We start from the raw sequence: 113,933 nt of genomic DNA, 5'->3' as shown, positions 1-113,933 counted from the left end.
CTCAGGACCCGGACTCCGCGCGCGGCAACGCCGCTTCGATGAACACCGCGCACAGCGCTTCCATGCCCTTCGCGTCTTCCTCATCGAAGCGCGCGACGACCGGGCTGTCGACGTCCCACACGCCGATCAGCGTGCCGTCCGGCGCGACGAGCGGCACGACGATTTCGGATTGCGACGCCGCATCGCACGCGATATGGCCGGGAAAATCGTGCACGTCGCGCACGACCTGGGTCTGACGGGTTTGCGCGGCCGTGCCGCACACGCCCTTGCCAAGGGCGATGCGCACGCACGCGGGCTTGCCCTGAAACGGTCCGACGACCAGTTCGCGGCCATCATGAAAGTAGAAGCCGGCCCAGTTCAGATCGCTCAGCGAATGAAACACGAAGGCGGAAAAATTCGCGGCGTTGGCGATCCAGTCGGATTCGTCGGCGAGCAGCGCGCGCGCCTGGGCGACCAGTTCTGCGTAATGCGCGGCTTTGGGCAGATGCGAGGCGGAGGAGACTTCGAACATGACGGTGTCCGTGATGAAAGCGGAAAGAGAACAGCAAGGGTGTGCAGTTTAAAGCAAGCGGGCGGTTAGTTCATGGTGTGGCACCTTGCTGCGCGGCGCGATGCCGTGTCGTGTCGCTCCGCGCGGTGCCCTGCCGCGCTTGCCGCGCTTTGCATGTCACGCGCGGCCCTCAACCGTCAGCCTCGCCGGCTTTCCACCCAATCACGAGAAGCCCCGCACCGCGCCCGACCTTCGGCCGCCGATTTACTGATCGACGCCGATAATCACGCTCGACGCCTTGAAAATCGCGGTCGCCGCTTTACTGCTCGCGAGGCCGAGGCGCTCGACGCTCTCGTTGGTGATGATCGCCGCGATCTGCGCACCGCCCGCGCTGATCGTCACTTCGGAGTTCACTGCGCCCTTCGTCACCGCCGACACCGTGCCGGCGATGCAGTTGCGCGCCGACACCTGGTTCTTCGCGACGTCGACCATCACGATCACCGACGACGCCTTCACCAGCGCAACCGCCTTCTTGCCGGCTGCGAGGCCGAGCGACGTCGCACTGCCATGCGTGATGATCGCGACGATCTCCAGACCGTCCTGAGTGCGCAGCGTGACTTCGTCGTTCACGGCGCCGTGTTTGACTTCGGCCACTTCGCCGGCGAATTGATTGCGCGCGCTGGTTTGCATGTCGTGCTCCTTGCTTGATCAGAGCGCCTCGCACGAACGTTGCGAGGCGGGATTCAGGTATGAAACGGCTAATGGAATGCTTGCCGGCTGCGCCCGCCTGCTCATGACGTGGCGTCGCGCGCACTCGCGCTGAGCGTTCCGAATCAGTATCAGAACACAGAAGCGTCGAGCATGGGCATGCGTAACGCAGCGCCGGCTCAACACGGCGCAACACGGCACAACGCAATGCGCGTCGCGGACACCGTATCATCGTGTCCTTCGATCCTTCGTGCCGAACTCCATGTCCGTTGCCGTCCTGTCCCGCTTCGCCGCTTCATGGCCGAACGCGTGCCGCGCCGCCGCGCTGTGCGCCGCTCTCACGACGCTCGCCGCGTGCAGCACCCCGCCGCCGCGCGACGCGCACACACCGGTCGATACTGTCACGCTGTTTCCGCTAGCCGCTTACGACCAGAACGTCGATCACTGGCTCAAACCGGACAGCCCGGGCTACGACCAGCCGTTCTTCAGCGCGGCGGATCAGCAGGCGCATTTCAGGGCGCTCTACGCGCGCTACTTCGGCACCGGCGCGAACGCAGCGTCGCCGTGGAATTCGGTCTACGTGACGACGCGCGTGTATCGCCAGCAAGGCGCGGACATCGCCGCATTGCAGCAGCGCCGCATCGCCAAATTCGACAACACCGGCAGGAGCGGCGCGGCGCTCGGCTATGGCGAGAACTTCCGCCCGCACGACAAGGCATGGATCGATGCGATCGCGCGGAACATGGACGTCGGGCAGTTCACGCACGCGCCGGTCTATCAACCCGGGCGCCGCGCAATCGCCGCTACCAACCTGATGGTGCGCGAACTGCCGACCACCGATCCCTCGTTCTACGACCATCGTCTGGCCGGCGAAGGCTATCCGTTCGACAACCTGCAGATTTCGGCCACGCGGCCGGGCACGCCGTTGTATGTGCTGGGCAGCAGCGCCGACGGCGCGTGGCACTACGTGCAGACGCCCGACGTGCAGGGCTGGGTGCGTAGCGACGGCGTCGCGATGACCGACGACCGCTTCATCGACGCATGGCGCGCCGCGACCGGCAAATCGCTCGGCGCGGTGACGGTCGCATCGGCGCCCGTGCGCGACAGCGGCGGCGTGTTCCGCTTCGACGCGCCCGCAGGCACGATGTTGCCGCTTCTGCCGTCGTCGCCGGACTCGCTGGCGCACGACGGGCGGCAAACGTCCGCCGACGCAAGCATCAGCGAGACCGACAACCAGGCGGCCGGCATTACCCCGCTCCCCGCGATGCGCGAAGTATTCGTCCCGGTCCGCGATACCGATGGCCGCGCGCTCATCCGCACCGCTACGCTGAGCGAAGCGCAAATCGCGCCCATGCCGCTCGCCGCCACGCCGCGTCATCTGGCGATGCTGATGAAAACGCTGATCGGACGGCCGTATGGCTGGGGCAACAGCGGGCTCTATAACGACTGTTCGTCGGAACTGCAAAGCATCTTCGCCGCGTTCGGCGTATGGCTGCCGCGCCATTCGTCGACGCAGATGAGCGCGGGACGCATGATCGACCTGTCCGCCTCCGCCCCCGCGCAGCGGCTCGACTATCTCGCCCGGCACGGCGCGCCATTTCGCACGCTGATCTACATCGGCGGCCACGTGATGCTGTACATCGGCAACACGACGCGCGACGGCGTCACGGTGCCGGTCGTCTATCAGGACGTGTGGGGCTTACGGCCTGCCGACAACAGCCGGCGCGCGGTGATCGGCGGCTCGGTGATCCTGCCGCTCTTCGAGCACATCCCCGAGGATGGCACGCTGCAATCGCTGGCGGCCACGCGAACGTTCCAGATCAGCATTCTCGGCACGCCGGACGGGGTTTTGCCACCGCCGTCTTCCGCGCCGCCGGATGAAGACAATCCGGCCGGTTGAATGGGTTTTGGCGGGTGCTGGCGCGAATCGCGGCCCCACACCGAAAATATTTTTCCCGGAGTGTCGATTCAACTGCCCTGGACTCGTCGTAACGTTGAAGACCTGGCTCACGCAGCCAGTCTTTCACCTCGCGAACCTGTTACTTCAAGGAGTCACCGTCATGACCAGCGCCGCCGTCAAACCGATCCCCGACGGGATGCACTCGCTTACCCCGTATCTGATCTGCGCCAACGCCGCGGACGCCATCGCGTTCTACACGAAGGCCTTCAGCGCGGTCGAACAGTTCCGCCTGCCGGGACCGGGCGGCAAGGTGATGCACGCCTGCCTGAAGATCGGCGACTCCATGCTGATGCTGACCGACGAGTGGCCCGACCATCAGGCATTCGGCCCGAATACGCTGAAGGGCACGCCGGTCACGATTCACCACTACGTGCAGGACGTCGACGCCAGCTTCAAACAGGCCGTCGAGGCCGGCGCGACGGTCCTGATGCCGGTCGCCGACATGTTCTGGGGCGACCGCTACGGCCAGTTGCAGGACCCGTTCGGCCATCGCTGGTCGCTCGCCACGCACACACGCGATCTGAGCGCGGAAGAAATCCAGCAGGCCATGGCCACGATGAAATGCGACTGACGCGCCAGTCAAGCGCAAGCAGCGCAAGCCCGATCCGCCTGACAGAAGGAGAACCGTCATGCAAAAGATTGCGCCGTGCCTGTGGTTCGACGGCAATGCGGCAGAAGCGGCCCGCTTCTATACGTCCGTGTTTTCCGCTTCGCGCATCGCCACCACGATGCATTACACGGACGCCGGACCAGGCCCGGAGGGCGACGTGCTGGTCGTCACGTTCGAGATCAAAGGCCAGGAGTTCATGGCCTTGAACGGCGGCGCGCAATTTCCGTTCACCCCGGCCATTTCGCTATTCGTGCATTGCAGCTCGCAGGCGGAGATCGACCATTACTGGTCGAAGCTCCTCGACGGCGGCAAGCCGTGGCAATGCGGCTGGCTGCAGGACCGCTTCGGCGTGTCGTGGCAAATCGTGCCCGACGCGCTCGGCGACATGCTGCGCGACCCGGACACCGCGAAAGCAAGCCGCGTGATGAAAGCGATGATGCAAATGGTCAAGCTGGATGTCGCGCAACTGGAGCACGCGTATCGCGGCGCAGAGTAAGCGGTTCTCGCGCCGCCCGTCGGCCACGGCAAGCCGCTCACGCGGTGTCGCGGCCGGCGGGCAGCGCGTTTTGCGGCGCGACCAGCGCCGTCATCTTTGATAGCATCGGTGTCGACCCATAAACGACGGGACATCCACGGTGCGCGTCAATCATCAGGCTTTCTTCTGCTCGCTATTTGTCGCGCGTCTCGCCGATCAGATTCTGCTGTTTCTCGTCCCCCTCGTCGTGTTCCAGACAACACGCCAGGTCTCGTGGTCGGGCCTCGCGTTCTTCATCGAAACGCTGCCGCGTTACCTCGTGTTCCCTTTCTTCGGCGCGCTGTGCGATCGCGTTTCGCCGCTCAGGCTGATGCGCGTCAGTCAGACCGTGCGGGCGCTGACGTGCTTCGGCGGCGTGCTCGCGTACCTGCTGTTTGGCGGAATCGGCTGGCTGATCGCGCTCTCGGCGATCTGCGGCGTGTTGACGAGCCAGGGGCTGGTGGCACGCGAGGTGATGCTGCCGCAAATCTTCAGCACGCAGCAGTTTCAACGCGTGCTCGCCTACTCGCAACTCGCCGACCAGTTGGGCTTCGTCCTCGGTCCGATGCTGGCCGCGCTGCTGCTCGGCTGGTGGCGTTGGGAATGGGTGGTCGGCGCCACCGGCGTGCTATTCGTCGCCGCCGATGGCGCGCTGCTGCTGTGGCGGCGCACGAGCGGCTTCGAGCCCGGAAATCCGCTGCCCGCTCTCGCGGGCCACTGGACCCGGCCGCTGCGCATCGCGCTGCGCCATGTGCTGGTGCTGCCGGGTCTGAAGAAGCTCGTGCTGCTCGCAGCCGCCGAAAACCTCGTGATCGGCGTGACGCTCGCCACGTCGGCTGCGATGGTGACTGGCTATCACGCGCAATCGAACCACTACTATGCCGCGCTTCAAACAGCCGGCGCCGTCGCCACGGTGCTGATCCTGTTGACCATCGCGCGAACCGCATGGCCGGCCAAGGTGCTCGGCCGGGTCGCGTTCGTGGCGATCTGCGCGGGCGGCGTGATCGCCGGCGCAAGTGCCGCGCCTCGCGGTTACGCACTCGGCTTCCTGCTGATCGTCGGCTTCGACAAGATGTTCAACGTCTACATTCGCGGTGCGCGCCAGCGGATCATTCCGCCGGAGGACTACGGCAAGACGACCGGCGTCGTGATCCTGCTGAACAACCTGACACAACCGCTCGCCGGTCTGCTGGTCGGTCTGTTCTCGGCGCGCACGCAAACCGGACCGCTGATCGTCACGCTGTCGCTGGCGATGGGCGGCATCGGCGCGGCGGTGTCGCTCGGCTCCTCATTGCTGCGACGCAAGCGCGCGCTGGCGCTCGGTGAATGACGCGGCATGCCAATTAATGGCACGCGTAGCGACGCGTGGGCGGGGGCGGCGCGGTGAATTACCAGCTTTACACTGACTCGGCCCACACCAGCGCCTGGGGCGACGGCAACTCGGGCACGACGATGGCCATCTTCACAGGGGAGCGGCAACGCGGTGTCGATCAAGGTGTACGGACTCGTGCTGGCGAAGAGAACGCCGGTGCCCGGCAACTATAGCGACACGATTACCGCGACGATCAGTTGTTGAGTGGTGGTTCGAACCCGATTCGCGATGCGGACTGGATGCTGAGCGTGTCGGCATTCGCACACCGAAACTTTACCGGTTTGGCACGGCGATGCGCGTCGAGCGGCTCGCACGGCACGGGCGATATCCATGAGCGATGGGGTCGGCGCGCTCCGTTAGATTGATTGGTTCAACTCACCTGAGCGGTGGTTTGGGGTCCAGAAGTTATCAACAGAATCTGTTCAAAAATCTGTGCATAACTGCAAGGCAAAATCCGCAAGCCGTTGACGCAATTGCCATTTTCGTTGCGATGCCGAAGTTGAGCAGACTGCGCACCGTTGCGATGCCGATGATGGGCCGGTTGCGTTTCACGCACGCGCCGCTCGTGCGTCGTTCAAGTCTCGCCACCGCATCACTCACGCCTCAATCCCGCACCGCTCCCGACGCCACACCGCGCTCCCCCGCCTGCGCCACCGTCGCGTTGCGTGCCTCTTCGCGCCACTGCTGCCGCGAGCGCACCATTCTGCGCACGGCGAGCCGCGCCATCCTGACCCAGCCCGAAGGCCGCGGGTCGGCCAGCATGCTGAGCGCGCGCGCATAGTCGAGCGTGAGGCCGGGAGTCCACGCCATCGTCGCGGCGCGTTTGCGCAGTTGCGCGGCCACCCACAATTCCGGTGTCGTGATCACGCGCAGAAACGGCCGCCAGCCGCCGAGGTTGCCCCACACGCGCGCCGATGCGCCCTCGAGCGCGGCCTCCAGCGCGCGCGACACACTGCTCGAACAGTTGCGATGCGTCAGGTTGTAGGTCGTGTCCTGCCGATAGGTCTCCCAGAAGCGGCGCAAGCGGACCGGATCGTAATTGCGGATGCGTACCTGCACCGTCGACGGACACCACGCCTTCGATTCGGTCGGGTAGTCGGGCTGGAACACGCCGGGCACGTCGTTCTCGCGCGTGGCGCGCAACAGCCGCGTGAAATCGTCCGGTGAACGATCGATCTCCACGCCCGGGTACAGGCTGATGTAGATGCCCTCGGGCGATTCGAGCGCGGCATGCCCGGTCGATATCACGCCATTGCGGTCCACCGCCGCGATATAGCGGTCGACGATCGGCTGCCGCCGCGCCTCGCTTTTAGCGGATCCCACCGGAGTCCACACGTGCACGGTCAACGCGGCTTCGTCGGCGGCGGGCGGACCATCCCATTCGAGCGTGCCCGTCCGTCCGGGCGACGCCGCGCTGGCTGGCGCAGCGGGTGCGGCCGCTGCATGCGCGGCGGCATCGTCGGCGGCCACCGCCGGGTTCGACGCGAGACGCCGCACACGCGTGCTCAGCAGAATCAGGTTCCAGCCGCCGAACATCAGCCCGAGGCCGAGACAGTACGGCACGGTGCCCACGTAGTGCGTCGGGAACGGTTGGAAGAAGAAAATCGCCAACGCGATTTCGAGGCTGCCGCCGATGATCGCGAGCCGCCATGTGCGATAGCGGACCACCCTTGCGGAAACGATCTGCAGCAAGCCGTCGGCCAGAAAGAGCATGCCGAAGATCATCGACAGAATGAAATGGCCACGATGATGGCCGGCGAGAATCAGCGTCGCGGCAAAGCTGAACGCGAAGCCCTTCACGTAGCGCAACGTGCGTTGGCCGCCCATGCCGGTCCATGCGACGGCCAACGTGCAGAGTCCTTCGAGCAGCAGCAATACCGCGAACGGCGTGATCGGAAAATAGAGCGCGTTATCGAGCGCGTCGATGAATATCACCACCCCGAGCAGCACACTCAGCCAGCCGATGATCCGCAACGATCGCCAGCGGGTACGCAGATAATCGACGCCCAGCAGAATCATGACCAGACGAACCATCGCAAGCCCTCCCTGGCGGATGCACGAGTTCGATCGTCATCTTATACAGATTCGATGCGCACAACGGCGCGATGCGGCGGGCGCGCTCGCGCGGACGCAGAACAAAATCGAACGACGGCTTAAACGGATTCGTGCGATGGCTGCCAACGCGCCTTCGCCGACGACGCGCGCGCACCGCGCCTGCCGATGCTCAAGACGGCGTACGGTTGGTCGTGGGGAGTAGCGTGCAAGGATGCACGCTGGTCGAGATCGCAGCCGGACCGATTCGCGAGCTTGCCGCACACCGCCCCGCAGCGCGATGCCCTGAGCGTGAAGACCAGAATTCGACCACGCAGGATTCAGATATCGCGAATCCAGCATGGTCGATGCCGCCACCTCGATGCACAACACGCCGGTCCTTGCCGAACCAGCGCGCGGATCAGGCCGCCGCAGCCTGCGGGAGCGCGTCGCCCTGCTCACCGCCCAACGCGTCGAGCAGATCGGTCAGCATGCGGTCGAGTTCGGCTGTCATCAGCGTGACGTCGGAATCGAAACGCTCGTCGTCGTTCTGCGCGGTCGGGTCGCTCGCTTCCTTCAGCACGTCGAGCGGCGCGATGCGCTTGATCGTCAGCGAGGGCGTCAGCACGAACGACACGCGGTCGTTCCACGTCATCGCGAGGCGCATGCACTGCTTGCCCGCTTCGATATGACGGCGCATATCTTCGGTATCCAAAGTATGTCCGACGTAGCGCACGGTAGCGTTGCCTTCGGTGGGCGAGCGCAATTCGGTATCCTGGTCGAGCGTGAAGCCCGCCGGACCTTCCCCGGAGAGGAGCCAGCCGGTCATCGCCGCGACCGGCGACTGCGTGACGCGCACCGTGCCGAGCGGCAGCTGATCGATCGACTTCACCAGCAGGCCGCGTACTTCGTCGGCGACCGTTTGCGAAGCCGCGTCGATCACGAGCCAGCCGTTCTTGCAATCGATCCACACGCGCGTGTCGCGGCGAATGCTGAAGGCGCGCGGCAGCAGTTCGTCGGTGACCTGCTCCTTCAATTCGCGCATTTGCTTGCGGCCGGGTTTGAAACCCTGCTGTTCCTCGAGTTCGAGCGCGCGCGCCCTGGTCACCTGGGTGACGACCGACGCGGGCAGCAGTTTCTTTTCGGTGCGGAACACCAGCAGCATCTGGCCGTTGAGCGCGTACACCAGCGAATCGTTGTCGCGCGGCGACGCCCAGCCGTGGCTTTGCATCTCGACGCTATTGCCGGGCGCAAACGCGTGCGGCGCGAGCCACTTCTGCATCTGTTCGGGGGTGACGGACCACGGAGCGGGAAGACGGTGCAACTGAAGGTTTTTGAACCACATGGGCGAGGTCGTTTCCGGGCAAAGCGCGCCATTCTATATGACGAACGCGCCGGGGCGTTTGGGCGGACCCGTTTGATTTCGCCAAGATTTTCAAATTAAAAATGAAAATCCTTTAATTGCCAAGCCGATTATCAAACGTGGTCGTTAGCCGGAGAATCTGTTTCATCCACTTACACTTCTCTGGAGCACCCCATGTCCACCTCACCGGTATCGCGCCTCGTTCGTCACGTCATGCTGGCCGTCGGACTTGCCGGCGCGCTGAGCGCCTACGCCGCAAGCGACGCCGCCCTGCCCGCGCCGCACCACTTCGCCGTCGATGCCGCATCGGCGCAAACCAATGCCGTCGCGCTGGCCGCGCGCCGCTACGCCGCGTTCTGGAACACTGGCGACGAAACCTACGCGAAGCTCGCGCTGTCGCCTGCGTTCATCGACCGCACGTTGCCGGACGGCCGGCCGCAGGGGCCTCGCGGCCCGTTGCAGGCCTCGAAGGGATTCCGCGCGGCCGTGCCCGACCTGCATGCGGATATCGACGACCTCGTCGTGGCGGGCGACCGCGCGTCGGTCCATCTGCATTTCCATGGACACTTCACCGGGCAGTTCCAGAACCTGCAAGGCAGCGGCCAGACCGTCGACTTCCAGGCGTTCGATCTATACCGCGTGAAGGACGGCCGTATCGTCGAGAACGGGCACCTCGAAGACAATCTGACGCTGCTCAAACAGCTTGGCGCGATCAAGCCGTAATGGTTTTGCCGTATCCGTCTTCGAGCGCGTTTCGATCGCGGATCACCTAGACTTTTTGGTAGACACGGCAAAGACGGAGGCGGCCATGGCCGATGAAACCGCACCTTGGCAAATGGTGGAATACGAGGGCTTCGAGATTCACGTGGCGCTTCTGCCCAAGACCCCGCCCGACGAGACCAGGCCGTCAGCCGCGGCGGATAACCGCTACACGTATGTCGGCTATGTCTGTCATCCGGGCGCCGATCCGGCGATTCCCGGCCATGCCGTAGCGTTTCATGCTGACGGCGAGGAGAGCTTCGCCGGCAAGGACGACGCGCTCTATGAAGGGGTGCATGTGGGACGCAGCATCGTCGACGGCACGCATCCGGACCTGACGGTGCTGCCGCTGGTGACGGGCGGCGTGTGACGCGCGTGCGTGACGGGCGTGCACCGTCGTTGCGGGCCGACGCGTAGCCGGCGAGGTTCGGGCGCTCGCGTCTGAACGCCCGCTTGCGCACGACCAGACCCGTCAGCTGAACGCCCGCTTGATCCGCGACTTGAGCAGCGCGCGGCGCAGACGTCCGGTGCGCTCGGGCTCGCTCACCGCCGCGCCGCCCTCGACAGCCGTGCCGCGCCGCAGATAGTAGCGATCGAACGTGGCCTGCGTCATGCCCCACTTGTTCAGGAACTGACGACGCCCGTCGTTCTTGACGACCTTGCCGGTGCTCTTCTGCTGGAAGTGATACACGAGACTGTCGCCGACGCCGAGGAACACGCGGCAGCCGGCGTCCCACAATTTCATCGAAAAGTCGTTGTCGCTGCTCATGCCGGGACTCAATTCGCTGCTATAGCCGCCCACCTTGTGCCACCAGTCGCGATGCACGAGTGTCGGCGGCCATGTCGCGCCGCGCCAGTCGGCGCGCGCCATGCCGGGCGCGGCGGCAACCAGTTCGTCGGCGCGGAAAGACTCCACGTCGCGGCCGAAGTTGCGCACCACCACGCACGGATTGCCGGAATCGACCGGCTCGACCATCGTGCCGGACAGCATGAACAGGTTGTCGGCGGGCATCTGCGCGAGGCGTTTGACGAGCGCGTCGTCCCAGCCGGGGCAGCAGTACATGTCGTCGTTCATGTAGACGATGTAATCGCGCGTCGCGCGCGCCGCGGCGATATTGACCGCGTGGCAGATGCCGATGTTGCCGGGCGACGCGGTATGTTCGATGCCTTCGTCGCGCACCCAGGCAAGCGTGCCGTCCGAGCCGTCATTGACGTGCACGATGATCTGATGCGCGTGCGTCGAATGACGCCGCAGGCTCTCGATCACGAGGCGCAGGTAAGGCAGGTTGTTCCAGGTCGGGATGATGATTGAGAACATCGATTCGGTCCGTTGAGCTGGCTGCGGGCACGGCATGCGCCGCGCGCCGGCCATGAGTTTCGCGGGATTGTACCGCCGCAGCCCGTGCGTACGGCAAATACCGGGGCGCCGGCCGCCAGGGCCGCGGCCAATGGCGGGTCGCCTGCGCCGAGCGCGAAGCGCTGCGCGCAAGGTCACGCGGACCGCCGCGCCGGGCACCGCAAACGCTGCGCCGCCTTGCGTTCGCGCCCTTTGCCGGCCGATTCGCCGCGCCGTGCCGTGGCGCCGTCTTCCCGCACCTTTCCGCGTGCGACAGCAAGCATTTTGCAAGGAGGGGCGCGGTTATAATCCCGTTCGCTCTACCGTCTTGAAAAAACTTCTCTCAATGGTCCGGCTCCCCCAGCAACTCCACCACCGGAACGGTAGTGTTCATACAAATCGTTGCCCTATGATTTTTGCTTCCAGTCTGGTCTGGCTCTGTACAGCCCTGCTGTTTCTCGCGCCCGCAGTCAATCTGATGTGGCGCGGCGGCACCGGCTATTGCTTTTTCGCAATTCTCGCGCTGGCGCTCGGCGCCGCCGTCGTCAACCGGCGCATGCCGGGCTATTTTTCGGCGCTGCGCACCTACCGCTGGTTCACCATCGGCATGCTGGCGCTGGTCGTCGCGATCGGCGCGCAGCAATTGCTGTTCGGCTACTGGCTGCCCCGGCAGTTCGACGCGCTGTCGCGCTTCGTGCTCGCGCTGCCGATCTTCCTGCTGCTGCGGCAATTGCCATCGCGCAATCTGCGCATGATCGGCTGGGGCTGCGCGGCCGGCGCGCTGGCGGTCGGCCTCTGGGCGATCGTCGATCAGCCCCCTGGCGGCTGGACCGATGCGAATCGTCTGAATAATTCCTACACCAACGCGATTCCGTTCGGCGATACCGCACTGCTGCTCGCTTTCCTGTCGGTCTTCACGCTCGGCTGGGACAAGCCCCGCGACTGGCGCTTGCTGGTGCCGCGTGTGCTGGCGCTGGTGGCGGGCGGCTATGCGTCGTATCTGTCGGGCACGCGTGGCGGCTGGCTGGCCGTGCCGGTGTTCGTGGTGCTGCTCGGTATGCAGTACCAGTGGTTTGCGCACAAGAAGCGTCTGCTGATCGCGACGCTGGCGATCGTGCTCGTGGCCGGCACGCTGCTGTCGACCGAGCGCATCCAGAAGCGCCTGAGCGAAGTGTCGACCGACGTCTCGATGATGCACAAGGGCGAGGATTACACCTCGGTGGGTCTGCGCCTGCAGTTGTGGAACGCGTCGCGGCTGATTTTCATGCACCACCCGGTGTACGGCGTCGGCAAGGGACATCTGGCCGAGGAGCTGGGCGTGATGGCCAGGCGTGGTGAAGTGAAGGCCGAGATCGTCAACGAGCGCGCCCATAGCGACTTTTTCTCGGCGCTCGCCGAGATGGGTGCGATCGGCGTGGCGGGCCTGCTGCTGTTCTACTATGGGATCTCGGTGTATTTCTGGCGGCACCGGCATTCGACCGACCCGGCGATCCGCGCGGCCTCTTACGCGGGCCTCGCGGTCGCCACCAGCACCGTGATCTTCGGGCTGACCATCGACGTGCTCGTGCCGATCATGGTCACGGTGCTGCTCGCGTTGCTGGTCGCCACGCTGCTCGCGGTGGTCGATGCAAGGAAGCGCGAACTGCAGAGCGCGCCGGCTTTACACGCGGCTCGCCGCGCTGGCGGCGTCAAGGTTTGAGGTCGGGCGGAGTTCGGCGAGCGGGCGCCCGGGGGATCGGGCCGGTTTGCTCCCCGCTCTGCGCCGATTCGGCGTGCTCCCGCGCCGGTCCGAGGCCCGAGCCGCCCATCAGCCGATCAGTTCACCGCGTGAACAGCTCATAAAGCGCGGCAACATGCGCATCGACGCTCGGGTCGTACACCAGATTCTCGAGCGGCCGTGCGATCCGCGCGCCGCCGCCGCGCACCCGCTCCACCGCCTGCCCGATCGCCCGCTCGAAACTCCCCGCCGACTGCCGCGAGAACTCGATCTTCGCCGCGCCGGTGACGGTCTCCGCCGAGCCGACGTTGTCCGCGATCACGAGCGGCGTGCCGCACATCACGGACTCGACGCCCACGAGGCCGAACGGCTCGTACGCCGATGCGACGACCGTGAAGTCGGCGGCCGCGAACAGCTTCTCGATCTCCTTGCTGTAGCCGACGTAGCGAATCGTCTCACTGGTCTTCGGCACCGGCCGGCCGGCGACGACGAGGCACACCGGCAGCGTGGTCCGCGCAAAAAACGCCTCCAGCAGCGGATAGCCTTTGCGCTCGTGACTGGTCGACGAGAACACGAAGATCACGCGGTCTTCGGGCAAGTCGAGCTGGCGGCGCACCGTCGCGCGGGCTTCGTCGGTGAGCGGCTGGAAGCGCGCAGTGTCGACCGGCGGATAGATGACGTCGATGCGCTCCGCCGGCACGCCGTAAAAGCGCTGCAACTCGCGGCTCATCAGTTGCGAATGCGCAATGATCGAACGCGCGTGCGTGTAGACGCGCCGCTCCATGTCGATCTGCCACTCGTCGCTGCGGCGCGCGCTGCGCCCGGCGGCTTCGAGCGAGCCCGGATGCGTGCCGCCGCACAGCGCGACGTCGGCCTGGGTGGAGTGATTGATCGAAAACACGCAAGCGGGGCGGTGCCGTTTGAGCCGCTGCTTCAGCCGCCAGTCGAACGCGAGGTTGCGCAGCTTGCGCGGCGCCCAGCGCACGTTCAGCGGCTGTGCGTCGATCCATGCCGCTTCGGGCAGGCTTCGGTCGATTTCGCGGGCGAACAGCGTAGGCCGCAAGCCCATCCGATGCAGGCCGGCGATCACGTCGCGCGTATAGCGTTCGGCGCCGCCGCTGTTTTTCAGCGCCTGGGTGGTCAGCGCAATGTCGGTGAGTGGGCGGCGGGTCGGGTCGGACAAGGATCGGATCTCGGTGAAGGGCGCACGCAGCGCACATACGGTGTTACTCGGGCATGGACACGCGGCGCCGCGCGGGCCGCCTGGTCGAAAGCAGCGGCAATTGTAAAGGATGCCTGCCGCGGCGCTCGAATCGAAGCCGCAATCCCGCAGCCGCGTCTGCACCGATTAAAATCTAGCCCAATCGCAACCGCTCCGACTCCATGACCGATAGCCTGCCGCCTCATCCGTCGCCCGCAGCGCCCTGCGCCGCGCCGGGCACCGAACGCCCGCTGGTCACGATGCTGCTGATCGCTTACAACCAGGCTGAACAGATCGGCGATGCCGTGCGCAGCGCGCTCGCGCAGACCTATCAGCCGCTCGAAATCATCATCTCCGACGACGCGTCCAGCGACGCGACCTTCGCCGCGATCGAAGCGGCGCTCGCCGGCTACGACGGTCCGCATCGGGTGATCACGCGGCGCAACGCGGCCAACCAGGGGATCAGCGCGCACCTGTCGCAAATCGCGCAACTGGCCCAGGGAGAGCTGCTGTTCGTCGCCGCAGGCGACGACATGTCGGCGTCGACCCGCTGCGAGCGCGTGGTCGACTTCTGGCTCGCGCACGGGCGCCGCGCCGATCTGATTGCTACCGACCTCGCCGACATGGATGAAGCAGGCCACGTTCACGAGCGGCTGAGCCCCACCGAACTCGACAGCTATCGCAGTTTCGACGACTGGCTGGCGGGCCGTCCCTGGCTGATCGGCGCGGCGCACACGTGGTCGCGGCGGCTGTTCGAGCGCTTCGGGCCGATGCTGGCGGGCGCTGCGGCCGAAGATCAGATCATGGTGCTGCGCGCGATCCTGTCGGGCGGCGCCATGAGCCTGCGCGAGCCGCTGGTGCGCTACCGGCGCGGTGGGTTGTCGCGCAAACGCCGCTATGGTTCGGTGGACGAGCTGATCGCGCGGATGCGCCAGAGCAATCGTTACGGACTGGCGGAACTGGCGCAGTTGCAGCGCGACGCAGAGGTGGCGGGTGTGGGCGAACGCATGCGTGCGGCCATGGCGCCCAAGCTCGCGCGTGAACGGTTCATCCACGCGATGTTCGAAGCAGGCAGTCCCGGCGAGCGTATCGGCTTGCTGATGCGCAGTGCCGGCGTGAAGCTCGGGCTGCGCATTCGGATGTTTCTGTACGCTAGCTGTCCGGCGGTGTACGCGCCGGGCATCTGGCTCAAGCGCGTGGTGCGTAAAAACCGTCGCTGAGTTCGCGCGTTGCAATGGCGGTGCGCCGCGCGGCGCGCTGGCAACGAGACATGGCTAACCCGCCGCCGTCAGCGGCATTCAGGCGGCCCGGGTGCCAGCCGCCACACCCTGCTGACAGCGCCACGAGCCGGACGATGCCGGACGGAATGTGGAAAGTGCTTCCCCGCTCAACGGGGCAATGAAGACGCGACGCTCAGCCACCAGACCGGGCGTCGCTCGAACCGGCCTGATCAGGCCGCGTTCTGCTGGAACTGGATGCGGTGCAAATGCGCATACAGCCCATCCTGCTTCAGCAATTCACGATGGCTGCCACGCTCGACGATGCGCCCCGCTTCCATCACGAGAATCCGGTCGGCGCGTTCGATCGTCGACAGGCGGTGCGCGATGACCAGCGTCGTGCGGCCCTTCATCAAGGTTTCCAGCGCGGACTGCACGTGGCGCTCGGATTCGGAATCGAGCGCGGAAGTGGCTTCGTCGAGAATCAGGATCGGCGCGTCCTTGTAGATCGCGCGCGCAATCGCCAGACGCTGCCGCTGGCCGCCCGAGAGCATCATGCCGTTGTCGCCGACCAGGGTCTCGATGCCGTTCGGCATCGCCTCGACGGTGTCCCACAGGTTGGCCGCGCGCAGCGCCGCCTTGACCTTCTCGGCATCGGCCGTCTGGCCGTACGCGACGTTGTTGGCGACCGTGTCGTTGAACAGCACCACGTCCTGGCTGACCATCGCGACCTGGCTGCGCAGCGCGTGCAGGTCGTATTCCGGCAGCGGCACGCCGTCGACCAGAATCTGGCCGCCGGTCGGATCGAAAAAGCGCGGCAGCAGATTCACGAGCGTGGTCTTGCCGCTGCCCGACGGACCCGCCAGCGCGACCATTTCCCCCGGCGCCACCTTGAACGACACCTGATCGAGCGTGTGGCGGTTATGCGTGGCGCTCGTGCCGTTGGTGCTGTAATTGAACGACACGTCGCGGAACTCCACCTCGCCGCGCGCGCGCTCGAGCGGCTTGCCGCCGCCTTCCGGCTCAGAGGGCTCGTCGATCAGACCGAAGATCAACTCGCAGGCCGTCATGCCGCGCTGCAGCGGCTGGTTCACGTCCATCAGATGCTTGAGCGGCGAAATGATCAGCAGCATCGACGTGACGAACGCGACGAAGCCGCCCACGGTGGTCTGGTCCGACGACGACTGCACCACCGCGATCGTAATCACGACGGCGAGCGCAATCGACGCGAGGAACTGCGTCAACGGCTGCGCGAGACCGCCGGACACCGTCATGCGCATCGCGTAGCCGCGCAGGCGCTTGCTCATCGCCGTGAAGCGGTCGATCTCGTACTGCTCGCCGTTATGCACCTTGACGACCTTGTAGCCGCCCACCGTCTCCTCGACGATGTACGACAGCTCGTTGGTCAGCAGCTGATGTTCGCGGTTCAGGCGCCGCAGACGGCGATTGATCTTGCCGACCAGCCAGCCGATCCCCGGCAGCAGCACCGCGACGATCAGCGTCAAACGCCAGTTCAGATAGAACAGATAGCCGAGCAGGAAGATCACCGTCAGCGAGTCGCGCACGAGCGTCACCATCACGCTGAGCAGCACGTTGAGAATCTGGTTCACCTCGAACACGATCGCGTTGATCACCGTGCTCGCGGTCTCACGCTGGAAAAACGCGACGCTCGTGTGGATCATGCGGTTGAACATCTTCAGGCGCAGGTCGAGCAGGATCTTGTTCGACACGTACGCGAGCAGATAGCCGGAGGCGTATTGCGACACGCCGCGAACCAGTGCGAGGCCGATCACCGCGCCCGGCACGAACCACTTGGCGTTGTCGCTCGCGTGCGCGCCGAAGCCCTTGTCCAGCAGCGGTTTGAGCAAGGCGGGGATGGCGGCGTCGGTGCCGGCGCTGACGGCCATCGCGACGATCGCGCCGACCACCACCCACAGCAGCGGCTTGATATACGGCCACAGGCGCCGGAAAACGACGGCCGGCGACGACGCCTCACCTGAACCGATGGGTTTGCTTAACGTTGGCTTCGCGCTCAAGGAATCCTCTGTGAATGCGGGACAGCAACCGCGCGGCGCGCCGGATGGGCGCTGCGGGGAATATCGAAAAAGAGCATTGTAATCGGTTGGGGGTGGAGGCCGGGACGGAGTGGGTGGCGTTGGGGGGTGTGGTCACCGCACGCGAGAACCCGCAAAGCCAGGCGCGCGACGGCCGACGCTCCACGCGCTGCGCCTGGCGCTTTAGCGTGGGGCCGGATGAGCGAGGCTGTGTATACTCGCGAGACTCGTTTGCACGTCTAGCCTCCACCATCCCGCGTTCCTCGCCACTCGAACCCAGCCTACGCAACTCAGGTATGCAAGAAACCACCCTCGGCGTCGCCATCATCACCCGAAACGCGGCGGCGCGGCTGGCCGAATGCCTGCAAGCCGTGGCCTTTGCCGATCAGATCGTCGTGATCGACGGCGGCAGCACCGACGGCACCGCCGACATCGCCCGCGCGCACGGCGCCCGCGTGATCGAACAAACCGACTGGCCCGGCTTCGGCCCGCAAAAGAACCGCGCGGTCGACGCGCTCAGCACAAGCTGGATTCTATCGATCGACGCCGACGAAATCGTCTCGCCGGAACTGGCCGTGGCAATGCGCGCGGCGCTCATCGCCCCCACCGCCGACGTCTACGCGGTGGACCGGCTGTCGAGTTTTTGCGGCCACTGGATTCATCACAGCGGCTGGTACCCGGACTGGATTCCGCGTCTGTTCAAACGCGGCGCCGCGCGTTTCTCCGACGACCTCGTGCACGAGCGCCTCGTGTTCGACACCCCCGCGCAGCGTCTGACCGGCAAGCTGATGCACTACTCGTACGAGGACTTCGAAGGCGTGCTGCGCAAGCTCGATGCGTATTCGACGGCGGGCGCGCAGCAACGTCACGCGGCGGGTCAGCGCGGCAGCTTCGGCAAGGCGCTTGGGCGCGGCGCGTGGGCGTTCGTGCGGACCTATCTGCTGCGGCGCGGTTTTCTGGATGGCCGCGCCGGCTTCATGATTGCTGTGTTCAACGCGGAAACGGTGTACTACCGGTTTTTGAAGCTGGCGCGTTTGGGCGAAGCGGCGCGGCGCGGCAGGGGGTGAAGCTAAGGCGGCGTGGAGTGACGGCGCTCAACGCGGGCCGAAATTTGGTCCGCCCGAACCGCGCGGACCAAACCCGAACCTCAATAAACGATCTCGATCGAACTTCCCGCAAACTCGCCACGCAACGCGGCGAGCAGTTCGTCGGTCGGCTTCACGCGCCAGGCATCGCCCAGACGCATTTCGCCTTGCGCGTTTTCGCTGCGATAAACCACCTGCACAGCCAGGCCGTTCGGAATCTGCACAGCCTGGCGTTGACGGCCACTGTCGTTGCCATAACCGCCGCCGTTGCGCCCGCCGCCATTGCCGCGCGATGATGCCGCCGGCGCGGGAGCCGCCTGCGGCTCGTCCTTGCCGGCGCTATGCGCTTCGAGCACGCGGCGCAACGCCAGCGCATCTGCATTGCCGTTCATCTGCACCTTCACGGCTTCCGCGTAGCGGCAGCGCGCGCGGCCCAGATCCATGACCGTGTCGACGGTAAAGCGGATGCCGCCCGTGAACGCGTCGTTACGCGCCTGGCCTTGCACGACCAGCAGTTCGTCTTCCTTGAACAGTTGCTTGTGCGCTTCGAAGGTCTCGTTGAAGACCGTCACTTCGCACTGGCCGGTGCCGTCGTCGAGCAGCGCGATCAGCATCTTGCCGCGCTGGGTCATCTGTGTGCGCAGCGACGCGATCACGCCCGCGACCAGCTTGTCGCGCCCTTCCTTCAACTCGCCGATCTTCTGGCGCACGAAGCGGCGCACTTCGTCCTTGTAGGCGTCGAACAAATGGCCCGACAGATAAAAGCCGAGCGCGGCCTTCTCTTCCTGCAGCTTCTTCTTTTCCGGCCATTCCGGCTCGTCGACCAGCTCGTGACCTTGCGACGGCGCGTCGCCCATGTCGAACAGACCCGCTTGCAACGCATTGGCACTCGCCTGCTCGGCCGCTTCCATCGCGAGCGAAACGGACGCGATCAGCTGCGCGCGATTCGCATGCAAGGTGTCGAACGCGCCCGCGCGAATCAACGCTTCAATCGTGCGGCGATTGACGATGCGGCGGTCGACGCGGTTGCAGAAATCGAAGATGTCGATGAACGGGCCGTCTTCGCGCGCGCGCAGGATTTCTTCGATCGCGTTCTGGCCGCTGCCCTTGACCGCGCCCAGGCCATAGCGAATCGTTTTCGAGCGCTTGCCGTCGGCTTCGGCGACCGGCTCGAAGCGATACGCGGACAGATTCACGTCCGGCGGCAACACGGCCATCTTGTTCGTCAGACAGTCTTCGAACAGGATCTTGACCTTGTCCGTGTCGTCCATGGCGAGCGACATATTCGCCGCCATGAATTCCGCCGGATGGTGCGCCTTGAGCCACGCGGTGTAGTACGCGAGCAGCGCATACGCGGCCGCGTGCGACTTGTTGAAGCCGTAGCCCGCGAACTTCTCCATCAAGTCGAAGATTTCGTCGGCCTTCTCGGCGGTCAGCCCGTTCTTCGCGGCGCCCTGACGGAACAACTCGCGATGCTCGGCCATCTCCTCGGCCTTCTTCTTACCCATCGCGCGACGCAGCAAGTCGGCGCCGCCCAGCGAGTAGCCGCCGATGATCTGCGCCATCTGCATCACCTGCTCCTGGTAGACCATGATGCCGTAGGTCTCTTTCAGAACAGATTCGACACGCGGGTCCGGATACTCGACCACTTCGCGGCCGTGCTTACGCGCGCAGAAGCTCGGGATCAGGTCCATCGGGCCCGGACGGTACAACGCGACCAGCGCGATGATGTCTTCGAAGCGGTCGGGCTGCGCGTCTTTCAGCATGCCCTGCATGCCGCGGCTTTCCAGCTGGAACACGGCGACCGTATTCGCCTTCTTGAGAACCGAGAACGACGCCGGATCGTCGAGCGGCACCTGGCCGAGCGACCAGTCCTGCTTCGACGGATCGAGGCGGCGGATATAGCGCTCGGCCCAGTCGAGAATCGTCAGCGTGGTCAAGCCCAGAAAGTCGAACTTCACGAGGCCGACGGCTTCGACGTCGTCCTTGTCGTACTGGCTGACGACGCCGCTTTCGTCGCCCTGCGTGTAGAGCGGGCAGAAATCGGTCAGCTTGCCGGGCGCGATCAGCACGCCGCCCGCGTGCATGCCGACGTTACGCGTGAGGCCTTCGACGCGCTGCGCGAGTTCGATCAGCTGATGCACTTCGTCTTCGTTATCGAAGCGCTCCTGCAACAGCGGCTCTTCCTTCATCGCGTCGGCGATCGTGACGTGCTTGCCCGGCTTGAAAGGAATCAGCTTGGCGATGCCGTCGGTGAACATGTAGCCGAGATCGAGCACCCGGCCGATGTCGCGCACCGCCGCTTTCGCGGCCATCGTGCCGAACGTCGCGATCTGCGATACGGCGTCCGCACCGTACTTCTCCTTCACGTACTGGATCACGCGATCGCGGCCGTGCTGGCAGAAGTCGATGTCGAAGTCGGGCATCGACACCCGCTCCGGATTCAGGAAACGCTCGAACAGCAGGTTGTAGCGCAGCGGGTCGAGATCGGTCACGCCGAGCGCGTAGGCGACCAGCGAACCCGCGCCCGAGCCCCGGCCCGGTCCGACCGGCACGCCGTTGTTCTTCGCCCAGTTGATGAAGTCCGCGACGATCAGGAAGTAGCCCGGAAAGCCCATCTTGATGATCGTGCCGCACTCGAATTCGAGGCGCTGGTAGTAGGTTTCGCGCTGCGCGGCGCGCTCGGCTTCGTCCGGGTACAACTGTTCGAGACGCTTTTCGAGGCCCTCTTTCGACAGCAGCACGAGATAGTCGTCGAGCGACATGCCGTCGGGCGTCGGGAACAGCGGCAGCTTCGGCTTGCCGAGTTCGAGCGTGAGATTGCAACGCTTCGCGATCTCGACGGTGTTGGCGAGCGCCGACGGAATGTCCGCGAACAGCGCGGCCATTTCCTCCTGCGTGCGGAAATACTGCTCGGACGTGAAGCGCTTCGGGCGGCGCGGATTCGCGAGAATGTCGCCCTCGGAAATACACACGCGCGCTTCGTGCGCGGTGAAGTCGTCCGGCGTCATGAACTGCATCGGGTGCGTGGCGACCACCGGCAATTTCAGCGATGCCGCGAGCGCGACCGCCTGTTGCACGTATTGCTCGCCGCCCGGCTGGGCGCAACGCTGCAGCTCGATGTAGAAGCCTCCCGGGAACACCTTCGCCCAATGCAGCGCGTTGCGCCTCGCCGCTTCCTCGTTGCCGGCCGCAAGCGCGAGCCCCACGTCGCCCTGCTGCGCGCCCGACAACGCGAGCAGCCCCTCGCCGAGCCCGGATTCGAGCCAGCCGGCTTCGACTTCCGCGCGGCCGCGATGCTGGTTCGTGAGCGATGCCTTGCTGAGCAGTTCGCACAGATTCAGATAGCCGCGCCGGTCCTTGACCAGCAGCAGCAAACGGGAAGGCTTGTCGCGGTCGTCCGGATTGGTGATCCAGACGTCGCAGCCGGCAATGGGTTTGACCCCTTTGCCGCGGGCTTCCTTGTAGAAACGGACGAGGCCGAACGCGTTGCCGAGATCGGTGAGGGCGAGCGCGCCCTGGCCGTCTTTGGCCGCGGCCTTGACGATGTCGTCAAGACGCACGATGCCGTCGGCAATCGAGAATTCGGAGTGAACGCGGAGATGAACGAAGCGGGGATCTGACATGGGCGACATTGTAACTCCACCCTTCCGCCGTGTTCAGCGCAAAACCGCGCGTTAGCCGTCCGGCTTAGGACGCGAACGCGGCAGCGCCACGGCGCGGGCGTTTCGCAACATGGCGCGCGGCTTGAGCGGCAGGCTCGACCGTGCGGCGACCGCAGGAAACCGCACCACCCGGCGCCACAAATTGCCGGACAATTTGAGCTGGCGCAATCGGCTGGCCATTCGGCCGAGTCCGGGGAAACGCCGGGTTGAGGGATAATAGCGCTTTCGCCCTTTTCGACGTGGCCGCGACACCCTGGCTCCGCCCGGCTATCCCGGGCCGCGCGCGGCGGCTCGACGCCCCCGCGCTTCGCCACGCCGGCCACTTCATACCGCTGCTTACCGCTGAACACACATGAGTATCGTCAATCTCGCCGCGTATCATTTCGCGACCATCGAAGACACCGCCGCCTGGCGCCCGCTCGTCACTGAACGCTGCAACGCGCTTGGCCTGCGCGGCACCGTTCTGCTGGCACCGGAAGGCATCAACCTGTTCGTCGCCGGCTCGCGCGAGCACACCGACGCGTTCATCGACTACATCCGTCACGATGCGCTGTTCGAGGGCAAGTTCGCCAACCTGCAATTCAAGGAAAGCCTGTCGGACAAGCAGCCGTTCACGCGCATGCTGGTCAAGCTCAAGCGCGAAATCATCACGATGAAGAAGCCGGCCATCCGTCCGGAACTCAGCCGCGCGCCGTTCGTCGACGCTCCCACGCTGAAGGCCTGGCTGGACCGCGGTCATGATGACGAGGGCCGCCCGGTCGTGATGCTCGACACGCGCAACGCATTCGAAGTGGACGTCGGCACGTTCGACGACGCGCTCGACTACCGCATTACGAAATTCAGCGAGTTTCCCGAGGTGATCGAGAACAATCGCGCCGATCTCGAAGGCAAGACGGTGGTGTCGTTCTGCACCGGTGGGATTCGCTGCGAGAAAGCCGCGATCCACATGAAGGAAGTCGGCATCGAAAACGTGTACCAGCTCGAAGGCGGCATCCTGAAGTACTTCGAGGAAGTGGGCGGCGCGCATTATCACGGCGACTGCTTCGTGTTCGACTACCGCACCGCGCTGAACCCGCAGCTGCAGCCTACCGCGACCGCGCAATGCTTCGGCTGCCGCGCCGTGGTCACGCCCGAAGCGCAGCAATCGCCGCTGTACGTGGCGGGCAAGACCTGCCCGGCGTGTCATCCGGACGGCAAGGCGGCGCGCGCGGCGTGATGGTGGCGGCGCACCACAACGCCACCCGACCATGACCTATCGCGGACGCTTTGCACCGTCGCCTACCGGGCCGCTGCATTTCGGCTCGCTGGTCAGCGCACTGGCAAGCTGGCTCGACGCCCGCGCGCATGAGGGCACCTGGCTCGTGCGGATCGAAGACATCGACCGGCCGCGCACCGTGCCGGGCGCCGCCGACGACATCCTCGCGACCCTCGCGCGCTTCGGCATGCACGCCGATGAAGCACCCCTCTGGCAAAGCCGGCGCGTGGCGCGCTACGAGCAGGCGCTGGCGCAACTGAAGCCGACCGGGCTGATCTATCCGTGCGGCTGCACGCGCAAGGAAATCGCCGACTCGCTGCTGCACGCGCATGCGCGCAACACGACCCTCGCGTACCCCGGCACCTGCCGTCACGGTCTGAACGGCAAACCGGCGCGCGCCTGGCGGCTGCGCGTGCCCGACGGCGCTGCTGCCGTGATCGCGTTCGACGATCGCTGGCAGGGCCGGCAGACGCAAAACCTCGCCACCGAAGTCGGCGACTTCGTTCTGAAGCGTGCGGACGACCAATGGGCGTATCAGTTGGCGGTGGTGGTCGACGATGCGGATGCGGGCATCACGCACATTGTGCGCGGCGTGGATCTGATGGATTCGACTGCGCGGCAGATTTATCTACAACGCTGCCTTGGTGTGCCGACGCCGCGGTATCTGCATGTGCCCGTCGTGACGAACGAACTCGGCGAAAAGCTGAGCAAGCAGAACGGCGCAACCGCGCTCGACAGCGACAGGCCGCTCGAAGCGCTGAGCGCCGCGGCGCGCCATCTGGGACTCGGCGACCTGAATGGCCAGGCTCACACGACGCTGGACGGCTTCTATGCCGCCGCCACGACGGCATGGGCCCGGCGCATGGGCGTCACAAAATAAAAAGCGCTTCGCGGTGGAAACCGCGAAGCGCTTGAGATGCTTGAGACGTTTAAACCACAGAAACGTCTGAAGAACCTTGCAAGGCGTCAAAAGGCACTAAACCTTCCCCGCCAGCATCACGACGACGAAGTCGACTTCCTCGGCATGCCAAACCCGCCCAGCAATGCCGCCAACGGCTGCTTCGAGCCAGACTTCTGCGGCGCGGCCGCTGCGGCCGCTTCTTCGACCTTACGCATCGAAGATGCCGACGGCTCATACGGCTTCAGGAAAAAGTCATCCACTGGTTGCGCGCGATGGTGATGCGGCCGGTCGAACGAGCCCGACGACGGCGCGCCCGTACGACGGCGGCTGCCGCGCTCGTCGCGACCCTCACGGCCATCGCCGCTGCGCTCGCGGCGCGGCGCGCGCTCTTCATGGTGATGACGCACCGGCGCTGCAACGGTCAGGCGTTGCACATCCAGAGGCCGCTTGATCAGCTTCTCGATATCGGCAAGCTGCTTGCGCTCGTTCGGGCTGCACAGCGACAGCGCGTCGCCCGACGCCCCAGCACGCCCGGTACGGCCGATCCGGTGTACGTAATCTTCCGCGTTGAACGGCAGGTCGAAGTTGATCACCGCCGGCAGTTCGGCGATGTCCAGACCGCGCGCGGCGACGTCGGTCGCCACCAGCGCTTCGATCTCGCCGCGCTTGAACGCGTCGAGCGCCTGCATACGCTCGTTCTGCGAGCGGTCGCCGTGAATCGCGGTCGCCACCACGCCGTCGCGTTCGAGGCTGCGCGCAAGCCGGCTCGCGCCGATTTTGCTGTTGCAGAACACGATCACCTGCTTGAGGCTGCGCTCGCGGATCAGTTGCACGACCGCGCCGGTCTTGTCGCCCTCGGCGACTTCGTAGACGATCTGGGTAACGTTGGTCGCGGTCGAGTTGCTGCGCGCGACTTCGATGGTCTGCGGGTTGCGCAGATACGTGGCCGCGAGCTTCTTGATTTCGCCCGAGAAGGTGGCCGAGAACAGCAGCGTCTGACGTTCCTTCGGCAGCAGGTTCAGGATGCGCTGCAGGTCCGGCAGGAAGCCCATGTCGAGCATTCGGTCGGCTTCGTCGAGCACGAGGATCTGCACCTGGCCCAGGTTGGCGGTTTTCTGTTGCACGTGATCGAGCAGACGGCCCGGCGTGGCGATCAGGATTTCGACGCCGCGGCGCAGTTGCTCGGACTGCGGATTCATGTCCACGCCGCCGAACACCACGGCGCTGCGCAGCGCCGTGTGCTTCGCATACGACTGCACGTTCGCGGCGACCTGGTCGGCGAGTTCGCGGGTCGGCGTGAGGATCAGCGCGCGCACCGGATGGCGTGCGGGCGATGCGCTCGTGCTGGCCTGCGGCAGCAGCCGCTGGATGATCGGCAGCGAGAAACTCGCGGTCTTGCCGGTGCCGGTCTGCGCGGCGCCCATCACGTCACGGCCGGCCAGCACGACGGGAATCGCCTCCGCCTGGATAGGCGTTGGCGTGGTGTAGCCCGATTCTTTGACGGCTTTCAGGATGTCGGGCGCGAGACCGAATTGATCAAAAGTCGCAGTGCTGGGCGTGACGGCTGTGTCGGACATGGTGGCTTTCGCTAAAAATGCGCTTGGCGCGGGTGCGCGCGGCAGCGGTCGAAACCGCAGAGGGCATCAGGATGAAGGCGGAGCCACGGCGTTCCGCACGGGACCCGTCAGTGCTTCGGGAAAACTGCGGCCGGCTCCGGCCGGCGGAAACACCCGCCGGAAAGGCCGGTATTGTAGCACTTCAGCAAAAACACTCATGGCGCACGTGACGGCTTTCTGCTTACGTCGGCGAAAGCTCGTCGCGGGAGCGCGTCGCGCGAACGCCGGCGGATCGCCGCCGGGCGGCGGCCCGCCTCGCTCGCGAGCGTAGTGCGCGCAGGCGACAATTGCGTGACAGGAGGGGCTCGCGTAGCCGGCGCCTGCCCTACCCCGCTCGCTTCCCAACCGCCACGCCCCCTCACCACGTCTCGCGCATCACCATCAAACGCATCTCAGTCATATCTTCGATCGCGTAGCGCACACCTTCGCGCCCCAGCCCCGAATCCTTCACGCCGCCATACGGCATATTGTCGACCCGGAACGACGGCACGTCGTTGATCACCACACCGCCCACTTCGAGCGCGTCCCACGCGCGATGCGCATGCGCGAGCGAATCAGTGAACACGCCCGCTTGCAGACCGAAGTCGCTGTCGTTGACCGTCGCGAGCGCGGCCTCGAAATCGTCGAAGCGCTCCAGGATCGCGACCGGCCCGAAAGCTTCCTTCCGATACAGATCGGTGTCGCGCTTCACGCCTTCGAGCAGCGTGGCCTCGAACATCGCGCCGTCGACCTTGCCGCCCGCGACGATTGTCGCGCCCGCCTGCACCGCGCCGTCCATCCAGCCGGCGAGGCGTTTGGACTCCGATTCGGAGATCATCGGCCCGACGAAGGTCTTTTCGTCTTTCGGATCGCCCATCACCAGCGACTGCGTTTTCGCAATCAGCTTCTCGCGCAGCGCGTCGTACACCTTCGCGTGCACCAGAATCCGCTGCACGCCGATGCAGCTCTGCCCCGACTGATAGAACGCGCCGAACGCGAGCCGCTCGACCACGTAGTCGAGCTTGCCGCCCTGATCGCCGTCGACGATCGCGGCCGCGTTGCCACCCAGCTCCAGAATCACTTTCTTCTTGCCGGCCTTCGCCTTCAGATCCCACCCGACCGCCGGCGAACCGGTGAACGACAGCAGCTTGAAACGTTCGTCGGTAGTAAACAGATCGGCGCCGTCGCGATGCGCGGGAAGGATCGAGAACGCGCCTTTCGGCAGATCGGTTTCCGCAAGGATCTCGCCCATGATCAGCGCGCCGACCGGTGTGCGGCTCGCCGGCTTCAGCACGAACGGCACGCCCGCGGCAATCGCCGGCGCGACCTTGTGCGCGGTCAGATTCAACGGAAAATTGAACGGCGAGATGAACGAGCACGGCCCGATCGGCACGCGCTTCACGTAGCCGTGATAGCCCTTCGCGCGCGGTGAAATCTCCAGATTGACGATCTCGCCGTCGATCCTCACGCTCTCCTCGGCGGCCACCTTGAACGTGTCGATCAGGCGCGTGACCTCGCCTTTCGAATCGTTGATCGGCTTGCCCGCCTCGATGCACAGCGCGAGCGCCAGTTCGTCATAACGCTCGCGAAAGCGCTTCACACAGTGTTCGAGCACCGCCTGGCGCTTGAACGGCGGGAACGCGCGCATGGCGGGCATCGCGTCGACGGCGTGGCCGATCGCCTTGTCGATCGCTGCCGCGTCGGCCATCGCGACGCGGGTCGCCACTTCGCCGCTGAATTTATCGGTGACTTCGAGATCGGTGTTGGCGGCCACCGCCTCGTTGGCGAGGTAGTACGGGTAAGTCTTCTTCAACATGATGCGTTCTCCTTGATCCGATACCTGACAGCAGCAAGAAGCAGCAAAAGCGGTACCAGCAGTCGCGGCGGCACGGCGCGCAAGCGCCATGCCGCCCGCTTCCGGGTCAGACGAAACTCACAGTTGCGCGGACAGCCGCTTGATCTCGCGGTTGAGCACGCGCTCGTTGTCCGAGTAGTCGATCGGCACATCGATCACGTGCACACCGGGCGTCACGAAGCATTCGCGCAGCAAAGGCGCGAACTCCGCGGCCGATTCGATCCGATGCCCCTTCGCGCCATAGCTCTGCGCGTACGCGACGAAATCCGGATTGGCGAGCGTCATGCCGTAGTCGGGGAAGTTCATGTTCTCCTGCTTCCAGCGGATCATGCCGAACGCGTCGTCGCGCAGGATCAGGATCACCAGATCGAGCTTCAGACGCACCGCCGTTTCCAGTTCCTGCGAATTCATCAGGAAGCCGCCGTCACCGCATACGGCCATCACCTTGCGATCCGGGTGCACGATCTTGGTGGCGATCGCCGAGGGCAAGCCCGCGCCCATCGACGCGAGCGCGTTGTCGAGCAGCAGCGAATTCGGTTCATGCGCGCGGTAGTAGCGGGCGAACCAGATCTTGTACATGCCGTTGTCCAGACACACGATGCCGTCCACCGGCGTGGTCTCGTACACATCGTTGACGATCCGCACCGGATACATCGGGAAGCGGTCGTCGTGCTGGCCTTTGACCAGATGCGCCTCGAAGTGCTGCTTGATCTCCTTGAAGCGCGTGAAGTCCCAATGCTCCTGACGCTCCTTGAGGCTTTCCTTCAACTGCCATACCGCGTTGGCGATGTCGCCGACCACTTCGATCTGCGGGAAATACACCGTGTCGACTTCCGCGCCGAGAAAGTTGACGTGAATCACTGTCTTCTCGCCCGCTTCGCCGCTGCGCATGAAGAACGGCGGCTTCTCGATCACGTCGTGACCCACGTTGATGATGCAGTCCGCGTGCTCAATCGCGCGGTGCACGAAGTCGCCGTCGGACAGGGTCGCGTTGCCGAGCCACATCGGATGCGATTCGTCGATCACGCCCTTGCCCATCTGCGTGGTGAAGAACGGTATGCCGATCTGATCGACGAACTCGCGCAGCATCTTGGTGGTGGTCTTGCGGTTGCCGCCCGCGCCGATCATCAGCAACGGATGCTTCGCGCCGATGATCGCCTCGACCGCGCGCGCGACCGCTTTTTCCTCGGCGACGGGGCGGCGGCTATAGCTCTTCGGGATCGGCTTGCCGTCGCCCTCTTCGTGCGCGACGTCTTCGGGCAATTCGAGGTGGGTGGCGCCGGGCCGCTCTTCCTCGGCCTGCCGGACCGCCTCGCGCACCGCCGCCGGAATGTTGCTGATCGACACGATCTGCCGCGTGTACTTGGTGAGCGGCTCCATCATCCGCACCACGTCGACGATCTGAAAATGGCCCTGCTTGCTCGACTTGATCGGCTTTTGCCCGGTGACCATCAGCATTGGCATGCCGCCTAGCTGCGCATACGCGGCGGCGGTCACGAAGTTGGTCGCGCCGGGGCCGAGCGTGGCCAGACATACACCGGTGCGGCCGGTGAGGCGCCCATAAGTGGCGGCCATGAAACCGGCCGCCTGTTCGTGGCGCGTGAGAATCAGACGGATTTTCGAGCGGCGCAGCGATTCGAGCAGATCGAGATTTTCTTCACCGGGGATGCCGAACACATACTCGACACCTTCGGCTTCCAGCGATTTGACGAACAGGTCCGATGCTTTCATTGAGGTCTCGCTTGATGATACGGACGCGGGCCGTGAGCCCAACCCTCAGGCTCCGGAAACGGACGATCGAAGACGACGACGGCCGCGCGCACAGCGCGCGGCATGGCACGACGGCACGGCAAATGCCATGCCGGACAGCTTACTACTCGAACGGAAATGATGCGCGCAGGCGGGACATGCGGTGCGGCGGGGGTGGCGGGGGTGGCGTGAAGCAGGCAAAGGCGAAGCGGCGGCACGCACAAGGAGAGCCGCCGCATCACGCCTAGCGGACGATGGTGACGCAGTCGGAGAGAACCGGCGGCGCATTCTCACCGTTCATCGCGTCATAGAGATCGGCGCGCGGGCCCTTGGTCCACCACGTGTAGCTGCCGGCCTGGTATTTCGCACCGGACGCCGACATCGTGTTGACGAACAGCAGCGGTTTGCCATTCACCGGCACGAGCGCGAAGCTCTGGCCGTTCGCGGTGTTCCAGTAAGTGACCTGCAGAATCTTGCCGGTCGCGCAGGTGTATTTGTGCGTCTGGCGATTTTTGCTCTGAATCTGCGTGACCTGAAATGGCGCGGCCCATGCGTTGCCGTCGAGCGCGGCGAGGCCCGCCGCTGTGATTGCTGCAACCAGCCATGTCTTCATCGGATGCCTCGCTGGTTGCTGTTTTGCTATGGCGTTTGATGCGGCGTTTGTGGCGGCGTTTGTGGCGGCATACCCAACCGGACGGAACGCGAATGACGCGACGACCGGCCGCTCAAGGATCGATTACCGCCGCGCACGCATCGGTCGGCGCGGCGGCGACGTGTCCGACCAGCGGCACGATCTTCAGCCCGGCCGATGCGACCCGGCACGGCGCGGCCGCGAGACCGCAGCCCGTGAGCCCGGCACACAGCGCGAGCGCCACGCCGAGTGCGCCGAGTCGGCCGGTCATGCCGCACTGCGTGGTCTTGCGCGAGTCAGGCGCCATAAATACCTCGATCCCGATGAGCTCGACGAGCTTCCATCATTCTGTTTGGAGCGCCCGGCAAGCGTGGCCGGCGCGTAAATGGGTGTCGCGCGTGGTGCCGCGCGGTGTCGTGCGTCGCGTTGCACACCTCGACACGCGTGAGCGCATCTTCGCGCACGGCACCCGGGCTTATTTCGCCGACACCGGCCGCACCGCCGCCGCGGCCTGCTTCGCGCGCGAGCGTGCTTCGTCGAGGTTCTCGCCGGTGGCGAGCGCCACGCCCATGCGACGCTTGACGAAACTCTCCGGCTTGCCGAACAGGCGCAGGTCCGCATTGGGCACCGCCAACGCTGCCGCGACGCCTTCGAAAGCAATTCCGGCTTCGTCCAGCCCGCCATAAATTACCGCCGACGCCCCCGGCGCCCGCAGCGACGTATCCACCGGCAAGCCGAGGATCGCGCGCGCATGCAGTTCGAACTCCGAGAAGCGTTGCGAGCACAGCGTGACGAGCCCCGTGTCGTGCGGACGCGGACTCACTTCCGAGAACCATACGTCATCGCCGCGCACGAAAAGTTCCACGCCGAAGAGACCCCGGCCGCCGAGCGCGGCCGTCACCTTATGCGCCACTTCGCGCGAGCGTTCAAGCGCGAGCGGGCTCATCGGCTGCGGCTGCCACGATTCGACGTAGTCGCCCGCCACCTGCACGTGGCCGATCGGATCGCAGAAATACGTGCTGACTTCGCCGCTCGCCGGGTCGATCGCGCGCACCGTCAACTGCGTGATCTCGTATTCAAAGTCGATAAAGCCTTCGACGATCACGCGGCCGTGATTCACGCGGCCGCCCGCCATCGCGTATTGCCAGGCGGCTTCGACGTCGGCCTCGCTCCTGAGCACCGACTGCCCCTTGCCCGACGACGACATGACGGGTTTCACGACGCACGGATAGCCGACCTTGGCGATCCCGGCGCGCAGTTCGTCGAGCGAATCGGCGAACGCGTATGGCGAGGTCGGCAAGCCGAGCTCTTCCGCGGCGAGACGGCGAATGCCTTCGCGGTTCATGGTGAGTTGCGTGGCGCGCGCGGTCGGGATGACTTCGGCGAGACCGTCGGTTTCGATCGCGGCGAGCGCGTCTGTGGCGATCGCCTCGATCTCGGGGACGATCAGATGTGGACGCTCCTGCTCGACCAGCGCGCGCAGCGCGGCGCGGTCGGTCATGTCGATCACGTGCGAGCGATGCGCGACCTGATGGCCCGGCGCATTCGGGTAACGGTCGACGGCGATCACTTCGACACCCAGCCGTTGCAGCGCGATGATCACCTCCTTGCCGAGTTCGCCGGCGCCGAGCAGCATGACGCGCGAGGCGGATTCAGAAAGGGGCGTGCCGATCCGTTGGCCGATCTGCATGGGGTCTCCAGAAAAAGTCAGGATGAGGGTGGGATTGATCAGAACACGATGTTAACATGCGGGCCCCTCGCCGCGGCTTGCTCGCGGCGCCCGCTTTGTCCTGTCATTGTTCGTGCGCGAAAGGTGCATCAGGGGTGCACGCAGCGCGCGCGAAGGACGCGGCAATGGCGCGCCCGCGCGCCGCTGCTATCTCACTAAAATTTTCGCACGCCGTTGCGCTCGCGTGCGGCCAGCTTAGTGCGTTACCCTTACGCCTTCGCCAGTTTGAAGAGGAACGACGCCATGCTCCAAAGCTCCTCCGCGCGACGTGTTGCGCGCTTCACCCCGCCCGTGCGCGCGGCTCTTGCCGCGCTGAGCGTCGCCGCGCTGCTGGGCGCCTGCGCGATCCCGAAACATCCCGACTCGGCCGCCGCGGCGCCAGATCCATTCAATCCCGCCGCCGTGCAACTGCTCGACGACACGAGCTGGGTGCTGAGCGCCTGGAAGCAGGCCGACGGCACGGCGCGCGCGATTCCGTCCACTGATCAGGGCGGACCGATCACGCTGATGCTCTCCACTTCGAAGGGCCAGCGTCACGCGAGCGGCTTTTCCGGCTGCAATCGCTTCATGGGCACATACGCGCTGAAGGACGGCAAGCTCAGCTTCGGTCCGCTGGCCGGCACGCGCATGGCGTGCACGTCGCCGGGCGGCAATATCGAAGGTGCGTTTCTCGACGCGCTGACGCGCATCGAGCGCACCGGGGTGCAGATGCGCGAGCCGCAGCAGATGCAGTTGACGCTCGATAACGGCGACACGCTGACCTTCGATCGCAGCACCAAATGAAAGGTGCGCCAGAGGGTGCCCGAGCGGGCAACCGGCTCGCCCGCCCGCGACGTGAAGTGGTGGTACGCGCCCGGGCAACTCGACGCACCGTCGAACACTTGCACCCGCGTTCGGGCCGCCTCGCGCGAGGTGCGCCCGGTGTTCCGTCAGCCGTTGTTTTTCGCCGATGGCAGGCCGCGCACCGGTCTGCTCTCCCTTGGGACGCAAGCATCCTTGCGTCGGCCTTCGAAGCCTCGAGCTTCGCCGGTTTAAACTCGACGGATTGCGTTTTCGCGCGTCCGTCATTCGTTGATGTCTAGTATGCACACGGTAGTTTTCGGCTGGTTCGGCGGGTCGGCCGTCTGGTTCATTCCTCTTTTGTGGCGCCTCGTGAAGTCGGTGCTGCCGGGCGGCGCAGGCTTGCGCGGCCCCGGCACGATCCGCCTTTGGCTCGGCTTCGTCTGCGTGATGGTGGCGAGTTGCACGCTCGAGGCGTCGCTGCTCGACGTGGCAGGCCTCAATGGCCTGGGCCATGCGCTCGCTGCGGGCTTCGGTCATCTGCTCGGGCATATCGGCACGCCGCTAGCGGCGCTCGCCCTGCTTCTCATCAGCCTGCCCTGGCTGATCGACTTCCGCTGGCGTGATTTCGCCACGTGGGCGGACGGCGCGTTCGGTCTCGGCCTGTCGCCCGGACTGGCCAGGCGCGACGAGGAAGCGCGCCGTCATCGCAGCGTCGATGACGGTTTGTCTTCGCACGTTTCGCCGGCCACGAATACGATGGCGCCGAAAAGCAATGGACGCTACACGCGTCCGACCGTGTGGCGGCCGCCGGCGCGCGGGCGTGGCGCGGCGGCGGGCGGCGCGGCGGCCGGCAAGGATGCGGCGGCGCGCGGTGCCGGGTCGAGCTGGCGCGCGGGTAACGTGACGCCGCGCAGCCAGGCGACGCAAATCGAGCCAGTGCTGCGCACGGGCGCGGCGATTGCGCCGCGGCAGGCGTCGATGCAGAAGTCGGCGCCGAATGCCGATAAGGCGGCGTTCATGCCGGCTGAGCCGGTCGCGCCTGCCGGGTGGTTGCGGGAGACTGCGTCGCCGCGTGCGGGAGTGTCGGTGGGAGCTGGGGCGGCTGGCATTTCAGGCGCCTCTGCCGCGGTGCCTCGCGATGGCGCGTTGCAGGTCGGCCGGCGCTCGGCTGGCGAACAGCGGTCGGGGGCGTCGGTTGATTCGGGCGCGGGTTCGGCGATGGCGGCGGGTGTGCCCGGTGCTGCCGCGTCGAGCGCGGCAGGCGCGTCGGCGAGAGCTGCGCACGGCATAGCGGCAGGTACGGCCGCAAGCACTGCGGCCGGTTCGATGATGAATACCGCAACCGGTGCGGGCCGTTCGGCGGCGATGCAGCGTGCAGCGGCTCCGCTCGACAGCACTGTCGCGACCCGTCAACCGTTCCCGGCCGCCCCGCTGGCGAACGCGGTCACGCCGACGTCGGCCACGTCTCGGACGGCACCAAGTTACACGCGGCCCATGGCGGCGGCGCAGACAGTTTCGCCGCCCGCCAGCGTCCAGGAAACGCTGCGCAGCATCGCGGAAAACGCCGCGCGCTGGACCGATCTGGCCGGCGTCAGCCTCGCGCGCAGCAGCGGCGCGGAAGGCGTGAAGATGACGCCGGCGGCGCACGCCGGGCCGTCGGTCGAGGTTGACTGGCCTGGTGAGGATGCACGCCATGCCAGCGCGGTTGGGACGGCTTGGCCGGCGCGTGCGGATGAGCCTTTGCCGGAGCTTGCGGTCGAGCCGCCTGTTGCGCCGTCATTTGAGCAAACGCCAATTGAAGCGGCGCCCGTCGAGTCACCGTGGATGGAAGCCGCAGTCGATGCGCCAGTCGAGACGAATGCAGAGCCCATCGTGCATTGGCCAATCGAGCCGCCGATCATTCACGCGCCGCTGACGGCGGCGCCTGGATTTGTCGCGCAAGTGGACAAGCCTGCGGAAGTGGATGCGGCGTTTGTGCCTGTTGCGTCTATCCCCGCTGCATCTGCGCATGCTGTCTCTGCGCCCACGCCGCCCTCCGCTGCGTTCACATCTGCGACACCCGCACCGCCTACGCATGCATCCGTCACAGTTGCCCCGCAAGGCATGACGCCGGCAGTGACGCCCACGCCATTCCAGATCTTCGCGGCCCAGTTGGAAGCGAGCGAAGAACAGCCAGCACCGGACGCATCGCCCATCGAAGACGACCCGGCGCAATCGACCGTTCACATCGACAGCCACACGCACCCGATTGCCGAGCTCACGCAACCAGTCAGCGAAACAGTAGCGTCGACGCACACCATCGCGCCGAGCGTCGCAGCGCCCACGAATGAAAGTGTCGCGGCGCGCGTGGAAGAACCCGCTCCGGTCGTCGAATCGCCCGCCGTTCCTGCAACGACGATGCAACCGCCCGTACCGGCCGCAGAAGTCTTTGCCGATAACTTTGCCGATAAGACGCTTGCGCCTTGGGAAACCAAGGCCGACGTCATCGCGACCCAGCGCGACACGACGGTATCGATCGCGCCGCCGGTCAGCCGCAGCAGCGTTCCAGCAGAAAACGCATCGACATCTCACGAGACCCCGTCGACGCACGTCGCAAGCGCGAATGCAAACGAAGCAGCAACACTGAGCCACCCAGAAACGGCACACCTCCCTGCCCTGCGAAACGTAGCGGAAGCGGGGAGCACTTTCGCACCGGCAACAGCGGCAAGCACCGCAGCGAACGTCACAGCGAACACCCCCTCTTCAGCCGCGTCGCCAAGCCTCGAGCCGCAAGCGTCGAACGTGGTTCGCTTCCCGGGTTTCGCGGCTCAGGCCGCATCGTCGGCACCTGCCATCGGTATTGAAGAAGCGGACGGCACCGAAGAGTCCGCTATCGCCGCCCGCACGACCGAACCGCCCGTCGCGTCAGTGACGTTCGCACCATCGGCATCTCCGTCCCCGGAGCCCGCCGTCCAGCGCCCCCCGCTGCGCGGCCACGCCCCGGCCAACGGCTTCGAATTCCACGCGCCCGCTGCATCGATGGTCGAGCTGCCCACGCTCGATCTGCTGGAGCGCGCCGACACCGACGTCGAACCGGTTTCCGAGGAAAAGCTCATCGAAACCGGCCTGCTGATCGAGCAGCGTCTGCAGGAATTCAAAGTGCCGGTCACCGTGGTCGGCGCGTCGGCGGGTCCGGTCATCACCCGCTTCGAAGTCGAGCCCGCGCTCGGCGTGCGCGGCAGTCAGATCGTCGGCCTGATGAAAGACCTGTCGCGCGGTCTCGGCCTCACCTCCATCCGCGTGGTCGAAACGATTCCCGGCAAGACCTGCATGGGCCTCGAATTGCCAAACGCGAAGCGCCAGACGATCCGCCTGTCCGAAATCCTCGAGGCAAGCGTCTACCAGAACTCGCACTCGCAACTCACGCTCGCGATGGGCAAGGACATCACCGGTCACCCGGTCGTCGCCGATCTGGCGAAGGCGCCGCACATGCTGGTCGCGGGCACGACCGGTTCGGGCAAGTCAGTCGCGATCAACGCGATGATCTGCTCGCTGCTCTACAAGGCGACGCCCGAGGAAGTGCGCCTCATCATGATCGATCCGAAGATGCTGGAGCTGTCGGTGTACGAAGGCATCCCGCACCTGCTCGCGCCGGTCGTCACCGACATGAAGCTCGCGGCCAATGCGCTGAACTGGTGCGTCGGCGAAATGGAGAAGCGCTACCGGCTGATGTCCGCGGTCGGCGTGCGCAATCTCGCGGGCTTCAACCAGAAGATCCGTGACACCGAGGTGAAGGGCAAGAAGCTCGGCAACCCGTTCTCGCTGACGCCCGAAGCGCCCGAGCCGCTTGCGCCGCTGCCGCTGATCGTGGTGGTGATCGACGAGTTGGCCGACCTGATGATGGTCGCGGGCAAGAAGATCGAAGAGCTGATCGCGCGGCTCGCGCAGAAGGCGCGCGCCGCCGGCATCCACCTGATTCTGGCGACTCAGCGGCCCTCGGTCGACGTGATCACCGGGCTCATCAAGGCGAACATTCCGACGCGCGTCGCGTTCCAGGTGTCGTCGAAGATCGACTCGCGCACGATTCTCGATCAGATGGGCGCGGAGTCGCTGCTCGGCCAGGGCGACATGCTGTTCCTGCCGCCGGGTACGGGCTATCCGCAACGCGTGCACGGCGCTTTCGTCGCCGACGAGGAAGTGCATCGGATCGTCGAGTATCTGAAGCAGTTCGGCGAGCCGCAATACGAGGAAGGCATTCTCGATGGCCCGGCTACCGATGGCGGCGCGGCGCAGGACCTGTTCGGCGAATCGCCGGATGCGGAAGCCGATCCGCTCTATGACGAAGCCGTAGCGTTCGTGGTGCGCACGCGGCGCGCGTCGATTTCGTCGGTGCAGCGGCAGTTGCGCATCGGCTATAACCGCGCGGCACGCCTCGTCGAGCAGATGGAGACGGCGGGACTCGTGTCGGCGATGAGCATCAACGGCAGCCGCGAAGTGCTCGCGCCGGGGCCGGCGGAATAGCGGCCCGGTGGGTTGTCGCTCGGCGGCTTGCAAGGGATGGCTGATCGGCTGTCGACGGTTGCAAGGCGAGTTGCCGAGCCGGCCGCAAGGCAAAAAAACGGGCCGCTCGAAGCGGCCCGTTTTTCATTCCACCCACACGTTCGAATCAAGCACGACACCGTCCTTTCACGACGGCGACACCAGCTTGAAGTCCACCGGCGCGCCGAGTTCGAAGTGCTGCTTCGGCGTCGGATCGAGTAAACCGGTTTGACGATCGCGCTTGAACACGTACACCGTATCGCTGTTCTGATTGCCAACGATCAGCCAGTTGCCGGTCGGATCGATCGCGAACTCACGCGGCGACTTGCCGAGACTCGATTGATGCCCGATCTTCTTCAGATGCCCGTTGGCTGGATCGACCGAAAAGATCACGATCTCGTTCGCGTCGCCGCGATTGGACGCGTACACGAAGCGTCCGTCCGGCGACAGATGGATCGCCGCCCCACCGACCGCGCCCTTGAAGCCTGGCTGCGTCAGAGGAAGCGTTTGCACCAGCTTGAGCTTGCCGTCGGCGTAGTCGAACGTGCTGACCGAGGCGTTCAGCTCGCTCGTCAGGTACGCATGCTTGCCGTTGGCGCCGAAGATCAGATGACGCGGACCCGTGCCCGCCTTCTGCTGGGTATAGCCCCAATCGGTCGGCGTGACCGGGCCGTGACTGTCGCCCGGCGTGTAGCGATACGCGTAGAGCTTGTCGGCGCCGAGGTCCTGCGCGAAGAGATAGCGCCCATCCGGCGAAAACACGGTGGAGTGAACGTGCGAGTTGTCCTGCCGCCCCTTCACCGGACCGCCGCCCTCGTGATGCACGGTGAGCACCGACGCGCCGAGCCGGCCATCGCCCTCAACCGGAAACACCGCGAAGCTGCCGCCGGGGTCGGCCGCCACCGAGTAGTTCGCGCTCAGCAGATACTTCTCATCCGGCGACAAACTCAGATAGCACGGATCATTGCCATCCGACGACACCTTGTTGAGGAACGTCAGTTGCCCCTGTGCGGCGTCAAAGCGAAATGCGCTGACACCGCCGCGCTGCGTGGCCGGGCCATCGTCACCGGGCAATTCGTTGACCGCATAGACGAAGCGGCGGTCACGGCTCACCACGAGGAACGAAGGATTGACCGTCTGCGCCACCGACACGCGCGTGGCCGCACCTGTCTTCGTGTCGAAGCGATAGACGTAGATCCCCTCGCTCTTGCCGCTGGTGTAGGTGCCGACCAGCATGTTGTAGACGCCGTCCGCGGGGACCGGGCCGGAATCTTGCGCATACGCGTGCGACGCAACAATCGAGACCATGAGCACGAAACCTTTTATTATCGAGCGGGCGGCGCGCAGAGGCGCAGGCCGCCCGGAGTGTCCCGCCCCGCAAGCAGCGGCGGCAGGCGAAACGGAAGGCGGGAAAGCAGATGAAGCGGGACTCGAAATGGCACGCACGGCCGCCCGGCGACGACGAAGCATATGACCTCCTCCACATCGGTTATTGGATCGAAGCGGTTGTAATGATGTCGCTGGTCTGCCGCGCGGCGAGTCGAGCGTTGTTCTTATCGAGGCAAGTATAAAAGCGTTGGGTCGGATCATGCAGCGAATCCGGCTGCCGGCACGCATCGGCAGCCATTGTCCCGCGTCGCGGGACGTTTCTTCAATCGCGTCTTACGCGTTTCACACTACGGAGTCTTCATGAACGTCACACTCAGCCTGGGCCCGCTCGTTTCGTTGATCGCCGGCATTCTGATTCTCGTCATGCCGCGCCTGTTGAACTACATCGTCGCGCTCTATCTGATCATCATCGGCATCATTGGGATCTTCGGTGTGGGGTCGTCGCACTTCTGAGTTGGCGGCAATCGACGTGCGGCCGGGCGCAGGGCCGGCCCGGCCGCACATCGTCAATGCGCAAGGAAGGCGCGGCAAAGCGCGCGCGTGACACGGAACAGAAACGTGGGAAATGCGGCGGCAGAAACGAAGCTGCATCGCATCACGATGCAGCTTTGCGCAAGCGGATTAGCAGGTCATCAAACCGGACGCATGGAGCGCCGCCTCACTCATCGGCCTCGCGGCTTACGCGCCCCGTCGCCGAGCGTCAACCGTTCGAAAGCTGGTCGAGCCGCAAGCGTCCCTGCAACGACAGCGCGCCGACGGCATAATGGCCGTCACCTTCCTGATAGCGCCGGAAGCAGGCCCGTTCGACCAGAAACGCGGCAGCGGCCAGCATGCCGTTGCGGCTCAGCCCCAGCCGGCCATGATCGAGCGGCAACATCGAATCGCCGGCGAGTTGGCCGGCGGCCGAGAGTATCGTGATGCAATCGGTTTTCGTCGGGTTCAGCATGGCTTTCGTCCTCGGAAACGGCGCCTGCGTGCGCCATGGGCAAGGCCGACTCGCTGCCCGGTCGGGCTCCGGGCTCGGCTCGAAATCCGATTGTAGGCACTGATTTGACAATTACCAACCCGCGTTTTGCCGCATTGCGTGATGAACCAATGCGCATCGCGCGGGTCCGGTAGTAACCATGACCCAGCGCGACGGCCTCGCCGTGCGTCATCACCGACACGCTCCCCTATGCCCGCAAACATCGAAGACTATGCGCTCATCGGCGACGGCCACACGGCCGCGCTCGTCTCCCGCGAAGGTTCCGTCGACTGGCTCTGCTGGCCGCGCTTCGACTCCGGCGCCTGTTTCGCCGCCCTGCTCGGCACGCCCGAGAACGGCCGCTGGCTGATCTCGCCGGTATCGGAAGACCCGAACGCCGCGCCGACCATCACGCGTCGCTATCGCGGCGAAACCCTGATCCTCGAGACCGATTTCGAAACGCCCGAGGGCGCCGTCACGCTGATCGACTTCATGCCGCCGGGTAACGGCTGGTCGGAGATGGTGCGCATCGTCGTCGGCAAACGCGGCACCGTGCGCATGAAGATGGAACTGGTGCTGCGCTTCGACTACGGCTTTTCCATTCCGTGGGTCGACAAGCTCAAGCACGACAGCGGCATCAAGGCGATCGTCGGACCGGACAACGCGGTGCTGCGCACGCCGGTCGCGCTGCGCGGCGAAGACATGAAGACAGTTGCCGACTTCACCGTCAGCGAAGGCGAGCGGGTGCCGTTCTCGCTCGCCTACGCGGCCTCGCATCTGCGCATTCCGCCCGCGCGCGATCCGCATACGTCGCTCGCGCGCAGCGAGAATCACTGGCTCGAATGGTCGGCGCGCGGCACCGTCGAAGGACGCTGGGCCGGCGCGATCCGCCGCTCGCTGATCACGCTGAAGGCGCTCGCCTACGAGCCGACCGGCGGCATCGTCGCGGCGCCCACCACGTCGCTGCCAGAGCAGCTCGGTGGCACGCGCAACTGGGACTACCGCTACTGCTGGTTGCGCGACGCCACCATCACGTTGCTCGCGATGATGCGCGGCGGCTACTACGACGAAGCGCGCGCATGGCGCAGTTGGCTCGGCCGCGTGATGGCCGGCTCGCCCGAGCAGCTGCAGATCATGTACGGGATCGCCGGCGAGCGGCGGCTGCCGGAATTCGAAATCGACTGGCTGCCCGGTTATCAAGGCGCGAAGCCGGTGCGCATCGGCAACAACGCGGTCGGCCAGCGCCAGCTCGACGTGTATGGCGAAGTAATGAACGCGCTGCATCTGGCGCGCGTCGGCGGCCTGCAGGCGGACGACACCGCATGGAACGTGCAGCGCGCGCTGCTCGAACACCTCGGCACGATCTGGCAGGAGCCCGACGAAGGCATCTGGGAAACGCGCGGCGGCCGCCAGCATTTCACTTTCTCGAAGGTGATGGCGTGGGTCGCGTTCGATCGCGCGATCCGCTCGGCCGACATGTTCAAGCTCGACGGCCCGCTCGACGAATGGCGCGCCACCCGCGCGCAGATTCACGCGGAGGTCTGCGAGAAAGCGTGGAATGCCGAGCTCGACGCGTTCTCGCAGTACTACGGCAGCGACCAGCTCGACGCAAGCGTGCTGCTGCTGCCGATGCTCGGCTTCCTGCCGCCGCACGATCCGCGCATCAAGGGCACCGTGGCGGCGATCGAGCGCGACCTGATGCACGACGGCTTCGTGATGCGCTACCGCACCACCGAATACGACGACGGCCTGCCGCCCGGGGAAGGCACGTTTCTCGCGTGCTCGTTCTGGATGGTGGACAACCTCGCGCTGCAAGGCCGTATCGACGAGGCCATCGCGATGTACGAACGATTGCTTGGGCTATGCAACGACGTGGGCCTCCTCGCCGAAGAGTACGATCCGGCGGTAAAGCGCCTGGTCGGCAATTTCCCGCAGGCGTTTTCGCACGTGGCGCTGGTGCACACGGGCCTGAACCTGATGAAGCACGAACAGGAAATGGCCCAGGCAACCGGGCATCCGGGCCATAACGGCGGCCGCTCCGGAAAACTGAAGGCTGAGGCAACCCCCGATAGCGGCGCGGCAACATCGCCAGTAGCATGATTTAATGACAGTTTGCGTGCCACCCGCGCGCAGATTGCTGCATTGCACAAATGCACTTTGTTCGATATGATCGATCAACCTGTCGGCCGAAAATCAATGCGCCAACAATCAAAACGGCCCGCCGCAACGCCTTACGCGTGTTTGCGAAGCCCCATGCGAACCGCTTAAAACGGAGCACCCATGCTCTATCAACTGCACGAATTCCAACGGGCGATGTTGAGCCCCCTTACCGCCTGGGCCCAGGCCGCGTCGAAATCGTTCGCGAATCCTGCCAGTCCACTGGCCTACGTGCCGGGCGCAACCCGTCTGTCGGCCGGCTACGAACTACTGTACCGGCTGGGTAAAGATTACGAAAAGCCCGAGTTCAATCTTCACCAGATTGTCAAAGATGGTCACAACATCCCGATCATCGAGCAGATCATCGTCGAGAAGCCGTTCTGCCGCCTGATGCGCTTCAAGCGTTTCGCCGACGACAGCGACGCCGTCACGCAGTTGAAGGACGAACCGGTCGTGCTGGTCTGCGCACCGTTGTCGGGACACCACGCTACGCTGCTGCGCGATACCGTGCGGACGTTGCTGCAAGACCACAAGGTGTACCTGACCGACTGGATCGACGCGCGCATGGTGCCGCTCGAAGCCGGCGAGTTCGGTCTGAACGACTACGTCGCCTACATCCAGGAATTCATCCGTCACATCGGCGCGAAGAATCTGCATGTGATCTCGGTGTGCCAGCCTACGGTGCCTGTGCTCGCGGCCATTTCGCTGCTGGCGAGCCGCGGCGAAGACACGCCGCGCACCATGACGATGATGGGCGGCCCGATCGACGCGCGTAAGAGCCCGACCTCGGTCAATTCACTCGCCACCCAGCACTCGTACGAGTGGTTCGAGAACAACGTGATTTTCACGGTGCCGCCGAACTATCCGGGTGTGGGCCGTAAGGTTTACCCGGGCTTCCTGCAGCACACCGGCTTTGTCGCCATGAATCCGGAACGTCACGCGGCCTCGCACTGGGATTTCTACCAGAGCCTGCTGCGCGGCGACGAAGACGACGCGGAAGCGCATCGCCGCTTCTACGACGAGTACAACGCCGTGCTCGACATGGACGCGGACTATTACCTCGACACGATCCGCGTGGTGTTCCAGGAATTCCGTCTTGCCGAAGGCACGTGGGACATCGCCGGCGAGCGGGTGAAGCCGCAGGACATCTCGAAGACCGCGCTATTCACCATCGAAGGCGAACTGGACGACATCTCCGGCGACGGTCAGACCTATGCCGCGCACGAACTGTGCACCGGCATTCCGGAGAGTGACAAGCGCCACTTCACCGCGGAAAAATGCGGCCATTACGGCATTTTCTCGGGCCGGCGCTGGCGCACGATTATTTATCCGCAGTTGCGCGACTTCATCCTCGAGCACAACAAGGCGCCGAAAGTGGCGAAGGAAAAAGTCGAAGCCTGAGCGAATCCGCACGCGGCATCCGGCAAAAACGACGGCCTCTTCGGAGGCCGTTTTCGTTTGCGATGCCGCTTTGCCATAGGGTGTGCGACGGCGTGCTTGTGCCTCGCCCAACGCGCGCGACGGCGCGTCACGTCGCGTGCGCGCCTACTTGCGCGCCTACTTGCGCAACAGATACGCGAGCAGCAACTCGGTGTTCATCTGAACCACTTCACTGCGTTCGCTGGCGCTGTTGAAATCGCGGCCGAGCGTCGCTTCGAGCGTGAAGCGGTTCGACACGATGTAATAGCCCATGCCCGACAGCGTCACGTAAAAGCGCAGCGGATCGATGTTGGCGCGAAACAGCCCCGCACGCTGCCCGCGTTCGAGAATGCCGCCGAGCGTCGCGACGATCGGCGAGATCATTTCGCGGATACGCGTCGACTTCTGCATGTAGCGCGCTTCATGCAGATTCTCGTTGTTGACCAGACGCAGCAACTCGGGATGATCGCGGTAGTAATCCCACACGAAATGCGCGAGACGCGTCACGGCCTCGACCGGCGCGACGCCGTTCAGTTCGAGTGTGCGTTCCGCTTCGTTGAGCGCACTGAACGCGTGCTCGAGTACCGCGGTGAAAAGCTGCTCCTTGCTACCGAAGTAGTAATAGAGCATGCGTTCATTCGTTTCCGCGCGGCGGGCGATCTGATCGACGCGTGCGCCGAATAGCCCACCATTTGCAAACTCTTCGGCCGCCGCAAGCAGAATGCGGCGCCGCGTGCCTTCAGGATCTCTTTTGATTTTCGGCTGATTCATGGTGGCATCGTCTTCGTGAGCCGCGTTATCCGGATCGCGCCGCCGGCCTCTCCTCGGGCCTTGCACCGACAGCGTTGAACGGGCGCGCCATGGTTGGGGAACACACCCTTTTCTGCGGTCTTTCGAAAAAGCGCTTCGATTATGGCACATGGATTGCGAATGGCAATTGGGGAAATCGGCGATAATGTGCTATTTAGTTCAAGCTATGCGGCAGCAAGGCAAGCCCCCCGTCGTGACCGTGACAGACATTAAAATACTTGCGGATCGCATAGAAGATCTGCTGCCCCAAACGCAATGCACGAAGTGCGGATATCCCGCATGTCGTCCCTATGCCGAAGCCGTTGCGAACGGCGACGCCAATTACAACCAGTGTCCTCCCGGCGGCGCCGAGGGTATCGCACGCCTCGCCGCGTTGCTCGGCAGGCCGGTGATTCCGCTCAATTCCGCCAACGGAGTCGAACGCGCGCGTCCGTTGGCGGTTATCGACGAACAGGTTTGCATCGGCTGCACGCTGTGCATGCAGGCTTGTCCGGTCGACGCGATAGTTGGCGCACCGAAACAGATGCACACCGTGATTGCCGAACTCTGTACCGGCTGCGATCTGTGCGTGCCACCGTGCCCGGTCGACTGCATTGCGATGCCGTCCGTCACCGGCGAGGCGACCGGCTGGAACGCATGGACCCAGAGCCAGGCCGACGCCGCGCGCGCGCGTCACAACCGGCGCGAAGCCCGTCTCACGCGTGAGCGCGAAGCCGCCGAAGCGCGTGCTGCTGCGCGCCGCGCCGGCGGCGCGGGCACGGCGCTCACTCCGGACGTGACGCAAGCGACTCAAACAACGCAAGCCGGTACCGCTACAGCGCCAGTGGCCCCCAACGTGGACGACGCCGAAGCGAAGAAACGCGCGATCATCCAGGCCGCGCTCGAGCGCGCTCGCAAGAAGAAAGAAGAACTGGCTGCCAAAGGCCAAGACCCGTTGAACACCGAACACGTTAGCGCCGACGTGCAGGCGCAGATCGACGCCGCCGAAGCGCGCCGCCGCCGTCTCGGCCTCGCCGACGCCGCCGACGACGACACCGACGCCGACACGCCGTCCAACCCGCGCTAAACGCACCCGCCACGCTCCGCATGAACGCGAAAAAACGCCGCGCCATCTACGAAACGCTACAGAGTCTCAACCCCCATCCAACGACCGAGCTTGAGTACACTTCACCGTTCGAGCTGCTGATTGCCGTGCTGTTGTCGGCGCAGGCCACGGACGTGTCGGTCAACAAGGCGATGCGCAAGATGTTCCCGGTCGCGAACACGCCGCAGCAGGTGTTCGATCTCGGCGAGGAAGGCGTGACCGGCTACATCAAGACGATCGGGCTGTACCGGACCAAGGCGAAGAACGTCATCGCGACCTGCCGCATTCTGCTCGATCAGTACGGCGGCGAAGTGCCGGAGGACCGTGAAGCGCTCGAAAGTCTGCCGGGCGTGGGCCGCAAAACCGCCAACGTGATTCTGAACACCGCGTTCGGCCATCCGACCATCGCGGTCGATACGCACATCTTTCGGGTTGCCAATCGAACCGGGCTCGCGCCCGGCAAGGACGTCCGCGCGGTCGAAGCGGCGCTGGAGAAATTCACGCCCGCCGAGTTCAGACAGGATGCGCACCACTGGCTGATCCTGCATGGCCGTTATGTCTGCAAGGCGCGTCGCCCCGAATGCTGGCATTGCGTGATCGAGCCGCTTTGCGAGTTCCGTCCGAAAACGCCGCCGCCGGATCTCTGAGCCGCCTCGCGAGGCGCGGCGCGGCGCCAGCAGCGCGCGCCGCCGCGGCGTAAAATACCGGCCTGCGCGCTTGTCTCGCGCGCGCCCACTCAAACGCACCGGTTCCACGATGTTCAATCCCAGCCGCGATGAAGTCCGCCTCTTTTTCACCGACACCTGGCGCAAGCAGCGTCAAGGCGAGATTCTGACGCCGCTGGAAGCGATCGCCGCCGACTGGATCGTCGAGCATCCCGAATATCACGCGGACCTCAGCGATAGCGGCGCCGCCCAGGCGCAGGATTACTCGCCCGAACGCGGCCAGACCAATCCATTCCTGCATCTGTCGATGCATCTCGCGATCAGCGAACAGTTGTCGATCGACCAGCCGCCGGGCATTCGCGCGGCGCACGAGCGGCTCGCGTCGCGCCTCGGCTCGACTCACGACGCGCAGCACGCGATCATGGAGTGCCTCGGCGAAACCATCTGGGAAGCGCAGCGCACCGGCACGCCGCCGGATACGGACGCCTATCTGCAGCGCATCGAGCGGCGCGCGACGCGCGACTGAGGTCGGACTGAGCGCCGGCCGCGCCGCCGCCCAAAACAAAACACCCCGCCAAAGCGGGGTGTCGTTCGAATCCGAAAAGCAGCGCGGCAATGACGCTCAAATCATGACGCGGCCCGCTTACTTCTTCTGCACCAGATCGCCGTCCAGCGATTCGATATAAGCCGCGAGGTCTTTCATGTCGCTCTGCGACAGGCTCTGCACCTGCGCCTGCATGATCGCGTTGTTGCGGCCGAGATGCGGATTGCCCACGCCCATCTGGTACTGGCGCAGCGCCCAGTAGATGTAGTCGGCGTGCTGGCCCGCGAGCTTCGGATACTCCGGGCTCACCGGCTTGTTCAGATTGACGCCGTGGCAAGCCGCGCAGTTGTGACTCTCGGACAGCACCTTGCCGTTGCCTGCATCGGCGGCATGCGCGAGATTCGCTGCAGCCAGACCGATCACCGCCGCCGACGCGCAAGCAGCCTTGAACACCGTGTGGAGTGCCTGTTGGGGCTTAATCATGAATTCTCCTATCCCGCGAATAATTGATAGCCGGGTGACTGAATGGACGGCCGCGGCCGATCACTTGTCGGGATTGTTTTTCGAAGAGGCATTTTGCGCCGCGTAGTAAGCGGCGATGTCGGCAATGTCCTGATCCGACAACGAGACGGCAATGGCGTGCATCGTGTCGAAATGGCGGTCGCCCTTCTTGTAGCCACGCAACGCGTTTTCGAGGTATGCCTGATTCTGGCCGCCGAGCATCGGCACACGGTAGACCTCGGGATAAGCCGTACGGTATTCGGGGATGCCGTGGCAGCCGATACACATCGCGACCTTGGCCCGCCCCGCCTTCGCGTTACCAACCACATCCGCTGCCTGGGCGCTGACCGCATAGCCCGTGAGCACCGACAGCGCTGCGATCACGACGTGTTTGCCGACGAATTTATTCATAGCATGTAACCTGGCATGAGGGGAACGGGCGCCCAAAAAAGGCAACGGCCCGCGCCGTTCTTCTTATAGGGTAGCCACGCAGGCCAAAAAAATCGGGCTAATTGTACCGCGACGCCGCGCAGAACGTCCACCGCGCGGGGCCAGCGGCCCGCCCGCCGGCTGCAAAGCCACGGCCGGCGCCGCTTTACTCCGGCACGCCCGCCGCGCAAGGCCTGACGGGGTGGCCGAGCGCACGGTCCGCGCCGTCCGGGGCACCGGCTCAAACACCGGCAAGCCCAGCTCAGGCACCCGCCCGCCGCACTGGGTGGATCCCGAACGAACACCAAACGAGCACGCGGCCCACCCGTGCGCAACGCATGCAGCACGCACGCAACACGCGTTTTGCCGTCCCGCGCATCGGGCTGAACCTCGGCTGACACCATACGCGAGCCGGTTTCAGGCCAACAGGGCTTCTGACTTATACTGGGTTTTTTCCCGATCAAGAGCATCTCGCCATGCGTTTCGAAGGCTCATCGCAGTACGTCGCCACCGACGACCTCAAGCTCGCGGTCAACGCCGCGATGACGCTGAAGCGCCCGTTGCTGATCAAGGGCGAACCGGGCACGGGCAAGACCATGCTCGCCGAAGAGGTCGCCGCCGCGCTCGGCATGCCGCTGCTGCAGTGGCACATCAAGTCCACCACCAAGGCCCAGCAGGGTCTGTACGAATACGACGCGGTGTCGCGCCTGCGCGATTCGCAGCTCGGCGACGAGCGCGTCAAGGACATCCGCAACTACATCGTCAAGGGCGTGCTGTGGCAGGCGTTCGAGTCGGACGAGCAAACCGTGCTGCTGATCGACGAGATCGACAAGGCCGACATCGAATTCCCGAACGACCTGCTGCGCGAACTCGACCGCATGGAGTTCTACGTGTACGAGACGCACGAGCTGATCCGCGCCAAACAGCGCCCGCTCGTGATCATCACGTCGAACAACGAGAAGGAGCTGCCCGACGCGTTCCTGCGCCGCTGCTTCTTCCACTACATCAAGTTTCCCGATCCGGCCACGATGCAGCAGATCGTCGAGGTGCACTACCCAGGCATCAGGAAGGAACTGCTCGCCGCGGCCATGCAGAGCTTTTTCGAACTGCGCAACGTCGCGGGTCTGAAGAAGAAGCCGTCCACCTCGGAGCTGCTCGACTGGCTCAAGCTGCTGCTCGCCGAAGACCTTCCGCCCGAAGCGCTGCGCTCGTCCGACCAGAAGCAGATCATTCCGCCATTGCACGGCGCGCTGCTGAAGAACGAACAGGACGTGAGCCTGTTCGAACGGCTGATTTTCATGAACCGCAACAACCGTTGATCGGGCGAGCCTCGTCGTCGAAGAGCGGCAGCCGGGTCGATGCCGGCCCACCGCCGCCCGACGCGTCGCATCGACCATTCGCCGCTGGAGGGCACACCGCATGCTGATCGACTTCTTCTACTCGCTGCGCGCCGCCAGGCTGCCGGTGTCGGTGAAGGAATATCTGACGCTGCTCGAAGCGCTCAAAGCCAACGTGATCGCGCCGTCGCTCGACGAGTTCTACTACCTTTCGCGCATCACGCTGGTCAAGGACGAGCAGTATTTCGACAAGTTCGATCAGGCGTTCGGCGCGTATTTCAACGGCGTCGCGAAAGCGTCGGAACTGGCGTTCGACGTCCCGCTCGACTGGCTGAAGAAGAAGCTGCAACGCGACCTGTCGCCGGAGGAAAAGGCGCAGATCGAGGCGATGGGCGGGCTCGACAAGCTGATGGAGCGCCTCAAGGAGCTGTTCGACGAACAGAAAGAGCGCCACGAAGGCGGCAGCAAGTGGATCGGCACGGGCGGCACGTCGCCGTTCGGCAACGGCGGCTACAACCCGGAGGGCGTGCGCATCGGCGGCGACGCGGCGGGCAACCGCACGGCGGTGAAGGTGTGGGAAGCGCGCGCGTATCGCGATTACGACGACCAGGTCGAAATCGGCACGCGCAACATCAAGGTCGCGCTGCGCCGTTTGCGCCGCTTCGCGCGCGAAGGCGCCGCCGAAGAGCTCGATCTGCCCGACACGATCCGCAGCACCGCCGCGAACGCCGGCTGGCTCGATCTGAAGATGGTGCCGGAGCGGCACAACAAGGTGAAGGTGCTGATGCTGCTCGACGTCGGCGGCTCGATGGACGACCACATCAAACGCACGGAAGAACTGTTCTCCGCCGCGAAAGCCGAGTTCAAGCACCTCGAGTTCTATTACTTCCACAATTGCGTGTACGACTTCCTGTGGAAGAACAACCGCCGCCGCCACGCCGAACGCATGCCAACGTGGGACGTGCTGCACAAGTTCACGCCCGACTACAAGCTGATTTTCGTCGGCGACGCGACGATGAGCCCCTACGAAGTGCTGCAGCCAGGCGGCTCGGTGGAATACAACAACGCCGAGGCCGGCGCGGTGTGGCTGCGCCGTCTCGCGGATCATTTCCCGCATCACGCGTGGCTCAATCCCGAACCGGAAGGTCTGTGGGCGTACCGGCAATCGGTCGGCGCGATCCGCGAAGTGCTCGGACACCGGATGTACCCGCTCACGCTTGCCGGGTTGGAGAGCGCAATGCGCATGCTGAGCAAATAACGCGGTTGTACCGCTGCCGTATCGCTGTCACTGATTACCCCCAACTATAAAAAAGCACCTGCATGAGCCTTTCTTCATCGCCCCAGTCGCCCCCTGCCGCGACACCGCCCCGGCGCCTCAATCCGCTCGCCGATACCTCGCTCTCCACCGTCGTCGCCGGCTTCGTCGCGATGATGACGGGCTACACCAGTTCGCTCGTGCTGATGTTCCAGGCGGGCCAGGCCGCGCATCTGAGCGACGCGCAGATTTCGTCGTGGATCTGGGCGCTGTCGATCGGCATGGCCGTGTGCACGATCGGCCTGTCGCTGCGTTTTCGCGCGCCGATCGTGATTGCGTGGTCGACGCCCGGCGCGGCGCTGCTGGTGTCGTCGCTGCCGCATGTGGCGTATGCCGAGGCGATCGGCGCGTTCATCGTCTGCGCGGCGCTGCTCACGCTGGTCGGTTTGACCGGCTGGTTCGACACGTTGATGAAGAAGATCCCGGCCGGCATCGCCTCCGCCTTGCTGGCGGGCATTCTGTTCGAGATCGGCATCGAGATTTTTCGCGCCGCGCAGTTCCAGACCGCGCTCGTACTGACGATGTTCTTCACCTACCTGATCGTCAAACGGCTCGCGCCGCGCTACGCGATCGTCACGACGCTGATCGTCGGCACGGCCGCCGCGGGCGGGCTCGGGCTGCTCGATTTCAGCCGCTTTCACGTCGCGCTCGCGCATCCGGTGTTCACGCTGCCGGCGTTCTCGGTGGCGGCCAGCGTGAGCATCGGGATTCCGCTGTTCGTCGTCGCGATGGCGTCGCAGAACGTGCCGGGCATCGCCGTGCTGCGCGCAGACGGCTACACCACGCCGTCCGCGCCGCTGATTTCGACGACCGGCATCGTGTCGCTGCTGCTCGCACCGTTCGGCTCGCACGGCATCAATCTTGCGGCGATCACGGCGGCGATCTGCACCGGCCCCGAAGCGCATGAAAACCGCGACAAGCGCTACACCGCCGCGGTCTGGGGCGGCGTTTTCTATCTTCTCGCCGGCATTTTCGGCGCGACCATCGCCGCGTTGTTCGCGGCCTTGCCGAAGGCGTTGGTGGTGTCCGTCGCGGCGCTCGCGCTGTTCGGCTCGATCATGAGCGGCCTGACCAACGCGATGCAGGACGTGAAGCAGCGCGAGGCGGCGCTGGTGACCTTCATGGTCACGGCCTCGGGGCTGACGCTGCTGTCGATCGGCTCGGCGTTCTGGGGGCTGGTGGCGGGCGTGCTGACGCAACTGGTGCTGAACGCCCGGCGCGCGTGACGGGCCGGCGTGACGAATTGGCTCGACGGCCCCACATCGCCGACAATTCCGTGAACGGATCGCCGAAGCCAAGTGTCAACACCGGATCAGGCGATCCGCCATAGAATAGAAGCATCCGGCAGCGTTTCCCGGCAACATCACGGGGACGCTGCAGCGTGACCCGCGGCCGCCGGCGCCGATTCCGTCCTGTCAGCCCGGCGGCAATCTCATTTCTCCTGAACCACGGCGCGCGCGCCCTGAAGGCCCGAACATGACAACCGCACTCGATCAACTCAAGCAATACACCACCGTCGTCGCCGATACCGGCGACTTCCAGCAGCTTGCCCAGTACAAGCCGCAGGACGCGACCACCAATCCGTCGCTGATCCTGAAGGCCGTGCAGAAAGACGACTACCGCCCGCTGCTCGAAAAAACCGTGAAGGCGCACGCGTCGAAGCCGGTCGGCGCGATCATCGACCAGTTGCTGATCGCTTTCGGCACCGAAATCCTCAAGATCATCCCGGGCCGCGTGTCGACCGAAGTCGACGCGCGCCTGTCGTTCGACGTCGAGGGCTCGATCGCCAAAGGGCGCGAGCTGATCGCGCTTTACAAGGAACACGGCATTGGCCGCGAACGCGTGCTGATCAAGCTGGCCTCCACCTGGGAAGGCATCCGCGCCGCGGAAGTGCTGCAGAAGGAAGGCATCCACTGCAACATGACGCTGCTGTTCTCGCTCGCCCAGGCCGCGACCTGCGCCGAAGCGGGCGCGCAACTGATCTCGCCGTTCGTCGGCCGCATCTACGACTGGTACAAGAAGAACGCCGGCAGCGCGTGGGACGAAGCGAAAGACGGCGGCGCCAACGATCCGGGCGTCAAATCGGTGCGCCGCATTTACGCGTACTACAAAAAGTTCGGCTACAAGACCGAGGTCATGGGCGCGAGCTTCCGCACGCCCGGACAGATTCTGGAACTGGCCGGCTGCGATCTGCTGACCATCAGCCCGGATCTGCTGCAGAAGCTGCAGGACAGCACCGATAAGGTGGAACGCAAGCTGTCGCCGGAGATGTCCAACGAAGCGAACATCGAGCGCGTGCCGGTGGACGAGGCGTCGTTCCGCTTCCTCGTCAACGACGAGGCGATGGCGACCGAAAAGCTCGCCGAAGGCATCCGCGCGTTCGCCGCAGACGCGGTGAAGCTGGAAAAGCTGATCGAAGCGCTGCGTTGAGCTTCGCTTCGCGCGCCGCGTGATTCATGCGGCTGACGCGGCTGCAAGGGCGGCCCTGGACCTCGCGGTTCGGGGCCGCTCGCCGTTTACAAGGCGGCGCCATCGTTCGAGGCCGCCCGCATCACCGCTTTTCCTACACTTTTCCTACGCAATAACGTCACAATCGGCGCCAGGACGGACGACTACAATCGATTCCACGCCCGCTCCCCGGCGCCGCTGGCTCCGGGCTGACGGTGCGCACACCAGTTCCGGGAGACGATCATGGAAGTTCAGCCCTACCTGTTTTTCAACGGACGTTGCGAGGAAGCGCTCGCGTATTACTGCGAGAAGCTCGGCGCCGAAGTCACCTTCAAGATGCGCTTCAAGGAGGCGCCGCCGGATTCGGGACACCAGCCGCGCCCCGATCTCGAAGAAAAAATCATGCACGCGAACGTGCGGATGGGCTCGACCACCTGGATGGCGTCCGACGGCAATGGCGATCCCGCGGCCAGTCCGATGAGCGGCTTCAGCCTGTCGCTGACGGCCGACGACGCCGCCTCCGCCGAGCGCTACTTCAACGCGCTCGCCGACGGCGGCCAGCTGGTGATGCCGTTTCAGGCCACGTTCTGGAGCAAGGGCTTCGGGATGGTGGTGGACCGCTTCGGCCTCATGTGGATGGTGACGGTGCCGGACAAGCCTTAAAGCGTCGTCGGCGGCCGCGCGCCCTACCCCTTCAGCAAACTGCGCGAATGCCGCTCGATATTCCAGTTCGGCTCGGTCTCCAGCAACAGCGCGCGTAGCCGCTCCACCTGCTCCGCGAGCCGCTGCCCGAGCCAATACGGCCCCTGCAGATCGGGCGGCAGCCTGAGCGCCCCGTCGCCCGACGTCTGCGCGAGCGGCGACGCGGCCGGAATGCCGAACTGCGTCGCGCGCCCAAAGCGCAGCCCGCGGGCGATCGCCAGCAGAATCGCCCGCACCGCGCGGACCTCGACGCCGCAGCGCGCGGCATACGCGGCGCGCGCCACGGCGTCGGCATGCATGAGCGGACCGGTCGCGAGCAATTCCAGCGCGCTGAGCACCGAGCGATGCAGCCGCTGAATCTCTTCGAGCTTCGCCTGCGGCACGTCGATTTCCTTCGCCACCGACGGCATCAGCGAGCGCAACTGCACCAGCCGCTGGTTGATTTGCAGAAAGCGCTTGACCTGCTCCTCTTCGCTGATCGTCTCGCCATCCAGCAGCCGCGCGTAGATCGACGCGCATTCGCGCAGGTTGGCCGCGAGGCCGTAGCGCCACGAATACGTCGCGTGCAGCGGCAGCGCGAACGAAAACGCCAGCGCGATCACGATACCGATCAGCACGTTCAGCGTGCGCCACAGGCCGACGTCGATCAGATTGTCGCCGTGACCCGCGACGATGCACATCGTGATCGCCGTCAGCAGCCCGACATAGCCGGACGAGCCGATCGCGAACCACGCGCAGATTGCCGCGATGATCGCCATCAGCACATAGGTGAGCGGCAGCGAGCCGACCAGATTCTGCTGCACGATCAGCAGCAGCCCGATCGACGCCCCGAGCAGCGTCCCGGCTGCCCGCTCCGCCGCCTTCTTGCGGATATTGCCGTGATGCTGCAAACCGCCGATCACCACCAGCAGCGTCACCGACGACCAGATGCCGTGCGGTATATCGATACCGCTGGTGGCGAGAATCGAGAACAGCATCGCGAGGCCCACACGCAGGCTGTGCAGCACCTTCGCGTGGCGATAGCGGTAGTAAGGCGACGTCACGGCGCGCACCATCCGGCTGAGCGCCGAGCGGCGTGGAATCACGGGATGGGAATCGGCAGATGCCATGGCGGCGCGACCCACGCTTGGAAAGGACAGTTTCGCTATCCTGCCCTGGAGTGCCCGGTAAAGACAAACGCCCGCAAACTTTCGTCTGCGGGCGCTGCGGTTTTCAGGCCTATCGACAACGACGCCCGGCCGAGCCAGGCGTCACGGCGCCACGCCGTTGCGCTCAGCCTTCGACCACGTCCAGATAATCTTCCGGACGGGTGCGGTCTTCGCCGCGCTGCATGCCGAACGCGCGCACCAGCAGGCTCACCACGACCGACACCACCAGGTTCACGATCAGCGACCACACCGCCGCATAACCCGGGATCGCCATGCCGAACAGATGGATCGTGAAGATCGAACTGGCCAGCTTCAGTGAGACCGCCATCCACGTGCCGGTGCCGATGCCGACCGCCCAGCCGATCAGCAAGCCACGGTAGTCGAGCACGCGCGTGTACAGGCCGAGCACGATGGCCGGCAGCGTCTGGATGATCCAGATGCCGCCGAGCAGCTGCAACTGGATCGCGTACGTGAGCGGCAGACCGAGAATGAACGCGACCGCGCCGACCTTGACGATCAGCGAGACCAGCTTCGCGACGTTGGTCTCCTGCTCGTGCGTCATGTTGCGGTTGACGAACTCCTTGTGCACATTGCGCGTATACAGGTTGGCCGCCGCGATCGACATGATCGCCGCCGGCACCAGCGCGCCGATACCGATCGCCGCGAACGCCACGCCGACGAACCACGACGGGAAGAAGTGCAGGAACAGCGCCGGCACCGCGAAGTTCGGGCCGAAGGCCTTGAAGTACGGCACGAATTCCGGCATGTCCTTCACGCCGGCCGCGAGCGCCATGAAGCCGAGCAGCGCGAGCAGGCCGAGCACCAGCGAATAGGCCGGCAGGAGCGCCATGTTGCGACGGATCGTGTTGCCCGACTTCGACGACAGTACCGCCGTGATCGAATGCGGATACAGGAACAGCGCGAGCGCCGAGCCGACCGCGAGCGTTGCGTAGGCGCTATAGCCGTTCAGGCTCGACACGTCCGGCGACTTCAGCAGCAGCTTCTCCGGCGGCACCACGCTGAAGATATGGCTGAAACCGCCCAGTTGCGGCGGAATCACGATGATCGCGGCGAAGATCGTCACGTAGATCAGGATGTCCTTGACCACCGCGATCATTGCCGGCGCGCGCAGGCCCGACGTGTACGTGTACGCGGCGAGAATCGCGAACGCGATGATCAGCGGCAGATCGCCGACGAAGCCCTTGGTGTCGAAACCGAGCGCGCCGATCACCACTTCGATGCCGACCAGTTGCAGCGCGATGTACGGCATGGTCGCGACGATGCCGGTCACGGCGATCGCCAGTGCGAGCATGCGGCTGCCGTAGCGGGCCGACACGAAGTCCGCGGACGTCACGTAGCCGTGACGCTTGGCGATGCTCCACAGTTTGGGGAACACGACGAACGCGAACGGATAGATCAGGATCGTGTACGGCAGCGCGAAGAAGCCGGTTGCGCCCGCGCCGAACACCAGCGCCGGCACGGCGATGAAGGTGTACGCGGTGTACAGGTCGCCGCCCAGCAGGAACCACGTGACGATGGTGCCGAAGCGCCGGCCGCCGAGACCCCACTCTTCCAGATGGGCGAGATCGCCGCGCCGCCAGTGGGCCGCGACGAAGCCGAGAATGGTGACGCCGATGAAAAACAGGACGAAGACGAAAGTTGCTGTGGCGTTCATTATTGCGCGCCCCCTTTCGAACGGCCCGTGTAGCGCGATTTGGTCTTGAAGTACACGAGCGCCGTGATGACGGCGCTGATCAGCACCCACAGGAGCTGATACCAGTAGAAGAACGGGAAGTCGAACAGCTGCGGTTCGATCCTGTTGTATGACGGCACCCAGATCATCGCGATCCAGGGCAGTAGCAGCAACCAGAGCCAGTGCTTGCTGGCCTTGTTCGCGTCGGCGTCGTGAGCCATGACGTCTCCTCTTCCTATTATTGAATTGTTGGCCCGTGTCTTTGACGGGAGGTGGATCCCACAGCGGGTGGCCGCCCCGCGGGTGGCCACGGGCGCCCCGAAGAAAGCTCCGAAAGAGTATAGGAGCCGCGAACGCGCGGTCAAGCAGGGACGACCCGAGGCGGGACGCTGCTGTGACACGGGGACATGCGCGATGGAGTATGGCTGGGAGTCAGGCGCGGGGATGCGGCGATGACTCGAGGGGAACGGCGAGGGGCGGGAGCGATGCTTGCTGTACGGGGGCTTTTGCTGTATGCGGGGCGTGCTGTGCAGGCGTAGCCGCGCAAGGAGCTGATGCTTAGCGCTGCTTGCCTGTGTGGGCGTTGTCGCCGCGTAGAGGCTGCTGGAGCGTCGGGGCGGGCCTCGGTCACAGGAGATCGTGTGCGGCGTGGTTGAGGTACTTCAGCTTTGCCTGGGCGTTGCTGACACGACACACCTGGAGCAATCCAAGCGCCCGGGGAACGCCGAACCGCCGACATTCCCCCAGCACCCCGAGGCATCCCGCAAGCGGCCGGAACGCCGTGAGGCGGCACCTACCCGGCCCCGCCCGCTTCCACACTCAGATAGAAAACGACGCGCCCTTTTGCCCCGTCGATTCCTGCAGGCCCTTGATCCACTTGCGCGCCGGCAAGCCGAGTTCCGCTTCGATCAGCTTCGCGCGCGTTTGCAGCGCGGTGAACGGCACATCGAGCGCCGGCCCCGAAAACGCAATCGCGATGCGGTTGCCGTCGTGCACTTCCGGCAGCGCGACCACGCGGCCGTCGAACGCTTCGTTCAGACGCTTCATGTTGCGCACGAAGCTCGGATGATCGCCGAACAGATTCACCGTCACCACGCCCGCATCGGTCAGACACGCGCGCACCGCGCGATAGAAGCCGACACTGTCGAGCACCGGGCCGCGCGCCGTCGCGTCATAGACGTCGATCTGCAACGCGCCGATCGTGCCGTGATTGGCGCGGTCGTTGACGAAGTCCCACGCATCGGTTTCATGCACGGCCAGACGCGCATCGTCGTGCGGCAGTTCGAACATCGTGCGCGCGGCCACCACGACCGCCGGGTTCACCTCGACCGCCTCGACCTTCGCGCCCGTCAGGAAGCGGTGCGCGAACTTGGTCAGCGAAGCCGCGCCCAGACCCAGCTGGACGACGCGCTTCGGTGTTTCGATGAACAGCAGCCAGGCCATCATCTGCTGCGCGTATTCGAGTTCGATGTGATCCGGCTTGCGCAGACGCATCGCGCCTTGCACCCATTCCGTGCCGAAGTGCAGAAAGCGCACGCCGCCCTCTTCCGAGAACGTCACCGGGGCGAAGCGCGGCTTGCGCGGCGCTTCGATTTGCGGCGCGTCGTGCAGATCGTCGTCGAGCGCGGCGCGCTTGTTGCGCGTGGTGGTTTGCGCGGTTTTCTGTTTGCCGGCGAACGCGTCGGTGTCACGGTTGCGGAAGGCGCGCGCCTCGGCCGAAGTGCGCTTGATCAGTTTCGTCATGTGAGGATGTCGCGCCAGAGACGCAATTTTTGGTCGAACGAGAGCATAGCACTCGCCGAGGTTCAGGTTGTCGACGCAGCTCCGTGTCGACGGGCCAACAGAACGCGGACCGCTTGCGCGTCCGGTTCGGGCCGCGTGACGGCGTCACGTCGGCGATTCGCCCGGCCATGCGCGAAAGCGAGCCGGTGTCCAACGAGCCGTCGCTCTGAATTTCCTTCTGTGCGATGCGCTGAACCGAGGTTGCAAGTGGATTGCACTACACCATCGGCTCAATGACAGCCCAAACCGCGCCTTGATGCATCGCTCGCGTGCAGCGTGGCAACGGTGGCGCGGACAGCGCGCTGCGCCGACTACCGCAGCCGCCCGCACTCGCCGTCCTCATGCAGACAATCGTGGATGTTGCGCCAGATTTCGAGCTTGGCCGCATACGGTATCGTCGCGTGCGCGGGGCTGCTCGATGGAAGCCTGAGCATGCGATACCCGCTCGCGCGCTCGCCAAGGGCACGCTCGCCGATCTTCGCCGCCGTGCCGCCGTTGAAGGCAACGCAGGCGAGTTCGGGCAGCGTCCCGATAAGGCCGACGAGATCGTTGCTCGCATGATCGCGAATGTTGCTGTCGAGACTGCCGGAGCGGCGCGCCTCGGCGACCACGTCCCATAGTCCGATGCGGTGTTCGAGGAGCGTGCGCAAACGTTCATCGTATTCCATCGCGCTGAGGTTTGCGCCGATGACATCCCCGACCAGATGCCAGAACCGGTTCTGTTTGTGCGCATAGTACTGCCCATGCGCCAACGACCTCTCACCCGGCAAGCTACCCAGAATCAACACTCGTGTACGAGCATCGACGACCGGCGCAAAGCAGCGTTTGAACGTCATGAGCGCTGGCCCTCGTCACGGCATCGCGCGAGTGGCCGGCCGTGTTCGCGCTGGCGCGCAAAGGCCGTATGCGTGGCGTGCCCGGCGTCCTCGCGTGAAGCGAAACCGCGCTCTTCGCGCGAACCCACCGAAGCCGCGGAAGCCGCGGAAGCCGCCACACATTCCCACAGCGCCGGCAACATACACTCCGTCACCATCAAAGGCGCGCCATGCCGCTCGAACACCGAGCGCCGCGCGACGAACGCATGCGGCGCTCGCGCAATCCCAGCGCCGATTTCCCGCGCCGCCAGCCAATACAACGGATGACGCGCGCCCACCCTGCGGCTCACCAGCGACGAGCGCGCCACGCTGCTGTCGCTATACAGCAGTTCCGCGAGCGGGCGCGTGCGCAAACGCCGCGTCGCCTGCCACACGCCGACGCTCGCCGCGCGCGGCGTCACGCTATGCGCCGCGACGCACGGCACGCCAGCCACCGCGAGCACCACTTCGCGCACCCACACGGGCGCACGCGGCGCGAGACCGAGCGCGGCCGCCTCGTCGGGCCAGGGGAGCGCGACGCCTTCGCGCGTGACGCGCACCGCGACCGGGCCGAGCGCGCGCAGATGCGCGGTCAGCGAACCACCTCGGGTCAACCAGTCTTTCTGGGCGGCGCTCAGGCCGGGTAGGGGCGAGACACGCCAGTGGGCGTCGGCAGCATCGAAACGGATAGACATGGTGTCGGATTATAACGGCGTGGCCATCCGGAGAATTCTCACGCACCCGAGCGCCGCCGCGCGCCGCCGCGCGCCGCGCATCAATGCACATGTCGTTTTCGGAAGGATCTGATTTCTCCTCTTTGCGGCGCGCGATAAAACCTCCGTGCTTCAAACAAACATCAAGGAGAAAGAAGAGATGAAGACATTCCTGGGCACAACCGCATGCGCGGTGTCGGTGTTGCTGATGGCGGGCTGCACCGCCCCGCTCGATCGCGACAAGGAAACCTCGCTGAACAAGGCGGTCGGCATCGAAGTGACGCGCACGGCGGACGGCGTCGCGGTGAAGCTGCCCGAAACCGCGTTGTTCGATTTCAACCAATCCGAGGTACGGGCCGATTCGAGCGCGGTCGTCGATCGCTCCGCCGTGCTGCTCAAGCGTAGCAGGAAGCCGATCGTCGTCGAGGGCTATACCGACAATGTCGGCACGCTCGACTACAACCAGCGGTTATCCGAAGCGCGTGCGACCTCGGTGGGCTATGCACTGGTCGCACGCGGCGTGGCGCAGGATCGCATCCGCACGAAGGGCAACGCGTATAACAACCCGGTGGCGAGTAACGATACCCCCGAAGGCCGTGCGTTGAATCGCCGTACGGAAATCATCGTGCGCGGCGAGAGGCTCGATACGTTGATGGGTAAATAATTAGCCCGGAAATAGCGCATGAATCTTCCGGGCTCCTGGTTTAAGACGCATCGACATAAGACAAACCAGGATTTTCATAATCAACATCCCGATCTCCATTTATGGACGTTGATCGATTTTGTTTAGCTAACCATTATTAATTCAGGCCGACGCCGGATGAAACTTCGGCCCGTCGGCTGCTTCGATAAAAACACCAGGGAGTCACATTGAACATCGGAAATCATGCAGAAACTTCTGCGCGTATCGCTCATCTTGCGGCGCTCGTTTTGCGGCGCAGCGACGCCCCGCTTCGCGAGAAAGAACTGGCCGGCTCGGCACTAGCGCAACACCACACGTCGAAGCAAACCAGCAAAGCCATCGGCAGTCTCGCGGCCAAGGTACTCGGCGACAACACCTCCAGCCACGAGGCAAAAGAACTGGCCGGCTGCGTGCTGGCGCAAGTGCGTCATCTGACGGCCACGGTCTCCACCGCTCAATGAATCCTCGCTGACCGTTCGGGCTGACACCGCCGAGCCGCCATCGCACCGTCGCGCGGGGGGGCAAAAAAAATGCGCTGCCGAAGCAGCGCATTTTTCAGCAACGAGCGTCAGTGCGACGCTGTCGGCTCATGCTCAATTCGCACGAGACAGCAGCAGCGCATTGGTGCGCTTCACGAAGCTCGCCGGATCGTCCAGCGCGCCGCCTTCGGCGAGCAAAGCCTGATCGAACAACAGGTGACACCAGTCGTCGAAGTTGGCGCTGTCCGCGTGCAAGCCCTTCACCAGCGCATGCTCCGGATTCACTTCGAGAATCGGATGGAACGACGGCGCTTGCTGACCTGCGGCCTTCAGCATGCGTTGCAGGTAGCCGCTCATTTCGCCATCGTCGGCGATCAGGCACGACGGCGAGTCGGTCAGGCGGAACGTCAACCGCACGTCCTTCGCTTTGTCCTTCAGTGCTTCCTTCATTTTCTCGACGAGCGGCTTGAACTCTTCGCCCACCTTTTCCTGCGCCTGCTTTTCTTCGTCGTTCAACGCGCCCAGATCGAGATCACCGCGCGCCACGCTTTGCAGCGGCTTACCGTCGAATTCGGTCAGGTACGAGAGAATCCACTCATCGACGCGATCGGTCAGCAGCAGCACTTCCACGCCCTTCTTGCGGAACACTTCGAGGTGCGGGCTGTGGGTCGCGGCCTGCCAGGTGTCGGCGGTGACGTAGTAGATCTTCGTTTGCTCGGGCTTCATGCGCGCGACATAGTCGGCCAGCGAGACGGTCTGCTCCGGCGTTTCCGTATGCGTGGAAGCAAAGCGCACGAGCTTCGCGACGCGCTCGCGATTCGCAAAGTCTTCGCCGATGCCTTCCTTCAGCACCTGGCCGAATTCCTTCCAGAAGCCGGCGTACTTTTCGCGATCGGCTTCGTTTTCCGAGTTGGCCAGTTCTTCGAGCATCGAGAGCGAGCGCTTCGTCACGCCTTCGCGGATCGCCTTGACGTCACGGCTTTCCTGCAAGATTTCGCGCGACACGTTCAGCGGCAGATCGCTCGAATCGACCACACCCTTCACGAAGCGCAGATACGTGGGCAACAGTTGCTCGGCGTCGTCCATGATGAACACGCGCTTCACGTACAGCTTCAGCCCGCCGCGCTGCTCGCGGTTCCACAGGTCGAACGGCGCGTGGCTCGGCACGTACAGCAGTTGCGTGTATTCGCTGCGGCCTTCCACACGGTTGTGGGTCCACGCGAGCGGGTCCTGATGATCGTGCGCGAGGTGCTGGTAGAACTGCTTGTACTGCTCCTCGCTGATGTCGTTCTTCGCGCGGGTCCACAGCGCGCTCGCCTGATTGACGGTCTCGTCCTCGTCCTTCGTGACCATCGCGCTCTTTTCCGCGTCCCACTCTTCCTTCTGCATCAGGATCGGCAGCGCGACGTGGTCCGAGTACTTCTGGATGATCGACTTCAGACGATGCGCCGACAGCAGCTCGTCCTCATCGGCACGCAGATGCAGCGTGATGGTGGTGCCGCGCGCGGCGCGCTCGATCTGCTCCACCACGAAATCGCCCTCGCCCGCGCTGATCCAGCGCACGCCTTCCGAGGCCGGCAAACCGGCGCGGCGCGTTTCGACCGTGATCTTGTCCGCGACGATGAAGCCCGAATAGAAGCCCACGCCGAACTGGCCGATCAGCGCCGCATCTTTCTGCTGGTCGCCGGAGAGCTTGCCGAAGAATTCCTTGGTGCCCGAGCGCGCGATCGTGCCGAGGTTCGCGATCGCTTCGTCGCGGCTCATGCCGATGCCGTTGTCGTCGAGCGTGACGGTGCGCGCGTCTTTGTCGAACGACACGCGAATTCGCAGGTTCGGATCGTTCTCGTACAGCGCGCTGTTTTCGATCGCTTCGAAGCGCAGCTTGTCGGCCGCGTCGGATGCGTTGGAAATCAGCTCGCGCAGAAAGATTTCCTTGTTGCTGTACAGCGAATGGATCATCAGTTGCAGAAGCTGTTTCACTTCTGCCTGAAAGCTCATGGTTTCTTGTGCCATGGTCGGACTTCCTCTCTGTTGCGAATGGGGGTTCATCAGGTCAGGCGGGGTACTCGGGCGCCCGCGCCGTTCGGTGCGGCCGGCCGGGCCACCGGTATGCCGGCCACCAGATCGTGCGCCTAACTGGGGACGACCCGGCACGGTTTCAAGAGGCGCGCCGCGCGACACTGTCGAGATAGCGGCACAGAAACGTCGCCAGTTCAGGGTCGCCGCAATTGGCGATATTGAAGCGCATCCACGTCGTCGGCGACTGCTGCGGTGAAAACAGGCTGCCGGGCGTCAGCAGGAAGCCGCCTTCGTGCCCGGCGGCGGCCAGCGAACCCGCGTCGACGCCCGTGTCGACCCATAAGAACATGCCGGCCGCGGGCGTCAGAAACAGCTTCATGCCGGTCTTTTCCAGCATCCGCGCGGACTTTTCGCGCACGCCGTCGAGCCGCGCGCGCAATCGCTCGACATGCCGCCGATAGTGGCCCTCGGTCAGAATCTTATATAGGACGCGCTCGTTGAGCTCGGGGCTCGTCATGCCGACCAGCATCTTCTGGTTGCTGACCGCCGTCGCCACCTCCGGCGCGCACGCGATAAAGCCCACGCGCAGATTCGGCGCGAGCGTCTTCGAAAAACTGCCGAGGTAGATCACGCGCTTCAACTGGTCGAGGCTCGCGAGGCGCGTGCCCGGATGGCTCGGCGGGCATAGATCGCCGTAAATATCGTCTTCGACGACGATGAAATCGTACGCTTCGGCGAGGCGCAGAATGCGGAACGCCTGGGCCGCCGTCAGCGACGTGCCGGTCGGGTTCTGCAACACCGAGTTGATCACCAGCATTTTCGGCCGCCACGTCTGAACGAGCGTTTCGAGCGCGTCGAGATCGGGGCCGTCCGGCGTGTACGGCATGCCGACCAGCCGCGCGCCTTGCGACGCGAAGCAGCCGAACATCTGGAACCAGGCCGGATCGCCGACGATCACCGCTTCGCCCGGCTTCACGTAGATGCGCGAGATCAGGTCGATCGCCTGCGTGACACCCGACACCATCACGATCTGCTCCGGCGACGCGCCGATCTCCAGTTCTTCGAGCCGCGTCTGCAATTGCTGGCGCAGCGGCAGGAAACCCTGCGGCGTGCCGATGCCGAGCATCTGCGCGCCGCTTTGCCGCCCGAGCGTGCGCAATGCGTTGGTAATCAGGTCGCCGTCGAGCCAGCGCGCGGGCAGATAACCGAGACCCGGGCTGCGCTCGGGGCGCGTGCCGGTGTACAGCATGTTGCGCAACAGCCAGACCACGTCGATCTTGGCCGGCGCGGGCGCGCCCTCGGCAGGCGGGCGAATTTCCGTGACCGGCGCGCCGGCGAGCCGCTCGCGCACATAGAACCCGGAGCCGCGCCGCGACTCCAGATACCCTTGCGCCACCAGCCGCTCATACGCCTCGACCACCGTGAAGCGCGACACGCCCTTGTCGAGCGCGAGCTTGCGGATCGACGGCATGCGCATGCCGGGGCGGAACACGCGTTCCTCGATACGGCGGCGCGCCCACTGCACGAGCTGCTCGACCAGCGTCAGCGCTGACGTATCGTGCGGGGCGGGAATCTGGGCAAGCAAGACAGACATGACGGGCTCCAACTGTACCGAACAGTATCGAATCGATTGTACCGTTACTGTGCCGGTCGCCGCCGTTACATTTGAGTTCGACAAAGGATGGTGAGGCAGCGCCAAAGCGTGCGGACAAGGGTTCCGCCGCTCGCAACCGATCCGGCAACCCCGGTCCCGACACCATCCGCATGGCCCGCCGATCTGGCAAACGGTTATGCTTACGGCCCGGGCAGCAGCGCCGCCACATCTGGCGCGCACCGGCTTACCGCAGAAAACCGTTTCCTCGCTCCGTCATGACAGCTCATCCGCTCCGTCTCGATCACCTCGTGGTTTCAGCGCGCACCCTCGACGAGGGCACGCAGTACGTCGCCGATACGCTCGGCGTCGCGCCGGCTGGCGGCGGTGCGCATCCGCTGATGCGCACCCACAACCGGCTGCTGAATCTGTGGGGCGGCGTCTATCTGGAAGTGATCGCGATCGACCCGCACGCCGCGCCGGCGGCCGCTTCTGCCGCTTCTGCCGCTTCTGCCGCTTCTGCCGCTTCTGCCGCTTCTGCCGACCCCGCCGCCTCCGCCGACGCCGGCGCGCCGCGCCCCCGCCTGTTCGCCCTCGACGACCCGGCGACGCACGCGCGGCTCGAAAACGGCCCGTATCTGTCGCACTGGGTCGCCCGGGTCGAACGCCCGAAGCAGCTGAGAACGTGGCGAGCGCAGTTTCCACAGCGCATTCCGCCCATCGTGCCGATGACGCGCGGCGATTTCACCTGGGGCCTGTCGGTGCCTGACGACGGCGCTTTCCCGGCCTGGCAAGGCGCGGGCGACGGCGTGCTGCCCTCGCTGATCCAATGGGACTCGCCGCGCCATCCGTCGGATGCGCTGCCGCCCACGGGCATCGCGCTGAAAGCGCTAAAAGCCGTGCATCCGCAAGCCGATCCGGTGCGGGCGCAATTGCAGTGGCTCGGCGCCGCGCATCTGCTCGAATTGCAGTCCACCGACGGCGCCGCCGCGCTCGTCGCCGAATTTGAAACACCCGATGGTCTCCGGACCCTCAAATAAGCAGCGCGCGCGGGTCGCCGACTCGCGCGATAATTGAAGTTTTGACCGGTTCCAGAAATACCAAGCAGAGGAGAGCATGGACCAAAGCGACCTGAAAGCCCCGACGTGGCAATTGTCCGAACGCGCGCGCAAGCTCACGAGCTCCGCGATCCGCGAGATCCTGAAGGTCACGGAACGGCCCGAAGTCATTTCGTTCGCCGGCGGCCTGCCCTCGCCGGCCACCTTCCCGGCCGAGCGCATGCGCGAAGCCTCCGACCGCATTCTGCGCGATTCGCCCGCCGCGGCGCTGCAATACAGCGCGACCGAAGGCTACGCGCCGCTGCGTGAATGGATCGCGCAGCGCTATTCGGTCAACGGCGCGCAGATTCGCGCAAGCCAGGTGCTGATTACCACCGGCTCGCAACAGGCGCTCGATCTGCTCGGCAAAGTGCTGGTGTGCCCGGACAGCCCGGTGCTGGTCGAAACGCCGACCTACCTCGGCGCGCTGCAATCGTTCTCGATGTACGAGCCGCGCTACGTGCAGGTGGCCACCGACGAACAAGGCCTGATCCCCGAGGCGCTCACGGCGGAACTGACGAAGGGCGCGCGCCTGCTGTACGCGCAGCCGAACTTCCAGAATCCGACCGGCCGCCGTCTGCCGATCGAACGCCGCCGCGCGCTCGCCGAGTTTGCGAAGACCGCGCCGTTCCCGGTGATCGAAGACGATCCGTACGGCGCGCTCGACTACGCGGGCGAACCGCTGCCCACCATGCTGTCGATGGCGCCGGAACACATCGTCTATCTCGGCTCGTTCTCGAAGGTGCTCGCGCCCGGCCTGCGGGTCGGCTTCATCATCGCGCCCGAGGAATTGATCTTCAAACTCGTGCAGGCGAAGCAGGCCACCGACCTGCACACGCCGAGCTTCACGCAGCGCATCGTGCACGAAGTGATCAAGGACGGTTTCCTCGACACGCACGTGCCGACCATCCGCGAGCTGTATCGCAACCAGTGCGACGCGATGCTGTCCGCGCTCGAGCGCAACATGCCCGCAGGCGTGAGCTGGAACCGCCCGGAAGGCGGCATGTTCATCTGGGTGAATCTGCCCGCGCAGATCGACAGCATGAAGCTGCTCGAAGAAGCCGTCGCGCAGAACGTCGCGTTCGTGCCGGGCGGTCCGTTCTTCGCGAATGAAGCGCAACACAACACGCTGCGTCTGTCGTTCGTCACGGTGCCGCCGGCGAAAATCGACGAAGGCATCGGGCGTCTAGGCGCGCTGATCCGCGCGAAGCTCTGAGCACGCGCGGCCCGACCCGCGTGAGCGAATTCCACTACTGATCGAGGACACCATGGCTCAAACGAATGTGTACGACAAGCTGAAGGAACTGGGCATCGAACTGCCGGTCGCCGGCGCACCGGCAGCCGCGTATGTGATGAGCGCACAAAGCGGCAACACCGTGTACCTGTCCGGCCACATTGCGAAGAAAGACGGCAAGGTGTGGACGGGCAAGCTCGGTGCCACGCTCGGCACCGACGAAGGCAAGGCCGCGGCGCGCTCGATCGCCATCGACCTGCTCGCCACGCTGCATGCGCATGTGGGCGATCTGAACCGCGTCACGCGCATCGTCAAGCTGATGAGTCTCGTCAACTCGACGCCCGAGTTCACCGAACAGCATCTGGTCACCAACGGTGCGTCCGAACTGGTCGCCGACGTGTTCGGCGAGCGCGGCAAGCATGCGCGCTCGGCATTCGGCGTCGCGCAGATTCCGCTCGGCGCGTGCGTCGAGATCGAGATGATCGCTGAAGTCGAGTAACGAATACGCATGAGCAGCCGCACGGCGAAAGCCGCCGCGGCAACCCAGCGTGTGTAAGCCAGCGGTTCGCCGGCTAGTCCGTTCAGAACGCGTCGCGAGGTGCCTGTCACCCGCGGCGCGTTTTGCATTTGTGCAAAGGTGGATCGTTGACGCGCCAGCGGATAGAATCCGCGAATCCTACTCAATCGTTTGATTCGCTGGACCGCGCCATGCCCGCTCATACCGTCCGTTTCAAACAGGTCGACGTGTTCACGTCGGTGCCGTTCAAAGGCAATCCGCTCGCTGTCATATTCGACGCCGATAGGCTCGATGCGGATCAGATGCAAGCCATCGCCCGCTGGACCAATCTGTCCGAAACCACTTTCCTGTTGCAACCGACCGACCCGGCCGCCGACTATCGCGTGCGAATCTTCACGACGCATGGCGAATTGCCGTTCGCGGGACATCCGACGCTCGGCACCGCGCACGCGCTGCTCGAAAGCGGCTATCAGCCGAAGCAGGCCGGCAAGCTGGTTCAACAGTGCGGCGTGGGACTCGTCGAACTCGAAGCATTGAGTGGGCCGAACGACGGACCGAACGAAACCACACAAGGCGCATGGGCATTCGCCGCGCCACCCGCGCGGGTCACACCGCTCGCCGCGGATAGCTATAGCGAACTCGCTACGGCATTACGTAGTGATGCGATCGATTTCAGCGCGACGCCCTGCGCGGTCGACAACGGCGCACCATGGCTCGTGGTGCGTTTGAATTCGGCGCGCGATTGTCTCGCGCTCGACCCGGACGCCGCCGCGCTCGCTGAACTCGTGCATTCGGTCGACACGCACGGACTCGCGGCGTACGGCCCTCATGACGCCGACGGCCCCGCCACTTTCGAGGTACGCTGCCTGATGGCCGGCGGCGGTTTCGGCATCGGCGAAGACCCGGTGACCGGCAGCGCCAATGCCGCGCTGGCCGGTCTGTTGAGCGCGCAGCAACGTCGTCCCGGCACGCGCTATACGGCGCGCCAGGGCACCGTGCTGGGCCGCGCCGGTCAGGTTTCGGTACATTACGACGATGCACGCGGCAAGACGTGGATTGGTGGCTCATCGGTGACGATCGTCGACGGTACGTTCCGCTTGCCGTGAGCGACACGCGCTGAACCGGCTCGAATGCGGCGCGCCCGAGCTTGCGTGCTTGACCACGAAAGCGGCAGGGTTTTAACAATCGATGCGACTTGCATTACGACGAGCGCTGCGCCCAAGACCTGGCACACCTGAACACCGATTCCGATGAAATTGTCCAAACGTTCGCCAAGCCGCAGCCGCAAGGTGGACCGCGCCCATTGCAACATCAGCCGAACCGGTGCGTGTGCCGCAGCAGCGTATACCCGATGCGCGGACGCTTCCTTAATCCAGTGGCATTAAGTAATATCGAAACGTCCCCGCTGACCTGTGGTCGGTCAGGTCAGGCACGGCACCACGCCTCCTCCTGCGCAGCAGTTCCGGCACCTTGGTCACCATGCAGCCATCCATGAAATCAGCGCAGTCGATGCTCGCGTGTTTGCAGTCGGACGGCACTCAGGCACGGGCCGCGCGATGAGCCAATCCCGCTTCTCCGAGGCGCGTGAAGCCAAACCTCGTCGTGATCCCGCCGCCTCGCGCCGGCGGGCTCTGCTCGTCATCCCCGCGCTCGGCGTGCTGGTCCTGATCCTGCTTTGGACCGTGATCTTCGCGCGTCTGTCGGTCGAGAAGGAAGCCACTTACCGCGAAACCATGGCCTCTGCTGCGATTCTCTCCGCGGCGTTGGAGCAGCACACGATCAAGGCGATTCACCAGGTCGATCAGATCACCCGCTTCGTCAAATACGAGTTCGAGAAAACGCCGGAGCGTTTCGATCTCTCCAGCACGGTCGAGAAAGGCGTCGTGCAAAGCGAGACTTTGGTGCAGGTGTCGTTGATCGACGAACACGGCAAGCTGATCGCCAACACGGCCGAACTCAATCCCAAACGCATCGACCTGTCCGATCGCGAACACTTCAAGGTTCACGAGCACGAGAACGACGATCAGCTGTTTATCAGCAAGCCCGTGCTCGGCCGCGTCTCAGGCCATTGGACCTTGCAGATGACGCGCCGTCTGAATCATCCGGATGGTTCGTTCGCGGGCGTCGTGGTGGTCTCCGAAGACCCCAGCTATTTCACCAGCGATTTTTACAACAACGCGGCGATCGGCCATGAAGGCGTGATCGCCGTGATCTCGGACAACGGCGCCGTGCTCGCGCGGCGCACCGGTAGTGCCGACAGCACGAACGGCGCGTTCTCGGCGAGCGGCACTTATCCGACGTCGGAGCATGTGTCGGGCACCTATGTCGACTCGATCGACAACGTCACGCGTATCGTGTCGTACCGGCACATCGACGGTTATCCGCTCGGCGTACTGGTGGGCCTTTCGCAAGCCGAAGAATTCGCGGACTACAACCACACGCGCAATGTCTATCTGATGATGGCGGGCTTCATCTCGCTCGCGATGCTGAGTTTCTTCGCCGTTGCGACCGGTCTGATCGGCAAGCTGCTCGGCCGCGAGCGCGAGATGACGCATCTGGTCGAATACGATCTGCTCACCGGTTTGCGCAACCGCTATGCGACGCTGCAAACGCTGCGGCACGACGTGGCGCAGCCGGCCAACCTCGGACGCCTCGCGATTCTCTTCATCGACCTCGATAACTTCAAGACCGTCAACGACACGCTCGGCCACAACGCCGGCGACATCGTGCTGCAGATGACGGCCTCGCGGCTCGCCTCCGCGGTCGGTGAGGACGGCGCGTTGAGCCGCATCGGCGGCGACGAGTTCGTCGTCGTGATCAAGGGCGACGACGTCGAGAAGCGCGCGGTCGCGCTGGCCGAAGCCGCCGCCGACGCGTTCGCCAAACCCTTCGAAGTGCGCGGCAGTTCGTTCGTGCTGCATGCGAGCATCGGTATCGCGCTGTATTCGGTGGCCAACGAGAGCGAGATCGACCTGCTGAAGAAGGCCGACCTCGCGATGTACAGCGCGAAGGACGCGGGCAAGAACTGCTATCAGTTCTATTCGCCGCACTTGTCGCATCGCGCGGATCATTTGATGAAGTGGGAGCAGCAGTTGCGCGTCGCGCTTGCCGAAGGGCAACTGTTTCTCGCCTATCAGCCGAAGATCGATCTGACGCGCCGCTGCATCACCGGTTTCGAAGCGCTGGTGCGGTGGAACCATCCGCAGCACGGTTTGATTCCGGCCAACGAATTCATTCCGGTCGCCGAATCGACCGGCCTGATCGTGCCGATCGGCGACTTCGTGATCGAGACCGCGTGCCGGCAACTGGCGCTCTGGCAGCAACAGGGCTACGACACACTGTCGCTCGCGGTGAACATCTCGGCGGTACAGTTCTGGCGCGGCGATCTGTACAAAACCGTCTCGCAAGCGATCGAGGAAACCGGCATTTCCGCGCGCCGTCTCGAACTCGAAATCACCGAGACGGCGATGATGGAATATCCCGAACTCGTGTCGGAGAAAATCTTCGCGTTGAAGCGCCTCGGCGCGCGCATCGCGCTCGACGACTTCGGCACCGGCTATTCGTCGCTGTCCTATCTGAACCGCTTCTCGGTGGACACGCTGAAAGTGGACCGTTCGTTCATCCAGGCCATTCCGGGCGACCGCAGCGTCTGCGTGATGGTCACCGCGATCGTCAATCTGGCGCGCTCGCTCGGGCTCACGGTGGTGGTCGAAGGCACCGAAACCGAAGAGCAGATCGCCTGGCTCGCCGCGCTCGGTCATATCGAGGCGCAAGGCTTCCTGTTCTCGCGCCCGGTGCCGGTCGAGGCGATCCCCGCGCTGCTCGAACGCTTCGGCGTATGCGGAATGACCGGACGCCGCGACGCGCAGGAAACCGACAACACGAGCAGCGTGTCCAGCACCAACGAATGAGCACGCTGGCCGCGCGGCCACGGCGCACCGCGGCGTCGAAATACCGGCTACATTCACACTGAACCACGACGCCGCAGCGCGTCGCCTCATACCACGATGATCCCAAAGGACGGGCGCCCGCGAGCCGGACGCCCGTGGCGCCATGCAGACGATCATGAGCCAGGATGCAGTCAGACGAGGGGAACGGGAACCGCTATGGACGCTGTTCAGGGTCGTGTTCGCCTTGTCGGCGTTGTCGTGGGGCGGCCTCGCGCTCATGGCGCAACTCGAACATCATTACGTCGAACGCAAGGGACGGCTCTCGCGCATCGCCTTCTCCGATCTGATCGCGCTCGCGTGGATGGTGCCCGGGCCCGTGGGCTGCAACGTCGCCGTGCAACTGGGGCATGCCCTGCGCGGACGCGCCGGCGCGTGGGTCGCGGGCATCGCCAGCGTGCTGCCCTTCTTCATGCTGATGACGCTGTTCGCGATCTTCTATCGCACGCCGCTCGTGCGCGCCGCGGCTTCTCAGACTTTGCTCAATCACTTCAGCGTCGTGCTCGCCACGCTGATCGCGATCACCTGGTACAAGCAGACGCGCGCGCTGGTGCGCGGCAGGCTCGAATGGATCGCGGCAGTGCTCGGCTGCGTGGCGCTCTTCTATGCACACAGTCCCGCCGCTTATGTCGTGATGCTCGCGGCGGCCTTCAGCGCAGGCTGGGTCGTGAGCCCGGTGCGCGACGCGCGCCTCGTCGTGTCGCTCAGGCGCGGCGACTGGCAGGTGCTGGCCGCCTTGTGCGTGTTGCTCGTGCTGTTCGCGTTGCCGCTGCCACATCGCTACGAACTGGCGCTGTTGTGGCCGCGCCTCGCCGGCGCCGGGATGACGCTGTTCGGCGGCGGCTTCTCGGCGCTGCCGGTGCTCAGGACGCTGTTCGTCACGCCAGCGATCGGCGTATCGGATAACGACTTCACGCTGGCGTTTTCGCTGTCGCCGTTGTCACCGGGACCGCTGTTGAACGTGGTGCCGTTCTTCGGCTACCTGGTGGACGGCTGGGTCGGTGCGCTGATTGCGACGCTCGCGCTATTCGTGCCGTCGGGCTGTCTCGTCGTGCTCGCGCAGCGGCATCTGCATCAGTTGAAGGCAAATCCGCGTTTCGAGCATGGCATGCGGACTCTGCGCGCGGTGACGACTGCGTTTCTCGCCGTCGCCGTGCTGCGCATTGGGGCGCATGTGCCTTTCAAGCCGCTCTATCTGCTGACCGCGGTGTTCTCCGGCATGTGCTTCGCGAAGCTCAAGGTGCCGGTGTACGTGGTGTATGGAACGGTGGCGGTGGTTTGCGGGTTGTGGCTGGCTTATGGCGCGCTGCCTTGAGCGGCAGTGGCGGCAGAGATAAAAACCGTGGCGATCGAGGCGATAAACGAGGCGATAGACGAGGTGATCAACGAAGTAATCCGCCACGCGATAACCGAAGCGACAGCCGAAGCGGCCATCGCAACACTCCCCGCAGACCCTGTCCTCAGAACCCGCGCGACAACACGGCGACGCCGATCGTCACGACGCCGAGCACGATATTGATCAGCACCAGACGCCGGACCGTGCCCACCGCCTGCGCGCCGTCGGGCCATTTCTGCGCCTGTACCGCGCGGCGAATGCGCGGGAAAACGGCAAAGCGGATGTGGCCGAAGATCAGCATCATCACGATGCCGAGGCCCGCCATCGCATGCAACGGCCACGTGGCGTGACCGCCGCCGAACTGCATCAGCAGAAAGCCGCCGGTGAGAAGAATCACCAGCACGGCGGCGGCGACCCAATTGAAGAAGCGGCCGAACACCGATTCCCACAGCGGCAAGCGCAATTGCGGCGACAGATCGGCAATGGCCGGACGCAGACAGAAATGCGCGAAGATCATCCCGCCTACCCATACCGCGACCGCGAGCAGATGCAGAAAGAGTGCGAGTTCGATAGCTTTGTTCATGTACTTTTCCTCTCCCGACGACGACACCGCACCGCTTGGGACGATTGATACCGGCAGCGGCCATTGAGCGCGTTCGACCGCGCGTCATGCACGCAGTTCCGGACGCCCGAAGCTTTGCCGCCGATTTTGTAGTTGTTATTGCAGCGCGCCTGATGCCACGACGCCGCTACTCCCCGACTTTGCTACTTCGCACGCACTTTTTTACTGCGCACGGCGGGCGCCTGCATGCTAGCAGACGAGCGCCGTGTTTAAACGTCAAACTTCGTCAAGCCAGCACCGGACGCATACCGTCGAGCTTCATCTTGCTCTCCGGCGCACGCCCCTTTCGCGCGCGCTTGCCGACATGCGGCGCGAGCGCGGCAGGGCCGAGCTTCTCTTCGTCCGTCCGGCCGCCACGGCGCGTACCGATCAGCACCACACCCGCATGGTTGATCGCCAGCGCCTGCAGCAGCGTTTCGTTGTCGTCGAGCGCCATCAGCGTGACGCCGCGTCCGCCGCCCGAGAGCGTCTTCATCTCGTCGAGCGCGAACACCAGCAGACGCCCGCCCGACGACAGGCACGCGATGTGCGTCGCATCCGGCAACATCGGCATCGGCGCGAGCGGTGCGGCTCCGGCGTCGATCGTCATGAACGACTTGCCCGCCTTCACGCGGCTCACCATGTCGCCGACTTTCGCGACGAAACCGAATCCGTTGCTCGATGCGAGCAGCAACGCCTGATCCGCGGACGCCGCGTAGTAATGCATCAGGTGGCTGCCCGACTCCAGTTCGATCAGCGACGTGACCGGCACGCCGTCGCCACGGCCGCCCGGCAACAGGGCCACCGCCACCGAATAGACGCGGCCGTTGCTGCCCCACGCGACCAGCGTATCCGGCGTGCGGCACTGGAATGCCGCGTAGAGACCGTCGCCCGCCTTGAACGTGAAGCCTGCCGCGTCGAGACCGTGGCCCTTCAGCGCACGTACCCAGCCCTTCTGCGACACCACCACCGTGACCGGTTCGTCGACCACGCGCGCTTCGAAAGTCGCGCGCTTTTCCTGCTGGATCAGCGTGCGGCGCTCGTCGCCGTACTGTTTCGCGTCGGCTTCGATTTCCTTGATGAGCAGACGCTTCATCGCCGATTCGCTGCCGAGCAGTTCTTCGAGCTTGGCCTTCTCGTCGCGCAGTTCGGACAGTTCCTTCTCGATCTTGATCTTTTCGAGCCGCGCCAACTGACGCAGACGGATTTCAAGAATGTCCTCGGCCTGGCGATCCGACAAGCCGAATGCGGCCATCAGCGCGACCTTCGGTTCGTCCGACTCGCGAATGATGCGGATGACTTCGTCGATATTCAAAAAGACGATCATCCGGCCTTCGAGGATGTGAATCCGGTCGTCGACCTTCGACAGGCGATGCCGCGTGCGGCGCGTGACCGTCGCGAAACGGAACGCGATCCACTCGTGCAGGATTTCGCTCAACCCCTTCTGACGCGGACGGCCGTCACCGCCCACCATCACCATGTTCAGCGACGCATTCGATTCGAGGCTCGTGTGCGCGAGCAGCGAATTGACGAACTCGGTCTGGTCGATTCGGCTCGACTTCGGTTCGAACACGAGACGCACCGGCGCGTCCTTGCCGGACTCGTCGCGCACCGCGTCGAGGAGCGCCAGCATGGTCTGCTTGGTCTGCAACTGCTCCGGCGTGAGCGTCTTCTTGCCGAGCTTGATCTTCGGGTTGGTCTGCTCTTCGATTTCTTCGAGCACCTTCTGCGCGGTCGTGTTCGGCGGCAGTTCGGTGATCACCAGTTGCCACTGGCCGCGCGCGAGCTCTTCGATCTTCCAGCGCGCGCGCACTTTCAGGCTGCCGCGGCCGGCTTCGTACGCCGCGGAGATTTCCGCCTCGCTCGAAATGATCTGGCCGCCGCCCGGGAAGTCCGGACCCGGAATGTGCTGCATCAACTCGGCATGCGACAGCTTCGGATTGCGAATCAGCGCCACCGCCGCGCCCGCGACTTCGCGCAGATTGTGCGACGGAATTTCCGTCGCCAGCCCCACCGCGATACCCGACGCGCCGTTCAGCAACACGAACGGCAAACGCGCCGGCAGCGTCTTCGGCTCCTGGAACGAGCCGTCGTAGTTCGACATGAAATCGACCGTGCCCTGGTCGATTTCGCTGAGCAGCAGTTTCGCGATCGGCGTGAGACGCGCTTCCGTGTAACGCATCGCCGCCGCGCCGTCGCCGTCGCGCGAGCCGAAGTTGCCCTGACCGTCGATCAGCGGATAGCGCATCGAAAAGTCCTGCGCGAGACGCACCAGCGCGTCATAGGCGGACTGGTCGCCGTGCGGGTGATACTTGCCGAGCACGTCGCCGACCACGCGCGCCGACTTGACCGGCTTCGCAGTGTCGGCGAGGCCCATCTCGTTCATCGCGAACAGGATGCGGCGCTGCACCGGCTTCTGGCCGTCGCACACGTCCGGCAGCGCGCGGCCCTTGACCACGCTCACCGCATACTCGAGGTACGCGCGCTCCGCATAGTTGCCGAGCGTCAGAAAGTCGCCTTCGGGGGGCGCCGGCTCGTTGAAAAGGTCGAGAGTGTTATCGTCGTCCATCTAGATTCCGTATCCGTGTTTGGCTTGAAGTTCTGGTTCGAATGCCGAGCGCTGTGCAGGTTAAAAAACCCGCGCTCAGATGTCCGCTTCCACTTCGTTGCCCTTTTCTTCCAGCCAGCTGCGCCGCGACGCCGCTTCGCCCTTGCCCATCAGCATTGTCATGCGCGCGACCGTGGCGTCGTAGTCGAGCGCGCCCAGTGCGACCGGCTGCAGACGCCGCGTGTCGGGGTTCATCGTGGTGTCCCACAACTGCTCCGCGCTCATTTCGCCGAGGCCCTTGAAGCGGCTGATCGACCATTGCGATTCGCGCACGCCGTCCTTGGTCAGCTTGTCGAGGATCGCTTCGAGTTCGCCTTCGTCGAGCGCGTAGAGCTTCTGCGCCGGCTTCTTGCCGCGCGCGGGAGCATCCACGCGGAACAGCGGCGGACGCGCGACGCACACATGGCCACGCTCGATCAGTTGCGGGAAATGCTTGAAGAACAGCGTGAGCAGCAGCACCTGGATGTGCGAGCCGTCGACGTCAGCGTCCGACAGAATGCAGATCTTGCCGTAGCGCAGATTCGACAGATCGACCTTGTCATCGGGGCTGTGCGGATCGACGCCGATAGCCACCGAGATGTCGTGCACCTCGTTGTTCGCGAACAGGCGGTCACGCTCGGTTTCCCACGTGTTCAGCACCTTGCCGCGCAGCGGCAGGATCGCCTGGTATTCCTTATCGCGCCCCATCTTCGCCGAGCCGCCCGCCGAGTCGCCCTCGACGAGGAACAGTTCGTTGCGGCCGATTTCCGTCGATTCGCAATCGGTCAGCTTGCCCGGCAGCACCGCGACGCCCGAGCTCTTGCGCTTCTCGACCTTCTGGCCTGCGCGCGTGCGCGCCTGCGCCTGCTTGATGACGAGGTCCGCGAGTTTCTTGCCGTGCTCGACGTGCTGATTGAGCCACAACTCGAGCGCAGGCCGCGCGAACGACGACACCAGCTTGACCGCATCGCGGCTATTCAGGCGTTCCTTGATCTGCCCTTGAAACTGCGGATCGAGCACCTTCGCCGACAGCACGAACGACACCCGCGCGAACACGTCTTCCGCGAGCAGCTTCACGCCCTTCGGCTGCAGGTTGTGCAACTCGACGAAGCTCTTGACCGCCTGGTACAGACCGTCGCGCAAACCGGATTCGTGCGTGCCGCCCGCGGGCGTCGGAATCAGGTTGACGTACGACTCGCGCATCAGCGTGCCTTCCTCGCTCCACGCGACGACCCATGCGGCGCCCTCGCCTTCGGCGAACGTCTCTTCGCTCGCGCGCGAGTTTTCGACGTAGCGCTCGCCTTCGAACAGCGGGATCAGCAGGTCGCTGCCGTTCATGCCTTCGAGCAGATAGCCGCGCAGGCCGTCTTCGTATTTCCAGCTTTGCTGCTCGCCGGTTTTTTCGTTGATCAGCGTGACTTCGACGCCCGGCAGCAGCACCGCCTTCGAGCGCAGCAGACGTTGCAGTTCGCCGAGCGGCAGGTTCGGCGAGTCGAAGTATTTCGGATCGGCCCATGCGGTGACGCGCGTGCCGGACTTCTTGTCGCCCTTCGTAGCGGGCCGCACTTCGAGCTGTTTCGCGACGTCGCCATGGGCAAAGCTCAGTTCCGCGACCTTGCCGTCTCGCCAGACAGTGACGTCGAGGCGCGTGGACAGCGCGTTGGTGACCGACACGCCGACGCCGTGCAGGCCGCCCGAAAACGTGTACGCGCCGCCGGCGGCCTTGTCGAACTTGCCGCCCGCGTGCAGGCGCGTGTAAACGATTTCAATGACCGGCACGCCTTCTTCCGGATGCAGGCCGAACGGAATGCCGCGACCGTCGTCTTCGACCGACACCGAATGGTCCGCGTGCAGCGTGACCGTGATTTGCCGGCCGTGGCCGCCGAGGGCCTCGTCCGACGCGTTGTCGATGACTTCCTGAATGATGTGCAGCGGATTTTCGGTGCGGGTGTACATCCCGGGCCGTTGCTTGACCGGCTCCAGGCCCTTCAACACCTTGATCGACGCTTCGCTATACGCGGCGTTTGGCTTTTTCGTAGACATGGTTGACTCGGGTGCGTCGGTTCATCGTTGTCCACAGGTCCTGTGGACAGGTCCGTGGACAATGCGTTGAGTTTTCAAAAAAAGCAAAACGAAACAACGGGGTTAGGTGGGATGCCCGCGATGCGGGCAAGCTGTTTTGTCGTGCGGCTTCCCGTTGGCGCGCTCAACGGCGTTCATCGTGCATGACCACGCCGGTGCGAACATGGGGGAAGCCTGTTCGCGGGGTATTTTACTGATTTCGATAACGGCGGCAATTCACGATGTGCAGGATTGGCCGTCTGGATAAGGCCTGGCAGGCGCGACCGACCGTCGCGAAGCGCACGGCGCGGCAGTTCCGTGGCCAAAGCGTGACGGTTATCGGAGCCTCGCGCAAGCTGCATTTTCTGCGGCCCTTCAGCCGCGCTTTCTTATCTGCCGAGCCTTTTGTCGTGCCTTCTGCCGCAGCGCACCGCTCGCCGCACCGCATCGCGTTATGGCGCCGCGCTCTGCCGCGCAGCCCCCGAGCCCGCGCGGCCTTTGCTTCACTTACGCCGTTTTTCCAGCTCGTCCCAGCGTTCGAGCGCGATCAGCAGTTCTTCGTCGATCGCCGCATAGCGCTCGGTCAGACGCGTGCCTTCCTGCGCATCCTTCGCGAAGATCGAGCCGTCTTCGAGTTGCGCGCCGATGGTTTTCTGCTCGGCTTCGAGCGCGGCGATCTGCTCCGGCAACGTGTCCAGCTCGCGCTGCTCCTTGAACGACAGCTTCGCCGCGCGCTGCGCATTGCGGCCCGCGGCATTGTCTTTGGCCGGCGCCGCGTCTTTGGCCGCGTCCTTGCCGGCCTCTTTCTGCGCATCCAGCGCCATCTGCTGCGAGCGGTCGCGCTGGACCTGCCAGTCCGTGAAGCCGCCGACATACTCGCGCCACTTGCCCGCGCCTTCCGACGCGATCACCGAGGTCGCGACGTTATCGAGGAACGCGCGGTCGTGGCTGACCAGCAGCACCGTGCCGTCGTATTCGGTGAGCAGTTCTTCGAGCAGTTCGAGCGTGGGGATGTCGAGGTCGTTGGTCGGTTCGTCGAGCACCAGCACGTTGGCCGGCCGCGCGAACAGACGCGCGAGCAACAGACGGTTGCGCTCGCCGCCCGACAGCGACTTGACCGGCGAACGCGCACGCTCCGGCGCGAACAGGAAGTCGCCGAGGTAGCTCATCACGTGCTTCTTCTGGCCGTTGACTTCGACCCACTCGCTGCCCGGGCTGATGGTGTCGGCGAGGCTCTTGTCCAGATCGAGCTGCGCGCGCATCTGGTCGAAATACGCGACCTGCAGGTTGGTGCCGACGCGCACCGTGCCCGCGTCCGGCGCCAGTTCGCCGAGGATCATCTTCAGCAGGGTGGTCTTGCCCGCGCCGTTCGGACCGACGAAGCCGATCTTGTCGCCGCGCATCACCGTGGCCGTGAAATTGTCGACCACCGCGCGCGAGCCGTAGCGCTTGGTCACGTCGGTCAGCTCGGCGACGATCTTGCCGGACTTCTCGCCCTGGCCGACGTCGAGCTTGACGTTGCCCTGCACGTTGCGGCGCTCGGCGCGCTGCTCACGCATTTCCACGAGACGCGCGATCCGGCCGACGCTGCGCGTGCGGCGCGCTTCGACGCCCTTGCGGATCCACACTTCTTCCTGCGCGAGGAGCTTGTCGGCCTTGTCGTTTTCGACGCGCTCGATTTCGAGTTGCTGCGCCTTGCGCGTCTGGTACGCCGAGAAGTTACCCGGATACGACAGCAGACGCCCGCGATCCAGTTCGACGATGCGCGTGGCGACGCGGTCGAGAAACGCGCGGTCGTGGGTGATGAAGAGCAGGCCCGCGCGCAGCGAGACCAGCAGATCTTCGAGCCAGCGGATGCCGTCGAAGTCGAGGTGGTTGGTCGGCTCGTCGAGCAGCAGCACGTCGGGCTGCACGACCAGCGCGCGCGCCAGCGCCACGCGCTTTTGCATGCCGCCCGACAGCGAGCCGACCCGCGCCTCGCCGTTCAGGCCGATCTGCTGCAGCGTGGTGGCCACGCGCGTGCTCCAGTTCCACGCGTCCGCCGCGTCCAGCGACGATTGCAGCGTGTTCATACGCGCCATTAGCGCGTCGTGCTCGGCGCCTTCCGGCTCGTCGGCGAGCTGGTTGGCGACCACGTCGTACTCGTCGAGCAGCGCGCGGGCGTGCGTGAGGCCAGCGGCGACCGCGTCGAATACGGTGTCGTCGGTGTCGAACTCGGGCTCCTGCGGCACGTAGACCGTGGTCAGATTCTGTTGACGCGAGACCAGGCCGTCGTCGGGCTTCGTCAGGTCGGCGACGATCTTCAGCAGCGACGACTTGCCCGCGCCATTGCGTCCGATCAACCCAACGCGTTCACCCGCTTCGAGGGAGAAATCCGCGTGATCGAGCAACGCGACGTGACCGAACGCCAATTGGGCGCCGGTAATGGAATAAAGCGACATGGAGAATTGGAGAAGACAGCGATGAGTCGGAACTGCTCATTGTACCGGGCGCACGGCCGGGCGCCTGTATGCCGGAAGAGATAGGCCGATTGGGCCCGATTGGGTGGCCCGCGGGAAGCAAGCGAGCCGGGGCAAACTGCTGGGCGATTTAGCGGCTCAGTCGCAGCAAACCTTGGCGCGGCGGGGTGCAAGCCGCGTGCTGGACGGCTGGCGCGGCCGCCCAGCCGGTTACCGCCGCACGTGTCCAGCCGGCCGGGACGGCAGTGCGGCTTACTTCACGTGCACCGTGATGGTCTTGCTCATTTCCGGCCCATACGAGCGATGCGCGCCGTCGCCGAACTGCAGCGTAAGCGTATGGTCGCCCGGCGGCAGTGTCAGATCGGTTTCGGTCTGGCCCTTGCCGAAGTGCAGCGACTTGTCCGTGGCCGGAATGACTTCGCCCTTGGGCAGCGGCTTGCCGTCGATCAACAGGTGGTGGTGGCCCGTGCCTTCCGTCACCGTGCCGGCCGGCGCGATCTTCATGCCTTCCACGCCGAATACGACGTGCACGGGATTGCTGACGGTTGCCCCGTCCTTCGGCTGCACGAAGGACACGCCGGCGGCCTGCGCCGCGCCCGATACCGCGAGCAAGCCGGCCAGTGCGGCACCGGCCAACCATTTGTTCTTCAACATCGTTGTTCTCCTTACAGGGAAACGAAAGTCCCGCCTGGACGCTGCCGACGACGGCGACGCCCCATCGCCTGGGACCGATCGTCGCATTGCATGCGAGACGCCTCACGCGCATGTCCAATCGAATAGCTGCGGATCAGAGCATACACGCTGTGGCTCGTGTGGTCCGTTCAGTGGGGTCGGAGATGTCTCCGACGCGTTGCGGCGGCGCCGCATCGGCAGTTCGCGGTCGGATTGACAAATTCCGGTAATATTGCGGGTCGCCGCGCTGCCCAAAAAAGGGGCAGACTACGCGGGCCTTTGCATTGAACTAGAGAAGAGTACGTCGTGAGCGAAGTCATTGAAGTGATTGAATACAAGAGCTGGGTCTGCCTGATTTGCGGCTGGATCTACAACGAGGAAGAAGGCCTGCCCGAAGAAGGCATCGCGCCCGGCACGCGCTTCGCCGCCATTCCGGAAGACTGGCGCTGCCCGCTGTGCGATGTGAGCAAGGCGGAATTCGCGGTGGTGGAGTTCTGAGCCGGGTCGATTGAATCGGGGGGCGAATCGATTGCGCCTTTCGGGTGAAACATCCGCGGCGATCCGTGTACGGCCTAGCAGGCAAATGCCGCTGGGCCGTTTCCTTTTCTGGCTGGGCTGCACGGCTCTCCTCGCCCCCGAACAGGTTTGATATACTCTGCGCTCGCTGGCGAATTTGGACTCGCCCAGTCGCGCGGGCTTGTTCGACCGCGCGATTGCAGCGATCATTCCGGTTTGGTCCTCTCCCTGTAGTTCAATGGATAGAACAAGTGCCTCCTAAGCGCTAGATACAGGTTCGATTCCTGTCAGGGGGACCAACTAGCTTCCCAGCGTCACCCAAGTTTGCCCAGAAAAGCCCCGTATGCGTTGCGTTGCGTTGCGCTGCGGGGCTTTTTGCTGCCGTCATTGCCCACGCACACCCAGTCCGCGCAGAATTTCTCTGAAGTATTGGTAGGGTTATCGCATCGTACCCTCACGATCGACAAGAGAAATCAGTTCGTCAAAGCGCCGTCAAGGCCAAGACGCAGGTGATCAACAGCCCGAAGAAAGAGCGAGTCCACGCCGCGCGCTGCCGGACGCGCCGGGCCCCCCGCTGCATAATTCTGCGCCTCTGGAAGGCGCAAAACCAAGGAAAGCTCATCTCGCGCCGCGCCAGGAGTGCTCGCCTCCAAGTCATCGACGGCCCCCCGAGGCAGTCATTCAGGACGCAGCTGCGGGATCGAGCGTACACGCAAGCGCCGCATTGAAGACGGGCGCCAATCCCGTACTGTCCAGCCCGCGCATGAACTCGCCGATCCGCTTGTGCAAATAGGCCTGCACGTCGACATTCCCGTACTCGTAAAAGCCGCGGGAGTCGCGTAATCCATCGCGGCCATCGCGCATGTTATCGACCACCCGCTGCGCCGGCAAAAAGCGCGGATCGATTTGCCGCGCCAGATAATGCGATGCGTAGTACAGAATGTCGCAACCGCCCCAGTCGATAAATTCGAGCAGGCCCAGCACCGAAAATCGCAGGCCGAAGCCGGTGCGAATCGCGGTGTCGATATCTTCCGCGCTCGCCACACCTTCTTCGACCATCCGCGCGGCCTCGTTCATCGCCAGTGCCTGAATGCGCGGCACGATATACCCAGGTGATGGCCCACACACCACCGGCACCTTGCCGACCCGCTTAAGCAGTGCGACCACGCGTTGTACGGCGCTTTCCGCGGTCTGCGCGCTACGGCTGATCTCGACCAGCGGCATCAGATGCGCGGGATTCAACCAGTGCGCGTTGAGCACGCGCGCCGGATGCGCAACGATACGCTGCAACTCCGTCACCAGAAACGTCGACGTGGTCGATGCGATCAAGGTCGTGGCGTCGACATACTCGCAAAGCCAGTCGAAGGCGGCCTGTTTCGCCTCGATGACTTCCGGCACCGCCTCGAAAACGATCGCGCTATCGCCGAGCAGTGCCTGCGCGCCCTCGCGATCCACCACGACGATGCGCGCCAGCGCTTCTTCGGCTTGCGCATCGGTGATACGCGCGAGACTCACCAAGGTGCGCATTTGCCGCCCAATCTCGCCGCGTGCTGCGGCGGCGAATGCCGCACGCGCGTCGGCATCGCGCGCCTTGAAGTCGATCAGCGTGACGCCCATGCCGGCATAGGCGAAGGCCAGCGCCATGCCCTGTCCCATGCGCCCGGCCCCGAGAATATGCACTTCCTGAATCGGATCGGAGCCACTCATCACGCGATGCCTCGCTTGAGGAGCGTGCTCAGCGCATCGCGCGACAGGGACGCGATGCCCAGTTGCTCGAACGTGCGCCCCTCGCCATAAAGATCGCGCTCCGAGACCGCGGACGCGATATTCAGCAGCCCCTCTGCAATCGGCGTCGCCACGCCCGCCCAACGCCCGGCCGACACCAGTAACGACAAGCCGAGCCGCGTATCCTCGAGCATGTACCGATGCGTCTTCAGATCGATATCCTCGCGCCAGTCGCCGCTGTCGGTCAGCTTGCCGTGTGCGCCGCGTCCGTACATCCACTCGTCGCCGTCCGGCGCGTAGTGATCGGCGAGCGGGAAATGCGGCGCGCCATAGCCGAAGGCTTCGCGCACCGCCATACGTTCCGCGTCGAGTGCGTTCGTCACGCGGCGGATCGACGGTTGCGTGCCTTCATTGTGAATGTCCCATGCGTCGAAATGCTCCAGCGGGCCCGCATTCATCATGATGAGCGGCGGATGGATCACCGGTCCCGCGTTCATCAACGCACCGCTTAGCGCATCCTCGATCCGTTCGACCGACGGATAACCCGCCTCGAGCACCGGAAACGCCCAATCCGAAAACGCGCCGGGAAACACGCCGGTCGGCAGGCGGGTGGCGTACGCGCTGATCACGACACGATCGTCGCCATGCTTGCGGGCCAGATACGGCAGCGTCCCCGTTTCCGCGAACGCGACGCGTGCGGTGTTGCCGCTCTCGTGCATCGCCTTCGCGAACACGTAGCTGCCAAAGGTGCCCGGCGGCAGGAATACCACCTGATCGTCGGCAAGGAGCGGCGCGAGCTGGACCGCGAGCGCCTCGTGCGTCGTCGAAGGCAACGGAATGACGATCAGGCTCGCGCCGCGCACGCCGTCGTCCAGCCGCTCGACGATGCGCACCGCGCCCTGCCCGTCGCCCACTGGCACCCGGCGCTCGCCTCGAAAATCCTTCACACGCAGTGCGCCGCGCTCGCGCAAGCGCGCGGCCGACGCCGTATCGCGCCGCCACCATGTCACGCGATGCCCCTTCTCCAGCAAATCGACCACTGCCGCATAACATCCGTGACCGCCGCCCAGTACGCAGATATTCATCGTCATTCCCCCTGTTTCGATACCTGCCAGATTACGTGGCCGGCGAATCCGCGGCGCTTCATCTCGCGCAATCCGCATTCAAATCCGGCAACTCACTGCACAACGAAGCAATGTTGCCCGCGCGGCGGCATCCGGGGCGATCCGTTCTTGCACGATTAAATTGAACGACGCATCATCCCCGGGGCACCCGCCTGGCGCTATTCGTTTCGAGGCCTCTAAATGGAAATCGCGATTTCACGCAAACACCGCAACCGTCTTGTCGCATCGCATGGCCGCGAGGATGTCGAACGCGAGGTGTCGCAGGTGCTGTGTCCGCACAGGATGGAAGTGGCCGGGCACGGGCCGTTGAACGCCGAGTTGTATGGTGTGGCGCTGCATCAGACGAGCTTGCTGGAGTTGCATTACGGCAGCGAAACGCAAATCGACGCCGGCGATCTCGGCGATCATTACCTGTTCCGCACGACACTGAGCGGACAATGTTCGCTGCAGTCGGACGGCGAGCGAGTCGCATTGCGCGCGGGCGGCCTCAGCGTGTCGTCCCCGCAACGCGCGAGCCGCATCGTCACCGATCGCGAATGCCGCAACCTGTTGTTGAGAATCGAGCGCCGCGCACTCGAAGTCAAGCTCGCGGACATGCTGAACGACAGCATCAAGCAACCGCTCATCTTCGAGCTCGCGGTGCCGGCCGCGCACCCAGGCGCCGCCATCTTTCTATCGACGCTGCGTTATCTGTGCACGCTCTGCGATCAATTCGACGAACCCGCACAAGAGCGCATGTTCGGCAACGACTTCACCCAGTGGCTCGCCTCCGTGCTGCTGAGCCAGTTGCCGCATTCGTACAGCGCCGCGCTCGCCAGGGCAACCTCGGCGCCGTTACCGGTGCATGTGCGCCGCGCGCGCGACTACATTCACTCGCATCTGGACGAGCCGCTGCGGCTCGACACGCTGGCGCGCGAAGCCGGCGTATCGCCTCGCACGCTGCAGAACGGCTTCACGCAATTTCTGCAGAGCTCGCCGGGCGGCTATATCCGCGAACGCAGGCTGGAGGCCGTGCATCGCGCGCTGCAGGCGGCGCCGGATCGCTCGGTAACGGATATTTTCATCGAGCACGGCGTGCACAGTTTTGGGCATTTCGCCAAGGCCTATACGCGGCGCTTCGGTTGTTTGCCGTCGGTCACCGCACGGCAGCGCAAGTGCAATTGATCCCACATCAGCTTCACATTGCCCACCATGTCAGCGCAAAGTGACCCGTCCGAGCCGCTGCTTCATGCCAACGAATTGTTGCCGCTGAGCGCAACGGACTCCAGCGACACACTGCGCGTGCAAGATCTCGATCTGAATCTGCTGAAGGCATTTCACGCAGTTCACGTCGAAAAGAACGTGGGCCGGGCGGCGCTGCGACTCGGCATCACGCAGCCTTCGGTCAGTCATGCACTCAGCCGATTGCGCCTGGTATTTCGCGACGCACTCTTCGTGCGCACGCCGGGCGGCGTCGAAGCGACGCCGCGTGCGCAACGGCTCGCCGGTTCGATCGACCGCGTGCTGCGGATACTGCAAGACATGCTCGATGAAAGTGCGCAATTCAGTGCGGCGACGTCGCGCCGCGTTTTCCGGCTACATATGAGCGATTTCGCCGAAAGCGCGTTCCTGCCGACGCTGATGCGCGAACTCGATACGCGGGCGCCGGGCGTCGTCATCGAAACCCATCATATCGACGACAGCCAGTTCAACGTCGCACTCGAATCCGGCCGCATCGATTTCGCACTCGGCTATTTTCCGCACGCGTCGAGTCACTTTCATCACAGCGAGTTGCTGCACGAACGCTATGTGCTGCTGACGCCGCGCCGCGTCGCCGAGCGGCTCGCTCTCGACAAGCACTTCACGCTGAGCGCGAATGCGCCTGCGGGCCTGCGGTTCATCGCGGTCACGTCGCATTCGCAGGCCACCGAACTGCTCGAACGCAACGGCCTCGCGTCGCGCGTGCGAATCGCGGTGCCGAATTTCATGGTCGTCCCGGCGATACTCAGCCGCTGCGACTACGCGCTGATTCTGCCGCGCACGGTGGCGCGCGCGTTTTCGACGCTCGGCGATTACGCCGTGTTCGACATCGACGACGCCGGGATGTGGCCCGTCAATGCGTACTGGCATCGCCGTTTTGACGCGGACCCCGGCCATCGCTGGCTACGCGGCTTGTTGATGGAACTGTTCCGCATCGGCGCGCGCGAGCCTTTCGACAGTTGGCTCGGCGCGCCGGCCGAGGTTCCGGGCGAGAAGCCGCCCGACGCGCCATGACGCTGCACGGCGGCCCTGCTCAGAACGACGTGAGGATGCCGGCGACCACCGAGCTCGCGGTCGCTCCGGGCTTCGCGACCGGCATGCCGCCGCCTGCCGCACCGTTGACGGTGAACGATGCGTGCTCGCCGTTGCGAACCATCGCGGCGCCCGTATAGAGCACCGTGCGTTTGGACAGCGGGTAATCGACTCGCACACCGAACGAATCGGCATTGCCTTCGCTGTCCGCGACCTTGCGGTAATGGCCGTAGCTCAGCAACACGAGCACGCGTCCGACCGGCACCGTCGCGTCGAGTTCGAACAGGTCGTTGTGCGGATTCGAATACGCCGAGGTGACGGCCGTCGTGACATCCGGCCCGCCGCGATGCCGCATATAGATGAACGCCGGCTTGATGAAGCCAAAGTCGTACGAGATCCCACCCAGCGCGTAATTCCCCACTGCCGTCTGACTGCTTGCATTCAACGCCGCAGCACTCGCGGGGCTGAAAGTCTGTTGCATGTAGTCGAGATCGACGGACAAAGCGCCCTGAACATAATTGAGCGACGCGCCATACGTATCGCCGAGCGTCGAGGGCAAATTGGATGCGCCGTTCGCGCCACGCGCGGCAATCGCCTTCAGCACCACCCCGCCGATACGCGGCGACATATAGCGTATCGAGTTGTTCACACGCAGAAATGCGGGTCCGACGAAGTTATTCGCGGCATTGCCCCACGCGAGACCCGCGCCGTTGCCGGGCAAGCTGTACGTGATGAACGACGTGTGCAGCACCGTGTAATTCACGCCGGCCTGCATCGTGCCGAATGGCCCCGTCAAACCGACCCACGCTTCCCGGCCAAACAGCGCGCCGTTGTTGCCGAGTGCGCCGGTCGCCGAATTAAAGCCGTTTTCGAGCTTGAAGATCGCGCGATAGCCGCCCCCGAGATCTTCCGCGCCCTTCAAGCCGAACTGAGTGGCGAAGATATCGCCGCTACCCATCCGCACCGCGTGCGAGGGACCGAAGTTCGTCACTTCGATCGACGTATCGACCCGTCCGTACAAGTTCACGCTCGATTGCGCTAGCACGGGTGCCGCTGCAACGCAAAGCAGCGACGCGCTCCACTTCCAGTTGGTCATTCCTGTGATCCCGGCGAGAAATTGTTTTTTTGTGCCGTGCGTTCCTGCGCACACGGCGCGACTGCTCTCCGTGATTCATCGTGTGTGTTTCGATGAATCAGAAAAACGAGGCGAGTCTAGAAAGACCAATTTCGACCGTCGATCAATTCACCGATATAACACTTATAGATAGCGCGCATAACTCGTTGGGCGCACCGCGCTCTGTGCGTTCGAGCCTTGCGGGGCGCGGGCCGGGGACCGGTCTCCTGGGGAAAGCTTTAGCCGGTTAGGGAGAACCGGCAATGTTGCTGAAGGCATTGCGCATATGTTCCGGAAATTTGTTTACGTACGCTGCATTTCCGGACCGCCCGTTGGTGGCCCTTCACGATGCGTGACAGCGCACGTAGCCGTCCCGCACGGCTGAACCCCGAATACTGGAGAAACCGAATGGCCGCATCAACGAGCAGCACGCCCGCGAGCAGGCGCTACACGTATGAATGGTACGTGGTGTTGATTTGCATGCTTGCGTATGTATTTTCCTTTGTCGACCGCCAGGTGCTCGCGCTGATGATCGAGCCGATCAAGAAGGACCTGCATCTGAGCGACACGCAGTTCAGTCTTCTGCAAGGCTTTGCGTTTTCACTCTTCTACGCGGTGATGGGCATGCCGCTCGCGTATCTCGCGGACCGCTTCGCACGGCCGCGCATCATCGCGACGGGGATTGCACTATGGAGTCTCGCGACGGCCGCGTGCGGCATCAGCCAGAACTTCGTGCAGATGTTCCTGGCACGGTTGAGCGTCGGGGTCGGCGAAGCGGCGTTGTCTCCCGGCACCTATTCGATGCTGAGCGACTACTTTCCCAAGGAGAAACTCGGACGCGCGGTAGGTATCTATTCGCTCGGCTCTTTTATCGGCGGGGGAATGGCGTTTCTGATCGGCGGGTATGTGATCAACCTGCTCAAGCAGGTGACGACCACGACCGTTCCGCTGCTCGGCGACGTGCGCTCATGGCAACTGACGTTCCTGATCGTCGGCCTGCCTGGCTTTCTGGTGGCGCTGCTTTTCATTCTGACGGTGCGGGATCCGCAACGCAAAGGCCTCGTGCAGGACAGCGCAGGCCAGGCGAAGCGCGTGTCGATGATCGACTCGCTGCGATTTATCCGCGAGCACGGCCAAACCTTCGCATGCCACTACCTAGGTTTCTCGTTCTACGCGATGACGCTGTTTTGCCTGATGAGCTGGACGCCCGCCTTCTATATTCGCCACTTCGGACTATCACCGGTCGAAGCCGGCTACACGCTCGGCACGATTCTGTTGGTCGCGAATACCACCGGCGTGTTCTGCGGCGGCTGGCTCAACGACTGGCTGATGACGAAGGGCCGCACCGACGGTCCGATGCTGGCGGGCACGATCGGCGCAATCGGTATGCTGGTGCCCGCTGTCGTGTTTACGCAGGTGAGCAGCCTGACGGTGTCGCTGGGTCTGCTCGTGATTGCGATGTTCTTCGCATCCTTCCCGATGCCGACTTCCACGGCCGCCATGCAGACCCTCGCGCCCAATCAGATGCGCGCGCAGATTTCGGCGGTATTCCTCCTGATTTCGAATCTGATCGCACTGGGAATCGGCACGACGCTGGTGGCGTTGCTGACTGACAAAGTATTCGGCTCGCCAAAAATGGTGGGCATGTCGATGTCGGTCGTCAACCTGATTGCAACGCTGCTCGCGATCGGACTGCTGTGGTTGGGCTGCAGGCAGTTTCGTTTGAGCGTCGCGCGCGAAGCAAATAAAACGGCGCGGGCACATGTCGCGGAAGTTCTGGGCGATGAGGATCGAACCGGTGCGACCACGGCGTTCGAAACGACCCGGGCCTAGGACGCGCAGAAGTGGACATGCGCGCGCTTTCTCGCGCATGTCCCGAGACTCGAGAGGCTGTTCCAAACCTCAAGCCATGCGATGACAGATTTGCTCCGGCCTGCGATCGCACCGATGATGTGAACGCCGTCAGATGACCAACCCATCACCCGCTCCGCCGCTCAGCGAGCCGCTCGCACCTCACCGCTTCACCCCCACCACCCCACGCCCCGCTTCCGGCATGGCCATCCATCTCGCGACAGCCCGACTCGCTGGCCGCTCGATCCAACGATACGAAGCGAGACCAATCACGACGGACACCACCACAACCGCCCCACACATCAGATCACCCGGCACACGATGTTGCGTATCAACCGCCTGCAAAACCCTGACGACGACGGGCATCGAGAAAAGATGCGTGAGGTACAGCGAATAAGACGAATCGCCGATCCGTTCAAGCCACGCGTTCCAGCGCAGCTTGTTCTCGAACGCAAGCCCGGCGGCCACCACGGCCAACGCCGGCAAACCGAACACCAGAAAGCGGTTCGCATCCGTGAGCGTCGGCGCGAATGCGCCACCAGCGGCGGCCGTCGCAAGCAGCAGGACAGCGGCTGCGGCCACGGGTACCGTGCGCCCCGACGCGTACAGCGTGCCGACGCAACAGCCGAACACAAACTCCAGCACTAGCGGGTTCGTGTAGAACGCAAACGCGACACCCTCGCCAGGCAGCAGATGCAACGCCGACGTGAGCACCAGCAACGCGCCGACAGCGAGCAGGCGGTGCCGCGTCGCGCACATTGCCACGGCGAACACGACGTAAAACCACATCTCGTAGTTCAAGGTCCAGCCGACACCGAGCACAGGCGCGGCGATGCCCGTCCAGCTCATCGACGGCAGAAATAAGAACGAGGTGAGCGCGTGCCACGCCGTGACATGCGCGTGATCGAATGCATCGGAAGCGCCCGGCATGACGGCGACGAGCGCAATGAAAAACGCCGTGAGAAGCCAATAAAGCGGAACGACCCGCGCGATGCGGGCAAACATGAACGACCTCGCCGACGCGAGGCCAGAGGGCACGCCGTGAGTCACGAGCGCCATCACGAATCCGGAGATCACGAAAAAGACGTCGACGCCGATTTCGCCATAGCGGGACACATGCGGAAAAACATGTGCCGGCCAGCCGTGCGAGAGCACGATGCCGTTGGTATGAAAGGCGACAACGCCGAGCGCGGCGAGCGCGCGCAAAGCCTGGATCGATCGATACTTCCTGAAACTTGCCATTGCCTTGCGCTCGACATATTGAGTAAGGGCGTCATCGTAGCCCAGACAATCGCAGCATGTGTCGACGAGCGGTTCAGATGGTTCAACCCGGCGCTTGCCACACTCGCGCAAGAAGACGCCCGGCCGATCGAGAGCGAGCCGATGGCAGCCCGCTCGAGCGCCACCAGCCGCATCACCTCACTACGACGGCCGCTTCGGAATATTCAATCCCCTCTCCACCGCCGGCCGCGCGACGAACGCGGCCAGTACACGCGTCACATTCGGAAAGTCCTGAATGCCGACGAGTTCGCCCGCTTCGTAAAAACCGGCCAGGTTGCGCACCCACGGAAAAGTGGCGATATCCGCGATAGAGTACTGGTCGCCCAGAATCCAGTCGCGTCCTTCGAGCCGCTGGTTCAACACGCCGAGCAAGCGCCTCGACTCGCCGACGTACCGGTCGCGCGGACGCTTGTCCTCGTACTCCTTGCCTGCGAACTTGTGGAAGAAGCCGACCTGCCCGAACATCGGTCCGATGCCGCCCATCTGGAACATCACCCACTGCATCGCTTCATAACGGCCGGCGGCGTCTTGCGGAATCAGCTGGCCGCTCTTGTCCGCGAGATAAATCAGGATCGCGCCGGATTCGAACAGCGGCAGCGGCTTGCCGTCGGGTCCGTCGGGATCGAGGATCGCCGGAATCTTGTTGTTCGGATTGAGCGACAGAAACTCCGGCGTCATCTGATCGTCCGTATCGAAGCGCACCAGATGCGGTTCATACGGCAAGCCGGTCTCTTCGAGCATGATCGAAATTTTCACGCCGTTCGGCGTGGGCAGCGAATAGAGCTGAATCCGCTCCGGGTGCTCGGCGGGCCATTTCTTCGTGATCGGGAAAGCGGATAAATCGGTCATGGAACGGTATCAACCTTGTACGAAAGTCGTGCGATTGGGAAGCCGGTTTGGGCGCGCGGCAAGCGGCATCGATAAATGGCCGGCTTCGATGACGCTGACGCGCATGCCGCGAACGCGGGACCGCCAAATATAAACCGACTCGACGCAACGCGTGCAAGCCGCGCCTCAGTGGGCCGAAGCGTGAACCTGAACGCACACGCTTTAACCGAACTCGCAACACGGATCTGCAACCCGGAATCGCCGCCGCGACTCACGAACAGGCCCGAGCGCAACAACCCAAACTTCGCACGCCGCCGCCCCTTCACCACAAATCCTTGGTCGCCGTGCCCGCGCGAAGGTTGAACCCTTCACGCCACAACGCTGCGCCGACCGTCAGAAGCAGCGTCTTCTGCTCGCCGTCGAGCAACTCCCACGCCGTTGACAGCCATGTCGCGAAACTTGCACAGGCGGGTTCGAGGTCGACGGGCACTTTGCCTTCCAGGTACTGCCGTTCGAACATCGAAAGTACTTTTTCGGGTGTCATTGGCGCTACCTCCGTGTGGGATGCGCCAAGTCTAAAGGCGCCACCCCGCGCACGGAATGCTCCGCGACACCGATTGCGGGTTACTCCCAGGCGGTTGCGTCCGAACATCCGGGAAAGTGGAACTGACAGGCAGCCGTCCTCGAGGAACGAAAACGCAGCCACGCGAAAGCAAACGGGAAGAGGCGCCGAAGCGCCTCTTCCCCCGCCGCAATGATGCCGGCGGTCATTCAAAAACACCCGCACGCCGCATTACGGCATGTTGCGCTTGGCATTGTCCTTGGCATCTTCCTTCGCATCGCCATAGGCTTTCTGCACCTTGCCCGCACCTTGTTGCAGGTCGCCCTTCACTTCCTTCGCCGGATCGTTCGTGACCTTGCCGACGGCTTCGTTGACCTTGCCCTTGACCTGTTCTCCAACACCCTTTACCTGGTCCTTGTTCATATTCGGCTCCACTGTCTGGAATGCCGGCGCGACATTACGCCAGTATCGATATTGAGCAACGGGTGTGCCCACGCTTCGCGCCGGATCGACGGGTCGGCCCGCTCCGCCCAAAAAATATTTAAAGAAATGCCTAAAGTTCCGCCGTGGCCTGCCGTTAAGGCGCCATGGAGGAGCTATGGATCGCACACCCAACACGCTTTCAGGATCATCCCAGGCCACGCTGATCGACGGAGACATCGCGCACATTGCGCGCGTGATGCGGACGTCTTTACACGGCGACCTGGCCGGTCCGATCCTGCCCCCCACCTATTGGCGCAAGCGTCTGCACGCGTTGCTCGACACCGGCCATCTTTCCCACGCGCAACTGTGCACGATCGACAGCCTCCTGCTGCAACTCGACCAGTTCGAAGCTCATCCGGCATGGGATACGCTGGCTCCCGCCACCGCCGCGCTGTACGCGCCGCCCTATCCCGACAACGCCAGCGGTCACCATTAACATCCGGCTGATCCGGCACGCCTGCGCCTGACACGCAGCCCCTGCCAACCGCCCCCGCGATCCAAAAGCCGCGAGCGAACGCGAACCGCGTCGCGGCGTCCGCACGCGCCGCAATCCTGCAACTCGCACGCCGGCCCCAAGCCGCCCAACCGACGCTGGCAACCCGCTTTAGCCGCCGAGGCTCCCCCCACTCGCGAAAATTCCACCTCTGAACCGCGAAAATAGCGAAAACGGGACGACCTTAGGTCATAATGTCCGCAAAAATTCCCAGCAAGGACGCCTGTGACCCTCGCCGCACCGCTCAACCTGCTCCGGCAGGCGCGCGCCCGCTTCACTCAACGCGAAATCGCCGCGCACGTCGGCAAGGACATCAAGACGGTGCGCCGCTGGGAAAAAGGTGAAACACCGTGCCCGGCGATGCTCGAGCCGGCCCTGCGTGATCTGTTGCAGCAAGGCGCGCGAACCAGCAGCGGCACAGGCGACGCGCAATTCCGATTCATCGATCTGTTCGCCGGTATCGGCGGGATTCGCATGGGCTTCGAGGCCCACGGCGGAGATTGCGTGTTCACGAGCGAGTGGAACGATTTTTCGACGAGGACGTACCGCGAGAACTATCCCGGCGGCGGCGACCATGCGCTGATCGGCGACATCGTCGCCTTTCCCGCCGAAGAGGTGCCGGGTCACGACGTGCTGCTCGGCGGCTTCCCCTGCCAGCCGTTTTCGATTGCCGGCGTCAGCAAGAAAAACGCGCTGGGCCGGCCGCACGGTTTCGAATGCACGACGCAGGGCACGCTCTTTTTCGACGTCGCGCGGATCATCGCGGCGAAGCGCCCCGCCGCGTTCCTGCTGGAGAACGTGAAGAACCTGCTGTCGCACGACAAGGGCCGCACCTTCGACGTGATCCTGCAAACCTTGCGCGACGAACTCGGCTATGAAGTGCATTACCGCGTGATCGACGGCCAGCATTTCACGCCGCAGCATCGCGAGCGGATCATCATCGTCGGCTTTCGCGGCAAGACCGCGTTTTCGTGGGACGATCTGCATCTGCCGGACCAAGGCCCGCGGCTCGGCTCGATCCTGCATCGCACGGATGGCAGCGAACCGGTGCTGCCGTGGGACCACGACCGCTTCTTCGACCACACCGCGCAACGCGTGCAGCCGAAGTACACGCTCACACCGAATCTCTGGACCTATCTGCAGAACTACGCGGCCAAACACCGCGCGGCGGGCAACGGCTTCGGCTTCGGCATGGCCTATCCGGACAGCGTGACGCGCACGCTGTCGGCGCGCTATCACAAGGACGGTTCCGAGATCCTCGTGTACCAGGGCGAAGCGCTGCGCCCGCGACGCCTGACGCCACGCGAATGCGCACGCCTGATGGGCTTTCCCGACACTTTCAGGATTCCAGTCAGCGACACCCAGGCCTACCGGCAATTCGGCAACAGCGTCGTCATGCCGGTAATGCGCGAAGTGGCGCGCATCATGCTGCCGCATGTGCAAACCCTGCTCGCCGAGGACAACCCGCATGGCTCGAAGCAAGCCCTTTCGCTGTACGCGTGAACCGCGCGCCGCCATAACGGTAAGGGCCCGCCGCCGTCGCGGCGACGGCGCATCCAGGTCCGGGCACTGACGCGATGGTCGATATCGTCGACAGCGTGACGCGCAGCCGGATGATGTCCGGCATTCGCGGCCGCAATACCAAACCGGAAATCCTGATCCGCAGCCTGCTGCATCGCCAGGGCTTTCGCTTTCGTCTGGATGCGCGCGATCTGCCGGGCCGCCCCGACATCGTGTTGCCGCGCTATCGCGCCGTGGTCCTGGTGCACGGCTGTTTCTGGCACGGCCACGACTGCCATCTGTTCAAGTGGCCGCAAACGCGGCCGGAGTTCTGGCGCGAGAAGATCGGCCGCAATCGCAGCAATGACGATAAGGTCCGCAGCGCGTTGCTCAACGACGGCTGGCGCGTGGCGGTAGTGTGGGAATGCTCGTTGCGTGGCGCCAATCGCGACATCGCGGGCGTGTTGCAGCGGCTCGTCGACTGGTTGAAGAGCGACGCGCCGAGCTTCGAGGAACGCGGCTGAAAGCCGCCTGTCGTCGGCCTGTCGCGTACCCGGCCAGGGCGAATCCCGCAGCCGCTGGTGATACACTCGACAGGCTACCTCGGAGCATTTTTGTGCGCCGTTGCGGACCGTCCGCCGCACCTCGTCCAGCACGCAACCGCACGCTTCGACTATCCCAGAACCAATCAACAAGGGAGGCACATCATGGCTGATTTCCGTCTCTGGTCCGACGACTTTCCCACCAACGGCTTCATGCCGAAAGCGCACGAATATCACGACAAGGCGTTCGGCGTGGACGGTGAGAACATCTCGCCCGCGTTGCAGTGGGATGCACCGCCGCCGGACACGCAAAGCTTCGCGCTCACCGTGCACGACCCCGACGCCCCGACCGGCAGCGGCTTCTGGCACTGGGTCGTGGTGAACATTCCGGGCGACGCCCGCTCGCTGCCGCGCAACGCGGGCAAGGCGGACGGCTCGCTGCTGCCGCAAGGCGCGCTGCAGGTGCGCAACGACTACGGCACGGTCGGCTTCGGCGGCGCCGCGCCGCCGCGCGGCGACCGGGCGCATCGCTACATCTTCCGCCTGCATGCGCTGAGGGTGCCGCATCTGCCGATCAACGCGGACACCACCAACGCCGTGGCGCGCTTCATGACGCATCTGAACGAACTCGACTCCACCACCCACACGGGCCTGTACGAACTCAAGTAACGCACGAGACGCGCAGCCGGCCCGCGTTCGCGGTGCCGGCCCATGCGCTTTGCCGAGCACGACAAGCCGCGCGCGCGGTTCGTCGGCGGACCGCCGGGCCATCCCACTACAAATCGAACAATCGATGCACGCACAATCCTCGCGCAACGGCACCTCCTCGCCGAGCGCTGCAGCCGACGCCACCGCCGCGTCGCCCGAGACCGGCGCCGAACTCGGCCTGCCGCTTCCACAACGCTACTGGGCGATGCTGGTCATCGCACTCGGACTCACGCTCGCGGTGCTCGACAGCGCGATCGCCAACGTCGCGCTGCCGACCATCGCGCGCAACCTGCACGCGAGCGCGGCCGGCTCGATCTGGGTCGTCAACGCCTATCAGCTGGCGATCACCATTTCGCTGCTGCCGCTCGCCTCGCTCGGCGACCGCATCGGCTACCGGCGCGTCTATCTGAGCGGCCTCGTCCTGTTCACGGTGTCCTCGTTCGGCTGCGCGCTGTCCACCTCGCTGCCGACCCTGGCGTTCGCCCGCGTGATCCAGGGCTTCGGCGCGGCGGGCATCATGAGCGTGAACACCGCGCTGGTACGCATGATCTATCCGCCCGCGCAGCTCGGCCGCGGCGTCGCGATCAACGCGATGGTGGTCGCGGTGTCCTCGGCGGTCGGGCCGACGGTGGCCTCCGGCGTGCTCGCGGTCGCATCGTGGCCGTGGCTGTTCGCGATCAATGTGCCGATCGGGGTCGCGGCGATCGTCGGCGGCTTCAAGGCGCTGCCGATGAACCCCGGCCACGACTCGCCGTACGACTACCTGAGCGCGGTGATGAACGCGTTCGTGTTCGGCCTGCTGATTTTCGCGGTCGACGGACTCGGCCACGGCGAGCGGTACGGCTATGTCACGGTCGAAGCAATCGGCGCGCTCGTGATCGGCTATTTCTTCGTGCGCCGTCAGTTGACGCAGTCCGCGCCGCTGCTGCCGATCGATCTGCTGAAGATTCCGGTGTTCGCGCTGTCGATCGGCACCTCGGTCTGCTCGTTCTGCGCGCAGATGCTGGCCTTCGTGTCGCTGCCGTTTCTGCTGCAGGAAACCTTGGGGCTCTCGCAAGTCGAAACCGGTCTGCTGATGACGCCGTGGCCCGCAATCATCATTCTCGCGGCGCCGCTTTCAGGCGTGCTGTCGGACAAGGTGTCGGCGGGCTGGCTGGGCGGCATCGGCCTCGCCGCGCTGGCGCTCGGACTGCTGCTGCTCGCCACGCTCGGCCCGCATCCGGACGCATGGCAGATCTCGTGGCGCATGGCGTTGTGCGGCGCTGGCTTCGGCATCTTCCAGTCGCCGAACAACCGCACCATCCTCTCGGCCGCGCCGCGCGAGCGCAGCGGCGGCGCGAGCGGCATGCTCGGCACCGCGCGTCTGACCGGGCAGACACTCGGCGCGGCGCTGGTCGCGCTGATCTTCGGCATTGCGCCGCAAAACGGGCCGATCGTCGCGCTGTACGTGGCGGCGGGCTTCGCGGCGGTCGCCTCGGTGGTTAGCACGTTGCGCGTCATGCAGCCGGGCAGCACGCCAGCCGTTTGACGCAGCTTCTCCCACACGCATCGCACGCACAAACAGAAAGAGCGCGGATCACATGATCCGCGCTCTTTCTGTTTCGTTCGTTCTCCGATCTTGATCTCGATGCCGCCTGGACGTGACAGCCTGGGCGCTTCCCTCGAGACCGAAAGAAGCGCCGATCCGGCTACGACGGAGACGCCGTCACGTCAGCGAGCTTTACCGCTTTGGCCGTCACCGAAGAGGCGGTCGCGACGTTGCGCAGATCCGCGAGGAAGGTGTCGCGCCACACCGACAGATTGTTCTCGCGCATCGGCGCCATCATGTCGGCGTGACGCGCCTGGCGCTCGGCGAGCGGCATCGACAATGCGCGCTCCAGCGCTTCGGCCATCTGCGACAGATCGAACGGATTGACGACCAGCGCGCCCGGCAGCTGCTCGGCGGCGCCGGCGAATTGCGACAGCACCAGCACGCCCGGATCGGCCGGGTCCTGCGAGGCGACGTACTCTTTCGCGACGAGATTCATGCCGTCGCGCAACGGCGTCACATAGCCGACCTGGGACTGACGGAACAGTGCCATCAGCAGATTGCGTTCGTACTTGCGGTTCAGGTACTGGATCGGCGTCCAGTCGAGCTGCGCGAAACGGCCGTTGATGCGGCCCGCTTCACCCTCCAGCGTCTGACGAATGCGCTGATAGGTCTGCACGTCCGCGCGCGTCGGCGGGGCAATCTGCACGAGCGACACCCGGCCGTGCCAGCCCGGCGCATTCAGCAGCAACCGCTCGAACGCCTGAAAGCGCTCCACCAGCCCCTTCGAATAATCGAGACGGTCGACGCTCATGATCAGCTTGCGCCCGCGCATGCCGTCGCGCAGGCTGCGTACCGGCTTGCGGTCGGTAAACTGCTCGGCGGCTTTCGCAATGGCGTCCGGATAGATGCCGATCGGATAGGCACCGACTTTGAGGAAGCGGTTATACGCGTGCACCATGCCGTCTTCGCTGGAGGTGCCGTGCTGCCCGCGCTCGATATAGTCGACGAACGACTGGCGATCCGCCTCGGTCTGAAAACCAATCACGTCATAGCTGCACATCGCCTTGACCAGTTCTTCGTGCGGCGGAATCGTGCGCAGCACTTCCGGCACCGGAAACGGAATATGCAGGAAAAAGCCGATCGGATTCTTCACGCCGAGTTCGCGCAGGCAGCGCGCGAACGGCAGCAGGTGATAGTCGTGGACCCAGATGATGTCGTCGGGCTTGAGCAACTCCTTGAGCTGCTTCGCGAGCGTCGCATTGACGCGCTGGTAGCCCGCGTATTCCTGGCGGTCGTAACGCGAGAGATCGTTACGATAGTGGAAGGTCGGCCACAGCGTCGCGTTGGAAAAACCGCGGTAGTACTGGTCATAGTCGCGCTTGGTGAGGCCCACGGTCGCGTAGGTCACGTTGCCCTGCTTCTCGATGACCGGAGCGGACGGCTCGCTCACCGTCTCGCCGCTCCAGCCGAACCAGACTCCGCCGGTTTCCTTCAGCGCGTCCAGCACGCCGATCGCCAGCCCGCCTGCTGCGGGGCGCCCTTCCTGGATCGGTGCGACACGGTTCGATACCACGATCAGTCTGCTCATTGGTTCTCCACCTAGTTCAGTTGTTTCGTTGCATGCGGATATGTGCCGGAATGGTGCACGCAAGTCGCGTGCCGTTTTTTGAAATGCCGGAAATAAAAATGTATGCAAATGTGTCGGGCAAGTAGAAACCCGCGACAAATTCGCATCGCAAAGGAATTTTTACTGGCGGAACCGACGAAACCGGAACAGACGCTCCGGCCGTCAAAATCGCTCGAATGGGGTTCGAACGAACTCAAGCATCCTGTTCCGAACCCAGATCACGCTGGTATTCCAGCCCTTCCTTGCGCACGCCACCCTGGTTGTGCTCGCCGTCGGGCGGCGCATCGGGCGCTACGCGGTTTTGCGCGGCCGGATCCGGCGACACCGCGGGCTCGGCCTGGCTACCGCCCGGTCGGGCATCGCGCTTCGAATGGCGCGCCGAGCGTCGCAATGCGGGATGTCTCATGATCGTTGCCTCCGGAGAAGCGCGCCGCTATCCAGCAGCATTCATACAGTCTAAGGGGCGCGAAGGTAAATTGCCGGTAAAAGATGCGCCCGTTTTGTAACAAATACACAAATTTGGTGCGCCGGACGGGCGTGCGGTGTAGCGGACGTGTCAGAGTTGCATTCGCAGCATGCGACGCCCGGCGGCTTGCGGCGTTTGCGTGGGCTGCGGCGGCGGATCGCCGATCGGCGGAGCGACGGGCTCGATCGGTTCGATCGGCTGCGGAGCCGGACTGGGGATGGTGTCGGGCTCGGCCGGGTTCGGCGGCGGCGACGGCGGTTCGATCGGTTCGGGACGGTGAGCACGCTTCGAAGGGGGAAGCGCGGGAGCGGCAGCGTAGTCCGGCATGTCGGTTATCCTCGGTTGCGTTCCTTCGGATCGCAGCAAGGCCTGTGCCGTTACGTTGCCCTCCCGGCGGGCGGGGGATGTGGCTGCGGGCGGGCGCTGGTGGACGCTGGCGGGGACGCCCGTCAGGCGTCCGCGCCGCCCAGCGCGCGCGATTCGTCGGCGGCATCGCCCTCGTCACGCGCATCGTTGCCGTACTCGACCAGGCGGTTATACAGCGTCTTCAGACTGATGCCGAGAATCTCGGCAGCGCGCGTCTTCACACCGCCGCATTGTTCGAGCGTAGCCAGAATCAGCTGACGGTCCGCTTCGGCGAGCGACGTGCCGAACGGAATCGTGATGGCCGTGCCGGCGGCGGGCTTCGACAGCGTGATCTGCAACGGCACCGTCGCCGTGCTGTCCGAATCCGCGCCCGACATGATGTGCGCGCGCTGCACGTAGTTCTTCAGTTCGCGCACGTTGCCCGGCCACGGATACGACATCAGCATATCCTTCACGGCGGCGGGGAAGTGCTTCTTCGTGTTGTGGCGCTCGTTGAGTTCGTCGAGGAAAGCCTGCGCGAGCAGTTCGACGTCCTTGCCACGGTCGCGCAGCGGCGGCAGGCTGATCGGAAACACGTTCAACCGATGGTAGAGGTCGAGGCGCAGCTTGCCTTCCAGCACCGCCTGCTCGGGATCCCGGTTGGTGGCCGCGATCAGGCGCACATCGGTTTCGATTTCTTTGGTCGTGCCGACTCGCATGAACATGCCAGTTTCGAGCACGCGCAGCAGTTTCACCTGCAGCTCGATCGGCATCTCGGTGATTTCGTCGAGGAACAGCGTGCCGCCGTTCGCGCGCTCGAAATAGCCCTTGTGCTGCCGGTCCGCGCCGGTGAACGAGCCGCGCTCGTGACCGAACATTTCCGATTCGATCAGGTTCGGCGAGATCGCCCCGCAGTTCACGGCGAGGAACGCGTGCTTGCGGCGCAAGCTCAGTTCATGCAGCGTCTGGGCGGCGACTTCCTTGCCGGTGCCCGACTCGCCCACCAGCATCACGGAGGCCGCGGTCGGCGCGACGCGGCCGATCTGGTCGTAGACTTCCTGCATCGCCGGCGAGTTGCCCAGCATCAAGCCGAAGCGGCCCATGCGGCGCAATTCGCCGCGCAGCGTGCCGATTTCCGCCTTCAGGTCGCCGGCGCGCGGCAAACGCGACAGGATCGCCTTCACGCGCTGCATGTTGATCGGCTTGACCAGGTAGTCGGTGGCGCCCATTTTGAGCGCGTTGACCGCCGACTCCACCGTGGCGTGGCCGGTAATCACGATCACCTCCACGCCGGAGCGCGGATCCAGATCTTCGAACAGATCGACCCCGCTGCCGTCGGGCAGCTTCAGGTCCGTAAAGACGACGTCCGGCATCTGCCGGACCAGTTGAATGCGCGCTTCGCGCAAATCGCCCGCGGTGGCGGTGGTCAGACCGTCTTCCCCGATGATGGCGGAAAGCGCCTCGCGGGTACCGGCATCGTCATCGACAATCAGTACATGTGGCATCGCGTCTCGAAAACCTGCAAGCGTGGGTAGGGGAGCATGCCAATGCGCATGCTTAAAAGCGCGCCGACGGTGGCGCACCGTACGGCGGCGCGCTCCGGACAGGACGCACACGCTGACTTTCCGCGCACGCACCCGCCGGCGACTTCATACAATATTGCAACAATAACCCGGAAATTCCCGATTAACGCCGCAGCATTGTTGTGTATTTGCCTATTATACGGCCTTATTCAAACAAATTAACAATGTTGACCGAGCGCGCCTCTCTCACGTGAGATGGCGGGCGGCACGTGGGAGCCACCGCCTCAACTGCGCGGAAACGGCCACGCCCGGCCATCTCCGTTCGCATGCGCCGAGCCATTCGCTGCGGGCGCGTCCGGGCTCGCACTTGCCGTCGTCACGCTGCCCGCCGGGGATGCAGGCGTCGCCACGGCGCCGCCCTCGCCTTCCCAGCGGCTCAATTCCCGCGCGGACGGGAACTTGGCCGCGCGCTTGCTCTGCACGTAACGGACCGCCAGAAAGCCGCCCAGCGCCATCAATGCACCGAAGATGCCAATTGGTCGTGCCATCGTGAACTCCTTGTGGTCGTGAAGCGGATAAGGCCCGGACCGCGCTCGCGAATCAGCGCGCGGTCAGGACGCCCAGGAGAAAGCCTACACCCGCCGCGATACCGATCGCGCGCCACGGGTTGTGCCGCACGTAGCGCTCCGTGCTGACGGTGGCCACCCGGTAACGCCGCTGGGCGTTCTGCTGCGCATCGCCGAGCGCCGATTGCAGCGTCTCCACATGCGTGCCCAGCCTGTCGCGCAGCGCGTCCACGCCCTCGCCCGGGACGTTGGCGGCAAGCCGTAGCATTTCCTCCGAGTCCTTCAGCAGCACCCGCAGGTCCTCGACAATCTTCTGGCCGCCGAGTGCAAGTTGTTGCGTGGTGTCAGTCATCATTCACTCCTCGTCTAGATTCGGCGTTCGTATGCGCTTCCAGGGCATCGAGAGCTTCGAACTCCTCGGCCGGTCTGCGCCGCAGAAAAAAGCGCACGCGTGTCGGGCCATTGACGCAAACGGCGTGCCCGGTAAATTCGGCCTTCCATCACGGCCTGCTCGTTGCCTGACGCACATTCGACCGATCGCGCGTGAATGTCCGTCGCACGGCGTCACTTAGATTGCCGGAAACCGCGTCGAAGTGGTTAAATCGACTTCTGCGAGATATCGGCTGGACCGGTCTGTCTCGCGTCCAAGGCCTGCGCGCCGTAACAACACACTCATTTGCACAGGACCGTCTATGGCGTCAACCGATCTGGACTCGCCCACCGTCTCCGCCAGCGGCAATGCTTCGGCACAGGTGAAGCAGCGCGTCGCGGACGGCGTCGCGGGACTGAAATCGTACGGGCTGCTGTACGGTTCGTCACCGGTGATGCTGGATCTGTACGAGCAGATCGAGCGCGTCGCCAGCACCGACGCGACCGCGCTGATCATCGGCGAATCCGGCACCGGCAAGGAGCTGATCGCCCGCACGATTCACGATCAAAGCAGCCGCAAGGACGCCGCCTTCGTCGCCGTGAACTGCGGCGCGATTCCCGACGAACTCATCGAAGCCGAACTGTTCGGCCACGAAAAAGGCAGCTTCACCGGCGCGGTCCAAGGCCGCGTCGGCTACTTCGAACACGCGAACGGCGGCACGCTGTTCCTCGACGAAATTACCGAAATGGCGCCGGTGCGCCAGGTCAAACTGCTGCGCGCGCTCGAAACGGGCACCTTCTACCGGGTCGGCGGCACCGACCTGATCAGCGGCAACGTGCGCGTGATCGCCGCCACCAATCGCGACCCCGCGGTGGCCGTGAAGGAAAACGGCCTGCGCGAAGACCTGATGTACCGGCTCGCGGTGTTCCCGTTGCGCGCGCCGCCGTTGCGCGAGCGCGAAGGCGACCGCGAACTGCTCGCGCAACACTTCCTCGTGCAGCTGAATCAGCAGGAAGGCACGAGCAAGAGCTTCAGCAAACGGTCGATCGAAACGCTGCGCACGTGGTCGTGGCCCGGCAACGTGCGTGAGCTGAAGAACGCGGTGTACCGCGCGTTCATTCTCGCGGAGAAGACCGTCGAGCTGCCGCATCCGCATCTGGCGTCGCGGGTTAAAAAAGCCGTCACGCAGGGCGACGCGATGAGCGTGTGGATCGGCACGCCGCTCGCCGATGCGCAAAAGCAGATCATCCTCGGTACGCTCAAGTATTGCGGCGGCGACAAGCGGCGTGCGGCCAAAGCGCTCGGCGTGAGTCTGAAAACGCTGTACAACCGCCTGAGCGCCTACGGCGACGAAGGCGCGGAAGAAGAAGCCGAACAGTAAGCGCTTTGCAAGACACGCGCCTGCGCAATACAGAACCAACCAGCTTGCCTGGTGCTCACGCGATCCCTCGCGTGAGCACCTCCCCCCTATCCCAATAACGCGGATTCACCGGCGAAACGGCTCGCTTCGCATCGCTTCGTGCATCGCTTCGTGCATCGCTTCGTGCATTGCTTCGTGCATTGCTTCGTGCATTGCTTCGTGCATTGCTTCGCATTACCAAGCAAATCTTCGTTCTCTTCAACAGAAACCGGTTTGGTCCGCATCATGTTTTGCAATTTCTTGCACTTTGCCACTGCCAATTACAAAACGCATCCTGCAAAATGCGGCAGCGTATTGGAACGACGTGCCGTTCGTTCGCGTGCTCGCTTCACGCGTGAATGAATGGCACTTGCACGAGCAGAGACAGGGAAATGCAAAAAAACAGGGTGTGGGCGGGCAGGGCAAAAACAACGGCCAGATGCGCACGTCAGCGTGCAACGGCGCTTGTCGCATTCGCGCTCGTTGCGTCGTCGGCATTGAGCGGCTGTAGCTCGCTTTACTCCGAAGGCGCCGTGGCAGGCGCCGGTATCGCAGGCGCGGCGGTCGCGACGAAAGTCACCAGCAACGCGGCGGTCGCCACCGGCATCGGCCTCGGCGCAGTGGCCGCGGCCCGCGCCGGCGTGCAGTACTCGGAGCGCGTGGTCCATCGGAATACGCAGGACAGCATCGCCCGGGTGGCCGGCCCGCTCGAGGTCGGCGCGGTCGCGCCGTGGAGCGTGACCCACTCGTTCCCGATCGAAGACGACCAGCACGGTCGCGTTACTGTCAGCCGCGCGATCAGCACGGGCGCGCTCGACTGCAAGGAAATCGTCTTCTCCGTCGACGAGACCGCCACCAAAAACGTGCCCGCGAGCAGCGCGTTTTTTGTCGCGTCGGTCTGCCGTGACGGCGAGAACTGGAAATGGGCGTCGGCCGAACCGGCCACCGAACGCTGGGGCGCGCTGCAATGAAGACACTCTCGCTTCGCGTCTCGCGCGCGGCGGCTCGCACACGTGTCGCGCGATTGTCCGGCAACCGTCTGCGGCTGATCGCGGCCGGCGCGCTCTGCGTCAGCGCGAGCCTGCTGACGAGCGGATGTTCATCGGTCGGCGCCGCGAGCGGTGCGGCGGCGGGCGTTGCATCGGGCCTCGTGACCTCGAACCCGGCCGTCGCGATCGGCGTCGGTATCGCCGTGCAGGCCGCGACAGACGAAGTCGTCGGCCGCTACATGCGCAACATGCACAAGGACCAGCAGGACCTGATCGCCGCGTTGGCGGGCGCCATGCCGGTCGGCGAGACGCGGCCCTGGTCGGTCAAGCACACGCTGCCCATCGAGAACGCTCACGGCGAGGTGCGCGTGACGCGCGCGTTCGGTTCGGCGCTCGCGCTGTGCAAGGAGTTCGTGTTCTCGGTGAAGGACGGCGACGCGCCGAACGCGCCGCAAGCCTGGTTCACGGCGAGCGCCTGCCAGCAGGACAAAGGCTGGAAGTGGGCTTCAGCCGAACCGGCGGTCGCACGCTGGGGCAATCTGCAATAAAAAAAAACGGCGGGTCTCCCCTGCCGCTTTTCGCTTAAGCCGTCTGTCCTGGCTAGCTAGCCAGCCCGGCTACGCCTCAAGACTCCACGTCTTCCAGACTGAAGATTTCTGTCTGGTCGTTGTACGAGAAGATCTCGCCATAACGGCCCCAGTTGATTACCGCGTCGAGCGTCTCTTCCGCCGCGCTGTCCGACAGAAAATCCTCCAGCTCCTGCTCGAAGCGCACGCGCGGCGCGCGATGCCCCGGCCGTTCGTTCAACACCTTCTTGATCCGCGCGGCAAGCGGCACGTGCCGCAGCAGATGCTCGGCGAACATCATCTTGCGCTCCTGCGTGCCGAATTCGGAGAACACGCGCGCGGGCGGCGTCAGGAAAATATCGCCTTCGCGCACGTCGGCGAAACCGAGGTGCTGCAGCACTTCGGCCACCGGGAACAGATCATCCACCTCCAGATGCAGCGAGCGCGCGATTTCCGGCATGTCCGCGCGGCCGTGGTAGGGAGCTGCGGCCAGCGTCTCGATCAGACCGGCCATCAGGTTGGTCGACACATGCGGCAGCCAGCTATGCAGCTCCAGCCCCTTTCTGGTTTTTTCGTCGGTCTGACGCGCGGTCATCTTCGCGTAAATCTCGTCGACCAGACGCCGGAACGCCGGGTCCAGCCGGTTGCGCGGATGCTTGAACGGCACCTTGATCTCGGCGATCACGCGCCCCGGATTCGACGACAGCACCAGAATCCGGTCGCACATGAACACCGCTTCCTCGATGTTGTGCGTGACGATCAGCACCGCCTTGATCGGCATACGGCCTTGCGTCCACAGATCGAGCAGGTCGGTACGCAGCGTTTCGGCGGTCAGCACGTCGAGCGCGGAGAACGGCTCGTCCATCAGCAGCAGCGTGGGGTCGACCACCAGCGCGCGCGCAAAGCCGACGCGCTGCCGCATGCCGCCCGACAACTCGCGCGGATACGCGTTTTCGAAACCGTCCAGACCGATCAGGTCGATCGCGGCCAACGCGCGCGTGCGCCGCTCTGCGGCGCCGACGCCTTGCGCTTCGAGACCCGCCTCAACGTTTTGCAGCACGGTCAGCCACGGGAACAGCGCGAAAGTCTGAAACACCATCGCGACACCCCTGGCGGGGCCGTCGAGCGGCTTGCCCATATAGGTGACTTCGCCGTCGGTCGGCTCGATCAGACCGGCGATGATACGCAGCAGCGTCGACTTGCCCGAGCCCGAGCGGCCCAGCAAACCGACGATCTCACCTTCGCGCAACGACAGGTTCGCGTCGTCGAGCACGAGCAGTTCGCCCTGCGACTTGTTGAAACCACGGCACACGTCCTTGACGCGCAGGATCTCTTCGCCGAGGCGCGGCGGCTTCGGCGGCGTCTGGATCGGCGCGGCGGTCATAGCAGCTTTAGGATTTTGCATCGCGTTATGCCTTCATATCTCAATCGAGCCGGAGCTTGGCTTCGGCGTAGGCGTACATCGGACGCCACAGCAGGCGGTTGAACAGGGTGACGAACAGGGACATCACGGCGATCCCCACGATGATCTTCGGATAGTCGCCCGCCGCGGTGGTCTGCGCGATGTACGCGCCCAACCCGTGAGCGGCCACCTTCGTATCGCCCCACTGGACGAATTCGGCCACGATGCTCGCGTTCCACGCGCCGCCCGACGCGGTGATCGCACCGGTCACGTAGTACGGGAAGATGCCCGGCAGCATCGCCTGGCGCCACCACTGCCAGCCGCGGATGTGGAAATTCTTGGCCGCCTCGCGGTAGTCGTTCGGATAGGAGCTTGCACCGGCAATCACGTTGAAAAGGATATACCACTGCGTGCCGAGCACGATCAGCGGCGACAGCCAGATGTCCGGATTCAGATGGAACCGCACGATCACGATCACGAACACCGGGAACAGCAGGTTGGCCGGGAACGCGGCGAGGAACTGCGCGAGCGGCTGGATCTTTTCCGCCAGCGCCGGGCGCAGGCCGATCAGCACGCCGACCGGCACCCAGATCACCGAGGCGATCGCGATCAGCACCACCACGCGCAACAGCGTGATGAGCCCGAGCACGAGCACGTGCCCCATCTCGTCGAGCGTCACGCCGGTGCGCACATAGAGGAACACGCGGTACACCACGTACACCGTGACGACCAGCACCAGCGCGGCCCACAGCATGTCGCCGAGCTTCGAACTCTTCTCGCGCTGCGGAATCTGGAAGCGCGGCGCGCTGAAGGCCGGCAACTGGAAGCGCACCCGCGCGGCCTTCGCGAACATCCAGCCGACCGGCACCAGCAGGCGGTGAATCAGGCGCGTGCGGCGAATCAGGTCGAGCAGCCAGGACTCCGGCGCGTCGCCCGAGCTGGTGGTTTCCATGCGGAACTTGTCGGCCCACGCGACGAGCGGACGGAACAGGAACTGGTCGTACGCGAGGATCACGACCGTCATCGCGAGGATCACCCAGCCGATCGCATGCAGGTTCTTCTCCGAGATCGCCTGCGCCAGGAACGCGCCGATGCCCGGCAGCGTGATCGTGTTGTTGCCGACCGTAATCGCCTCGGAGGCGACGACGAAGAACCAGCCGCCCGACATCGACATCATCATGTTCCAGATGAGGCCCGGCATCGAGAACGGCACTTCGAGCTTCCAGAAGCGCTGCCACGAGGTCAGATGAAAACCGCGCGACACTTCGTCCAGATCGCGCGGCACCGTGCGCAGCGACTGATAGAAGCTGAACGTCATGTTCCACGCCTGGCTCGTGAAGATCGCGAAGATCGCCGCGAGTTCGGCGCCGAGCACGCGGCCCGGAAACAGCGCGAGGAAGAACGTGACCGTAAACGAAATGTAGCCAAGCACCGGCACCGACTGCAGGATGTCCAGAATCGGCACCAGCACGAGGCCGGCGCGGCGGCTCTTGGCCGCGAGCGTGCCGTAGACCAGCGTGAAGATCAGCGAGGCGACCATCGCCGCGAGCATGCGCAGCGTGGTGCGCATCGCGTACTCAGGCAGGTTCGCCGGATCGAGCGAGATCGCCTGGGTCTTGAGCGTCGACATCGGCGCAAGCGTTTCGTGAAAGCCGATCGCCGCCATCGCGATGATGCAGATGATCAGCGGAAAGGCGACGAAATCCCAGCGATTGGGCAACACCCGCCATGCCGACGCATTGGCGGTGCGCTTCAGGTTGAAACTGAAATCCATCAGATGCCCTCCCCTTCGATGCAGGCACTGGTTCGCTCGAAGGAGGCCGCGGCTTCGGCGCGGCGGTCTGAAGATCGGTCCGGAAAGCGGAAATCATGCATGGCAAAACGCGTGTGCGCGGTAAATCGTTAGCGTTGGAGACACGTGGGCCGGTTCACGGACGTGTCATGGACGAGCCCGTCCATGACTACCCGATCACGCCGGACTCCTGTCGCCGCAGGCGCCGCCCGAAGGCTGGCGAGCTTTCCTTGTTTTGGACGGCACGACACTACACCATCCTATGTTTCAGGCACAACCTTTCACGGCAAATCGTGATAAATCGCCACCGGAGCCCGCCACACCGGCCTTGGCCGGCATCGCCGCCACGTTGCCGCGAGCCGTCGATCGTGGCGCGTGAACCACATCGCGGGTCATCGCAGCAGCGCCGGTCCGGCGCGACAAACCATCCAGAGAAGACCCGCGCAGCCATCAAGGATCCGGCTCATGTGCCGTTAAGAACCCGACGGCCTTCGCTCATGCACTTCGCATTCCCGCAATAACGGTGGCGTCTGGCCCCATGCCGGTTAAAATCAGGACATGACGCGCATGTCTGTCAGCGCGCGGTTTATCCCGGGCCGCAGCGGCGGCGGCGCGGCAGCCGCTTCCTAAGGGTCGACACAGCGCCTGCGCGCTGCCACGAATGAGCTAGTTGCATGTCACAGCCAGACGGATCAGAGGGTCGATGAACAGGACAACCTTGCGCCAGGTAACCGGACCGGTCAGCTTCGTGCTGATCGTACTGGTTTGCTGGTTCGTGGCCGGTATGGTCGCGGACCGGATGGTACAGCAAGAGCTGGACGCGGCGCTGCGCGCGCAGCGGCAAATGTCCGCATCGATCGTCGACAACATGGCCGAGGTAATTGCCAGCGACCTCGCCATGTCCCGCGCCATCCCCGCAACCATGGCCGAAATGGACGTGGTCCAGCGCGCCCTGGTGCAATCACAGAATTATGCCGCGAACAGCGAGGCGGCGGAACCCGCCCTGCGCGCCGCGCTGCTAAAAGATACGCGAATGACTACGGTCAGCCGCTTCCTGCACGACGCGCAAGGTTTCTCCGGGCTCGACCAGATCTGGCTCGTGAACGCCAACGGCATCTGCGTGGCGTCGAGCAACTCGATCGACAACCCGCTCGCGGCGGAGCACTCGTTCGTCGGCGTCGACATGCGCATGCGCGGCTATCTGACGAGCGCGCTGCTCGGCGCGTTCTCGGAAGCCTATGGCGTCGGCCGCACGAGCGGCGAGCCGGGCATCTTCATCGCCGCGCCGGTTTATGCGGAGGGGCTGCTGGTCGGGGCGGTCGTCGCCAAAGTGGGGATTGCGCGGCTGCGCCACTGGGTTGCGCACGCGGGCACCTTCGTCGCCGACGACAACGGCGTCATCATCATGGCGCACAACAGCGAGCTCGAAGGCCACACGCTGCCGAACTCGCGCGTCACGCAGATGAGCCCCGCCGAGCGCAGGCTCGTCTACCACCGCGAAACGTTCCCCGGCATGCAGATTCGCATCGACGCCCAGGTGCGCGAGCAGGCGCCGTGGGTGCCCGCGGCGGTCGCCGGCCAGTTGTTCGGCATGAGCGAGCAGCGGATGCCGGCGCTGTATCAGGACCGTGTCGGCCTGAATTCGGGACTCTCCGCGCACCTGGTCGACCCGCTCGCGGCCTGGCCGGAATTGCTGCGCAATCATAAGCGCGACCATCTGCTGGTGTTTCTGACGCTGGCCGGCACGGTCGCGCTGGCGTGGGTGATCACCGTGTCGTATGTGCGCGAGCGGCGCCACCATCGCGCCACGCGCGACCTCGCCGAGCAGTTGCAGGCGGCCAATACGCTGCTCTCGGCCGAAGCGCGCCACGACGTGCTGACCGGCGCGCTGTCGCGGCGCTACTTCCTCGATCTGCTGCGCCACGAGATCGAACGCGCGCATGCGAACAACGAGCCGCTGTGCATGGCGATCGCCGACCTCGATCACTTCAAGCAGATCAACGACCGCTTCGGCCATGCCGCCGGCGACCGCGCGCTCGAACATTTCGTCGACACCTGCCGCGCCGAGCTGCGCGGCGCCGACGCAATCGGCCGGCTCGGCGGCGAAGAGTTCGGCCTTCTGCTGCCGGCCACTGGCCTCGCCAGCGGCCGCGACGTCGTGGAACGCTTGCGCCTGCGTCTGAAAGCGGTGCCCTCGCCGAAGCTGCCGCCGTCGGTGGGCTTGAGCGTGAGCATCGGCATCACCGAACTCTCGCCAGACGATCTGCCCGAGCGCCTCATGAGTCGTGCCGACACCGCGCTCTATGCCGCGAAAACGGGCGGCCGCGACCGCACCGAAGCGCTGCCGCCCGACGACACCGCACCGCCGGCACGCACGGTGGCGAACGTCTGGTAAAGCGCCCGCTGGTGCCCTCTGCGCACCTTTCGCCCTCCGGCTCCCGCGCGCCGATGCGTGCGTCAACCGATATCGCGCAAGCGCGCAGCGCGGGGCTTTCCGTCACGAAGCAGGTATGATCGACCCTGACATCGAGGTTGACGCTACCGCTTTAACGGGAGATTCGCATGAAGGGAAATTTGATCATCGTCTGTCGCGATCAGGATGCTGACGCGTTCGATCATCTGCTGGCTGAATACGGCGCGTTCCAGACGCGTCTGTCGTCTACCGCGTGGTATCTCAAGCTGGCCGTGGCGCCGGAGCTGATTCAGGAAGAGATTCTCGCGCGTCTCGGCAAATACACGACGCACTACATTTTCGAAGCCGAAACGGTGACGTGGAACACGGTGGACAGCGACGCGGCGAATGCGTTGAACACGCTGTTCTCGGACTAAAACACCGCAGTATCGCCATGCTTCCGAACCTTGCGTCCGGAGTTCATCAAATCGACTATCGACACGGTGCAGACGCATCGCGTCCGCACCGCCTGGCACCTACCAGACAATTACCACGCGCTTTCTGAAGCCGCAGCCACCCGCGACAACACCTCGAACGGAAAGCTCATCAAGACCCGCAAGCCGCGGCCGCCGTGGTTGCCGATCTCCCACTCCCCGCCCGCACGCCGCACCAGCCGCTCGACAATCGCGAGCCCGAGTCCGCTATGGCCGTTGCCGCCGCGCGCCGGGTCGAGCCGCACGAACGGCCGGCTCGCGTTGATCAGATCCTGCGCGGCGATGCCGCTGCCGTTGTCGCTTACCGACAGCGTGAAGCCTTGCGCCGTGCGCGCGGTGGCGACGGTGATCGGCGGCGCGCCGTATGCGTGCGCGTTGTCGAGCAGGTTCGACAGGATCCGGTCGAGCGTGGCGGCGGGCAGCAGAAACGCCGGCCCCGCGTTCAGCTCGGTCAGCACGCTGGGCGCACCGGCGGCCACCGCGCGATAGCTGCGCACGACCCGCTCGCACTGCGCGTCCACTTCGACGGCTTCGCTGCGATCGGCGCCGTCGTGCGCGAACACCAGAAACTGTTCGACGATATGCGTCATCGAATCGACGTCGCGCACCACGCCGTCGCGCATCTTCACCTCGTCCATCATTTCGGCGCGCAGCCGCAAACGCGCGAGCGGCGTTTTCAGATCGTGCGCGACGCCGGCCAGCATTACCGCGCGATCGTTCTCGGTGCGGGCCACTTCCTGAACCATCTGGTTGAAGCCGTGCGTCAGTTGCCGTAATTCGCGCGGACCGCGCTCCGGCACCGGCGGCACCGGCAGGCCGCGGCCGAAGCGCGCCACCGCCTGGGCTAGCGAGCGCAGCGGCTGTTGCAACGCCCAGGCGGCGAACAGCGCCGCCATCACCGCGAACGAAAAGATGATGACCAGCCACAGGACCGTACGGTCGAGCGAGCGCGGCATGCGCAATGGCTGCATCGGCACGACGATCCAGCTGTGATCGTTGGCCGCGCGCACCCAGAGCGTGGGCGGACGGCCCGGCATGCCGACCCGCACCTGGGTGTCGGAAGGCATGCGCTCGCGCACGTCCTCGACGAAACGCTCCAGTGGCGGCGGCATTTCCGTGTTGTCGGGCGGCACTTCCGGGCTCGCCGGATCGACGAGTTTGACGCGCGAGGGCAACGGCTGATCCGGCGTACGGGCGACGTGCTGGCGCACCGCGTCGACGAGGAAGGTGGCTTCCTCGACCGCGTAGCGCGTTTGCAGTTGCGAGCGTTCGAGCCGCATCAGCGCGTACCACGCGAAGTGCGACAACAACAGCACCGCGACGACTAGCAGCGCGAGCCGCCCGAACAGCGAATCAATGGGCCGGCGCATGTTGCTCGCCGTCGGGCACGAACACGTAGCCGCGTCCGCGCACGGTCTGGATGAAGCGCGGCGTGGAAGGGTCGGTTTCGAGGATGCGGCGCAGACGCCACACCTGCACGTCGATGCCGCGGTCGGTGCCGTCGTATTCCGGACCGTGCAGCAATTCGAGCAGGCGCTCGCGCGTGAGCGTGCGCATGGGGTGATTCACGAAGATCTTCAGCAATGCGAACTCGCTGCCGGACAGCGTGAGCGGCTTGCCTTCCAGATGCAGCGTGCGCGACTGGAAGTCGAGCGTGAAGCGGCCGAAGTTGAACGGCTCGCGTTGCTCCGGCGCCGCCGCCGACGGCAACGTGCGACGCCGCCGCAGCACCGCCTGCACGCGCGCGAGCAACTCGCGCGGGTTGAACGGCTTGCCGAGGTAGTCGTCTGCGCCGAGCTCCAGGCCGACGATCCGGTCGACGTCGTCCGCGCGCGCCGTGAGCATGATCACCGGAATGTCGTCACCCGACGCGCGCAGCTTGCGCAATGCCGTGAGTCCGTCGACACCGGGCATCATCAGATCCAGCACGATGAGATCGGGACGTTCGCGTTCGAGCCTGCGCTCGAGCGAGCCCGCGTCGTGCAGCACCGACACTTCGATGCCCTGGCGGGCCAGATAGTCGCGCAGCAGGTCGCGCAATTCGACGTCGTCGTCGACAACAAGTATTTGAGTAGCCATGGAATGAAGTTTAACGCTCAGCACGAAGGGTTTTCGTTAACCGATGCCCCTCAAGGGTTACCGGGTGTTACCGTGAAAGGCGCACGTAATGGTCCGTAATAGCGGCATCAAGCCACGTAACACAGCGATCGGCGCGCTTCTCTACGCTGTGCCTTACCGAATGCAGGCAGTCCACATGACCGGTTGCATCGTCGGCTATTCCATTACAAGGAGCCTTATATGTCCACCAAAAAGATGTCGCGCGTTCTCGCCGTTGCCGCCACCGCCCTCGCCATCGGCACGGGTGCCGCCTTTGCCGCACAACCCGCCACGCCTGGCGGCCACGGTGGTCCCGGGGGCTGGCATGGACACTTCATGAAGCAGCTGACGCAACTGCACGACCAGTTGAAACTGAACGCGGATCAGGAAAAGCAATGGCAAACCGCGCTCGACACAATGAAGCAGGGCCACGAAGCGATGCGTGCCAATCATGAGCAGATCAAGAGCCAGTTCAAGGCTGCGCAGCAACAGCCGATCCTGGATCTGAACGCGATGGCCGCCGCGCATCAGCAAGTCGAGCAGAAGGATGCGCAACTGCGTCAGCAAACCACCGACGCATGGCTCAAGTTCTATAACGGCTTGAACGATCAGCAGAAAACGACCGTCAGCACGGCGCTGAAGCAGCGCTTCGCGAAGATGGAATCGCGCCACGAGAAGATGCGTGAGCGTTGGGAGAACCACAAGGGCACGGCGTCGGCGCCGGCCGCGAATCAGTAAGCGGCGCGAGCGAGCAGCAAGGCGGGCCAGTGCGGCCGTCCTGTTCCTGTCGATGCAAACAGAAACGCCACGGAAAACATCCGTGGCGTTTTTGCGTGGTGCTGCCGGCTTCTGTTTTGCGAAGGCGGGCTCGTTGCACTGTCATCTAGCACCGCAACGAAGACCCGTCGAACGATCCTTCAATCAGGCGTTCAGTTCAGCTCAGTTCAGTTCAGTTGACCGAGATCAAACAACAACACTTCGGCGTCCTCGCCCTTGTCGAGCGTCACCGTATCGGTTTCGCTGAGCTTCGCGGCATCGCCCG

Annotated in this window: 98 protein-coding genes, 1 tRNA gene and 1 pseudogene (1 of these 100 cut by a window edge); 50 read left to right on the top strand and 50 right to left on the bottom strand. The window is 64.6% G+C overall.

All coding sequences use genetic code 11. The features are described from left to right. Window position 1: 1 nt before the first annotated feature. Window positions 2-511 carry a GAF domain-containing protein gene (locus ACZ9H4_RS07180; protein WP_476118585.1) on the bottom strand — a complete coding sequence of 170 codons (510 nt, stop codon included), beginning with the start codon at window positions 509-511 and terminating at the stop codon, window positions 2-4. Between the two features lie 243 nt (window positions 512-754). Then, on the bottom strand, window positions 755-1,180 hold the full coding sequence (locus ACZ9H4_RS07175; protein ID WP_476118583.1) for a TOBE domain-containing protein: 426 nt from the start codon (window positions 1,178-1,180) through the stop codon (window positions 755-757). Between the two features lie 280 nt (window positions 1,181-1,460). Here ACZ9H4_RS07175 and ACZ9H4_RS07170 point away from each other — a divergent pair, with 280 nt between their 5' ends. The 5 genes and pseudogenes from ACZ9H4_RS07170 to ACZ9H4_RS07150 all read left to right on the top strand — a co-directional run. Next, window positions 1,461-3,098, top strand: coding sequence for an SH3 domain-containing protein (locus tag ACZ9H4_RS07170; protein WP_476118582.1), 1,638 nt, complete (start codon window positions 1,461-1,463; stop codon window positions 3,096-3,098). 160 nt (window positions 3,099-3,258) lie between these two features. Further along, the gene (locus tag ACZ9H4_RS07165; protein WP_408141714.1) at window positions 3,259-3,729 is read left to right on the top strand and encodes a VOC family protein; all 471 of its coding nucleotides are present in this window, start codon (window positions 3,259-3,261) and stop codon (window positions 3,727-3,729) included. A gap of 58 nt (window positions 3,730-3,787) precedes the next feature. Continuing rightward, window positions 3,788-4,264 carry a VOC family protein gene (locus ACZ9H4_RS07160; protein WP_476118580.1) on the top strand — a complete coding sequence of 159 codons (477 nt, stop codon included), beginning with the start codon at window positions 3,788-3,790 and terminating at the stop codon, window positions 4,262-4,264. A 139-nt stretch (window positions 4,265-4,403) separates the two neighbouring features. After that, window positions 4,404-5,612 carry an MFS transporter gene (locus tag ACZ9H4_RS07155; RefSeq protein ID WP_408141712.1) on the top strand — a complete coding sequence of 403 codons (1,209 nt, stop codon included), beginning with the start codon at window positions 4,404-4,406 and terminating at the stop codon, window positions 5,610-5,612. Between the two features lie 29 nt (window positions 5,613-5,641). Then, window positions 5,642-5,858, top strand: a pseudogene (locus ACZ9H4_RS07150) (spore coat protein U domain-containing protein); the annotation flags it as partial. Between the two features lie 399 nt (window positions 5,859-6,257). On the opposite strand, the gene ACZ9H4_RS07145 reads toward ACZ9H4_RS07150, so the two are convergent. Beyond that, window positions 6,258-7,688: an HdeD family acid-resistance protein gene (locus tag ACZ9H4_RS07145; protein ID WP_476118579.1), complete on the bottom strand. Its 1,431-nt coding sequence runs from the start codon at window positions 7,686-7,688 to the stop codon at window positions 6,258-6,260. Window positions 7,689-8,106: 418 nt separating this feature from the next. Continuing rightward, on the bottom strand, window positions 8,107-9,030 hold the full coding sequence (locus ACZ9H4_RS07140; protein WP_408141710.1) for a recombination-associated protein RdgC: 924 nt from the start codon (window positions 9,028-9,030) through the stop codon (window positions 8,107-8,109). Between the two features lie 192 nt (window positions 9,031-9,222). Here ACZ9H4_RS07140 and ACZ9H4_RS07135 point away from each other — a divergent pair, with 192 nt between their 5' ends. Both ACZ9H4_RS07135 and ACZ9H4_RS07130 read left to right on the top strand, forming a co-directional pair. Beyond that, entirely contained in the window at window positions 9,223-9,771 is a 549-nt protein-coding gene (locus tag ACZ9H4_RS07135; protein WP_476118578.1) for an ester cyclase, read from the top strand. A gap of 85 nt (window positions 9,772-9,856) precedes the next feature. After that, entirely contained in the window at window positions 9,857-10,177 is a 321-nt protein-coding gene (locus ACZ9H4_RS07130; protein WP_408153910.1) for a hypothetical protein, read from the top strand. Window positions 10,178-10,279: 102 nt separating this feature from the next. Here ACZ9H4_RS07130 and ACZ9H4_RS07125 read toward each other — a convergent pair whose 3' ends face one another. Beyond that, on the bottom strand, window positions 10,280-11,125 hold the full coding sequence (locus ACZ9H4_RS07125) for a glycosyltransferase family 2 protein (RefSeq protein ID WP_476118577.1): 846 nt from the start codon (window positions 11,123-11,125) through the stop codon (window positions 10,280-10,282). Between the two features lie 427 nt (window positions 11,126-11,552). On the opposite strand from ACZ9H4_RS07125, the gene ACZ9H4_RS07120 reads away from it, so the two are divergent. After that, window positions 11,553-12,842: an O-antigen ligase family protein gene (locus ACZ9H4_RS07120; RefSeq protein WP_476118576.1), complete on the top strand. Its 1,290-nt coding sequence runs from the start codon at window positions 11,553-11,555 to the stop codon at window positions 12,840-12,842. A 121-nt stretch (window positions 12,843-12,963) separates the two neighbouring features. Here the strand turns inward: ACZ9H4_RS07120 and ACZ9H4_RS07115 are convergent, their stop codons facing one another. Then, window positions 12,964-14,043 carry a glycosyltransferase family 4 protein gene (locus ACZ9H4_RS07115; RefSeq protein WP_408153906.1) on the bottom strand — a complete coding sequence of 360 codons (1,080 nt, stop codon included), beginning with the start codon at window positions 14,041-14,043 and terminating at the stop codon, window positions 12,964-12,966. Window positions 14,044-14,243: 200 nt separating this feature from the next. Between ACZ9H4_RS07115 and ACZ9H4_RS07110 the strand changes: the two genes are divergently transcribed. Next, entirely contained in the window at window positions 14,244-15,281 is a 1,038-nt protein-coding gene (locus ACZ9H4_RS07110) for a glycosyltransferase family 2 protein (protein ID WP_408141704.1), read from the top strand. A gap of 230 nt (window positions 15,282-15,511) precedes the next feature. Here the strand turns inward: ACZ9H4_RS07110 and msbA are convergent, their stop codons facing one another. Then, on the bottom strand, window positions 15,512-17,314 hold the full coding sequence (gene msbA, locus ACZ9H4_RS07105; protein WP_408141703.1) for a lipid A export permease/ATP-binding protein MsbA: 1,803 nt from the start codon (window positions 17,312-17,314) through the stop codon (window positions 15,512-15,514). A 314-nt stretch (window positions 17,315-17,628) separates the two neighbouring features. Here msbA and ACZ9H4_RS07100 point away from each other — a divergent pair, with 314 nt between their 5' ends. Beyond that, window positions 17,629-18,399, top strand: coding sequence for a glycosyltransferase family 2 protein (locus ACZ9H4_RS07100; protein WP_408141702.1), 771 nt, complete (start codon window positions 17,629-17,631; stop codon window positions 18,397-18,399). Between the two features lie 80 nt (window positions 18,400-18,479). Here the strand turns inward: ACZ9H4_RS07100 and dnaE are convergent, their stop codons facing one another. Beyond that, window positions 18,480-22,052, bottom strand: coding sequence for a DNA polymerase III subunit alpha (gene dnaE / locus ACZ9H4_RS07095; RefSeq protein ID WP_408141701.1), 3,573 nt, complete (start codon window positions 22,050-22,052; stop codon window positions 18,480-18,482). Between the two features lie 382 nt (window positions 22,053-22,434). Between dnaE and ACZ9H4_RS07090 the strand changes: the two genes are divergently transcribed. Further along, window positions 22,435-23,298, top strand: coding sequence for a sulfurtransferase (locus ACZ9H4_RS07090; protein ID WP_476118574.1), 864 nt, complete (start codon window positions 22,435-22,437; stop codon window positions 23,296-23,298). A 31-nt stretch (window positions 23,299-23,329) separates the two neighbouring features. Continuing rightward, a complete protein-coding gene (gene gluQRS, locus ACZ9H4_RS07085) occupies window positions 23,330-24,217 on the top strand; it encodes a tRNA glutamyl-Q(34) synthetase GluQRS (RefSeq protein ID WP_408141699.1) in 888 nt (295 codons plus the stop codon). A gap of 116 nt (window positions 24,218-24,333) precedes the next feature. Here the strand turns inward: gluQRS and ACZ9H4_RS07080 are convergent, their stop codons facing one another. The 6 genes from ACZ9H4_RS07080 to purT form a co-directional block, all read right to left on the bottom strand. Beyond that, entirely contained in the window at window positions 24,334-25,815 is a 1,482-nt protein-coding gene (locus tag ACZ9H4_RS07080; protein ID WP_408141697.1) for a DEAD/DEAH box helicase, read from the bottom strand. A gap of 397 nt (window positions 25,816-26,212) precedes the next feature. Next, the gene (locus ACZ9H4_RS07075; RefSeq protein ID WP_408153898.1) at window positions 26,213-27,649 is read right to left on the bottom strand and encodes an aldehyde dehydrogenase family protein; all 1,437 of its coding nucleotides are present in this window, start codon (window positions 27,647-27,649) and stop codon (window positions 26,213-26,215) included. Between the two features lie 117 nt (window positions 27,650-27,766). After that, window positions 27,767-29,419 carry an acetolactate synthase large subunit gene (locus ACZ9H4_RS07070; RefSeq protein WP_408141695.1) on the bottom strand — a complete coding sequence of 551 codons (1,653 nt, stop codon included), beginning with the start codon at window positions 29,417-29,419 and terminating at the stop codon, window positions 27,767-27,769. Window positions 29,420-29,681: 262 nt separating this feature from the next. After that, window positions 29,682-30,050, bottom strand: coding sequence for an MliC family protein (locus ACZ9H4_RS07065; RefSeq protein ID WP_408141694.1), 369 nt, complete (start codon window positions 30,048-30,050; stop codon window positions 29,682-29,684). Window positions 30,051-30,162: 112 nt separating this feature from the next. After that, entirely contained in the window at window positions 30,163-30,375 is a 213-nt protein-coding gene (locus ACZ9H4_RS07060; RefSeq protein WP_408141693.1) for a DUF6726 family protein, read from the bottom strand. A 168-nt stretch (window positions 30,376-30,543) separates the two neighbouring features. Then, on the bottom strand, window positions 30,544-31,758 hold the full coding sequence (gene purT / locus ACZ9H4_RS07055) for a formate-dependent phosphoribosylglycinamide formyltransferase (protein ID WP_476118573.1): 1,215 nt from the start codon (window positions 31,756-31,758) through the stop codon (window positions 30,544-30,546). A gap of 282 nt (window positions 31,759-32,040) precedes the next feature. Between purT and ACZ9H4_RS07050 the strand changes: the two genes are divergently transcribed. Both ACZ9H4_RS07050 and ACZ9H4_RS07045 read left to right on the top strand, forming a co-directional pair. Beyond that, window positions 32,041-32,580, top strand: coding sequence for an META domain-containing protein (locus ACZ9H4_RS07050; RefSeq protein WP_476118572.1), 540 nt, complete (start codon window positions 32,041-32,043; stop codon window positions 32,578-32,580). A 300-nt stretch (window positions 32,581-32,880) separates the two neighbouring features. Continuing rightward, the gene (locus ACZ9H4_RS07045) at window positions 32,881-37,080 is read left to right on the top strand and encodes an FtsK/SpoIIIE family DNA translocase (protein WP_476118571.1); all 4,200 of its coding nucleotides are present in this window, start codon (window positions 32,881-32,883) and stop codon (window positions 37,078-37,080) included. Between the two features lie 165 nt (window positions 37,081-37,245). Here ACZ9H4_RS07045 and ACZ9H4_RS07040 read toward each other — a convergent pair whose 3' ends face one another. Then, a complete protein-coding gene (locus tag ACZ9H4_RS07040) occupies window positions 37,246-38,406 on the bottom strand; it encodes a lactonase family protein (RefSeq protein WP_408324494.1) in 1,161 nt (386 codons plus the stop codon). Window positions 38,407-38,787: 381 nt separating this feature from the next. Between ACZ9H4_RS07040 and ACZ9H4_RS07035 the strand changes: the two genes are divergently transcribed. Further along, window positions 38,788-38,940: a DUF3096 domain-containing protein gene (locus tag ACZ9H4_RS07035; RefSeq protein ID WP_007175701.1), complete on the top strand. Its 153-nt coding sequence runs from the start codon at window positions 38,788-38,790 to the stop codon at window positions 38,938-38,940. Window positions 38,941-39,187: 247 nt separating this feature from the next. Here the strand turns inward: ACZ9H4_RS07035 and ACZ9H4_RS07030 are convergent, their stop codons facing one another. Beyond that, complete coding sequence (locus ACZ9H4_RS07030; RefSeq protein WP_476118570.1) at window positions 39,188-39,433, bottom strand: hypothetical protein; 246 nt, start codon at window positions 39,431-39,433, stop codon at window positions 39,188-39,190. A 228-nt stretch (window positions 39,434-39,661) separates the two neighbouring features. On the opposite strand from ACZ9H4_RS07030, the gene ACZ9H4_RS07025 reads away from it, so the two are divergent. Then, window positions 39,662-41,551: a glycoside hydrolase family 15 protein gene (locus ACZ9H4_RS07025; RefSeq protein ID WP_476118569.1), complete on the top strand. Its 1,890-nt coding sequence runs from the start codon at window positions 39,662-39,664 to the stop codon at window positions 41,549-41,551. Between the two features lie 180 nt (window positions 41,552-41,731). Beyond that, on the top strand, window positions 41,732-43,009 hold the full coding sequence (locus ACZ9H4_RS07020) for a polyhydroxyalkanoate depolymerase (protein WP_408141687.1): 1,278 nt from the start codon (window positions 41,732-41,734) through the stop codon (window positions 43,007-43,009). Window positions 43,010-43,165: 156 nt separating this feature from the next. On the opposite strand, the gene ACZ9H4_RS07015 is transcribed toward ACZ9H4_RS07020, so the two are convergent. Next, window positions 43,166-43,798 (bottom strand): TetR/AcrR family transcriptional regulator, encoded by a 633-nt coding sequence (locus ACZ9H4_RS07015; RefSeq protein ID WP_408141686.1) that lies wholly within the window; start codon window positions 43,796-43,798, stop codon window positions 43,166-43,168. A gap of 238 nt (window positions 43,799-44,036) precedes the next feature. Between ACZ9H4_RS07015 and rsxB the strand changes: the two genes are divergently transcribed. The 3 genes from rsxB to ACZ9H4_RS07000 all read left to right on the top strand — a co-directional run bounded on the left by rsxB (window position 44,037) and on the right by ACZ9H4_RS07000 (window position 46,112). Further along, entirely contained in the window at window positions 44,037-44,903 is an 867-nt protein-coding gene (gene rsxB / locus ACZ9H4_RS07010) for an electron transport complex subunit RsxB (protein ID WP_408324496.1), read from the top strand. Window positions 44,904-44,923: 20 nt separating this feature from the next. Beyond that, window positions 44,924-45,568, top strand: a complete 645-nt coding sequence (gene nth / locus ACZ9H4_RS07005; RefSeq protein WP_476118568.1) for an endonuclease III — start codon at window positions 44,924-44,926, stop codon at window positions 45,566-45,568. A 109-nt stretch (window positions 45,569-45,677) separates the two neighbouring features. Continuing rightward, entirely contained in the window at window positions 45,678-46,112 is a 435-nt protein-coding gene (locus tag ACZ9H4_RS07000; protein WP_121319308.1) for a DUF1841 family protein, read from the top strand. A 117-nt stretch (window positions 46,113-46,229) separates the two neighbouring features. Here ACZ9H4_RS07000 and ACZ9H4_RS06995 read toward each other — a convergent pair whose 3' ends face one another. Then, a complete protein-coding gene (locus ACZ9H4_RS06995) occupies window positions 46,230-46,613 on the bottom strand; it encodes a c-type cytochrome (RefSeq protein WP_408153886.1) in 384 nt (127 codons plus the stop codon). A gap of 60 nt (window positions 46,614-46,673) precedes the next feature. Continuing rightward, window positions 46,674-47,042 carry a c-type cytochrome gene (locus tag ACZ9H4_RS06990; protein WP_168663539.1) on the bottom strand — a complete coding sequence of 123 codons (369 nt, stop codon included), beginning with the start codon at window positions 47,040-47,042 and terminating at the stop codon, window positions 46,674-46,676. 494 nt (window positions 47,043-47,536) lie between these two features. Between ACZ9H4_RS06990 and ACZ9H4_RS06985 the strand changes: the two genes are divergently transcribed. The 5 genes from ACZ9H4_RS06985 (at window position 47,537) to ACZ9H4_RS06965 (ending at window position 52,823) form a co-directional block, all read left to right on the top strand. Beyond that, a complete protein-coding gene (locus ACZ9H4_RS06985) occupies window positions 47,537-48,379 on the top strand; it encodes an AAA family ATPase (protein ID WP_408141681.1) in 843 nt (280 codons plus the stop codon). 100 nt (window positions 48,380-48,479) lie between these two features. Beyond that, a complete protein-coding gene (locus ACZ9H4_RS06980) occupies window positions 48,480-49,655 on the top strand; it encodes a vWA domain-containing protein (RefSeq protein WP_408324498.1) in 1,176 nt (391 codons plus the stop codon). A gap of 62 nt (window positions 49,656-49,717) precedes the next feature. After that, window positions 49,718-50,938, top strand: a complete 1,221-nt coding sequence (locus ACZ9H4_RS06975; RefSeq protein WP_408141679.1) for a benzoate/H(+) symporter BenE family transporter — start codon at window positions 49,718-49,720, stop codon at window positions 50,936-50,938. A 250-nt stretch (window positions 50,939-51,188) separates the two neighbouring features. Beyond that, a complete protein-coding gene (tal, locus tag ACZ9H4_RS06970; RefSeq protein WP_476118565.1) occupies window positions 51,189-52,142 on the top strand; it encodes a transaldolase in 954 nt (317 codons plus the stop codon). 261 nt (window positions 52,143-52,403) lie between these two features. Further along, window positions 52,404-52,823, top strand: coding sequence for a VOC family protein (locus ACZ9H4_RS06965; protein ID WP_408141677.1), 420 nt, complete (start codon window positions 52,404-52,406; stop codon window positions 52,821-52,823). Between the two features lie 23 nt (window positions 52,824-52,846). Here ACZ9H4_RS06965 and ACZ9H4_RS06960 read toward each other — a convergent pair whose 3' ends face one another. The 4 genes from ACZ9H4_RS06960 to ACZ9H4_RS06945 form a co-directional block, all read right to left on the bottom strand. Next, window positions 52,847-53,971 (bottom strand): FUSC family protein, encoded by a 1,125-nt coding sequence (locus ACZ9H4_RS06960; RefSeq protein WP_476118564.1) that lies wholly within the window; start codon window positions 53,969-53,971, stop codon window positions 52,847-52,849. Window positions 53,972-54,134: 163 nt separating this feature from the next. Continuing rightward, window positions 54,135-55,685 carry a monocarboxylate uptake permease MctP gene (gene mctP, locus ACZ9H4_RS06955; protein ID WP_408141675.1) on the bottom strand — a complete coding sequence of 517 codons (1,551 nt, stop codon included), beginning with the start codon at window positions 55,683-55,685 and terminating at the stop codon, window positions 54,135-54,137. Further along, window positions 55,685-55,924: a DUF3311 domain-containing protein gene (locus tag ACZ9H4_RS06950; protein ID WP_476118563.1), complete on the bottom strand. Its 240-nt coding sequence runs from the start codon at window positions 55,922-55,924 to the stop codon at window positions 55,685-55,687. The genes mctP and ACZ9H4_RS06950 overlap by 1 nt, the downstream gene beginning before the upstream one ends. A gap of 598 nt (window positions 55,925-56,522) precedes the next feature. Further along, window positions 56,523-57,446, bottom strand: coding sequence for a class I SAM-dependent methyltransferase (locus tag ACZ9H4_RS06945; RefSeq protein WP_476118562.1), 924 nt, complete (start codon window positions 57,444-57,446; stop codon window positions 56,523-56,525). 83 nt (window positions 57,447-57,529) lie between these two features. Between ACZ9H4_RS06945 and ACZ9H4_RS06940 the strand changes: the two genes are divergently transcribed. After that, the gene (locus ACZ9H4_RS06940; RefSeq protein ID WP_476118560.1) at window positions 57,530-57,655 is read left to right on the top strand and encodes a hypothetical protein; all 126 of its coding nucleotides are present in this window, start codon (window positions 57,530-57,532) and stop codon (window positions 57,653-57,655) included. A gap of 141 nt (window positions 57,656-57,796) precedes the next feature. On the opposite strand, the gene ACZ9H4_RS06935 is transcribed toward ACZ9H4_RS06940, so the two are convergent. Together ACZ9H4_RS06935 and ACZ9H4_RS06930 are read right to left on the bottom strand one after the other, a co-directional pair. Then, the gene (locus ACZ9H4_RS06935) at window positions 57,797-58,321 is read right to left on the bottom strand and encodes a DNA-deoxyinosine glycosylase (RefSeq protein WP_408141673.1); all 525 of its coding nucleotides are present in this window, start codon (window positions 58,319-58,321) and stop codon (window positions 57,797-57,799) included. After that, the gene (locus tag ACZ9H4_RS06930; RefSeq protein ID WP_476118558.1) at window positions 58,318-59,034 is read right to left on the bottom strand and encodes a chorismate--pyruvate lyase family protein; all 717 of its coding nucleotides are present in this window, start codon (window positions 59,032-59,034) and stop codon (window positions 58,318-58,320) included. The genes ACZ9H4_RS06935 and ACZ9H4_RS06930 overlap by 4 nt, the downstream gene beginning before the upstream one ends. A gap of 178 nt (window positions 59,035-59,212) precedes the next feature. Between ACZ9H4_RS06930 and ACZ9H4_RS06925 the strand changes: the two genes are divergently transcribed. Next, window positions 59,213-59,716 carry an OmpA family protein gene (locus tag ACZ9H4_RS06925; protein ID WP_476118557.1) on the top strand — a complete coding sequence of 168 codons (504 nt, stop codon included), beginning with the start codon at window positions 59,213-59,215 and terminating at the stop codon, window positions 59,714-59,716. Between the two features lie 206 nt (window positions 59,717-59,922). Continuing rightward, complete coding sequence (locus tag ACZ9H4_RS06920; protein ID WP_408324506.1) at window positions 59,923-60,195, top strand: hypothetical protein; 273 nt, start codon at window positions 59,923-59,925, stop codon at window positions 60,193-60,195. 132 nt (window positions 60,196-60,327) lie between these two features. Here ACZ9H4_RS06920 and htpG read toward each other — a convergent pair whose 3' ends face one another. Then, entirely contained in the window at window positions 60,328-62,226 is a 1,899-nt protein-coding gene (gene htpG / locus ACZ9H4_RS06915) for a molecular chaperone HtpG (RefSeq protein ID WP_476118556.1), read from the bottom strand. Window positions 62,227-62,371: 145 nt separating this feature from the next. Further along, window positions 62,372-63,826, bottom strand: coding sequence for an aminotransferase-like domain-containing protein (locus tag ACZ9H4_RS06910; protein ID WP_408324509.1), 1,455 nt, complete (start codon window positions 63,824-63,826; stop codon window positions 62,372-62,374). A gap of 275 nt (window positions 63,827-64,101) precedes the next feature. Between ACZ9H4_RS06910 and ACZ9H4_RS06905 the strand changes: the two genes are divergently transcribed. The 6 genes from ACZ9H4_RS06905 to ACZ9H4_RS06880 all read left to right on the top strand — a co-directional run bounded on the left by ACZ9H4_RS06905 (window position 64,102) and on the right by ACZ9H4_RS06880 (window position 71,933). After that, window positions 64,102-64,863, top strand: coding sequence for a VOC family protein (locus ACZ9H4_RS06905; RefSeq protein WP_476118554.1), 762 nt, complete (start codon window positions 64,102-64,104; stop codon window positions 64,861-64,863). A gap of 76 nt (window positions 64,864-64,939) precedes the next feature. Continuing rightward, entirely contained in the window at window positions 64,940-66,136 is a 1,197-nt protein-coding gene (locus tag ACZ9H4_RS06900; RefSeq protein WP_408141666.1) for an aminotransferase-like domain-containing protein, read from the top strand. A gap of 52 nt (window positions 66,137-66,188) precedes the next feature. After that, window positions 66,189-66,653, top strand: coding sequence for a RidA family protein (locus ACZ9H4_RS06895; RefSeq protein ID WP_121316893.1), 465 nt, complete (start codon window positions 66,189-66,191; stop codon window positions 66,651-66,653). Between the two features lie 209 nt (window positions 66,654-66,862). After that, on the top strand, window positions 66,863-67,777 hold the full coding sequence (locus ACZ9H4_RS06890) for a PhzF family phenazine biosynthesis protein (protein ID WP_408324514.1): 915 nt from the start codon (window positions 66,863-66,865) through the stop codon (window positions 67,775-67,777). A gap of 450 nt (window positions 67,778-68,227) precedes the next feature. Then, window positions 68,228-70,582, top strand: a complete 2,355-nt coding sequence (locus ACZ9H4_RS06885) for a bifunctional diguanylate cyclase/phosphodiesterase (protein ID WP_408153860.1) — start codon at window positions 68,228-68,230, stop codon at window positions 70,580-70,582. Between the two features lie 142 nt (window positions 70,583-70,724). Beyond that, window positions 70,725-71,933: a chromate transporter gene (locus tag ACZ9H4_RS06880; RefSeq protein WP_476118553.1), complete on the top strand. Its 1,209-nt coding sequence runs from the start codon at window positions 70,725-70,727 to the stop codon at window positions 71,931-71,933. Window positions 71,934-72,078: 145 nt separating this feature from the next. On the opposite strand, the gene ACZ9H4_RS06875 is transcribed toward ACZ9H4_RS06880, so the two are convergent. The 5 genes from ACZ9H4_RS06875 to ACZ9H4_RS06855 all read right to left on the bottom strand — a co-directional run bounded on the left by ACZ9H4_RS06875 (window position 72,079) and on the right by ACZ9H4_RS06855 (window position 80,316). Continuing rightward, entirely contained in the window at window positions 72,079-72,537 is a 459-nt protein-coding gene (locus ACZ9H4_RS06875; RefSeq protein ID WP_121316889.1) for a CopD family protein, read from the bottom strand. A gap of 265 nt (window positions 72,538-72,802) precedes the next feature. Further along, window positions 72,803-75,124, bottom strand: a complete 2,322-nt coding sequence (gene parC, locus ACZ9H4_RS06870) for a DNA topoisomerase IV subunit A (protein ID WP_476118552.1) — start codon at window positions 75,122-75,124, stop codon at window positions 72,803-72,805. A 75-nt stretch (window positions 75,125-75,199) separates the two neighbouring features. Further along, window positions 75,200-77,185 (bottom strand): DNA topoisomerase IV subunit B, encoded by a 1,986-nt coding sequence (locus tag ACZ9H4_RS06865; RefSeq protein WP_408153856.1) that lies wholly within the window; start codon window positions 77,183-77,185, stop codon window positions 75,200-75,202. 521 nt (window positions 77,186-77,706) lie between these two features. Then, on the bottom strand, window positions 77,707-79,644 hold the full coding sequence (abc-f, locus tag ACZ9H4_RS06860; protein WP_476118550.1) for a ribosomal protection-like ABC-F family protein: 1,938 nt from the start codon (window positions 79,642-79,644) through the stop codon (window positions 77,707-77,709). 270 nt (window positions 79,645-79,914) lie between these two features. Beyond that, window positions 79,915-80,316: a DUF4399 domain-containing protein gene (locus ACZ9H4_RS06855; protein WP_476118549.1), complete on the bottom strand. Its 402-nt coding sequence runs from the start codon at window positions 80,314-80,316 to the stop codon at window positions 79,915-79,917. A gap of 324 nt (window positions 80,317-80,640) precedes the next feature. Here ACZ9H4_RS06855 and ACZ9H4_RS06850 point away from each other — a divergent pair, with 324 nt between their 5' ends. Beyond that, window positions 80,641-80,832, top strand: coding sequence for a rubredoxin (locus ACZ9H4_RS06850; protein WP_042327611.1), 192 nt, complete (start codon window positions 80,641-80,643; stop codon window positions 80,830-80,832). Window positions 80,833-81,074: 242 nt separating this feature from the next. Then, window positions 81,075-81,149: transfer RNA gene (locus ACZ9H4_RS06845), tRNA-Arg, on the top strand. Window positions 81,150-81,531: 382 nt separating this feature from the next. Here the strand turns inward: ACZ9H4_RS06845 and ACZ9H4_RS06840 are convergent. Together ACZ9H4_RS06840 and ACZ9H4_RS06835 are read right to left on the bottom strand one after the other, a co-directional pair. Next, window positions 81,532-82,557 carry a 3-hydroxybutyryl-CoA dehydrogenase gene (locus ACZ9H4_RS06840; RefSeq protein ID WP_408141651.1) on the bottom strand — a complete coding sequence of 342 codons (1,026 nt, stop codon included), beginning with the start codon at window positions 82,555-82,557 and terminating at the stop codon, window positions 81,532-81,534. Continuing rightward, a complete protein-coding gene (locus ACZ9H4_RS06835; RefSeq protein WP_408141650.1) occupies window positions 82,557-83,660 on the bottom strand; it encodes an NAD/NADP octopine/nopaline dehydrogenase family protein in 1,104 nt (367 codons plus the stop codon). The genes ACZ9H4_RS06840 and ACZ9H4_RS06835 overlap by 1 nt, the downstream gene beginning before the upstream one ends. 219 nt (window positions 83,661-83,879) lie before the next feature. On the opposite strand from ACZ9H4_RS06835, the gene ACZ9H4_RS06830 reads away from it, so the two are divergent. Further along, window positions 83,880-84,863 (top strand): AraC family transcriptional regulator, encoded by a 984-nt coding sequence (locus ACZ9H4_RS06830; RefSeq protein WP_408152848.1) that lies wholly within the window; start codon window positions 83,880-83,882, stop codon window positions 84,861-84,863. 27 nt (window positions 84,864-84,890) lie between these two features. Beyond that, window positions 84,891-85,952, top strand: coding sequence for a LysR family transcriptional regulator (locus ACZ9H4_RS06825; RefSeq protein ID WP_408141648.1), 1,062 nt, complete (start codon window positions 84,891-84,893; stop codon window positions 85,950-85,952). A 19-nt stretch (window positions 85,953-85,971) separates the two neighbouring features. On the opposite strand, the gene ACZ9H4_RS06820 is transcribed toward ACZ9H4_RS06825, so the two are convergent. Next, window positions 85,972-87,066 (bottom strand): porin, encoded by a 1,095-nt coding sequence (locus ACZ9H4_RS06820; RefSeq protein ID WP_476118547.1) that lies wholly within the window; start codon window positions 87,064-87,066, stop codon window positions 85,972-85,974. Between the two features lie 426 nt (window positions 87,067-87,492). Between ACZ9H4_RS06820 and ACZ9H4_RS06815 the strand changes: the two genes are divergently transcribed. After that, window positions 87,493-88,917 carry a spinster family MFS transporter gene (locus ACZ9H4_RS06815; protein WP_476118546.1) on the top strand — a complete coding sequence of 475 codons (1,425 nt, stop codon included), beginning with the start codon at window positions 87,493-87,495 and terminating at the stop codon, window positions 88,915-88,917. Window positions 88,918-89,097: 180 nt separating this feature from the next. Here ACZ9H4_RS06815 and ACZ9H4_RS06810 read toward each other — a convergent pair whose 3' ends face one another. From ACZ9H4_RS06810 to ACZ9H4_RS06795, 4 genes are all read right to left on the bottom strand, one after another. Further along, window positions 89,098-90,177 carry an acyltransferase family protein gene (locus ACZ9H4_RS06810; RefSeq protein WP_476118544.1) on the bottom strand — a complete coding sequence of 360 codons (1,080 nt, stop codon included), beginning with the start codon at window positions 90,175-90,177 and terminating at the stop codon, window positions 89,098-89,100. A gap of 180 nt (window positions 90,178-90,357) precedes the next feature. Then, entirely contained in the window at window positions 90,358-91,065 is a 708-nt protein-coding gene (locus tag ACZ9H4_RS06805; protein WP_476118543.1) for a glutathione binding-like protein, read from the bottom strand. A gap of 301 nt (window positions 91,066-91,366) precedes the next feature. Beyond that, on the bottom strand, window positions 91,367-91,588 hold the full coding sequence (locus ACZ9H4_RS06800; RefSeq protein ID WP_476118542.1) for a hypothetical protein: 222 nt from the start codon (window positions 91,586-91,588) through the stop codon (window positions 91,367-91,369). A gap of 249 nt (window positions 91,589-91,837) precedes the next feature. Continuing rightward, window positions 91,838-92,029, bottom strand: a complete 192-nt coding sequence (locus tag ACZ9H4_RS06795) for a CsbD family protein (RefSeq protein ID WP_408141642.1) — start codon at window positions 92,027-92,029, stop codon at window positions 91,838-91,840. A 175-nt stretch (window positions 92,030-92,204) separates the two neighbouring features. On the opposite strand from ACZ9H4_RS06795, the gene ACZ9H4_RS06790 reads away from it, so the two are divergent. From ACZ9H4_RS06790 to ACZ9H4_RS06770, 5 genes are all read left to right on the top strand, one after another. Further along, window positions 92,205-92,525, top strand: a complete 321-nt coding sequence (locus tag ACZ9H4_RS06790; protein ID WP_408324544.1) for a hypothetical protein — start codon at window positions 92,205-92,207, stop codon at window positions 92,523-92,525. Between the two features lie 282 nt (window positions 92,526-92,807). Further along, the gene (dcm, locus tag ACZ9H4_RS06785) at window positions 92,808-94,085 is read left to right on the top strand and encodes a DNA (cytosine-5-)-methyltransferase (RefSeq protein WP_476118541.1); all 1,278 of its coding nucleotides are present in this window, start codon (window positions 92,808-92,810) and stop codon (window positions 94,083-94,085) included. 74 nt (window positions 94,086-94,159) lie between these two features. Further along, on the top strand, window positions 94,160-94,606 hold the full coding sequence (locus ACZ9H4_RS06780) for a very short patch repair endonuclease (protein WP_476118540.1): 447 nt from the start codon (window positions 94,160-94,162) through the stop codon (window positions 94,604-94,606). A gap of 183 nt (window positions 94,607-94,789) precedes the next feature. Next, a complete protein-coding gene (locus ACZ9H4_RS06775; protein ID WP_408324548.1) occupies window positions 94,790-95,293 on the top strand; it encodes a YbhB/YbcL family Raf kinase inhibitor-like protein in 504 nt (167 codons plus the stop codon). 124 nt (window positions 95,294-95,417) lie between these two features. Then, complete coding sequence (locus ACZ9H4_RS06770) at window positions 95,418-96,860, top strand: MFS transporter (protein WP_476118538.1); 1,443 nt, start codon at window positions 95,418-95,420, stop codon at window positions 96,858-96,860. A gap of 160 nt (window positions 96,861-97,020) precedes the next feature. Here ACZ9H4_RS06770 and otsA read toward each other — a convergent pair whose 3' ends face one another. The 6 genes from otsA to ACZ9H4_RS06740 all read right to left on the bottom strand — a co-directional run bounded on the left by otsA (window position 97,021) and on the right by ACZ9H4_RS06740 (window position 101,742). Then, a complete protein-coding gene (gene otsA, locus ACZ9H4_RS06765) occupies window positions 97,021-98,451 on the bottom strand; it encodes an alpha,alpha-trehalose-phosphate synthase (UDP-forming) (protein WP_408141636.1) in 1,431 nt (476 codons plus the stop codon). Between the two features lie 232 nt (window positions 98,452-98,683). Then, entirely contained in the window at window positions 98,684-98,896 is a 213-nt protein-coding gene (locus ACZ9H4_RS06760) for a hypothetical protein (RefSeq protein WP_408141635.1), read from the bottom strand. A 150-nt stretch (window positions 98,897-99,046) separates the two neighbouring features. Then, window positions 99,047-99,283 (bottom strand): hypothetical protein, encoded by a 237-nt coding sequence (locus ACZ9H4_RS06755; protein WP_408141634.1) that lies wholly within the window; start codon window positions 99,281-99,283, stop codon window positions 99,047-99,049. 122 nt (window positions 99,284-99,405) lie between these two features. After that, a complete protein-coding gene (locus tag ACZ9H4_RS06750; protein WP_408141633.1) occupies window positions 99,406-100,806 on the bottom strand; it encodes a sigma-54-dependent transcriptional regulator in 1,401 nt (466 codons plus the stop codon). Between the two features lie 302 nt (window positions 100,807-101,108). Then, a complete protein-coding gene (locus tag ACZ9H4_RS06745; RefSeq protein WP_408141632.1) occupies window positions 101,109-101,372 on the bottom strand; it encodes a hypothetical protein in 264 nt (87 codons plus the stop codon). A gap of 52 nt (window positions 101,373-101,424) precedes the next feature. Next, window positions 101,425-101,742 carry an ElaB/YgaM/YqjD family protein gene (locus tag ACZ9H4_RS06740; protein WP_408141631.1) on the bottom strand — a complete coding sequence of 106 codons (318 nt, stop codon included), beginning with the start codon at window positions 101,740-101,742 and terminating at the stop codon, window positions 101,425-101,427. Between the two features lie 340 nt (window positions 101,743-102,082). Between ACZ9H4_RS06740 and ACZ9H4_RS06735 the strand changes: the two genes are divergently transcribed. The 3 genes from ACZ9H4_RS06735 (at window position 102,083) to ACZ9H4_RS06725 (ending at window position 104,696) form a co-directional block, all read left to right on the top strand. Continuing rightward, window positions 102,083-103,141 (top strand): sigma-54 interaction domain-containing protein, encoded by a 1,059-nt coding sequence (locus ACZ9H4_RS06735; protein ID WP_408141630.1) that lies wholly within the window; start codon window positions 102,083-102,085, stop codon window positions 103,139-103,141. 410 nt (window positions 103,142-103,551) lie between these two features. Further along, window positions 103,552-104,130, top strand: coding sequence for a hypothetical protein (locus tag ACZ9H4_RS06730; RefSeq protein WP_168665059.1), 579 nt, complete (start codon window positions 103,552-103,554; stop codon window positions 104,128-104,130). Further along, window positions 104,127-104,696: a hypothetical protein gene (locus tag ACZ9H4_RS06725; RefSeq protein WP_476118537.1), complete on the top strand. Its 570-nt coding sequence runs from the start codon at window positions 104,127-104,129 to the stop codon at window positions 104,694-104,696. Before ACZ9H4_RS06730 ends, ACZ9H4_RS06725 begins: the two co-directional genes overlap by 4 nt. A 76-nt stretch (window positions 104,697-104,772) precedes the next feature. Here ACZ9H4_RS06725 and ACZ9H4_RS06720 read toward each other — a convergent pair whose 3' ends face one another. Together ACZ9H4_RS06720 and ACZ9H4_RS06715 are read right to left on the bottom strand one after the other, a co-directional pair. Further along, window positions 104,773-106,119, bottom strand: coding sequence for an ABC transporter ATP-binding protein (locus tag ACZ9H4_RS06720; protein WP_408152853.1), 1,347 nt, complete (start codon window positions 106,117-106,119; stop codon window positions 104,773-104,775). A gap of 19 nt (window positions 106,120-106,138) precedes the next feature. Then, window positions 106,139-107,890 (bottom strand): ABC transporter permease, encoded by a 1,752-nt coding sequence (locus ACZ9H4_RS06715; RefSeq protein WP_408141626.1) that lies wholly within the window; start codon window positions 107,888-107,890, stop codon window positions 106,139-106,141. Between the two features lie 721 nt (window positions 107,891-108,611). Here ACZ9H4_RS06715 and ACZ9H4_RS06710 point away from each other — a divergent pair. Both ACZ9H4_RS06710 and ACZ9H4_RS06705 read left to right on the top strand, forming a co-directional pair. After that, window positions 108,612-110,303 (top strand): sensor domain-containing diguanylate cyclase, encoded by a 1,692-nt coding sequence (locus ACZ9H4_RS06710; protein ID WP_408141625.1) that lies wholly within the window; start codon window positions 108,612-108,614, stop codon window positions 110,301-110,303. Between the two features lie 167 nt (window positions 110,304-110,470). Beyond that, entirely contained in the window at window positions 110,471-110,737 is a 267-nt protein-coding gene (locus tag ACZ9H4_RS06705) for a hypothetical protein (protein ID WP_168665067.1), read from the top strand. Window positions 110,738-110,847: 110 nt separating this feature from the next. On the opposite strand, the gene ACZ9H4_RS06700 is transcribed toward ACZ9H4_RS06705, so the two are convergent. Both ACZ9H4_RS06700 and ACZ9H4_RS06695 read right to left on the bottom strand, forming a co-directional pair. Further along, window positions 110,848-112,164 carry an ATP-binding protein gene (locus tag ACZ9H4_RS06700; protein WP_476118535.1) on the bottom strand — a complete coding sequence of 439 codons (1,317 nt, stop codon included), beginning with the start codon at window positions 112,162-112,164 and terminating at the stop codon, window positions 110,848-110,850. Beyond that, window positions 112,148-112,873, bottom strand: coding sequence for a response regulator (locus tag ACZ9H4_RS06695; RefSeq protein ID WP_408141623.1), 726 nt, complete (start codon window positions 112,871-112,873; stop codon window positions 112,148-112,150). Before ACZ9H4_RS06695 ends, ACZ9H4_RS06700 begins: the two co-directional genes overlap by 17 nt. Window positions 112,874-113,092: 219 nt before the next feature. On the opposite strand from ACZ9H4_RS06695, the gene ACZ9H4_RS06690 reads away from it, so the two are divergent. Beyond that, on the top strand, window positions 113,093-113,629 hold the full coding sequence (locus ACZ9H4_RS06690; protein WP_408152854.1) for a Spy/CpxP family protein refolding chaperone: 537 nt from the start codon (window positions 113,093-113,095) through the stop codon (window positions 113,627-113,629). Between the two features lie 206 nt (window positions 113,630-113,835). Here ACZ9H4_RS06690 and ACZ9H4_RS06685 read toward each other — a convergent pair whose 3' ends face one another. Beyond that, window positions 113,836-113,933 carry the 3' portion of a pirin family protein gene (locus ACZ9H4_RS06685; RefSeq protein ID WP_408141621.1) on the bottom strand. It continues 610 nt past the right edge of the window, so only the last 98 of its 708 coding nucleotides appear in the window; its start codon lies off the right edge, out of view; its stop codon occupies window positions 113,836-113,838.

The organism is Paraburkholderia sp. TE9906 (genome assembly GCF_056279605.1).
The sequence above is the reverse complement of the archived record's forward strand: the minus strand, read 5'-3'. Positions and strand labels throughout refer to the sequence as shown.

Excerpts from the sequence above, each read along its gene's own strand:
- ACZ9H4_RS07025 (WP_476118569.1), top strand. The coding sequence starts at position 39,662 with ATGCCCGCAAACATCGAAGACTATGCGCTCATCGGCGACGGCCACACG.
- ACZ9H4_RS07135 (WP_476118578.1), top strand. The coding sequence starts at position 9,223 with ATGTCCACCTCACCGGTATCGCGCCTCGTTCGTCACGTCATGCTGGCC.
- ACZ9H4_RS06790 (WP_408324544.1), top strand. The coding sequence starts at position 92,205 with ATGGATCGCACACCCAACACGCTTTCAGGATCATCCCAGGCCACGCTG.
- ACZ9H4_RS07065 (WP_408141694.1), bottom strand. The coding sequence starts at position 30,050 with ATGAAGACATGGCTGGTTGCAGCAATCACAGCGGCGGGCCTCGCCGCG.
- ACZ9H4_RS06865 (WP_408153856.1), bottom strand. The coding sequence starts at position 77,185 with ATGTCTACGAAAAAGCCAAACGCCGCGTATAGCGAAGCGTCGATCAAG.
- ACZ9H4_RS06975 (WP_408141679.1), top strand. The coding sequence starts at position 49,718 with ATGAGCCTTTCTTCATCGCCCCAGTCGCCCCCTGCCGCGACACCGCCC.
- nth (WP_476118568.1), top strand. The coding sequence starts at position 44,924 with ATGAACGCGAAAAAACGCCGCGCCATCTACGAAACGCTACAGAGTCTC.
- ACZ9H4_RS06965 (WP_408141677.1), top strand. The coding sequence starts at position 52,404 with ATGGAAGTTCAGCCCTACCTGTTTTTCAACGGACGTTGCGAGGAAGCG.
- ACZ9H4_RS06910 (WP_408324509.1), bottom strand. The coding sequence starts at position 63,826 with ATGTCTGTCTTGCTTGCCCAGATTCCCGCCCCGCACGATACGTCAGCG.
- mctP (WP_408141675.1), bottom strand. The coding sequence starts at position 55,685 with ATGAACGCCACAGCAACTTTCGTCTTCGTCCTGTTTTTCATCGGCGTC.
- ACZ9H4_RS06750 (WP_408141633.1), bottom strand. The coding sequence starts at position 100,806 with ATGCCACATGTACTGATTGTCGATGACGATGCCGGTACCCGCGAGGCG.
- ACZ9H4_RS06825 (WP_408141648.1), top strand. The coding sequence starts at position 84,891 with ATGTCAGCGCAAAGTGACCCGTCCGAGCCGCTGCTTCATGCCAACGAA.
- ACZ9H4_RS06725 (WP_476118537.1), top strand. The coding sequence starts at position 104,127 with ATGAAGACACTCTCGCTTCGCGTCTCGCGCGCGGCGGCTCGCACACGT.
- ACZ9H4_RS07015 (WP_408141686.1), bottom strand. The coding sequence starts at position 43,798 with ATGAATCAGCCGAAAATCAAAAGAGATCCTGAAGGCACGCGGCGCCGC.
- ACZ9H4_RS07120 (WP_476118576.1), top strand. The coding sequence starts at position 11,553 with ATGATTTTTGCTTCCAGTCTGGTCTGGCTCTGTACAGCCCTGCTGTTT.
- ACZ9H4_RS06755 (WP_408141634.1), bottom strand. The coding sequence starts at position 99,283 with ATGCCGGACTACGCTGCCGCTCCCGCGCTTCCCCCTTCGAAGCGTGCT.
- ACZ9H4_RS07045 (WP_476118571.1), top strand. The coding sequence starts at position 32,881 with ATGCACACGGTAGTTTTCGGCTGGTTCGGCGGGTCGGCCGTCTGGTTC.
- dnaE (WP_408141701.1), bottom strand. The coding sequence starts at position 22,052 with ATGTCGCCCATGTCAGATCCCCGCTTCGTTCATCTCCGCGTTCACTCC.
- ACZ9H4_RS06800 (WP_476118542.1), bottom strand. The coding sequence starts at position 91,588 with ATGACACCCGAAAAAGTACTTTCGATGTTCGAACGGCAGTACCTGGAA.
- ACZ9H4_RS06990 (WP_168663539.1), bottom strand. The coding sequence starts at position 47,042 with ATGAATAAATTCGTCGGCAAACACGTCGTGATCGCAGCGCTGTCGGTG.
- ACZ9H4_RS06855 (WP_476118549.1), bottom strand. The coding sequence starts at position 80,316 with ATGTTGAAGAACAAATGGTTGGCCGGTGCCGCACTGGCCGGCTTGCTC.
- ACZ9H4_RS06895 (WP_121316893.1), top strand. The coding sequence starts at position 66,189 with ATGGCTCAAACGAATGTGTACGACAAGCTGAAGGAACTGGGCATCGAA.
- ACZ9H4_RS06780 (WP_476118540.1), top strand. The coding sequence starts at position 94,160 with ATGGTCGATATCGTCGACAGCGTGACGCGCAGCCGGATGATGTCCGGC.
- ACZ9H4_RS06745 (WP_408141632.1), bottom strand. The coding sequence starts at position 101,372 with ATGGCACGACCAATTGGCATCTTCGGTGCATTGATGGCGCTGGGCGGC.
- ACZ9H4_RS06840 (WP_408141651.1), bottom strand. The coding sequence starts at position 82,557 with ATGAGTGGCTCCGATCCGATTCAGGAAGTGCATATTCTCGGGGCCGGG.
- ACZ9H4_RS07075 (WP_408153898.1), bottom strand. The coding sequence starts at position 27,649 with ATGTTGAAGAAGACTTACCCGTACTACCTCGCCAACGAGGCGGTGGCC.
- ACZ9H4_RS06705 (WP_168665067.1), top strand. The coding sequence starts at position 110,471 with ATGAAGGGAAATTTGATCATCGTCTGTCGCGATCAGGATGCTGACGCG.
- ACZ9H4_RS07030 (WP_476118570.1), bottom strand. The coding sequence starts at position 39,433 with ATGCTGAACCCGACGAAAACCGATTGCATCACGATACTCTCGGCCGCC.
- gluQRS (WP_408141699.1), top strand. The coding sequence starts at position 23,330 with ATGACCTATCGCGGACGCTTTGCACCGTCGCCTACCGGGCCGCTGCAT.
- ACZ9H4_RS06830 (WP_408152848.1), top strand. The coding sequence starts at position 83,880 with ATGGAAATCGCGATTTCACGCAAACACCGCAACCGTCTTGTCGCATCG.
- ACZ9H4_RS06885 (WP_408153860.1), top strand. The coding sequence starts at position 68,228 with ATGAGCCAATCCCGCTTCTCCGAGGCGCGTGAAGCCAAACCTCGTCGT.
- otsA (WP_408141636.1), bottom strand. The coding sequence starts at position 98,451 with ATGAGCAGACTGATCGTGGTATCGAACCGTGTCGCACCGATCCAGGAA.
- ACZ9H4_RS06875 (WP_121316889.1), bottom strand. The coding sequence starts at position 72,537 with ATGAACAAAGCTATCGAACTCGCACTCTTTCTGCATCTGCTCGCGGTC.
- ACZ9H4_RS06775 (WP_408324548.1), top strand. The coding sequence starts at position 94,790 with ATGGCTGATTTCCGTCTCTGGTCCGACGACTTTCCCACCAACGGCTTC.
- ACZ9H4_RS07040 (WP_408324494.1), bottom strand. The coding sequence starts at position 38,406 with ATGGTCTCGATTGTTGCGTCGCACGCGTATGCGCAAGATTCCGGCCCG.
- ACZ9H4_RS06805 (WP_476118543.1), bottom strand. The coding sequence starts at position 91,065 with ATGACCGATTTATCCGCTTTCCCGATCACGAAGAAATGGCCCGCCGAG.
- ACZ9H4_RS06905 (WP_476118554.1), top strand. The coding sequence starts at position 64,102 with ATGACAGCTCATCCGCTCCGTCTCGATCACCTCGTGGTTTCAGCGCGC.
- tal (WP_476118565.1), top strand. The coding sequence starts at position 51,189 with ATGACAACCGCACTCGATCAACTCAAGCAATACACCACCGTCGTCGCC.
- ACZ9H4_RS06880 (WP_476118553.1), top strand. The coding sequence starts at position 70,725 with ATGCAGACGATCATGAGCCAGGATGCAGTCAGACGAGGGGAACGGGAA.
- ACZ9H4_RS06740 (WP_408141631.1), bottom strand. The coding sequence starts at position 101,742 with ATGACTGACACCACGCAACAACTTGCACTCGGCGGCCAGAAGATTGTC.
- ACZ9H4_RS06730 (WP_168665059.1), top strand. The coding sequence starts at position 103,552 with ATGCAAAAAAACAGGGTGTGGGCGGGCAGGGCAAAAACAACGGCCAGA.
- ACZ9H4_RS06960 (WP_476118564.1), bottom strand. The coding sequence starts at position 53,971 with ATGGCATCTGCCGATTCCCATCCCGTGATTCCACGCCGCTCGGCGCTC.
- ACZ9H4_RS07110 (WP_408141704.1), top strand. The coding sequence starts at position 14,244 with ATGACCGATAGCCTGCCGCCTCATCCGTCGCCCGCAGCGCCCTGCGCC.
- ACZ9H4_RS06900 (WP_408141666.1), top strand. The coding sequence starts at position 64,940 with ATGGACCAAAGCGACCTGAAAGCCCCGACGTGGCAATTGTCCGAACGC.
- ACZ9H4_RS07080 (WP_408141697.1), bottom strand. The coding sequence starts at position 25,815 with ATGTCCGACACAGCCGTCACGCCCAGCACTGCGACTTTTGATCAATTC.
- ACZ9H4_RS07070 (WP_408141695.1), bottom strand. The coding sequence starts at position 29,419 with ATGAAAGCATCGGACCTGTTCGTCAAATCGCTGGAAGCCGAAGGTGTC.
- ACZ9H4_RS07160 (WP_476118580.1), top strand. The coding sequence starts at position 3,788 with ATGCAAAAGATTGCGCCGTGCCTGTGGTTCGACGGCAATGCGGCAGAA.
- ACZ9H4_RS06930 (WP_476118558.1), bottom strand. The coding sequence starts at position 59,034 with ATGTCTATCCGTTTCGATGCTGCCGACGCCCACTGGCGTGTCTCGCCC.
- parC (WP_476118552.1), bottom strand. The coding sequence starts at position 75,124 with ATGGACGACGATAACACTCTCGACCTTTTCAACGAGCCGGCGCCCCCC.
- ACZ9H4_RS06950 (WP_476118563.1), bottom strand. The coding sequence starts at position 55,924 with ATGGCTCACGACGCCGACGCGAACAAGGCCAGCAAGCACTGGCTCTGG.
- ACZ9H4_RS06890 (WP_408324514.1), top strand. The coding sequence starts at position 66,863 with ATGCCCGCTCATACCGTCCGTTTCAAACAGGTCGACGTGTTCACGTCG.
- ACZ9H4_RS07125 (WP_476118577.1), bottom strand. The coding sequence starts at position 11,125 with ATGTTCTCAATCATCATCCCGACCTGGAACAACCTGCCTTACCTGCGC.
- ACZ9H4_RS06980 (WP_408324498.1), top strand. The coding sequence starts at position 48,480 with ATGCTGATCGACTTCTTCTACTCGCTGCGCGCCGCCAGGCTGCCGGTG.
- ACZ9H4_RS07020 (WP_408141687.1), top strand. The coding sequence starts at position 41,732 with ATGCTCTATCAACTGCACGAATTCCAACGGGCGATGTTGAGCCCCCTT.
- ACZ9H4_RS07050 (WP_476118572.1), top strand. The coding sequence starts at position 32,041 with ATGCTCCAAAGCTCCTCCGCGCGACGTGTTGCGCGCTTCACCCCGCCC.
- ACZ9H4_RS06735 (WP_408141630.1), top strand. The coding sequence starts at position 102,083 with ATGGCGTCAACCGATCTGGACTCGCCCACCGTCTCCGCCAGCGGCAAT.
- ACZ9H4_RS06695 (WP_408141623.1), bottom strand. The coding sequence starts at position 112,873 with ATGGCTACTCAAATACTTGTTGTCGACGACGACGTCGAATTGCGCGAC.
- ACZ9H4_RS06700 (WP_476118535.1), bottom strand. The coding sequence starts at position 112,164 with ATGCGCCGGCCCATTGATTCGCTGTTCGGGCGGCTCGCGCTGCTAGTC.
- ACZ9H4_RS07165 (WP_408141714.1), top strand. The coding sequence starts at position 3,259 with ATGACCAGCGCCGCCGTCAAACCGATCCCCGACGGGATGCACTCGCTT.
- ACZ9H4_RS06795 (WP_408141642.1), bottom strand. The coding sequence starts at position 92,029 with ATGAACAAGGACCAGGTAAAGGGTGTTGGAGAACAGGTCAAGGGCAAG.
- ACZ9H4_RS07180 (WP_476118585.1), bottom strand. The coding sequence starts at position 511 with ATGTTCGAAGTCTCCTCCGCCTCGCATCTGCCCAAAGCCGCGCATTAC.
- ACZ9H4_RS07090 (WP_476118574.1), top strand. The coding sequence starts at position 22,435 with ATGAGTATCGTCAATCTCGCCGCGTATCATTTCGCGACCATCGAAGAC.
- ACZ9H4_RS06770 (WP_476118538.1), top strand. The coding sequence starts at position 95,418 with ATGCACGCACAATCCTCGCGCAACGGCACCTCCTCGCCGAGCGCTGCA.
- ACZ9H4_RS07145 (WP_476118579.1), bottom strand. The coding sequence starts at position 7,688 with ATGGTTCGTCTGGTCATGATTCTGCTGGGCGTCGATTATCTGCGTACC.
- ACZ9H4_RS06815 (WP_476118546.1), top strand. The coding sequence starts at position 87,493 with ATGGCCGCATCAACGAGCAGCACGCCCGCGAGCAGGCGCTACACGTAT.
- ACZ9H4_RS07175 (WP_476118583.1), bottom strand. The coding sequence starts at position 1,180 with ATGCAAACCAGCGCGCGCAATCAATTCGCCGGCGAAGTGGCCGAAGTC.
- ACZ9H4_RS07130 (WP_408153910.1), top strand. The coding sequence starts at position 9,857 with ATGGCCGATGAAACCGCACCTTGGCAAATGGTGGAATACGAGGGCTTC.
- ACZ9H4_RS07000 (WP_121319308.1), top strand. The coding sequence starts at position 45,678 with ATGTTCAATCCCAGCCGCGATGAAGTCCGCCTCTTTTTCACCGACACC.
- purT (WP_476118573.1), bottom strand. The coding sequence starts at position 31,758 with ATGCAGATCGGCCAACGGATCGGCACGCCCCTTTCTGAATCCGCCTCG.
- ACZ9H4_RS06760 (WP_408141635.1), bottom strand. The coding sequence starts at position 98,896 with ATGAGACATCCCGCATTGCGACGCTCGGCGCGCCATTCGAAGCGCGAT.
- htpG (WP_476118556.1), bottom strand. The coding sequence starts at position 62,226 with ATGGCACAAGAAACCATGAGCTTTCAGGCAGAAGTGAAACAGCTTCTG.
- ACZ9H4_RS06810 (WP_476118544.1), bottom strand. The coding sequence starts at position 90,177 with ATGGCAAGTTTCAGGAAGTATCGATCGATCCAGGCTTTGCGCGCGCTC.
- ACZ9H4_RS07060 (WP_408141693.1), bottom strand. The coding sequence starts at position 30,375 with ATGGCGCCTGACTCGCGCAAGACCACGCAGTGCGGCATGACCGGCCGA.
- ACZ9H4_RS06820 (WP_476118547.1), bottom strand. The coding sequence starts at position 87,066 with ATGACCAACTGGAAGTGGAGCGCGTCGCTGCTTTGCGTTGCAGCGGCA.
- ACZ9H4_RS06985 (WP_408141681.1), top strand. The coding sequence starts at position 47,537 with ATGCGTTTCGAAGGCTCATCGCAGTACGTCGCCACCGACGACCTCAAG.
- ACZ9H4_RS06935 (WP_408141673.1), bottom strand. The coding sequence starts at position 58,321 with ATGACGTTCAAACGCTGCTTTGCGCCGGTCGTCGATGCTCGTACACGA.
- ACZ9H4_RS06710 (WP_408141625.1), top strand. The coding sequence starts at position 108,612 with ATGAACAGGACAACCTTGCGCCAGGTAACCGGACCGGTCAGCTTCGTG.
- ACZ9H4_RS07170 (WP_476118582.1), top strand. The coding sequence starts at position 1,461 with ATGTCCGTTGCCGTCCTGTCCCGCTTCGCCGCTTCATGGCCGAACGCG.
- ACZ9H4_RS06835 (WP_408141650.1), bottom strand. The coding sequence starts at position 83,660 with ATGAATATCTGCGTACTGGGCGGCGGTCACGGATGTTATGCGGCAGTG.
- ACZ9H4_RS07100 (WP_408141702.1), top strand. The coding sequence starts at position 17,629 with ATGCAAGAAACCACCCTCGGCGTCGCCATCATCACCCGAAACGCGGCG.
- ACZ9H4_RS07035 (WP_007175701.1), top strand. The coding sequence starts at position 38,788 with ATGAACGTCACACTCAGCCTGGGCCCGCTCGTTTCGTTGATCGCCGGC.
- ACZ9H4_RS06690 (WP_408152854.1), top strand. The coding sequence starts at position 113,093 with ATGTCCACCAAAAAGATGTCGCGCGTTCTCGCCGTTGCCGCCACCGCC.
- ACZ9H4_RS06945 (WP_476118562.1), bottom strand. The coding sequence starts at position 57,446 with ATGACGAAACTGATCAAGCGCACTTCGGCCGAGGCGCGCGCCTTCCGC.
- ACZ9H4_RS06925 (WP_476118557.1), top strand. The coding sequence starts at position 59,213 with ATGAAGACATTCCTGGGCACAACCGCATGCGCGGTGTCGGTGTTGCTG.
- abc-f (WP_476118550.1), bottom strand. The coding sequence starts at position 79,644 with ATGTCGCTTTATTCCATTACCGGCGCCCAATTGGCGTTCGGTCACGTC.
- ACZ9H4_RS07140 (WP_408141710.1), bottom strand. The coding sequence starts at position 9,030 with ATGTGGTTCAAAAACCTTCAGTTGCACCGTCTTCCCGCTCCGTGGTCC.
- ACZ9H4_RS06715 (WP_408141626.1), bottom strand. The coding sequence starts at position 107,890 with ATGGATTTCAGTTTCAACCTGAAGCGCACCGCCAATGCGTCGGCATGG.
- ACZ9H4_RS06995 (WP_408153886.1), bottom strand. The coding sequence starts at position 46,613 with ATGATTAAGCCCCAACAGGCACTCCACACGGTGTTCAAGGCTGCTTGC.
- ACZ9H4_RS06720 (WP_408152853.1), bottom strand. The coding sequence starts at position 106,119 with ATGCAAAATCCTAAAGCTGCTATGACCGCCGCGCCGATCCAGACGCCG.